Annotated in this window: 90 protein-coding genes, 1 tRNA gene and 2 pseudogenes; 41 read left to right on the forward strand and 52 right to left on the reverse strand. The window is 58.6% G+C overall.

Annotation, left to right across the window (positions count from 1 at the left end):
* The 3 genes and pseudogenes from HMPREF2614_RS00770 to HMPREF2614_RS00780 all read left to right on the forward strand — a co-directional run.
* Positions 1-622 (forward strand): annotated as a pseudogene (locus HMPREF2614_RS00770) (Fe-S oxidoreductase); the annotation flags it as partial.
* 249 nt (positions 623-871) lie between these two features.
* Positions 872-1,978, forward strand: coding sequence for a histidine kinase (locus tag HMPREF2614_RS00775; RefSeq protein ID WP_246815656.1), 1,107 nt, complete (start codon positions 872-874; stop codon positions 1,976-1,978).
* A gap of 133 nt (positions 1,979-2,111) precedes the next feature.
* Positions 2,112-2,765 (forward strand): response regulator transcription factor, encoded by a 654-nt coding sequence (locus HMPREF2614_RS00780; protein ID WP_038626810.1) that lies wholly within the window; start codon positions 2,112-2,114, stop codon positions 2,763-2,765.
* A 123-nt stretch (positions 2,766-2,888) separates the two neighbouring features.
* Here the strand turns inward: HMPREF2614_RS00780 and HMPREF2614_RS00785 are convergent, their stop codons facing one another.
* The 3 genes from HMPREF2614_RS00785 to HMPREF2614_RS00795 are packed head-to-tail and all read right to left on the reverse strand — an operon-like array spanning position 2,889 to position 4,812.
* Entirely contained in the window at positions 2,889-3,488 is a 600-nt protein-coding gene (locus HMPREF2614_RS00785) for a hypothetical protein (RefSeq protein WP_038626812.1), read from the reverse strand.
* An 8-nt stretch (positions 3,489-3,496) separates the two neighbouring features.
* Positions 3,497-4,171 carry a hypothetical protein gene (locus tag HMPREF2614_RS00790; protein WP_016421573.1) on the reverse strand — a complete coding sequence of 225 codons (675 nt, stop codon included), beginning with the start codon at positions 4,169-4,171 and terminating at the stop codon, positions 3,497-3,499.
* Positions 4,172-4,218: 47 nt separating this feature from the next.
* Complete coding sequence (locus tag HMPREF2614_RS00795; protein WP_016421574.1) at positions 4,219-4,812, reverse strand: hypothetical protein; 594 nt, start codon at positions 4,810-4,812, stop codon at positions 4,219-4,221.
* 518 nt (positions 4,813-5,330) lie between these two features.
* On the opposite strand from HMPREF2614_RS00795, the gene HMPREF2614_RS00800 reads away from it, so the two are divergent.
* On the forward strand, positions 5,331-5,522 hold the full coding sequence (locus HMPREF2614_RS00800) for a hypothetical protein (protein ID WP_038626815.1): 192 nt from the start codon (positions 5,331-5,333) through the stop codon (positions 5,520-5,522).
* A gap of 47 nt (positions 5,523-5,569) precedes the next feature.
* Here the strand turns inward: HMPREF2614_RS00800 and HMPREF2614_RS00810 are convergent.
* Positions 5,570-6,324 (reverse strand): annotated as a pseudogene (locus HMPREF2614_RS00810) (CE1759 family FMN reductase).
* Positions 6,321-7,445: a CE1758 family FMN-dependent luciferase-like monooxygenase gene (locus tag HMPREF2614_RS00815; RefSeq protein WP_038626818.1), complete on the reverse strand. Its 1,125-nt coding sequence runs from the start codon at positions 7,443-7,445 to the stop codon at positions 6,321-6,323. The pseudogene HMPREF2614_RS00810 and the gene HMPREF2614_RS00815 overlap by 4 nt, the downstream one beginning before the upstream one ends.
* Before the next feature lie 138 nt (positions 7,446-7,583).
* On the opposite strand from HMPREF2614_RS00815, the gene HMPREF2614_RS00820 reads away from it, so the two are divergent.
* Together HMPREF2614_RS00820 and HMPREF2614_RS00825 are read left to right on the forward strand one after the other, a co-directional pair.
* Complete coding sequence (locus tag HMPREF2614_RS00820) at positions 7,584-8,120, forward strand: YceI family protein (protein WP_038626820.1); 537 nt, start codon at positions 7,584-7,586, stop codon at positions 8,118-8,120.
* A 135-nt stretch (positions 8,121-8,255) separates the two neighbouring features.
* Entirely contained in the window at positions 8,256-9,638 is a 1,383-nt protein-coding gene (locus HMPREF2614_RS00825; RefSeq protein ID WP_371199680.1) for a pyridoxal phosphate-dependent aminotransferase, read from the forward strand.
* Positions 9,639-10,029: 391 nt separating this feature from the next.
* Here HMPREF2614_RS00825 and HMPREF2614_RS11090 read toward each other — a convergent pair whose 3' ends face one another.
* The gene (locus tag HMPREF2614_RS11090) at positions 10,030-10,188 is read right to left on the reverse strand and encodes a hypothetical protein (RefSeq protein ID WP_168162086.1); all 159 of its coding nucleotides are present in this window, start codon (positions 10,186-10,188) and stop codon (positions 10,030-10,032) included.
* A 32-nt stretch (positions 10,189-10,220) separates the two neighbouring features.
* On the opposite strand from HMPREF2614_RS11090, the gene HMPREF2614_RS00835 reads away from it, so the two are divergent.
* Positions 10,221-11,723, forward strand: coding sequence for a YibE/F family protein (locus HMPREF2614_RS00835; protein WP_070559793.1), 1,503 nt, complete (start codon positions 10,221-10,223; stop codon positions 11,721-11,723).
* Here HMPREF2614_RS00835 and HMPREF2614_RS00840 read toward each other — a convergent pair.
* Together HMPREF2614_RS00840 and dcd are read right to left on the reverse strand one after the other, a co-directional pair.
* Entirely contained in the window at positions 11,720-13,102 is a 1,383-nt protein-coding gene (locus HMPREF2614_RS00840; RefSeq protein WP_048760243.1) for a UDP-glucose dehydrogenase family protein, read from the reverse strand. The genes HMPREF2614_RS00835 and HMPREF2614_RS00840 overlap by 4 nt on opposite strands.
* A gap of 188 nt (positions 13,103-13,290) precedes the next feature.
* A complete protein-coding gene (gene dcd / locus HMPREF2614_RS00845; RefSeq protein WP_042388964.1) occupies positions 13,291-13,872 on the reverse strand; it encodes a dCTP deaminase in 582 nt (193 codons plus the stop codon).
* Positions 13,873-14,078: 206 nt separating this feature from the next.
* Here dcd and HMPREF2614_RS00850 point away from each other — a divergent pair.
* Positions 14,079-14,152 (forward strand) — tRNA-Gly (locus HMPREF2614_RS00850).
* Positions 14,153-14,186: 34 nt separating this feature from the next.
* Here the strand turns inward: HMPREF2614_RS00850 and HMPREF2614_RS00855 are convergent.
* The 11 genes from HMPREF2614_RS00855 to HMPREF2614_RS11220 all read right to left on the reverse strand — a co-directional run bounded on the left by HMPREF2614_RS00855 (position 14,187) and on the right by HMPREF2614_RS11220 (position 24,648).
* Positions 14,187-15,578: an ABC transporter ATP-binding protein gene (locus HMPREF2614_RS00855; protein WP_016421583.1), complete on the reverse strand. Its 1,392-nt coding sequence runs from the start codon at positions 15,576-15,578 to the stop codon at positions 14,187-14,189.
* Entirely contained in the window at positions 15,575-16,261 is a 687-nt protein-coding gene (locus HMPREF2614_RS00860) for an energy-coupling factor transporter transmembrane component T family protein (protein WP_070429406.1), read from the reverse strand. Before HMPREF2614_RS00860 ends, HMPREF2614_RS00855 begins: the two co-directional genes overlap by 4 nt.
* Positions 16,254-16,850 (reverse strand): MptD family putative ECF transporter S component, encoded by a 597-nt coding sequence (locus tag HMPREF2614_RS00865; RefSeq protein ID WP_016421585.1) that lies wholly within the window; start codon positions 16,848-16,850, stop codon positions 16,254-16,256. The genes HMPREF2614_RS00860 and HMPREF2614_RS00865 overlap by 8 nt, the downstream gene beginning before the upstream one ends.
* 34 nt (positions 16,851-16,884) lie before the next feature.
* On the reverse strand, positions 16,885-18,633 hold the full coding sequence (locus tag HMPREF2614_RS00870; protein ID WP_070559795.1) for an ABC transporter ATP-binding protein: 1,749 nt from the start codon (positions 18,631-18,633) through the stop codon (positions 16,885-16,887).
* A complete protein-coding gene (locus tag HMPREF2614_RS00875; RefSeq protein WP_070429427.1) occupies positions 18,630-20,417 on the reverse strand; it encodes an ABC transporter ATP-binding protein in 1,788 nt (595 codons plus the stop codon). The genes HMPREF2614_RS00870 and HMPREF2614_RS00875 overlap by 4 nt, the downstream gene beginning before the upstream one ends.
* 84 nt (positions 20,418-20,501) lie before the next feature.
* A complete protein-coding gene (locus tag HMPREF2614_RS11205; RefSeq protein ID WP_224433374.1) occupies positions 20,502-20,969 on the reverse strand; it encodes a recombinase zinc ribbon domain-containing protein in 468 nt (155 codons plus the stop codon).
* Positions 20,970-20,984: 15 nt separating this feature from the next.
* Positions 20,985-21,374, reverse strand: coding sequence for a recombinase family protein (locus tag HMPREF2614_RS11215; protein WP_070559797.1), 390 nt, complete (start codon positions 21,372-21,374; stop codon positions 20,985-20,987).
* 71 nt (positions 21,375-21,445) lie between these two features.
* Positions 21,446-22,093: a response regulator transcription factor gene (locus HMPREF2614_RS00890; protein ID WP_070559799.1), complete on the reverse strand. Its 648-nt coding sequence runs from the start codon at positions 22,091-22,093 to the stop codon at positions 21,446-21,448.
* A complete protein-coding gene (locus HMPREF2614_RS00895) occupies positions 22,090-23,259 on the reverse strand; it encodes a sensor histidine kinase (RefSeq protein ID WP_070559801.1) in 1,170 nt (389 codons plus the stop codon). The genes HMPREF2614_RS00890 and HMPREF2614_RS00895 overlap by 4 nt, the downstream gene beginning before the upstream one ends.
* A gap of 56 nt (positions 23,260-23,315) precedes the next feature.
* On the reverse strand, positions 23,316-24,311 hold the full coding sequence (locus HMPREF2614_RS00900; RefSeq protein ID WP_246815652.1) for an MFS transporter: 996 nt from the start codon (positions 24,309-24,311) through the stop codon (positions 23,316-23,318).
* Entirely contained in the window at positions 24,247-24,648 is a 402-nt protein-coding gene (locus tag HMPREF2614_RS11220) for an MFS transporter (protein WP_246815653.1), read from the reverse strand. Before HMPREF2614_RS11220 ends, HMPREF2614_RS00900 begins: the two co-directional genes overlap by 65 nt.
* Positions 24,649-24,833: 185 nt before the next feature.
* On the opposite strand from HMPREF2614_RS11220, the gene HMPREF2614_RS00905 reads away from it, so the two are divergent.
* The 3 genes from HMPREF2614_RS00905 to HMPREF2614_RS00915 all read left to right on the forward strand — a co-directional run bounded on the left by HMPREF2614_RS00905 (position 24,834) and on the right by HMPREF2614_RS00915 (position 29,345).
* Entirely contained in the window at positions 24,834-25,313 is a 480-nt protein-coding gene (locus HMPREF2614_RS00905) for a universal stress protein (protein WP_005510532.1), read from the forward strand.
* A gap of 196 nt (positions 25,314-25,509) precedes the next feature.
* Positions 25,510-25,704: a DUF2613 domain-containing protein gene (locus HMPREF2614_RS00910; RefSeq protein WP_005510537.1), complete on the forward strand. Its 195-nt coding sequence runs from the start codon at positions 25,510-25,512 to the stop codon at positions 25,702-25,704.
* A 29-nt stretch (positions 25,705-25,733) separates the two neighbouring features.
* Positions 25,734-29,345: an alpha-(1->3)-arabinofuranosyltransferase domain-containing protein gene (locus HMPREF2614_RS00915; RefSeq protein WP_070559803.1), complete on the forward strand. Its 3,612-nt coding sequence runs from the start codon at positions 25,734-25,736 to the stop codon at positions 29,343-29,345.
* A 6-nt stretch (positions 29,346-29,351) separates the two neighbouring features.
* On the opposite strand, the gene HMPREF2614_RS00920 is transcribed toward HMPREF2614_RS00915, so the two are convergent.
* On the reverse strand, positions 29,352-30,548 hold the full coding sequence (locus HMPREF2614_RS00920; RefSeq protein ID WP_224792279.1) for an acyltransferase family protein: 1,197 nt from the start codon (positions 30,546-30,548) through the stop codon (positions 29,352-29,354).
* Between the two features lie 256 nt (positions 30,549-30,804).
* On the opposite strand from HMPREF2614_RS00920, the gene HMPREF2614_RS00925 reads away from it, so the two are divergent.
* Together HMPREF2614_RS00925 and HMPREF2614_RS00930 are read left to right on the forward strand one after the other, a co-directional pair.
* On the forward strand, positions 30,805-31,965 hold the full coding sequence (locus tag HMPREF2614_RS00925; RefSeq protein WP_038626836.1) for a cell envelope lipid trafficking protein PgfA: 1,161 nt from the start codon (positions 30,805-30,807) through the stop codon (positions 31,963-31,965).
* Positions 31,966-32,057: 92 nt separating this feature from the next.
* Positions 32,058-33,890, forward strand: coding sequence for an MmpA family trehalose lipid delivery protein (locus HMPREF2614_RS00930; protein ID WP_049181779.1), 1,833 nt, complete (start codon positions 32,058-32,060; stop codon positions 33,888-33,890).
* Here HMPREF2614_RS00930 and HMPREF2614_RS00935 read toward each other — a convergent pair.
* A complete protein-coding gene (locus tag HMPREF2614_RS00935) occupies positions 33,870-35,048 on the reverse strand; it encodes a glycosyltransferase family 4 protein (RefSeq protein WP_049181780.1) in 1,179 nt (392 codons plus the stop codon). The two genes, HMPREF2614_RS00930 and HMPREF2614_RS00935, sit on opposite strands and share 21 nt — an antisense overlap.
* 93 nt (positions 35,049-35,141) lie before the next feature.
* Between HMPREF2614_RS00935 and HMPREF2614_RS00940 the strand changes: the two genes are divergently transcribed.
* From HMPREF2614_RS00940 to HMPREF2614_RS10790, 5 genes are all read left to right on the forward strand, one after another.
* On the forward strand, positions 35,142-36,032 hold the full coding sequence (locus HMPREF2614_RS00940; protein ID WP_246815654.1) for a class I SAM-dependent methyltransferase: 891 nt from the start codon (positions 35,142-35,144) through the stop codon (positions 36,030-36,032).
* Between the two features lie 99 nt (positions 36,033-36,131).
* Positions 36,132-37,709 (forward strand): type I restriction-modification system subunit M, encoded by a 1,578-nt coding sequence (locus HMPREF2614_RS00945; protein ID WP_049181782.1) that lies wholly within the window; start codon positions 36,132-36,134, stop codon positions 37,707-37,709.
* Entirely contained in the window at positions 37,702-38,751 is a 1,050-nt protein-coding gene (locus HMPREF2614_RS00950; protein WP_070559806.1) for a virulence RhuM family protein, read from the forward strand. The genes HMPREF2614_RS00945 and HMPREF2614_RS00950 overlap by 8 nt, the downstream gene beginning before the upstream one ends.
* A complete protein-coding gene (locus tag HMPREF2614_RS10785) occupies positions 38,748-39,398 on the forward strand; it encodes a restriction endonuclease subunit S (protein WP_083300184.1) in 651 nt (216 codons plus the stop codon). Before HMPREF2614_RS00950 ends, HMPREF2614_RS10785 begins: the two co-directional genes overlap by 4 nt.
* A gap of 14 nt (positions 39,399-39,412) precedes the next feature.
* Complete coding sequence (locus HMPREF2614_RS10790) at positions 39,413-39,922, forward strand: restriction endonuclease subunit S (RefSeq protein ID WP_083300185.1); 510 nt, start codon at positions 39,413-39,415, stop codon at positions 39,920-39,922.
* A 136-nt stretch (positions 39,923-40,058) separates the two neighbouring features.
* On the opposite strand, the gene HMPREF2614_RS00960 is transcribed toward HMPREF2614_RS10790, so the two are convergent.
* The gene (locus HMPREF2614_RS00960) at positions 40,059-41,780 is read right to left on the reverse strand and encodes a DUF5635 domain-containing protein (RefSeq protein WP_049181907.1); all 1,722 of its coding nucleotides are present in this window, start codon (positions 41,778-41,780) and stop codon (positions 40,059-40,061) included.
* Between the two features lie 198 nt (positions 41,781-41,978).
* Here HMPREF2614_RS00960 and HMPREF2614_RS00965 point away from each other — a divergent pair, with 198 nt between their 5' ends.
* From HMPREF2614_RS00965 to HMPREF2614_RS01010, 10 genes are all read left to right on the forward strand, one after another.
* A complete protein-coding gene (locus HMPREF2614_RS00965; RefSeq protein ID WP_070559808.1) occupies positions 41,979-45,188 on the forward strand; it encodes a type I restriction endonuclease subunit R in 3,210 nt (1,069 codons plus the stop codon).
* Between the two features lie 279 nt (positions 45,189-45,467).
* Entirely contained in the window at positions 45,468-46,703 is a 1,236-nt protein-coding gene (locus tag HMPREF2614_RS00970) for an acetyl-CoA C-acetyltransferase (RefSeq protein WP_070559810.1), read from the forward strand.
* 74 nt (positions 46,704-46,777) lie between these two features.
* On the forward strand, positions 46,778-49,009 hold the full coding sequence (locus HMPREF2614_RS00975; RefSeq protein WP_070559812.1) for a 3-hydroxyacyl-CoA dehydrogenase NAD-binding domain-containing protein: 2,232 nt from the start codon (positions 46,778-46,780) through the stop codon (positions 49,007-49,009).
* Between the two features lie 444 nt (positions 49,010-49,453).
* Positions 49,454-50,731, forward strand: coding sequence for a PDDEXK family nuclease (locus tag HMPREF2614_RS00980; RefSeq protein WP_168162087.1), 1,278 nt, complete (start codon positions 49,454-49,456; stop codon positions 50,729-50,731).
* A gap of 31 nt (positions 50,732-50,762) precedes the next feature.
* Positions 50,763-51,521, forward strand: a complete 759-nt coding sequence (locus tag HMPREF2614_RS00985) for an MOSC domain-containing protein (protein ID WP_224786625.1) — start codon at positions 50,763-50,765, stop codon at positions 51,519-51,521.
* A gap of 48 nt (positions 51,522-51,569) precedes the next feature.
* On the forward strand, positions 51,570-53,186 hold the full coding sequence (locus HMPREF2614_RS00990) for a protein adenylyltransferase SelO family protein (RefSeq protein ID WP_070559819.1): 1,617 nt from the start codon (positions 51,570-51,572) through the stop codon (positions 53,184-53,186).
* A gap of 527 nt (positions 53,187-53,713) precedes the next feature.
* Positions 53,714-55,459, forward strand: coding sequence for a peptide ABC transporter substrate-binding protein (locus tag HMPREF2614_RS00995; protein WP_070559821.1), 1,746 nt, complete (start codon positions 53,714-53,716; stop codon positions 55,457-55,459).
* 4 nt (positions 55,460-55,463) lie between these two features.
* Positions 55,464-56,390, forward strand: coding sequence for an ABC transporter permease (locus tag HMPREF2614_RS01000; RefSeq protein ID WP_038626862.1), 927 nt, complete (start codon positions 55,464-55,466; stop codon positions 56,388-56,390).
* Positions 56,383-57,363 (forward strand): ABC transporter permease, encoded by a 981-nt coding sequence (locus HMPREF2614_RS01005; RefSeq protein WP_070559823.1) that lies wholly within the window; start codon positions 56,383-56,385, stop codon positions 57,361-57,363. The genes HMPREF2614_RS01000 and HMPREF2614_RS01005 overlap by 8 nt, the downstream gene beginning before the upstream one ends.
* Positions 57,360-59,042 carry a dipeptide ABC transporter ATP-binding protein gene (locus tag HMPREF2614_RS01010; RefSeq protein ID WP_070559825.1) on the forward strand — a complete coding sequence of 561 codons (1,683 nt, stop codon included), beginning with the start codon at positions 57,360-57,362 and terminating at the stop codon, positions 59,040-59,042. Before HMPREF2614_RS01005 ends, HMPREF2614_RS01010 begins: the two co-directional genes overlap by 4 nt.
* A 211-nt stretch (positions 59,043-59,253) precedes the next feature.
* Here the strand turns inward: HMPREF2614_RS01010 and HMPREF2614_RS01015 are convergent, their stop codons facing one another.
* From HMPREF2614_RS01015 to HMPREF2614_RS01050, 8 genes are all read right to left on the reverse strand, one after another.
* Positions 59,254-59,997: a response regulator transcription factor gene (locus HMPREF2614_RS01015; RefSeq protein WP_049181799.1), complete on the reverse strand. Its 744-nt coding sequence runs from the start codon at positions 59,995-59,997 to the stop codon at positions 59,254-59,256.
* Between the two features lie 6 nt (positions 59,998-60,003).
* Positions 60,004-62,607, reverse strand: a complete 2,604-nt coding sequence (locus HMPREF2614_RS01020; RefSeq protein ID WP_048734314.1) for a sensor histidine kinase — start codon at positions 62,605-62,607, stop codon at positions 60,004-60,006.
* Positions 62,608-62,653: 46 nt separating this feature from the next.
* On the reverse strand, positions 62,654-63,244 hold the full coding sequence (kdpC, locus tag HMPREF2614_RS01025; RefSeq protein ID WP_070559827.1) for a K(+)-transporting ATPase subunit C: 591 nt from the start codon (positions 63,242-63,244) through the stop codon (positions 62,654-62,656).
* 81 nt (positions 63,245-63,325) lie between these two features.
* On the reverse strand, positions 63,326-65,434 hold the full coding sequence (kdpB, locus tag HMPREF2614_RS01030; protein WP_070559830.1) for a potassium-transporting ATPase subunit KdpB: 2,109 nt from the start codon (positions 65,432-65,434) through the stop codon (positions 63,326-63,328).
* Complete coding sequence (gene kdpA, locus HMPREF2614_RS01035) at positions 65,431-67,083, reverse strand: potassium-transporting ATPase subunit KdpA (RefSeq protein WP_070559833.1); 1,653 nt, start codon at positions 67,081-67,083, stop codon at positions 65,431-65,433. The genes kdpB and kdpA overlap by 4 nt, the downstream gene beginning before the upstream one ends.
* Positions 67,080-67,172 carry a potassium-transporting ATPase subunit F gene (locus HMPREF2614_RS01040; protein WP_070559835.1) on the reverse strand — a complete coding sequence of 31 codons (93 nt, stop codon included), beginning with the start codon at positions 67,170-67,172 and terminating at the stop codon, positions 67,080-67,082. The genes kdpA and HMPREF2614_RS01040 overlap by 4 nt, the downstream gene beginning before the upstream one ends.
* 675 nt (positions 67,173-67,847) lie before the next feature.
* Positions 67,848-68,519 (reverse strand): YdhK family protein, encoded by a 672-nt coding sequence (locus tag HMPREF2614_RS01045; RefSeq protein WP_080972903.1) that lies wholly within the window; start codon positions 68,517-68,519, stop codon positions 67,848-67,850.
* 76 nt (positions 68,520-68,595) lie between these two features.
* Positions 68,596-70,080: a YeeE/YedE thiosulfate transporter family protein gene (locus tag HMPREF2614_RS01050; protein ID WP_038626900.1), complete on the reverse strand. Its 1,485-nt coding sequence runs from the start codon at positions 70,078-70,080 to the stop codon at positions 68,596-68,598.
* A gap of 204 nt (positions 70,081-70,284) precedes the next feature.
* Here HMPREF2614_RS01050 and HMPREF2614_RS01055 point away from each other — a divergent pair, with 204 nt between their 5' ends.
* On the forward strand, positions 70,285-71,295 hold the full coding sequence (locus HMPREF2614_RS01055; RefSeq protein WP_070559837.1) for a hypothetical protein: 1,011 nt from the start codon (positions 70,285-70,287) through the stop codon (positions 71,293-71,295).
* On the opposite strand, the gene HMPREF2614_RS01060 is transcribed toward HMPREF2614_RS01055, so the two are convergent.
* The 3 genes from HMPREF2614_RS01060 to betT form a co-directional block, all read right to left on the reverse strand.
* Positions 71,292-72,119, reverse strand: a complete 828-nt coding sequence (locus HMPREF2614_RS01060; protein WP_080972905.1) for a CDP-alcohol phosphatidyltransferase family protein — start codon at positions 72,117-72,119, stop codon at positions 71,292-71,294. The two genes, HMPREF2614_RS01055 and HMPREF2614_RS01060, sit on opposite strands and share 4 nt — an antisense overlap.
* A gap of 143 nt (positions 72,120-72,262) precedes the next feature.
* Positions 72,263-73,831, reverse strand: a complete 1,569-nt coding sequence (locus HMPREF2614_RS01065) for an aldehyde dehydrogenase family protein (RefSeq protein WP_049181809.1) — start codon at positions 73,829-73,831, stop codon at positions 72,263-72,265.
* On the reverse strand, positions 73,832-76,012 hold the full coding sequence (gene betT / locus HMPREF2614_RS01070) for a choline BCCT transporter BetT (protein ID WP_070559839.1): 2,181 nt from the start codon (positions 76,010-76,012) through the stop codon (positions 73,832-73,834). It lies immediately after the preceding gene.
* A gap of 338 nt (positions 76,013-76,350) precedes the next feature.
* Between betT and betA the strand changes: the two genes are divergently transcribed.
* Together betA and HMPREF2614_RS01080 are read left to right on the forward strand one after the other, a co-directional pair.
* Entirely contained in the window at positions 76,351-78,090 is a 1,740-nt protein-coding gene (betA, locus tag HMPREF2614_RS01075) for a choline dehydrogenase (RefSeq protein WP_070559841.1), read from the forward strand.
* Positions 78,091-78,199: 109 nt separating this feature from the next.
* Entirely contained in the window at positions 78,200-79,306 is a 1,107-nt protein-coding gene (locus tag HMPREF2614_RS01080; RefSeq protein WP_070559843.1) for an NAD(P)H-dependent flavin oxidoreductase, read from the forward strand.
* A 115-nt stretch (positions 79,307-79,421) separates the two neighbouring features.
* On the opposite strand, the gene HMPREF2614_RS01085 is transcribed toward HMPREF2614_RS01080, so the two are convergent.
* The 6 genes from HMPREF2614_RS01085 to HMPREF2614_RS01110 form a co-directional block, all read right to left on the reverse strand.
* Entirely contained in the window at positions 79,422-80,618 is a 1,197-nt protein-coding gene (locus tag HMPREF2614_RS01085) for a globin domain-containing protein (protein WP_070559845.1), read from the reverse strand.
* A 191-nt stretch (positions 80,619-80,809) separates the two neighbouring features.
* Complete coding sequence (locus tag HMPREF2614_RS01090; protein WP_038626915.1) at positions 80,810-81,283, reverse strand: RrF2 family transcriptional regulator; 474 nt, start codon at positions 81,281-81,283, stop codon at positions 80,810-80,812.
* A gap of 112 nt (positions 81,284-81,395) precedes the next feature.
* Positions 81,396-83,231 carry a phosphoenolpyruvate carboxykinase (GTP) gene (locus HMPREF2614_RS01095; RefSeq protein WP_070559847.1) on the reverse strand — a complete coding sequence of 612 codons (1,836 nt, stop codon included), beginning with the start codon at positions 83,229-83,231 and terminating at the stop codon, positions 81,396-81,398.
* Positions 83,232-83,529: 298 nt separating this feature from the next.
* Positions 83,530-83,955, reverse strand: coding sequence for a DUF6802 family protein (locus HMPREF2614_RS01100; protein WP_070559850.1), 426 nt, complete (start codon positions 83,953-83,955; stop codon positions 83,530-83,532).
* Between the two features lie 34 nt (positions 83,956-83,989).
* Complete coding sequence (locus HMPREF2614_RS01105) at positions 83,990-85,018, reverse strand: hypothetical protein (protein ID WP_070559852.1); 1,029 nt, start codon at positions 85,016-85,018, stop codon at positions 83,990-83,992.
* Entirely contained in the window at positions 85,000-85,542 is a 543-nt protein-coding gene (locus HMPREF2614_RS01110; protein WP_070559854.1) for a hypothetical protein, read from the reverse strand. Before HMPREF2614_RS01110 ends, HMPREF2614_RS01105 begins: the two co-directional genes overlap by 19 nt.
* Positions 85,543-85,868: 326 nt before the next feature.
* Here HMPREF2614_RS01110 and trmB point away from each other — a divergent pair, with 326 nt between their 5' ends.
* The 7 genes from trmB (at position 85,869) to HMPREF2614_RS01145 (ending at position 92,415) form a co-directional block, all read left to right on the forward strand.
* Positions 85,869-86,717 carry a tRNA (guanosine(46)-N7)-methyltransferase TrmB gene (gene trmB / locus HMPREF2614_RS01115; protein WP_246815655.1) on the forward strand — a complete coding sequence of 283 codons (849 nt, stop codon included), beginning with the start codon at positions 85,869-85,871 and terminating at the stop codon, positions 86,715-86,717.
* Between the two features lie 4 nt (positions 86,718-86,721).
* A complete protein-coding gene (locus HMPREF2614_RS01120; RefSeq protein WP_070432088.1) occupies positions 86,722-87,405 on the forward strand; it encodes an NYN domain-containing protein in 684 nt (227 codons plus the stop codon).
* Between the two features lie 35 nt (positions 87,406-87,440).
* Positions 87,441-88,484, forward strand: a complete 1,044-nt coding sequence (locus tag HMPREF2614_RS01125; protein WP_222867039.1) for a lysylphosphatidylglycerol synthase transmembrane domain-containing protein — start codon at positions 87,441-87,443, stop codon at positions 88,482-88,484.
* Positions 88,485-88,546: 62 nt separating this feature from the next.
* Positions 88,547-88,918: a DUF3054 domain-containing protein gene (locus tag HMPREF2614_RS01130; protein WP_038626933.1), complete on the forward strand. Its 372-nt coding sequence runs from the start codon at positions 88,547-88,549 to the stop codon at positions 88,916-88,918.
* Between the two features lie 87 nt (positions 88,919-89,005).
* Entirely contained in the window at positions 89,006-90,532 is a 1,527-nt protein-coding gene (locus tag HMPREF2614_RS01135) for a peptide MFS transporter (protein ID WP_070559858.1), read from the forward strand.
* A gap of 234 nt (positions 90,533-90,766) precedes the next feature.
* On the forward strand, positions 90,767-91,036 hold the full coding sequence (locus HMPREF2614_RS01140) for an ACT domain-containing protein (RefSeq protein WP_016421638.1): 270 nt from the start codon (positions 90,767-90,769) through the stop codon (positions 91,034-91,036).
* A 14-nt stretch (positions 91,037-91,050) separates the two neighbouring features.
* Positions 91,051-92,415, forward strand: coding sequence for a PFL family protein (locus HMPREF2614_RS01145; protein ID WP_069359737.1), 1,365 nt, complete (start codon positions 91,051-91,053; stop codon positions 92,413-92,415).
* A gap of 18 nt (positions 92,416-92,433) precedes the next feature.
* Here the strand turns inward: HMPREF2614_RS01145 and HMPREF2614_RS01150 are convergent, their stop codons facing one another.
* From HMPREF2614_RS01150 to glf, 11 genes are all read right to left on the reverse strand, one after another.
* Positions 92,434-92,991 carry a TM2 domain-containing protein gene (locus HMPREF2614_RS01150; protein WP_070559861.1) on the reverse strand — a complete coding sequence of 186 codons (558 nt, stop codon included), beginning with the start codon at positions 92,989-92,991 and terminating at the stop codon, positions 92,434-92,436.
* A gap of 219 nt (positions 92,992-93,210) precedes the next feature.
* Positions 93,211-94,137, reverse strand: coding sequence for a cutinase family protein (locus tag HMPREF2614_RS01155; protein ID WP_070559863.1), 927 nt, complete (start codon positions 94,135-94,137; stop codon positions 93,211-93,213).
* Positions 94,138-94,142: 5 nt separating this feature from the next.
* A complete protein-coding gene (locus HMPREF2614_RS01160) occupies positions 94,143-94,631 on the reverse strand; it encodes a DUF732 domain-containing protein (protein ID WP_070559866.1) in 489 nt (162 codons plus the stop codon).
* Positions 94,632-94,668: 37 nt separating this feature from the next.
* On the reverse strand, positions 94,669-96,780 hold the full coding sequence (locus HMPREF2614_RS01165) for an alpha/beta hydrolase-fold protein (protein WP_070559868.1): 2,112 nt from the start codon (positions 96,778-96,780) through the stop codon (positions 94,669-94,671).
* A 555-nt stretch (positions 96,781-97,335) separates the two neighbouring features.
* On the reverse strand, positions 97,336-98,379 hold the full coding sequence (locus HMPREF2614_RS01170; protein ID WP_070559870.1) for an alpha/beta hydrolase: 1,044 nt from the start codon (positions 98,377-98,379) through the stop codon (positions 97,336-97,338).
* Between the two features lie 473 nt (positions 98,380-98,852).
* Positions 98,853-99,872 carry a decaprenyl-phosphate phosphoribosyltransferase gene (locus HMPREF2614_RS01175; protein WP_048734319.1) on the reverse strand — a complete coding sequence of 340 codons (1,020 nt, stop codon included), beginning with the start codon at positions 99,870-99,872 and terminating at the stop codon, positions 98,853-98,855.
* Positions 99,873-99,901: 29 nt separating this feature from the next.
* On the reverse strand, positions 99,902-100,492 hold the full coding sequence (locus HMPREF2614_RS01180) for a phosphatase PAP2 family protein (protein WP_038626952.1): 591 nt from the start codon (positions 100,490-100,492) through the stop codon (positions 99,902-99,904).
* Positions 100,476-102,536, reverse strand: a complete 2,061-nt coding sequence (locus tag HMPREF2614_RS01185; protein WP_070432089.1) for a glycosyltransferase — start codon at positions 102,534-102,536, stop codon at positions 100,476-100,478. Before HMPREF2614_RS01185 ends, HMPREF2614_RS01180 begins: the two co-directional genes overlap by 17 nt.
* A 199-nt stretch (positions 102,537-102,735) precedes the next feature.
* The gene (locus tag HMPREF2614_RS01190) at positions 102,736-103,749 is read right to left on the reverse strand and encodes an alpha/beta hydrolase (RefSeq protein WP_049181841.1); all 1,014 of its coding nucleotides are present in this window, start codon (positions 103,747-103,749) and stop codon (positions 102,736-102,738) included.
* 183 nt (positions 103,750-103,932) lie between these two features.
* On the reverse strand, positions 103,933-104,853 hold the full coding sequence (locus tag HMPREF2614_RS01195; protein ID WP_224792262.1) for an EamA family transporter: 921 nt from the start codon (positions 104,851-104,853) through the stop codon (positions 103,933-103,935).
* 36 nt (positions 104,854-104,889) lie between these two features.
* Positions 104,890-106,086 (reverse strand): UDP-galactopyranose mutase, encoded by a 1,197-nt coding sequence (gene glf / locus HMPREF2614_RS01200; protein WP_049193197.1) that lies wholly within the window; start codon positions 106,084-106,086, stop codon positions 104,890-104,892.
* A gap of 331 nt (positions 106,087-106,417) precedes the next feature.
* Here glf and HMPREF2614_RS01205 point away from each other — a divergent pair, with 331 nt between their 5' ends.
* Positions 106,418-107,923, forward strand: coding sequence for an N-acetylmuramoyl-L-alanine amidase (locus HMPREF2614_RS01205; protein ID WP_049181843.1), 1,506 nt, complete (start codon positions 106,418-106,420; stop codon positions 107,921-107,923).
* Positions 107,924-108,008: 85 nt separating this feature from the next.
* The gene (locus HMPREF2614_RS01210) at positions 108,009-110,444 is read left to right on the forward strand and encodes an N-acetylmuramoyl-L-alanine amidase (RefSeq protein WP_049181844.1); all 2,436 of its coding nucleotides are present in this window, start codon (positions 108,009-108,011) and stop codon (positions 110,442-110,444) included.
* Positions 110,445-110,506: 62 nt separating this feature from the next.
* Here HMPREF2614_RS01210 and HMPREF2614_RS01215 read toward each other — a convergent pair whose 3' ends face one another.
* A complete protein-coding gene (locus tag HMPREF2614_RS01215; protein ID WP_038626965.1) occupies positions 110,507-111,340 on the reverse strand; it encodes a Cof-type HAD-IIB family hydrolase in 834 nt (277 codons plus the stop codon).
* Between the two features lie 6 nt (positions 111,341-111,346).
* Positions 111,347-112,996: a 1-acyl-sn-glycerol-3-phosphate acyltransferase gene (locus tag HMPREF2614_RS01220; protein ID WP_070559873.1), complete on the reverse strand. Its 1,650-nt coding sequence runs from the start codon at positions 112,994-112,996 to the stop codon at positions 111,347-111,349.
* Positions 112,997-113,439: 443 nt separating this feature from the next.
* Between HMPREF2614_RS01220 and HMPREF2614_RS01225 the strand changes: the two genes are divergently transcribed.
* Positions 113,440-115,176, forward strand: a complete 1,737-nt coding sequence (locus HMPREF2614_RS01225) for a glycerol-3-phosphate dehydrogenase/oxidase (RefSeq protein WP_049181848.1) — start codon at positions 113,440-113,442, stop codon at positions 115,174-115,176.
* Positions 115,177-115,343 lie beyond the last annotated feature (167 nt).

Raw genomic sequence — 115,343 nt, forward strand, 5'->3', positions numbered from 1 at the left:
ACCGAAGCCAGGCGGAGCAAAGGCCGGCGCACCGGTTCCAGGTGGTGCCAAGAAGGGCGCTCCAGTTCCGGGTGGCGTCAAGGCTGCTAAGCCGGCCGCGCAGGCAGAGCCAGCAGCTGCGGAAACCGAGGCTCCGGCTGAGGCTCCGAAGGCAACCAAGGGCGCACCGATTCCGGGTGGCGCACGCAAGGGCGCCCCTGTCCCAGGTGGCGCTAAGAAGGCAGCTCCAGCCGCCAAGCCGAAGGCCGAGGAAGCTACTCCTGCCGAGGACACCGCTGCTGAGGTTACGGCCACCGAGTCCGAGCAGCCAGCAGCTGAGCAGCCGAAGACCGCATCCGGTGCTCCGATTCCAGGTGGCGCACGCAAGGCCAAGCCAGTCGCTAGCGCCCCTGCCCCGGCAGTCGAGGAAACCGAAGTTCAGGAGGCTCCGGCGCAGCCAGAGGCAGAGGAGGCTCCTGCTCAGCCAGAGGTTACCGAACAGCAGTCGGCGGAAGGTGCTACTTCCACCGAGCAGGCCGCTGATGCTCCTGCCGAGGAGACGCAGGCACCGTCGGCAAGCGCTAAGAACCTTCCGCGCAACCAGCACGGAGTTCCGCTGCCAGGATCGGCGCGACGTAAGTAACGCTCGCTAAGTAAGCCAGAATCCGCCCGAGAGGTTATTCTTCCCGGGCGGATTTTTTGTGCTTTACGACGACCCCTGCGCCACGGCATTAATCATGCAAATGGCACTCTCAACCGCACTGACAATATATTGATTACTGCATCCCGTTAGAGATGACCGCGTTGTGGTGTGGAAAGAGGTCTTGGCGTAGTGATTAAGAAATCGCTGTCACAGATAAGAGACTTTCTGAGGACTCCGGGGTCAGTGGAGATGGTCATTGCGCTGATCCTCACTGCTCTCGATGCGCTAATTTTCCGCGAGAGCAACTCTGATCTTTTGTTGCCAACCATTATCGGTGGCCTTCAGGTCATTCTTGTTGCAGTGGCGACGTATTTGCCGCTCTTTGCCATGGTGGTTGTCCCAGCGAATTTCTTGGCATTGACTTTCCTTCCTACAGAGCAGGCTCCAATGCAGATTTTCTGCGCGCTTCTCATTGTGGAAGTGATGCGTGCTAACAACAACAAGATGCCGGCGAGAATCACTGCGTTGCTCTTGTTGGTAATTTCAAACTACGACGTAAACACAAATACGTTCGCGCGCGACCACGTCGCGACCTTTGTGACAACGCTGCTTTTTGTAATTGCCTACGCCATCGGCATGATGCGCAGTCGCTACAAAGAGCAACGCCGGCAGGCAACGATTGAATCTAACCGCGCCCTGGAAGAACAACGCCTTGAGTTGGCGACCGTACTGCATGACTCCACCGCCAAGTCCTTTACTCGCGTAACCATGTTGGCGCAGGCGCTCGCCATCGAGCGAGAAGGGACAGATGAAAAGCTTGAAGAGTCCCTGGAGGACATCGCAGAAACCTCCCGAGAAGGTCTGCTACAGCTTCGCCAGTTGCTTTCACTGCTGAAATCCGCTGACGAAGAAAGCTCTTTGACCTCGGCTATTGGCCAAGATGAGCGAGTTCCTAGCATGAACAGGGTGCTCCAACAGGCCAAGGATGAACTGCAGGAAGCTGGGTTTAACGTTTCACTGGCCACGAGGATTGAAACCGAGCCCTCTTTGACGCAGATTTCAGAAGTTATCTCGCCGGCGCTGTCGGAGTTCTGCACGAATATTCAGAAGTACGGCGAGCCGCAAACGAACGTCCACATTCTGGCGCTGGGCAATGAGGAGGATGGCTTCACGCTCGACATCAGCAATCAGATATCGAAGGTGCTACCGCATTTTCTGCCGCGGGCGATGCTCTCGAGCGGTTTGGGGCTTTCCTCACTGCATCGGCGAGTGCGACCGTGGGACGGTTCCATCACATCAGAACGAGAAGGAAATGTGTGGAATACCAAACTCCACATGCCACCTACCAATCAGTAAGTTACGCTAGCGTAAGATTGGTGTAGTAACCGCCTGTGACGAAGATATCTCTCGAAACGTCCTGGTTAGCGTAGTAATATCGCACAATGACAGATATTGTTCGGTTTTTATAAATTCTATGAAAGGTTCGCGGATGTCTGACATCAAGGTTCTCATTGTCGATGACGACCCACTCGTACTCTCGACGCTGCGAACTTACTTCAAGAAGGCACCGCACATTACCGTGGTCGATGAAGCCAGCGATGGCCACGAGGCCCTCAATATCATTGCCCGCGGTGGCATTGACGTAGTTTTGACCGATATTCATATGCCCAACATGGACGGCGTTGAGCTGCTCGAGCGCATTAAGAAGGTGGAGAATCCACCGAAATTCATCGCTATCACCTCATTCGATACCGATGAAACAATGCTGAAAATCTTGAGCCTCGGCGGAAACGGCTACATTCTCAAAACCGCCCGCCCCGAATCCGTCATTGGCACCATTGAAGATGTCTTCCAGGGCGGCACCGTCATCTCCCCGATTTCTGCGACTCGGCTGATTAAAACGCTGCCGTCCCGCAACATTTCCTCGTACAAGATCACTCATGCCGAGCGAGAGGTTCTCGGCCTGATTTGTCGCGGTAAGTCGAACCACGACATCGCCAAGGAACTCGGCAAGTCGCCGGGCACCATCAAGAAGCACCTCTCCAGCATGTTCAATAAGTTCGGGGCTACCTCACGCCTGGACTTGGCTCTGAAAGCAATAGACGCAGGCTTCCAGCCTCCGGCATCCGCTGCCGCGCAATAGCAAAAAGACGGAGTAGCAAAACAGCGGGATAGCAAAACACCGGAGTAGCAAAAAGGGGGCCTATTCACTTTCGTGAATAGGCCCCCTTTTACCCGTGCTGAGTGTGGAGAGAGAACTGTGTAACTACTGAATGGTCACCTCGACATGTCGCTCACGCGGAGCCACGCCAAAGTAGCTGCGCCCAATCGGCTGCCACGTCTTCGAGTTGGCGTTGCAGCGGACTGTCTGTCCAGCGAACTCGTCAACCAGGAATCCCCAGCTCAGACGACCAGTTTCACCCTTGCGTACTTCGTATGGTCCGATCTTCTGCCCGAGGCTCCAAACCATCTCTCGGGAGTACTCCCAGGAGTACTTGCGGTTGAGCTCCTTGCTGACCTTCACGCTGACAGAGATATTGGTCCACCACTTCTTGGTCTTGGACTCCTTAATGGTCTGCGTCAGCGGAATCGGCTCATCACCAATGTCATTCTTCGTAGAAACAACGCCCTCAACGTCGTAGCGAGAACCGGTGATTTCCACGAACTCGGCCACCGAACCCGGAGCTTCACAAGTGGTTCCCGGTGCCGGACCGCGGTCAACTGCCGCTGGCTTGGGCACTGGTACCCACTCCTCCGGCGCGAACGGTTCACCAGCTCCTGGATTCGGGGCGGCCACTGCTGTCGGAGCGCCGAGTCCGAGCGCAAAGACCGTCGTCAAGCACATGGCGACAACACGCTTTTTCATAACTACTCCTAGTCGTTAATCGTGGCGGATGCCGGGCCGCCGTCACCGGAGTTACCGCTGACAGGCGCCCACTGCTGACGGTGCTCGCCCTCCTTGGTGGTCTTGTGCCAGACCACGAAGCGAGTCGACGGCCCCTTGCCGTTGTACTCACCGAAGTAGGGCTCACCGCGCCACAGGCCGGTCTTCTGATCGCAGGTGCGGACACGGCCAATAAAGGACTTCATGTGCACGCCGTAGTCTGCGCGAACGGTCTCACCAGGGTTGACGGTCACCGGGCCCAGCTTGTCGCCAACAGACCACTGACTGACCTCGACGATGCCGTACTTGTTCTTCACCCCGTGGAGGAACACGTCCCACATATTTCCGGAGCTCATGGCCTTCACGGACTCGTTGACCCCCTCTGTCACCTCGAGGGTGTACTGAATCGGGCGGTCAGTGCGGTTGGTGAATGAGTTAGTGCCGTTGTAGCGATCCCATTCGTCGGTAATCCACTGTTCCCAGGGGTGACGCTTGGCATCCTTGACCGGGTCACATTTATCCGTATTGGTGAAACCGGTGTGGTGCTCATCTTGGTCGGGGGTCTGGGTCAGCGGGGTCGCAGCGACCTGTCCGACGATGCCTGGTGCAAGAAGACTTGCACCCATCACCGCGCAGGCCAGGGCCTTCTTTTTCAGGCTCAACATGGAGAAACTTCCTTCTACTTCGAGGTCTTAAAGAGGCTCAGCCCGTCTTAGACGGCGTACTCCTTGACCTGCGGAGCAGCACCGTCCACGGAGCGATCAGCTTCGTTGGCGCGCATGGAAACGCGAATGTGGCGCTCCTTCGGGATGGTGCCCCAGTACGGACGACCTGCGTCAATCCACTTTCCGCCCTTGCAGGTCAGGTGAGTACCTTCGAAGGACTGGTTCAGGAAGCCATACTCCAGAACACCGGTGTAGCCAGGCTTGACCGGGTACGGGCCGAGGGTCTGGCCAACTTCCCAGGTCTGAGTGGACTGGTAGCCGGCGCTGAAGGTGACATGGAAGAGCTTGAGCAGGTCGAAGTCGACCGAACCGCCGACGTTCCAGGACTTGGTCTTGCCCTCCTTGAGGGTCTGGGTCAGCGGCAGGTCGGTATCGCCGTAGTTAGCGACGGTGGCGGTACCTTCGACCTCGAACTTCGAGCCGGTGATCTTCAGGGACTGGCCGGACTGGCCTTCAACGGAGCAGGTGCCACCGACGGTGCCCGGGGTGGGGGCTGGGGCAGCTTCGGCCATCGGGGCGACAGCCAGCGAGGACATGGTAACCAGGGCTGCAATGGAGCCGGAGAGCAGGGTCTTCTTCACGGCGAAATCCTTTCAGGGCGTGACGAACAACTCGTAAGGAAATACTTGAACTAACACCTGCTAAGGTAAGTCGAAATTCAGCCTTTTGTAATGGAAAATTTTCGACTCTCTTTACGACGGCCACAGCGATTATCCACATAGTAAAAATGGAATCTCACAGATTTCTGCCTTGCGAAAATACGGTATATTACAGCGTGTGACCAGCGATTATGAGCGCCACAATAAAATTTCAGCGATTAATTTAATCGCATTAGAACTACGCCTTTTGAACCAATTCAAAAATGCCTTGGTCAGCCACTTGGTATTAGGCAATCAACATTTCGGCCACTAACCTACCTACATAAAGACACCAGAGAGTAGCCGAGTGGCCACCCCCGGCCGCGGGCAGACGAAGGGTCCCTCACGCTTCACACTCTTGATTAAATAGTTATGATTTCTTTATTAATCACTGGCGAAGTCCGGCAGTCCACAAAGCCCTGACACTTTGCCGAGGCAGATATCTTTCGGAGTACTACCTAATGTTTCGACGCACTTCTGTTCTTGCTACCACCATTGCATCCGCAGCACTTTCCCTAGGCGCGCTGACCGGCACCCCGGCCGCTGCCGCAGCACCGACAGCTACAACCGGCAGCGACGACCTACAGGTTAAGGAATACGCTCTTTCCGATACCTTCTCTTGCGACTACTACAACCTTCCGTGGTGCCGCTAATAGAGCGCCGGTCTCTCCCCTGCCCTCCCCTTCACGCGAGAGCGCGGCTACTTCGCGGTGCCGTCGAGCCCCTCTAGCAGTGTGGCAAAATCCGTGACGTTAGCATCCACCTGCGTGTTCGTACTGCGCCGATGGTTCGGCGCACCAACACCTTGATTGCCCTCACTGACCCCGTCTGCTGAATGTGCTGCACCCTTTTCTTCAGCTTCGTTCCCAAAATCTGGACCAAAACCGACTACGGCCGAGCGAACACCGACAAGGTACTCGGCAAGCTCACGAGCTGCACGCACGACGCGATTGCTCATCTCCGCGCCGGATACTCCGCCGGCACCATCGCCAGCGCCAAAGTCCTCAGTGGCTGCAAATACAGCAGTCGGCATAACGGTGCCGCGACGGTAGCTAAACAGCGGACGCATCGCATACTCCAGCACCAATGAATGCCGCGCTGTGCCAGCCGCGCAGCAATAATGACCGGCATGGAGGTCAGCGCATCCTTATCCAGGGCGTCGAAAAACATCTTGAACAGCCCCGAGTAGGACGCTGCGAACACCGGGGTCGCGGCAATCAATCCATCAGCACCGCTGACAGTATCGAGGGCGGCGCGCAATTTTTCGTCGTAAAGCCCTGTGGACATCGCCGTGCCGAGGCTGACAGCGAGTTCGCGCAGCTCGACGTACTCGATCTCGAGGCCTTCGCCGCGCTTGGAGACCTGCACGTCAACAGCTTCCGCGATGCGATTGGCGAGGATGCGCGTGGTCGATGGGTCGGAAACGCCAGCGCTTACGACGACGAGGTTTTTCACTGCTGATTCCTTTCCGCCGGGCGGACCAGCAGGTGCGGGGAATCTGCGCCTTCGGCGACGAGCGAGGCGTGCGTCGGCGGGTCGAAGGGCACGTGTGCCGGACGGCGGCGCTCGAACTCTTCACGCAGGACCGGAACGATTTCGGTTCCCAGGATCTCAACCTGCTCCAACGCGATCTCCAGCGGCAGGCCGGCGTGATCGATGAGGAAAAGCTGGCGCTGGTAGTCACCAACGGCATCTGCATAGCCCAGGTAACGTTCGATGATTTGCTCAGGCGTGCCGACGGTCAGTGGAGTGATGTTCTCGAATTCTTCCAACGATGGCCCATGTCCATAGACCGGGGCATTGTCGAAGTAGGGGCGGAAAATTTCCTTGGCTTTCTTTTCCGTCTCAGCGGCGAAGACCTGCCCACCAAGTCCGACAATTGCCTGATCAGCAGCACCATGACCGTAGTGCTCAAAGCGCTGGCGGTAGAGATTGACCATGGCTGTGGTGTGCTCGATATTCCAGAAAATGTGGTTATGGAAGAAACCGTCCCCATAGAAGGCGGCCTGCTCAGCAATCTCGGTGGACCGGATTGAGCCATGCCACACGAAAGGCGCTACCCCGTCGAGCGGACGCGGAGTGGACGTAAAGGACTGCAGCGGCGTGCGGAATTGACCTTGCCAATCCACATTTTCCTCACGCCAAAGGGTGCGCAATAGGTGGTAATTCTCAATGGCCAGCGGAATCCCCTTGCGGATATCCTTGCCAAACCACGGATAAACCGGCCCGGTGTTGCCGCGGCCCATCATGAGATCCATGCGGCCTTCGGAAAGGTGCTGGAGGTAGGCGTAATCCTCAGCGATGCGCACGGGGTCGGTGGTGGTAATCAGCGTTGTCGAGGTCGACAGAATCAGATTTTCGGTCTGCGCTGCGAGGTTTGCTAGCAGAATCGGCGGGTTCGCCGGGGCCACAAACGGTGGATTGTGGTGCTGGCCGGTAGCAAATACATCGAGGCCAACCTCTTCAGCCTTCTTCGCTAGCGCGACAGTTGCCTTAATTCGCTCATGTTCAGTAGGGATTTGTCCGGTCGTGGGATCTTTTGTGACGTCGCCAATTGTAAAAATTCCGAATTGCATGGCTCCATATTAAGATCTTTTTGTTGACACGTCATCTCTCACTGACCTATAGTTGACACGTCAACACCGGGGGTTGGTTCCGGCGGACAAAAATACTTCGAAACATTCGAGATACTTTTAACTTTTAGGAGATTCACTATGGCTCTTCAGTCTGGTAACTACGTTCTTGATGCACAGCACTCCACCGTTGGATTCACCGTTCGTCACGCTATGATCACTAAGGTCCACGGTCAGTTCACTGAGTTTGAGTCCGTTATTAATTTTGATGTCGACAAGCCGGAGAATTCCACGGCAAAGGCGACCATTCAGGCGAACTCCATCAACACCAACAATGAAGAGCGCGACAACCACCTGCGCTCGAAGGACTTCTTCGGCACCGACGAAAACCCGACCTTCGAGTTCGTTTCCACCGCTATCGAGCTCCAGAGCGAAGAAAAGGCCACCGTTACCGGCGACCTGACCATCAACGGCATTACCAAGCCGGTCACCCTGGATGTCGACATTTTCGGCTCCGCTGAAGACCCATGGGGGCAGACTCGCGTTGGTTTCGAGGCAGCCACCAAGATTGACCGCACCGATTTCGGCATCGATTACAACGCTCCTATTAAGACTGGCGGCCTGCTCCTTGGCAATGAGATTTCCCTGCAGATCGACGGCTCCGCAGTCAAGCAGTAACTAGCAGCCGGAACCCAGCAGCCAGAACCCCAGAAAAGCGTCCTGCATCCTCATGCAGGACGCTTTTGCGCAATCAATGTGCAATTAATCTGCCCCCACTATGAGAAAAGCATGGTGCGGGAGCAAAAAAGTGGCATGCTTAGACAGGTGAGTTCCAGCAAAGACACTTCCCAGGGCACCGAAACCACCAACGAGACAACGCAGGACGCTCAGACTGCACAGGCCACTCAGGCCGAGCAGTCCCGTGCCGCCCGCGTTGCCGCCCGTCGTGGAAACATCAGGGCACCTCGCCGCACTCCGCTGAAGACACTGGATCAATCCTCCAAGCTGCAGAACGTCCTCTATGACATTCGCGGTCCGGTGACTACTCTCGCCGAGCAGATGGAAGCCGACGGCCACCGCATCATGATGCTCAACACCGGCAATCCGGCAAAGTTCGGCTTTGATGCACCTGACACCATCGTGCAGGACATGGTCCGGGCCCTCCCCCACGCACAGGGCTACTCCGAGTCCAAGGGTATTTACTCCGCACGCCGTGCCGTCGTCACGCGCTATGAGATGGACCCGGATTTCCCCCGTTTCGACGTCAACGACGTCTGGCTGGGCAACGGCGTCTCCGAGCTGATTTCCATCACCACACAGGCGCTGCTCAACGAGGGCGATGAGGTCCTCATTCCAGCTCCGGATTACCCGCTCTGGACGGCAGCAACCACCCTCGCCGGCGGTAAGGCCGTCCACTACACATGTGATGAGGAGAATAACTGGGCTCCGGATGTCGAAGACATTCGCTCGAAGGTGACGGATCGCACGAAGGCGATTGTCATCATCAACCCGAACAATCCGACCGGCGCGGTCTACACACGCCAGACACTCGAAGCCATCGTCGATATCGCTCGTGAGCACTCACTCCTGCTGCTTTCCGACGAAATCTACGACCGCATCCTCTACGACGATGCAGAGCACATTTCCACTGCCTCCTTGGCCCCGGATTTGCTCTGTATCACCTTCAACGGCCTGTCCAAGACCTACCGCGTGGCCGGCTACCGCGCGGGCTGGATGGTGCTGACTGGCCCGAAGCGCCACGCAGAGGGCTTTATCGAGGGTATCAACCTGCTGGCCAGCACCCGTCTGTGCCCGAATGTCCCTGCTCAACACGGCATTCAGGTGGCACTTGGCGGTTACCAGTCCATCGAGGACCTAATCTTGCCAGGCGGTCGCCTCCTGGAGCAGCGCAATGTCGCCTACGAGGGACTAACCTCAATTCCGGGCGTGAGCTGTGTGAAGCCGATGGGCGCCATGTACGCATTCCCGAAGCTGGATCCGAACGTCTACGAAATTCACGATGACGAAAAGCTGATGCTCGACATCTTGCGTGAAGAGAAGATCCTGATGGTCGGCGGCTCTGGCTTCAACTACCCGACGCCGGATCACTTCCGAATTGTCACCCTGCCGTGGGCGCGCGACCTGAAGGAAGCCATCGAGCGCCTGGGCAACTTCCTGGTCAGCTACAAGCAGTAGCAGGGATTAGGCTGTTAACGGTGGGCAGGCACTCAAAAGGTTCAGTGGATTCCGGGAATCAGCAGGCTTTTCGCGTTGCTGCGAGTTCTACCCCTCTCACATATCGATGCGCTATTCACTTATAGACACGCTAGAGCGCATCGATAAGTGAGTATTGCTTCGAAAAGTGGGCACAGTGTTGATGACCACGGCTCGGCGCGCCGGAATGGCGGTACGCCTTCCGGAGCTGGTGCAGCGATTAGGTTATTAAGGGTGGGCAGGCATTCAAAAGATTCAATGAACTCTAGTAGCCAGCAACCTTTTCGCGTTGCTCCGGGTTCCGACATAGGTGCGCATCTCGACGCACTGAAGAACTCGAACAGCGGCTCCCCTACCGGCCGGTTCCGGGCTGTCAACGCCGCGAATCAACCCAACTCTGAAACCTCGGCTGCCGCAGCACGACATGCAGAACCAGCGCAGCCAGCAGAACCAGCGCAGCCGACAGCAACTGCGCAGCCGACAGCACCGGCGCGGCAAACCGAACCTGCACAAGCCAAACCAAAACCGACAAAACCGCGGCACAACCCCACAAGAGCACGTCGCTTGCTGGCCACAGTTCTTACAGTTGCTGGCATTGCGACTTTCCTCGCAGTGATTGGGCTCTGGCCATCGGGTGAAGCTCCGAGTCCGGGGCCGGGATTCCTGCAGTCACAGACGTCAGCTGCAGAGACGGTCAAGGGATCCGTCGTAAAGCACAGCGTCGGTGCGTGCAATTCGCCTGACAACGGTCGTGTCTTCGACGACCAGCCGCGACCAGGGCTGACGGCTTCCCTCAACGACTCAGCTGCGCCGAAGTGCCAGCTCTCGGTCATTGAACTGACCTCGGGCCCGGACGAGGGCAAGAAGACGCTGCTGGAGGCATCCGGCTTGCCCGGCGAGATTGAGCTGAAGGAGGGCGACAAGGTCGTCCTGGCAATTCACCGTCCGAACGCGGCTGGTACCGGAGCTTTTGACAATGGTGTTGTGCCGGATCCTGGGTTGATGGCGCCACCTCCCGGCATTGTTCCCGCGCCTGCCCCTGAGGGCGCAGAGGATGCGCCTGCACCAGCCCCAGAGACTCCCGCACCGGCTCCGGAACATGCTCCCGAAGCACCACCGGCTCCAGCACCCGAGCAGGAACCAGCGCCTGAGCCCGGTGCAGACACCCCCGCTGCCCCTGCTGCTCCCGTTGCCGACACCAACATCGTCGACCTCGCACCTCATCAGGTTGCCGACACCGCTGACATCGGCAACACTTACACTTTCCTAGACATGGACCGCACCACGACGATCTGGTTGTGGCTCGGCGCGGCGGTGCTGCTCATCGTCCTAGTCGGCATGACCCGCGGTGTCTTGAGCCTCCTCGGTCTCGGCATCACACTGGCCGCAGTGATGGGATTCCTCGTTCCGGCATTGCTACGCGGCGGCGACCCGGTGGCCGTGGCTATCACGACGGGCGCGGCGATTCTCTTCCCGGTGCTCTTCCTCGTGCATGGCATCAATTGGAAGTCAGCTTCCGCGCTGGCGGGGACGCTCACCACGATGGTGCTGGCGGCGGGCTTGGCCAACCTCGCGATCTCGACGTCGCAGCTGCGTGGTCTCGGCAATGAGGACAACCTGCTCATTCAGCTCTACCTGCCTGACGTCTCCGTCACGGGCTTGCTTCTGGCGGGCTTCATCATTGGCGCGTTGGGTGTGCTTAACGACGTCACCATCGCCCAGGCCTCGACCGTCCAGGAGCTCTACGAAGCAGCTCCGCGGTCGCGGCCTATGGAGGTCTTCCGCTCGGCAATGCGCGTCGGCCGCGACCACATCGCGTCGATGGTCTACACGCTGGTACTGGCGTACCTCGGCACCGCACTGCCGCTGTCGATTTTGTTAAGCGTCTCCGACCGGCCGCTAATGCAGTCGTTGACCTCCGACGTGGTGGCCACTGAGCTGCTGCGTTCCATCATCGGTGCGGTGGCCTTGGTACTCGCGGTGCCGATTACCACCCTCATCGCCGCCTATACCGTGGCGCCGGAGGGCATGAAGTTCCCGAAGCGCTCAAGAGAGGCAAGCATTTAGCCGCGACCGAGGCAGGTGACATCCCAGCCTGCGGCACGCCACTTGTCGGCTGGCAGGCAGTTGCGGCCATCGAGAACCGCTGCGCGCTTGACCAGCTTCTTCGCAGCTACCGGGTCGATCTCGCGGAACTGCTGCCACTCGGTGGCGACGACGACCATCTCCGAGCCTTCCAGGGCCGCTTCGATGCTCGGCGCGTACTCCAAGGTTGGGAAATTCTTCTTGGCATTCTCCATGGCCTGCGGGTCATAAACACTCACCGAAGCGCCCGCCAGAGACAGCGAACCGGCAATCGACAGCGCCGGAGAGTCACGCACATCGTCGGAGTTTGGCTTAAAGGCCGCACCCAACACAGTCACAGTGTGACCGAGCAGCGAGCCGCCGAAGCTGCCACGCACCAGGTCAACGGTCTTTTCACGGCGACGCATGTTAATTGCATCGACCTCGCGCAGGAAGGTCAACGCCTGGTCAACGCCCAGCTCACCGGCGCGGGCCATGAATGCGCGGATATCCTTCGGCAGGCAACCACCACCGAAGCCCAGTCCCGCATTGAGGAAGCGCCGGCCAATTCGGGCGTCCATACCGATGGCGTCGGCAAGCGTAGTGATATCCGCACCTGTGACCTCACAGATTTCGGAGACCGCGTTGATGAAGGAAATCTTGGTGGCGAGGAATGCGTTCGCCGACACCTTCACCAGCTCTGCGGTGGCCGTGTCCGCGACGATGAACGGTGTCTCGCGCTCGATGATGGGGCCGAAGCACTCGCGCAGGCCGTCCTCTCCGATGGATTCAACTTCCTGACCTGCACCATTGAGGATCATGCCCGGCTTCTGCACACCCAGTACCACACGGTCCGGCTCCAGGGTGTCCTTTACCGCGAAGCCCTCACGCAGGAACTCCGGGTTCCAGGCGATCTCGAGGCTGGTGTTCTTCAACTGCTCATCACCAGATGCGGCGCGCTCGCTGATTATCTCCGCAGCCAGTTCCTGCAGGCGCGGCGCGGTACCGACGGGCACGGTGGACTTACCAAACACCAAGTGCTTGCCGACGACGCGCTTAGCCAATTCGGTTACAGCGGCGTCCACATAGCGAACGTCAGCAGCGTAAGAGCCCTTAATCTGCGGAGTTCCCACGCCTACAAAGTGGACGTTCGCGAATTCAACGGCCTCGTCGTAGTCAGTGGTGAAACGTAGACGCCCCGACTCAACGTGCTTCTTCAGCAGTTCGGGCAAACCAGGCTCGAAGAAAGGAACTTGACCTGCGGACAATGCCTCAATCTTGGCGGGATCAACATCTACGCCGAGAACCTCGTGCCCCAACTCCGCCATTGCTGCGGCGTGAGTGGCACCAAGGTAACCCGTACCAATAACCGTAATACGCATGAGGGCTATTATTTATCGAAAGATAAAAGGCCTTCAAGCCGATTTAACCCTTAAATGGTGTGAACTAAAGGCTCATCTTTAGGCTTTCCACCTGCGAAAACTCTTTATCGAACAATTGTTTCCGTTTCTTCACCGAGAATTCACTCGGGGCTATTCGCAATTCATTTATGTCCCGAGGTCCCGAAGTCTTATTCCTCATCACGGAAGTTGAGGTACGCACGCGACGGCGTCGGACCGCGCTGCCCCTGGTACTTCGAACCGAGCTTGCCGGAACCGTAAGGCACCTCCGCCGGCGAGGACATCTTGAACAACGCCAGCTGGCCGACCTTCATGTTCGGCCACAGTGCAATGGGCAAGTTTGCGACGTTGGACAGCTCCAGCGTGATGTGGCCAGAAAATCCTGGGTCAATAAAGCCGGCTGTCGAGTGCGTTGCCAAGCCCAGACGCCCCAGCGAGGACTTACCCTCCAGACGGCCTGCCAAATTCGGCGGAATGGTGAAGTACTCCAAGGTCGATGCCAGGACGAACTCGCCCGGGTGAAGAATGAAGGGCTGCCCTTCTGGAACCTCGTGTGGGGATGTCAGCTCTTCCTGTGGCAGCTTCGGATCGATGTGCGTGTATTGGGAGTTGTTGAAGACTCGGAAGAACTTATCCAGGCGCACGTCGATAGACGAAGGCTGAATCATCTTCGGGTCGAAAGGATCAATGCCGAGATGGTCGGAGCCTTCGGCATCGATAGCGGCACGAATATCACGATCTGAGAGCAACACATAGACCAGCTTAACCGCTCTGTAATGCACAGCGTGTGTCGGTTGCAGGATAAACCCCACTAAATTCAGTGGAACGGCTGCCAACCAATTTTTTCGACGCGAATCGAGAGTGCTACATTGAAGTTACAGAGGGCGACTGATTGCCTGCATGTCACATCTACTGTGCCAATCTCGTGGCGTGCTTTTAATCATTCCGCCTACTGTGTGCCGATGTAGTTCAATGGTAGAACTCCTGCTTCCCAAGCAGGCGGCGCGGGTTCGATTCCCGTCATCGGCTCCACTATGACGTCGAAAATGATAAGTAGGCGTTTGCGTTAGCAGGCGTTGATTTGGTCGAGGCGGACGCTATGGTCGGCGACCTCGGTAACGAGTTCAGCGTCGTGGGTGATGACAATGACGACGGCACCAGTGTCAGCGAGTTTACGCATTACCCGGGAAATCGCGACAAGGTGCTTGTAGCCAACACCGGACGTGGGCTCGTCGAAGATGTAAACTTTCTTGTTCGCAGCAAGCGCTGTAGCAATAACCAGGCGTTGGCGTTGCCCGCCAGAGAGTGCTTGGGGATGATCAGCCTCGTGGTCGGCAAGGTCGAGTTCTTCAAGGATCGCGTGGGCATCGATGCGTTGCTTTTCGGCTTTGGTCGTGCCGAGCGTGACTTCGTCAATGACTGTGTCCGAGAACAACTGTCGGGTAGGGTCTTGCATCACAAGGTAGGAGTCACGGCTGGTGAATTTCTGTCCATTGAGTGTGATGGATGTATGCTTGGCCTTTTCAAGTCCGCAGACGATCCGTGCCAGTGTTGATTTGCCCGACCCGCACGGGCCCAACAGTGCAGTGATTTTCCCTTCCGGGAAGAGCACATGGTCGATGTTGAGGACTGTGTTTCCGTGGCGGTAGGCGAAGGTGAGGTTGTCGATCGTGAGCCCATCTCCTGCCGGTTGCGGTAGCTGCGGCATGGGCACGGGCACAAGGGATCGCAGTCCAAGCTGTTTGCGCTCCTCATCCGAGGTAGCGTAGAACTCTTCGCCGGTTGCGGTGAGGGCGATATTGCCTTTGTCGAAGCAGTAGACGCGGTCGACAATCCCGGCGAGGAAACTCAGCCGGTGTTCAGCGATGATGATGGTGTGCCCGTCTTTTTTGAGCCGGGCGATGAGCGTGGCGAGTTGGTCGATAACGTCAGCGGACAAGTTCGCGGTCGGCTCGTCAAAGACGATCAGCGACGTGTTGTTGCACATGGCGACGGCGCAGGCCACGCGTTGCATCTGCCCACCCGACAGTTGTGTGACGCGGGATTCCAACTGGTCGGCGATACCTAACTCGGCGGCAACCTCGTCAATGCGGGCACTAATCTCCTGCGGGTCGCGGCCGAGATTTTCTGGGCCGAAGGCGAGTTCTTGGCGCACGTGAGTGGTGTAGAACTGGGTGCGCGGGTTTTGAAACACTGTCGAACAGTGGTGGGCAAGCTCTGATAGATCTACTCGTGCCACGTCAATGTCGTCGACTGTGACGCTTCCGGTAAGGTCGCCGTCGTGGAAGTGCGGGATCAGCCCGTTAAACAGCCGTAGCGCGGTAGTTTTCCCTGACCCAGACGCGCCGCACAGCAAGGTGACGGTTCCAGGTGTGATGGTGATGGTTGCGTCTGTGATTGAGGGGTGGTCTGCTCCCCGATAGGTGAAGGTGACGCCGGTGGCTTGGGCTGTTGTCATAGGGTGATTCTCCATATCGCGAAGCCGATAACGATGAGCAGAATGACCGCGTCGACCACCCGGAATTTCACGACCGTGACTGAGGTAGGCTTTGCGGTTCCGCCCAGTCCGCGTACAAGGGCAGCAGATGCCAGTTCGTCCCCGCTTCGCACCACGGTCGATAGCAGCGGGATCGTGAAGTACTGGGCCGCGCGCAGGGAAAGCGCGGACATCCCGCGAAGCTTCATCGCATCTGAGATCGCTTTAACCTCGTGGCCGATCACGGGCAGCACCCGTAACGCGACTGAGATAGGGATCGTCAAACAAGTCGGGATTCGTGAGCTGGCTAGTGCTTTTTGCAAGGTGGCAGGTCGGATTACACCGATCGCGTATGCGCCCATGCCTGCGCTGACGCTGAATCGCCACATCCACTGCAGAAACAGCACGAGGAATGCGCTGGCTGTTGATTTCCAGACCAGGGGTATCACATAAACGAGCCCACCGAGGACCGCAAACGTGGCCAGGTAGACGGCCACCCAGCTCGGGCGCACGAGCGTGTTGGGGTTGATCGAGGCGCTCGCCAGCATCACGGCAGCGAATCCGCCCAGAGCACACACGAACCACGGCGAGTAGGAACTGTAGATCGTGGTGGAGACGATGACGAGCGCTACGATAATCGTGCGCGGGTCGGGAAGTTTAGACAAGACCGGCCCGTTCAAAGTGTTTGCGCGCGACCCTGGTTCCCAACAGACCAGCAAGCCAGCCAACGATGAGCATCACGACGAAGAAGCCCAACAGAATCGGGATAGTGACAACCTGGGCCATCTTCGCGGCATACTCGGCGCCCATTTGTTCGGCGATCTGCGACATATATGCCTCTTGGTTCATAAATAGCGGCATCCACGGTGACACGTAGATCGGCAGAATAAACAGTGCGTATGCCAGCGGAACGCGAACCTTCACGCTCTTCGGCCCCTTGGTGATGACTAGGTCGGCGAGCAGGCCGAATACAGCGGCGATCGCGATGCCGCCCACCCAGTGGCCGGTCACGAAGAAGAGGATTTCGATGAGGATCAGCATGATGGTCAATGCCCCCATCTTCGGAGTGCGTGCTGTGAACAGCGCAAAGACGATGCCGTTAACGAGGATAGAAAGCAAGAAGCCGGCATACATGGCGACGGGGATGAACCCGAGCATTCCGAATGCAAACACGATGACGAACATCAAGGCAGTGAAGACGCCGATGTTGATGAAGTCGCGCGTGTTGAGGCGCGAGGATGTGCGTGTGGACATAGTTTTTCCTTTTATGTGCTGATATGCGCTGTGTTTAGACGAGTTGCCATCCGCCTGCGTTGATGCGCTCTTGCCAGAAATCGCGGTATTGACCCGGCTGGTTGACCAGCTCGTCGTGAGGCCCGCGCTGGGCGATACGCCCACCGTGGGAGAGCACAATAATTTGGTCAGCTTGGCGAATGGTTTCCAGTTTGTGGGCGATCACGATCAGCGTGGAGTGCTTGCGTAGCTCGTTCATCGCCGCAACAATGTTGGCTTCATTTTCCGCGTCCAATGCGCTGGTGGCCTCATCGAACAGCACGATCGGGGCCTTCTTCACCAAGGCGCGAGCGATGGACACTCGTTGGCGTTCCCCACCTGACAGTGCACGCCCGCCAGCGCCCGCCAATGAATTCCAGCCATCTGGGAGGCGGTTGACGATTTCCGTCACGCCCGACAGGTCAGCGGCCCACCTGATTTCTTCATCGGTAGCTTCTGGGTTGCCAAGGCGAATGTTGGCCTCAAGCGTGTCATTGAATAAGTAGACGTCTTGGAAGACCAGGGATATCTGGCGCATCAAATCTTCGGTGGTCTGCTCACGCACATCAACCCCGCCAACGCGCACGCTGCCGGACTGCACATCCCAGAAACGTGCAACCAACCGGGCGATCGTCGTCTTCCCGCACCCAGATGGACCAACCAGGGCACACATGCCGCCTTGCGGGACATGGAAGGAAAAATCACGGAGAACCGGGGTGTCCGGATCGTAGCCGAAGGTCACATCATCGAAGCGAACATCACCAGGAGCGCTCACCGGTGTGGAGGTGACAGGTTCGGACAGTTCGGGAGCGTCCATGACCTTGTCGACGTGGTTCATCTGCTGGCGGCGTTCTTCCAGCCCAGATATATTTCCGCCAATGTCTTGGAGCATGGTGGTGAACCGCAGGCACATGCCGATCGTCACCAAGGCGTTCAGCGCATTCATCTGCTCGCCGAGGGTGAGTTGGGCGGTGAGCCAGATCATCACCACAATGAGCGCTTGGACGAACATCCCATTAATCAGGTTCGCTAGTGTTTCGAACCACAATGCTTTGCGGCCCTTGCGGTCAGCCTGGTCGAAAGCCTGATCAAGGGCCGGGTAGTCGTCGGCGACGTGACAGGAACGCAATGCACCTTGGCAGGTGGCGAATTCGACCATGCGAGCCGCCAACTCTGACTCGGCTGGTTCGGAAACCTTCTTGCCCTTATCGAGAAGCACACGGGAGATATGGAGGAAGGCAAGCATGATCGGGAACGCGATCGTCAAGGTCAGTCCCAGCCGCCAATCCCAGAACCAGGTTCCCACAGTGACTACGAGCACGGCTGAGAGTTTTTGGACGAGGGAGAAAATGAAATGTGCCGCCGACTCGCCCAAGTCCATCATTTCCTTGGTGACCATGCGCGACAGTCGGCCAGAGCTACCCGAATCGAACACTCCCAGTGGTAGGCGGGCTACTTTGTTACCTACTGCCTGGTGGACGTCGTGAATGAATCCAAGCGCGCCGATATAGCCGGTGCGCATGCCATAAAACTCCGTGCCCACGCCCAGCACCGCGAACACCGCCAAGGCGATGAGCCAGCCCCAAAACGACAGCCCCCACACCGGCATTCCGGTCGCCAAGGCGCTTGCTGCAGGGAGTAGCGCGAGCAGGGCAAAGCCGTGACACAGTCCTGAGACCGCACCCCACGCTTGACCGACCGAGAGGTCTCGCCACGAGGTGGGTTCCATCAAACGCTTAAAGCGTGGCAGCAATAGTTGATTCATCGTTTCATCTCCTCGCATGCACCTTGGGCAAGAAGTGCCTGATAGTGCGCATTACCCAACAGCTCGTCGTGTTTACCGACCACAGCAATGCCCCCGCGTTCCATGACGACAATTTGGTCTGCCCCTCTGATCGAGGCCAGTCGGTGGGCGATCACAATCACGGTTCTGCCTTTGGCAAGAGTCGAGAGAGCTTGTTGGATTTTCGATTCCGATTCCGGGTCCGCCATCGCCGTCGCCTCGTCCAGCACCAACACTGGGGCATCAACCATGAGCGCCCGGGCGATCGCGATACGGGCTGCCTGCCCGCCCGAAACGTGGGTGTCCTCCCCCAACACAGTGTCGTAACCATCGGGCAGGCTCATGATGAACTCGTCGATCTGCGCTGCTCTCGCTGCCTGCCGCACCTGCTCCAAGGTTGCGTCTCGCGCGCCCAGGGCAATGTTGTTGTGGATGGTGTCGCGAATAAGCTGTGCATCTTGCAGGACGAATGCGACCGTCGAATACAACACATCCTGGGAAATGCTCTTTAGATCAACCCCGCCGATGGTGATCGTGCCAGCGTCCGGGTCATCGAAGCGGGCAATTAAACTCGCCAACGTCGACTTCCCCGCACCCGACGGGCCAACCAGCGCGGTCACCGTGCCTGCCGGAATGCTCAGGCTCACCTCGTCTAATGCCTGGGTGTCGTCATAGGCATACGACACACCCCGAATCTCGATATCATGACCGTGTGGTGTCTGTGGCGCATCGGGCTGACTCAACGCCGGTAGCTCCATGACATTCACCAGCCGTACTGCCGCTGAACCTGCGAGCTGATAAGACCAGGCGATGGTTGCGACTGCCATCAACGCTCCCGGCAGCACCAAGGCGATCAACGTCGTCGTTATCACCTCGTAGATGCTCACCCAACCGGCGTTCATCATCAACGCGCCACCGCCAAGGTTCACGATCAACAGCACCGGGATCGACACCCACGAAAATGAGGCGACCGACATCGACACCAGCGGCATACACCACGCCCGGTAGAACTTAGAAAACTCGTTAGCTGCATCTAAATAGGCTTTATGTGCTTGGCCGACCTTGCCGAACGCTTTCACCACTGAGATACCGGCAACGAACTCGGCCATCGTTGCCGAAACCTGAGCGAGCTTGGTGTCCATTTCCGCGGTCTTCTCATTCATCCCTCGCATCGACATGCCATACATGCCCACATAAACCGGAATCGTTGCAATCGACAGCAGAGCGAGCCGCCAATCCACCACGAACGCATAGGCCAACAAGGCGAGCGGGGAGACGATTGCGTTCAGTTTCTCGATCGGCCCGTGTGCGATCACTGTGTGCACCGTGGCCGTATCATCCTGAATGGTCTTGCGGATCTTCCCTTCGCCCTCGCGGGTAAACCACGACAGCGGAGCAGTCGACATTCGGGCGGCAATTTGCCGACGCATCTGATTACGCAACGACAGGTCAATAAAATGCGTCACGCCCAACGCAACAAAATACAAAGTCAACCGCGCCATGTAAGCAGAAACAAGGAGCATCACGATCCAGTTCACCCGCGCCGGGTCCACCCGGTCTTGCATCAGCGCAGCTCCCAGCTCCACCAAAGCCACATAGGGTGCGATAGCCAACACCCCAGAGGCGAACGTTAAGGCCTGCGCGATAAACAGTTTGCCTTTCACCGGCTGCGATAGCTGACGGATCGCGTTCTGGCCAGCGACTGATTTTTCCTTCGCCGACCCATACTCGCCTTCAACAACCTGATCCGTTGCACTTTCGTTCACGTAAGCACCATCCTTCTTAGGCATGCCTAACCTTACTATATTTCTGGGAGGTGTGTCTACTGTGCACGTCAACTGATACGAACATCACCCTTTCAGGGCAATCCTCACCTGTTCACCGGTGCGGAACACGAACCGGATCGCGTCCTCGGTGACAATGGCGTGGTCGATAAGTGCGCTCCATTGTGCGGGGTGAAACTCGCTCACAGGTTCCCCTGTCAGATCATTCAGGGTTGTGGTGATGGCGGCGTGCTTGGCGGTGTTCGCTGCGATATCTTTTTCCAGGCTTGTTCTACGTGCGAGCGTCTTACGGTAGGTAGTATCGAGTTCGGCGTACGCGGATTGGCAGGCGTCCTGGTCGAGCGCACACCGCTGGTTTTCCGCAATCAGCGCTTCGATCTGCTCGTCTTTCACCGTCGCGCTGCTGCAGGGATGTTCGTCTGTGTATTTATGGTTGCATTGCCAAACTGCGTCTTTGCATTTCGTGTTCGACGCCCACGTTTTACGCCCATACCACGCCCCACACCGAGCACATTCCAGCCGGGTGGAGAACAACCCGACTTTCGCTGACTATATGTTGCCATGCCTGGTGGCGAGTTCGTATTGCATCTGATCCCAGATACGCGGTTCGGTAATCGGCTCATGATTACCTGATACATAGTATTGGGGTACTTCGCCTTCGTTGACCTTCATCTTCTTAGTAAGGAAATCGGTGGTGAACGTCTTTTGCAGCAGGGCGTCGTCCTTGTATTTTTCGTTGGACAGGATGGAGTACACTGTCGAGGTTGACCACACTTCTTTCCCGCGCGGGGTGAGAATCTTGCGGGCAGCGAGCTCGGTTTTAATCTCACTGATCGCTATCCCATCAAGGAACAGCTGGTAGATCAACCGCACGGTCGGAGCCTGCGTCTCGTCGATGACGAGGCTTCCACCCTCGCCTTTCTTATGTCCGAGTAGCACCAATTACCCATAATCCCCACGCCGACTCCCGTTTCGGAGGAGTTGGCGTGGGGCTTTTACGTGGTCGCGGTTTACGAGGATGGCGACGGCGCGGTATATCTCAGCCACCGCAGCACTGCTTTGACACGACGGTTGTTATCTTCCGGCTGAAAGCCGAGCTTCAAGAACACATTCGCCACATGCTTACTCACAGCGCCTGCGGTTAGTACCAGGCGTTTTTCTATTTCCTTATTACTGAGCCCCTGCGCCATTAGGTCGAGCACTTCGCGCTCACGTGGAGTCAGCGCGGCGATGCCGTCCTGCTTTGCGGCCAGTAGCGTCGCAACCACTTCAGGGTCGACCACGGTACCGCCACCGCGTACCTCTTCCAGCGCCGCAACGAAGTGCTCGACATCAGAGACGCGTTCTTTCAACAAGTACCCAAAGCCACCATGCTGCAGCAGGCGATCTAAGTAACTGGCCGCCACGTATTGGCTGAGCACGACAACCGGCTGGTCAGGGTTGCTCTGGCGAAGTTTGGTGACAGCGAGCAATCCGTCGTCACGCATGTTCGGTGGCATCCGGACATCGCTGACGATGACATCGAACGTCTGCCCTTCGGCAGTGTCGAGCAGCTGATCCGCATCACCGACGGCGACAACCTCGTATCCCAGCGCCCGCAGCAGGCCGGTCAGCCCCTCGCGCAGGAGTACGGAGTCCTCGGCCAGCAGTACTTTCATCGCGTCCTTCCTTGGCGAACAGGCAGTTCCAGCCGCAATTCAGCACCACCGTCGGCGTTGGTGAGCGTCACGGTTCCGCCGAGCGCTGCCGCCCGTTCGCGCAGGCCCGCAATGCCGGTTCCCGTGCCATGCTTTACGACGTCTACAGCGTCCGCCCCCGATGGTTCCATCAGACCTTCACCGTTGTCGCGCACAGTGACCGTAAGCGTACCCGGATGAGACACGAGCGCCCTCTTCGGAGTCTGAACCGCGAGAGTGATATCAGCTCGATTGGCATGGCCATGCTTGGTGGCGTTGGTCAGCCCCTCCGCTGCGCTGTGGTAAGCGAGTAACGCTGTGGTTTCGTCAATCGGGCCGAAGTCGGAAACACCATTTTCACCAACGGATACCTGCATTCCGGAGTGCGCTGCCAGCTCCCTCACGGCAGCGACCAGTCCGTTTTCAAACAGTACCGGCGGGGCAATGCCAAGCACCACGGAGCGCAGCTGTGCAAGAGCCTGCGTTGCATTACGGTCGGCGGCGGAGAGCGCCTCGGCTACATCTTCTTCAGTCTTACCCATGCGAGCAGCGGCAATGTTGAGTTTCAAGGCGGTCAGGTGTTGCTGCGGACCGTCGTGAAGCTCGCGCTCAATGCGATGGCGCTCGCCTGAGAAGGAGTCAATGAGCACGTCGCGGGATTGGGTAACTTCTTCGCTGGATGGTGCGAGGATGACGCGGGAGAGCCAAATGGACAGCAGGCCGGCACCGAGGTTGATGGCGATGGTCAGCACCAAAAAGAGGATTGCGAAAACCCAGGCAACAGAGATTTTCTGTGTTGGGTCCGTCAGAATCCAGCTGAAAAACTGCACTTCATCAACCAGGAAAGGTGCAGCGAAGAGCACTCCGACAGTAAAACCACCGCCGACCCACGCTGTAAAGGTGACGAACCCAATGACCAGTTGGACGAGCAGGTTGACGAAGTTGCGGATGTCGAACCAACGATTGGTCACGCGGTTGGCAATCGGGGTGCCGGACCACGATGCCACCCAGCGAGAGAGCCAGTCGGCACCTCGGCCGATGAGCGGAATCCACGGCAGAAGCACAACAGAGGCAATCAAACCCGGAATGAACAGCAGGCCGAGAATAAAACTCCAGGCCAGCGCGATTAAATTCTTTTTCTTTGTCATAGGTTCAAAGCTAAGTTGGCCCGGGTTCAAATACAGTGGAGCTAACTCCCCTAAATTCAGTCGAGCTGAATACGTCCCGGCTTCTTTTCACCGATACCTCGGTCGGCTAGTTCGTCATCAATGTACGTTGGCCGACCGACAGCCAGCCCAAGCACTGCAAGCACGACCGTAGTACCAAGCAGCACGACCAGAATAGGTGTCCACGTTTCCGTCGTTCCAGCGGCCACACCCACCAGGAATGGCCCGACTGCGGAGAAAATGTAGCCGATTGGCTGCACGAAGCCGGACAGCCGCGCGGTCAGCTCATGGCTGCGCGTGCGGCCCGGAATCAGCGCGATAGCCATGGGGAAACAAAAACCACCCACGCCCAGCAGGAACGCAACCCCAATCGCGTATCCAACACCAGTTTCCGCCGCTCCCCACTGGTCGATCAGAATCATCAACGCATACCCGAGGAAGAAAAGGCAGCCGAGACCAAAGGCTACGTAGGACATGGTGCGGAGCCGTGCAATCAGCGGTGGCATCAGCAGCCCGCCGATGATGCCCAGCCCTTGAACAATCATGGATGCCGCGGTAGCTACGCTGACGCTGATGCCTGCGTCGATAAGCATTTTCGGCATCCAGCCCATGAGCACGTAGGCGTTCATCGACTGCACGCCGAAGAAAACTGCCAGCGCAATGGCTGTCGGCGACTTCCAGATTGGCGTGTTTACCGAGGAGCTGACCGAGGCCTTCGGATAGTCGAATCCGATGCGCGCACGCAGCGGCAACCACACAACGAGCTGAACAAAGGCGGTTATCGCCCATACGGCAATCGCCCAGCGCCACATATCGACGCCGCCTGTGGACGCTTCGGGTGAATCGCTAATCAAAAACGCCGTCGCCGGCCCCAGTCCGCCCCCGAGGGCGAGCATGCTGGAGTACAACATCATCAGCACGACGGCATGACGGCCGCCATGCACCTTGATCCACGCAGGTAGCAGTACATTACCCAGCGCAATACCCGCAACCGACAACGCCGTAAACAGAAGGAATAGCCAGATGCTGCTCACCCACGGGGCGCACCGCAAGGCCGACGAATAGCAACGTCGCAGACAGTGTGAGTGCACCGCTTAAGCCCATTCGCTTGCCGACGGAAACCGCGGACAACCCAATCGCGAAAAATGCGAGCCCCGGAATCGCTGTAATCAAACCACCAAAGGCGGAGGAAGCGCCAAGGTCGGATAGGAGCTGATCAATCACCGGACCGATTGACGCAATACTCGGGCGCAAATTCAGCGCCGCGACGATTACGGCGATAACGAGAACGGGAACGCTGAGCGCGATGGCATTCTTCGAGGACCCAGCGGCCTTTGGTTGTGGTTGCCCTGGTTTTTCTTCTATCGCCATAACAATGGACGTTACCGCTTCCTGCTAATGACTCTCTAGCCGACCCAAGCCGGCTGGTTCGAGGAAGCTTAAAAACTAGCGTGCTGAATGTCGCTGTTGTCCTATCCTGGACTACAACGACATCTCTTTTTCTTTATCTATTGACAGTCTTTCGGCTATCTCTGACGTAAGGATTGAACTCAAAAATGGTTGAACCGATTTCTGATTCCATGCTCATTGCCTACGACGGCTCCGACGAAGCCAAGCGGGCGCTGGCCTATGCCGGAAAACTGCTGCGCGTTAAGAAGGCCTACATTCTGACTGCCTGGGAACCCCTGCAGCGCGCTGCAGCTCGCACTGCTGGCGCCTCTGGCATGATGCAGCCCGACTGGGATGCCACGACTGAAGACGGCGATCCGGCTCACGACGAGGCCGTCCGTATTTGTCGTGAGGGTGTACAGATTGCCGCTGAGGCTGGCTTCGTCGCGGAGCCCTACTTGGTAGAGACTGAAACTACTATCTGGTCGGCCATCGTCGATGCAGCTCACGACCTCGATGCGGGCGTGATTATCTCCGGCACTCGCGGTGTTACTGGTTTGCGTGGTCTGTTCACCGCCTCGACCTCTGACGCGTTGCTGAAGAATGCTGGCCGCCCGGTCCTCGTCGTTCCGGGGGAAAAGGAATAATTTCCAGAAAATTTTTAAAAACTTACTTAGCTGATAGAAAATGGGTTAATCTCTCAACTAAGAAAACTCAATGACCGCTGAAACCGCTCAAAATTCAAGGCGGGGAGAGAATCCCAGCTGTTCCACTGGTTTACAGAAGTCACAGAGTGTAGTTTTATAAACAGTATTGACTTAATGCACACGAGGAGTCCTCAACATGGCATACGAAACTGATTCCGAGCAGCGTCGTAGCGTTGGCCCTGCCCTGGCCTCGGCGCTCATTGGCGCCCTTCTCGGTGGTGCCGCTATCTTCGGCATCGGCCAGGCTCTGACCGAAGACCGAATTCCGGAAGCACAGGCTGTTTCCACCGATGACGCTCTGCTTGGCGGTGTCGAGTACGGTCAGCGTTAAGTTTTTAACGCTAACCCTCCTTTAAAGCTATGCCCACCTTTGTTCGAGCGCGTAAGCGCGTGCTTGTACCTTGGTGGGCTTTGCTGTGCCTGCTGGCATTCATCCAGTCCCCCGGCAAGACTGTCGCTGACACAAAGCACGACCTGACAGAAGACCCCATCGGGTTTTTGTCCGCCTCGCTCAACATGTGGTCAGACACCATGCCGCTGGGACAGCTCCAAAACCAGGCATATGGCTATCTCTTTCCACAGGGCGCATTCTTCGCGCTGTTTAGTTTGCTGCCCGATGTCCTAGCGCCCGGCTGGCTGATTCAGGCGCTGTGGTGGAGCCTTACTCTCTGCGTGGCTTTTACCGGCGCATATCGCGTGGCCGAAGCTATAAACGTCGGCACGCATACCTCTCGCGTATTGGCGGCATTGTTGTACGCGTTGTCGCCGCGTGTGATTACGACGTTGGGCGCGATTTCGTCCGAGACCTGGCCGGTCGCACTGGCACCGTGGATTCTGCTTCCGCTCCTGCGGGTCGCAGCCCGGCGCGAGGAACTGCCCTGGCGTGCGACTGCCCGTGCCGTATTGCTGTCCGGCCTAGCGGTACTGTGCACTGGCGCGGTCAATGCGGTCAGTACAGCGGCGGCTTGCATCCCCGCAGGTCTGATGCTGCTCTTCTTCGCTTTTACGGGGCCTCGTCGCGGGCGTGCGTGGGCGATGCTCGGCGGTTGGCTGGCTGCGTGTGCAGCGGTCAGCATGTGGTGGATTGTGCCGCTGCTCCTGCTGGGCAAGTACTCACCACCGTTTACGGACTACATTGAGTCCTCCGGTGTGACCACTCGTTGGTTGAGTCTCGGCGAGACGCTCCGCGGTTCCACTTCGTGGACTCCGTTTGTCTCTTTCGAGCGAGTCGGCGGAAATGCGCTGGTCGCGGAGCCCATTCTCATTTACGCCACCCTGGCTGTAGCGGCGATTGGCCTACTTGGCTTGGTCATGCGCTCACTTCCGCTGCGTCGAATGTGGCTGATGATGCTGCTCATCGGGCTTGTTATCATGGCGGCCTGGACGGAGCCGTTCGGGCTGGCGTGGGAATCGGCTCGAGAGGTGCTCGATTCCACGCTCGCAGCAGTGCGCAACCTGCACAAATTCGACACTATTGTGCGTCTGCCACTTGTTATCGGCTTCGCTCATGCGACAGCCCAGCTGCCATGGCCGTGGCGAGAGCCGGCGAACGAGCACACGAACGAGACGGCGAGCGATTCAGCGACCACTGGCTGGCAGCAGTGGCTACACCCGGAGAAGCACCCGCGCGCTATCGCATCGATGCTGGTTCTGGTGGTTATCGCCAGTGCCACCGCCCCTGCGTGGAGCGCACGCCTCGCTCCGACAGGTGGTTTTTCCGAGGTTCCGGGCTACTGGCACGAAGCGGCCGACTGGCTGAATGAGCAGGGCAAGGACACCCGCACGCTGGTGGTGCCGTCATCGCCGTTTGCTGATCAGACATGGGGCAATACTCGCGACGAACCGCTCCAGCCGCTCGCCGACGTGCCCTGGGCCGTCCGCGATACCGTGCCACTAGTGCCTCCAGAGGCGATTCGCGGCCTCGATGGTCTGCGCAATTCACTGACTCGGGGCCGTGAGGTACCGGCACTGGATGCCACCCTGCGCAACAACGGTATCGGCTACGTGCTGGTCCGCCACGACTTGAGAGTTACCTCGAGGGGCGATTCACTGCGCGCCATCACTTCCACGCTGCAGGACTCCCCGACCATGGAAAAGGTGGCGGAGTTCGCGGACGAGGACGGCCATACCGCTATCCAGATTTGGGGTGCGGGCCCGAAGGAGCTGCGCAATCACGCACTTTCACCGCGGTTGGTAGACACTACCCAGATACCGCTGGTCGCCGGCGGCCCCGAAGTGCTCCCGCGGCTTGACGAAGTCGATTCCGATGCTCCGGTGCGCATCCTGTCTGGCAAGGATGCCGGCACTGTCACCGACACGCCCGCCCGCCGCGGCCGCAACTATGGTGAAGTCGTCGGTGCGGAGTCAGCAATCCTGGCCGAAGACGAGGACTCATATGTTCGCAACCTCGTTCCGGACTACCCCGTCGTGGGACTGCCACTGACGCAGACAGCAACGGGTCGCGCCACAATTGAGGTTTCGTCGTCGGCCTCTGAGCCATACAACGTCGGTGGTGCATCGGCTGACCACTCGGTCAACGCAATGCTCGACGGCGACACCTCCACCTGGTGGGAACCCTTGGCGGGCAAGAGCCAGGCTGAGTGGGTCAAACTGTCGTGGAAGGAACCGACCGATAACGCAGTGCTCAGCCTGACCGGTGCTCGCGTTCCGGTGCAACTGCGCATCCAGACCGACACGGCTTCCAGCTCCGTACAGTTGGTCCCGGGTGAGACGACTCGTATTCCGCTGCCCGGCGGCAAGACCACATCTGTGCTCATCACAGCAAAGATTGCTCCTGTAGGCTTCGCTATCTCCGAGCTAGGCCTGGTGATTCCACAGCGAGACACTGGCTTCGACGCATTCGAATCCAGCAGTCCCGATTCCGATGAAGAGGCGGAACTTTCCACCGAGGATATAGCGGAGGACCTCACGCCGGTTCGTGTCCCGGTGGTGCCGAATTCCTCTTCGCTGGCTCAGCGTTGGGTCTTCGGCCAGGAGATTCATGAGGGCACGCTGGTGCGCCTGTTCACCGTTCCGAAGCCGGTAAAGGTAAAGATCGATGCTGATACCTGCCGCAGCAGCATCGGAGCCCCGTGGGCCAGCCTCCAGCGCGGTGACGGCTCTGATCACCGCGAGCTGACCTGTGGTGAAGAGATTGAGCTCTCACCGGGGCCATGGCGCATCGATGCCAAGTCCGATTGGGTGTCGCTCACCTCGACTGACTACTTCGCGCCGTCAGCTGAGCAGCAGAAAGTGACGCCAATCGATCTGAACAATCCCATTGACGCTGCCGACCACGATCGCATCGTGTGGTTGCCAATCTCTGTCAATGCTGGCCATGAGCTCCGTGTCGGAGGCGCCGCCATGAAGCCGGTAACGGTCTCTGGTTGGCAGCAGGGTTGGACGATTCCGGCCGGTATTGGTGGTGCGGTCGAGCTGACCTACCCACCGCAGCAGACCTGGCGTACTGGCATCCTGGCAGGCGGCGCACTCGCAACCGTGTACGCACTGGTCACTGTGGGGCTGGCTTTCGCTTGGCGACGCTTCGCTCTCACCACCCCGATTCCCGCGTCTTCGCTGAGCAATGACCTGCCGCGGGCGGCTATTGGCATTGCGGCTGCCGCGACAGTGACACTGGTATCCAGCTGGCCTGGCGTGGTCGTTGCCCTCGTGGTGGTTGCCGCTACCCTTGGTGCGGTTTTCTGGGCACGGAAGCGTGGGGACGTCGTCAAGCCATGGCTGAACGTGCGAAACGCCCTTATTGTGACACTTGCTGCGACGATGTCGATTGCGGGCTTGGTGCTGGCGGCGAACCCGTGGCCGAAGGATGACTACGCCGGTGCCGACTGGCCGCTTCAGTTACTGGTGACGGCGGCGCTGACGATCGTGGCGTGCTGCTCGATGCTTTCCGATGGCGGTGCTGATGACGACACCGACAGCGACGTCGACAACACCGACAACGCCGCTGATTAAGAGCCGTTAGCGGTTGACCCAGACGCGTGCGAAGAAGCGGCGGGCAGGTTCCTCGACGAGCGCGTAGGAGGCGGCGGCCACGGGAATCGACAGTGCGACCGTAACAATGGTGACACTGAGCAGATGGCCGGTAAATAGCTTCACACCAAGCAGCGGGAATGCGATGGAGAGCATCGCCACGTGCCAGAGGAAGATGCCGTAAGACCAGCGCCCCAGCGCCTGCATAATGGGGTGTTCGAGGAAGCGCGATTCCGGCGCCATCGTCCAGGGGCCGATGATGGCGGCACCGAAGACCAGCCCACACAGCAGGCGGCGAGTGAATTCCCAGTTGGTTAGCTCGACTAGTCCTTCGGGCCCCAGGTAGGAAGCCAGCACCAGCGCGCCCACGGCGATAGCCAGCCACAGCGAACGGCGGCGCGCCCAGCGCTGCATGGTTCCCACCCTCGCGCGGGCAGCATCGGTATCGACACCCTGGAGCGATTCCAGCTCGGCGAGAATCATGCCAGCTGCGAACCAGGAAAAGTATGCGATCGGCTGAATATGCGGGTTAACGCCTTCCGGGTACGGCAGCGGTAGGTAGGGCCAACCGAAGCTCAAGATTGCGAGCAGGGAAATTGCCACTATGCGGCGCCCCTGCTGGCGATGTGGGTCCAACCGGCTAAGCCCGATGGCAAACAGCGGCAGCGCGATGTAGAACGCGACCTCCACCGACAATGACCACAGGTGCGTCAACCCACCGTGCAGAGAGCCGGAGAAATACACCTGTGTCAGCGTCAGGTTTGTCAGCCAAATCTTGAGATCCGCGCCACGCCCCACCGGCAGTGCAATGAGCACAATAAGCACCAGCACCCAGTACGCAGGCATAATGCGCGCGACGCGCTTCTTGTAATACTTCGCCCAGCTCTTCTTCCGTCCGCCGTCGGCATCGGCCAATGCTTTACGACGGGGGATTCCGCCATAACCCGAGCGGTGAGAACGCCACAACAGGAATCCGGACAGCACGAAGAAAACAGCCACGAAGAAGTCGAAGCGGCCGAGGACGCGTTCCCACAGGGCTCCCACATCATGCCCGGTCTGGAATGCGACGTGCGTACCGATGATGCCCATCGAAGCCACAGCGCGCAGCCCCTCCAGCGAGGGCAGGAAGCCTGGGCGGAATGTGGTGGCAGAGTTCGGCATAGCGCTCGGCGTAGGGTTCGGCATAGCGCTCGACGCTGTGTCTTGCCTAGCGCTTGGAGCTGCCGCAAATGCCTTGGACGTCATAGTACTTTCTTACACGGATACTGGAATGAGTAAAATCACTTGTATTCTATTATGAAATAAATCCTGTTCAGACCTGTTTTTCCAAAACTCTTTTGTTTTCCCGACAAGTTATTTTTTAAAAACACACCACATAACTCCTAACTTCCTGCTAGGTTTTGCAGCAGAAAGTTACGTACAGTTAAAGGACTATCCGCTGATGAAGAGAACTCTCGGACATGCACTGATTATCATCGGTGCTGCATTGATTGTCATTGCCGTCCTTCTGCCAACCTTCCTGGTGCCTCGCCTCCGGGTCATCCCACTTGACACTGTGAGCGACACCATCACGGAGGTGCGCGACGGCACCCTGTTGGACTCCAGCCAGCTGGGCAAGAATGAGCCAACGCCAAACCGCAAGAATGACCCGCGTTGCAAGGCAGAGACGGACGAAGAGAAGCGCGACCTCCCGGTCCACTGCTTCATCAACGACAAGACTCCGATGCAGTCGAAGCGCCACGTTGAGATCGAGGAGCCGGCCGACGAGAAGATCGCAACTCTCCAGGTCGGTACCACCCTGCTGCGCGATGACCGCAAAGAGCCGAAGAACCTCATCAATGCGACCCTCGACCGCATCACTGTTGATCGCAGTACTGCGTACCCGGTAGATGACCCGATCTCCAGCGTTGCTATTAACGCACCCCAGGGTGGTTCGGACACCAAGCCGCCGACGTTCACCCGCCCGGGCATCCAGTACCAGTTCCCGTTTGGTGCTCAGAAGAAGTCCTACCCGTACTATGACGTCCAGGCGATGCGTAACTTCGAGATCGACTTCGTCGGTGAGGAAACTCAGGATGGCGTCAAGGTCTACAAGTACTCCATGACCATTCCGCCGCAGAACCTCTACGAGTCCCTGACCGAGCACTTCACTCGCGACGGCCGCAAGCTCACCGAGGCTGACAAGTCCTCGCTGGCTTCCATGCGCCTGAGCTTCCCGGCTCACAAGTGGGGCCTGGAGGGTGACGACGATGTCGAGTTGGATCGTTACTACACCAACGTCCGTACTGTTCGCGTCGAGCCAACCTCTGGCGTGATCGTCAACGGTACTGAAGAGATGTTCATGTTCTACGCCAAGGACGACAAGGAAGCGGAAGAAATTGCTTCCAAGGCTGGCCGTGAGAAGGAAGCCAAGGAGCAGAACCGTACCGCGATGAAGTACACCGCTCAGTGGGACGAAGGCTCCAAGGGCCGTCAGATGGACCGCGCTAAGGAAGCACGTAAGTCGCTGACTATCGGTGGCACTGTCGCACCGTGGATCCTCGGTATCCTCGGCCTGGTTCTCATCGTGATTGGCTTCCGCATTCGCAGCAAGTCTGCCTAAGAGACCAAGCCACGAGGCCCTTAAGATGCCTCAGGCTCTCGCTTACCCTAAGTTTCACTGAGGAAAGCGAAAAATAATTTAATATAGGGCACGTGACACAACGTTTCCGCACTACTCTGACCCAGTCGGCTCGCTCTCATTCGGAGCGAGTCGCCTGGGTTTTTGTGTCGTCGTGGATTCTCTTACTGACCGCTGCCGTGTGCTGGCCTCTCTTTGCGCCCCTCAAGGCCCCGGCTGATGGTCGCTTTGGGGCGCCGATATTCCTGCTGCGCGACATGGTCATCCCCAATCACCCACCGCTTACCGACGCGGCCCTGGGACTCGGCCCCGCTGCGGCACGAGCTGTCCCTCAGGACACCGCACTGTGGGCACTGGGATACTTTGTGGATGCCAGCCATTGGGTGCGCTTCGCCATGGTGGGCGCCTGTTTGATTGGTGGTCTTGCAGCTGCTGAGCTCGCCCGCAGGTTCACTCGCCACGGCTCTGGTGCCAGTAGCGCATCCAGTGCCGGCCTTATCCCCATGACTCCGAGCTTGGCCAGTCAGCTGATCGCACCGACGATGCTGCTCTGGAACCCGTTCGTGGTCGAGCGTTTACTCCAGGGACAGTGGTCACTGGTCATCGCCGTATTGTTACTTCCGGCAGTAGTTCTGGCAACACAGATGGGTAGTGCTTTGTGGCGCACCAGCGCCATTGCCGCTGCGGGCCTCACACCGACCGGTGCCCTTTTAGCTGGTATCACCGGCATTGTTGCCGCCCGCAATAACCGCGACCGCGCTTGGGTTGCGGCCACAACAGTGGCGGTCAGTTCACCGTGGCTGGTGGCATCTTTGCTGAACCCGAGTGCAGCTAGGTCCTCCGATGTTGCTGGCGCTGCCGCATTTGCGGCCAGAGCAGAGGCACACGTCGGCACGCTCGGCAGCCTGTTGGGGCTGGGCGGTATCTGGAATAAGCAGGCTGTGCCGCTAACTCGCGAGGCTGGTTTTTCGGCGATCATGGTGCTGGTGCTCTTGGTACTCATGGGCCTGGGATTCCGTCGTGTCTGGCATTCGCAAGAGCGCTGGCGGGGGCTGATTATCACCGGCGCCGTGAGCATTGTGCTCGTCGCTCTCGCCGCAACAACGCCGGGCATTTTGATGATGGGTTGGGCGCTCGAGCACATCCCGGGGGCGGGTCTGCTTCGCGATGCACAGAAGTGGATCGCGCTCGCTGTCCCTGCCTATGTCATCCTCGCCGCCAGCGGTGCGGAGTACCTGGCACGCCGCGCTCGCAGCGCCACCGTCAATATCGGCCAGTGGTTGGCTACTGGCGTCAGCGCGCTCATCATCATTGCCGCTGTCCCCACGCTGCCCGCCGATGTCGCTCCACTCCGCCCCATTCCGTCATGGGAGGGCTGGTCGGCGGTTTCCGGTGTCGTCGCGCTTGACGACGATCGCGTTGCGGTTCTACCTGCCGGTTCTTACCGCATCATTAATGGGCGCCCTGTCCTCGACCCGGCTACGAAGATTTTGCCCGCTCCGGTGGTGAGCTCCGGCGAATTGATCGTGTCTGGGCAGTCGGTGTCTGGCGAGGGAGCCACAACCGTTGAGCGTACGCTGCTCGGCGGTGCAAAGAGGAAGGAGGAGCTTGCGTCTGCGCTCCAGAGCCTTCGGGACCAGGGCGTTGGCTGGATCCTAGTGGAGAATTCGCCCGGCAACTTCGGCGATTCAGCTGACATTGTGGCAGCGCTAGATCCCGTCTATGAAACACCTGACCTGCAGCTATACCATGTTCCCGGCGTTATCGATCCGACCACGCGACCGAGCCAAGGTGCCTATACAGCTGCGTGGATAGCCTTTGCAATCTGGACTCTTTGCCTACTCGCTGGGCTACTGGCGGGACTACTGGCTGGAGTAAAGGAAGCGCTACTGCCCCGCCGCAGGTAGCAGATTGTCCAGAGTTGGGTTTTCCAAGACATTCAGAACTGCCTCGCCGGTTTTGTCCCAGCCAAATTCCGCAGCACGGGCGACGCAGGCCTTGGACATGGCGCGATGCAGTTCGCCGTTATCGAGAATCTGTCGTGTCTTGGTAATTAGGTCAGCTTCATCGCTGGCCAGCAGGCCAGTTTCACCGTCGTTGACCGAGTCGCGCAATCCCGCCGAGGAACGGTAACCGACCGTTGGCACGCCGTGCTGCGCCGATTCGATGACGGCGAGCCCCCAGCCCTCCTTGCGGGAAGGCATCAGATGCAGACACGCCTTGGAGAGGATGCGGTGTTTATCCGCCTCTGTGACCTGCCCGTGGAAGACCACGTGATCCGAAACACCCTTGTCACGGGCATATTCCACGAGGTTGTCGTGCCACCACCCCGAGCCAATAACATCGAGAATCGCACCTGGACAATCCTGCACAAGATCTGCGAGCACATCGATGGCGTGCTCAATCTGCTTATGCGGGACCAATCGCGACAGCGTCACCAGATGCGGTGCCGGACCGTCGCACTCGGATAGGTCTGCCATGATTTCGGTCGACTGCAACTCCTCCGGAATCGGGTCCACACCATTGCGAATCACCGCGATGCGCCCCGGCGACACTCCGAGTTCTACCAGTTCAGCGGCACTTGGTTCGGAAACGGTGATGTAGCGGCTGCGGCGGTGAATCATCGGCGACAGACGCGACTCGATGAACCACCCAAGCTTGCTAATAATCGGCCCCGCCACTGGCCACTGCTCGCGGTGGCAGTGATGTGTCAGGAGCACCGTCGGTGCGCCGGAGAAAATCCGCGCGAAAAAGGGGACACCGTTTTGGGTATCGACCACGACATCCGGCTTGCCGCCGAGCGCCTTGGCAATTGGCCCCACGCCAAATCTAGCCCCCAGCATCGCGGTCCAGGAGCGCACGTAGACGGAGAAGTTTCCACCAGCGCGGGAGAAAGTCACGCCGTCACGACGTGAAAGGGCCGGTGCGCCTGGGTAGCTGGCCGTGCGGAACACCACAGTGTGGCCTTGGTCGGCAAGGTAACCTGCGACGCGCTCCAAATAGCGCTCACTACCTCCACCTTCGGGATGACCAGTGTCGCGCCAACACAACAATAAGATTTTCATAACAATATGAGCCTAACGCTCGGCACGGCTTTCGTTGCCGCTTTAGCTCAAATCCATACTCCCAGACCCAACCAGTCCATTAGATTGTTTGACGTGACCAGCTTTCGCTTTCCCGCTTTTATCGTCCCGCCCGCTCTGAAAGAGCTGCGCAGCTTTGCTACACTGTCGCGCTCATTTGGGCTGCTCAACGACTTCAAATACGAGCAAACCGATCCCGATATCTTCTACGGGCACCTTGCCGAGGACACCATCGGCCTCCTAGAAGGCATCGCGGCTGGCGCGGATGGTTCAGTGGGCGCGGTGGATGCGAGGGGCACCGCTGGTACGGCGGAGTCGCCGGGCGCAGGGGGCACGTCGTCAAGCGTTACGACGAATACCGCACTGCGTGGCAAGCGCATCCTTGATGTCGGCGGCGGCCCTGGGTACTTTGGCCGAGCGTTTGCCCAGCGTGGCGTGGAATATTACACCTGTGAGCCCGATGTGGGCGAGATGGCGGCGGCGGGGATCAAGCTGGAGTCGTCGGTACGCGGATCGGGACTGGAGCTGCCATTTCGCGATGACGCGTTTGACCTGACCTACTCGTCGAACGTCGCCGAGCATGTGCCCGAGCCGTGGACGATGGGCGAGGAAATGCTGCGTGTAACTAAGCCGGGTGGGTTGGTCGTGTACTCGTACACCATTTGGTACGGCCCGTTCGGCGGCCACGAGATGGGGATGACGCATTACCTGGGCGGCGACCGCGCGCGGCGCATGTATGAGAGGAAGCACGGCAAGCGGCCGAAGAACTACTTTGGCGAGTCCCTGTTCAAGGTCGGTTGCGGTGAAGGGTTGAAGTGGGCGCGCGCTGCAGCGGAGGCTGGTGACTGCGAACTGCTGGCCGCGTTCCCGCGCTACCACCCGTGGTGGGCCTGGTGGATGGTGCACGTACCGGGGCTGCGCGAGTTCGCGGTGTCGAACCTGGTGTTGGTGCTGCGGAAGCGGTAGGGGGCCAGTTTCTCTCGGAGCGTGCTCCCCTGACTTCGTATCGTCTGCCACTAGACTGGGAGCTCAAGCATTTTTACTGATTGAGCGGGGATTTTCACTATGAGCGACGCGGACCGGGCACAGCTGCACAGGACTATTTGGAACATCGCCAACGACTTGCGTGGCAGCGTGGACGGTTGGGATTTTAAGTCTTATGTGCTCGGCATGATGTTCTACCGCTTCATCTCAGAGAAGCTCTCCGAGTACATCGATGACGGCGAACGTGACGCCGGAAATGAGGACGCGGATTACGCTTCCCTTTCTGACAAGGATGCTGAGTGGGGACGCACCAGTATCGTCGAGGAAAAGGGCTACTTCATTTTGCCCTCTGAGTTGTTTACGAATGTCTGCAAGCAGGCGGCTGACGAACATTACCGCGAGAACCTCAATGAGCGACTGCAGCAGGTATTCAAAAATATCGAAGCATCTGCAAAAGGCACCGCTAGCGAAAGCGATCTTCAAGGGCTTTTCGACGACATCAACCTGGACAGCAACAAGCTCGGCAACTCAGTCATCGAACGCAATAACAAGATCTACGATCTGATGCGACATATCGGCAATATGCCTCTCACGGTTAAAGCCGATGACAACTCCATCGACCTATTCGGTGATGCCTACGAATACTTGATGGGCATGTACGCCTCTCAGGCAGGCAAGTCCGGTGGCGAGTACTACACGCCGCAGGAAGTCTCTGAGCTGCTGACTCGAATCACTGTGGTGGGCAAGAAGAGTGTGAACAGGGTGTATGACCCGGCTGTTGGCTCCGGTTCACTGCTGTTGAAGTTCAAGAAGGTGCTGGGCGTGGGCGGTGTCCGCGAGGGCTACTACGGCCAGGAAATCAACCTGACCACGTATAACCTTGCGCGCATCAACATGTTTTTGCACGATGTGAACTTCGACAATTTCGACATTGCGCTGGGCAATACACTCACTGAACCTGCGCACTGGGATAACCAGCCGTTTGAGGCAATCGTGTCCAACCCGCCCTACTCCATCAAGTGGGAGGGCGATAACAATCCTCTGCTGATTAACGATCCGCGCTACGCACCGGCAGGCGTCCTTGCGCCGAAGTCAAAGGCTGACTTGGCTTTCACGATGCATATTCTCTCGTGGCTTGCGACGAATGGCACAGCCGCAATTGTTGAGTTCCCCGGTGTGCTTTACCGCGGCGGCGCGGAGAAGAAGATTCGCAAGTACCTGGTGGATAACAACTATGTCGATACGGTTATTCAGTTGCCGCCGGATCTTTTCTTCGGCACCACCATCGCAACCTGCATAATCGTGTTGAAGAAGTCGAAGAAGGACAATTCGGTCCTCTTCATTGACGCCTCCGCAGAGTTCGAGCGCAGTGGCAACAAGAACCGACTGAATGACAAGAACCAGAAGAAGATTCTGGATGCCTTCACTGCCCGAGAGGATGTGGAGTATTTCACCAAGCTGGTGCCCGCTGAGGAGATTGCGGATAACGACTACAACATCGCAGTTTCCTCCTACGTCGAACCCGAAGACACCCGCGAGGTCATAGACATCGTAGAGCTGAATAAGCAGATCGTTGGCATTGTGGAGCGCCAGCGCCAGCTACGCGAGGCGATCGATGAGATCGTGGCAGACCTTGAGGGAACCCGCACCGATGCCTGACACGAACGGCGACATGAACATGGCGTCTGCAGGCGAGCTGGTGATGTTCCGCACAGACGACGGCGCTACTCGCATTGAGGTACGGCTTGTCGACGAAACCGTCTGGCTCACCCAGGCCCAAATGGTGGAGCTGTTTCAGTCGTCGAAGGCGAATGTCTCCGAACATATTAGGAATGTGTTTGCGGAAGGCGAGCTGCCCAGGTCAGAGGCAACTGTTCGGAAATTCCGAACAGTTCGACTCGAAGGCTCAAGGGAAGTTTCGCGCGAGCGGGAGCACTACAACCTCGACGTGATTATCTCCGTGGGCTACCGAGTGAGGTCCCTGCGCGGTACTCAGTTCCGACAGTGGGCGCTAGGTGTCTTGCGCGAATACCTGATCAAGGGCTTCGCCATGGATGATGAGCGGCTGAAAGAAGGCGGCGGCGGAACGTATTGGCGTGAATTGCTGGAGCGTATCCGCGATATTCGCTCTAGTGAGAAGGTCATTCATCGCCAGGTTCTAGATTTGTACGCCACCAGCGTGGATTACGATCCACGGGCCGCTGTGAGTAAGCAGTTCTTTGCCACGGTCCAAAATAAGCTTCATTTTGGTGCTCACGGCCACACGGCAGCCGAGGTGGTTTTCGAGCGTTCGGATGCCACAAAGCCAAACATGGGGTTGACCAATTGGAAGGGCGAACGCATCACCAAGGCCGAGATGGAGATTGCCAAGAATTTCCTTGCCGAGGACGAGCTAAAACGCCTAAATACCTTGGTTTCTGCCTACTTCGATGCGGCAGAATTCCGTGCGCAGATGCACCAGCCGACGTACATGGCGGACTGGATGGATCATCTCACCACAATGATTGCGGCCATGGGTGGCAAGTCTTTGGAGGGAGCAGGAACGGTTTCCCACCGCCAAGCGGTACAGAAGGCCCATGAGGAATACGAGAAGTACAAAACTGTGATGGATGCCCAACCGAGTGGTGTGGAACGGGACTATCTCAAGGAAATCACTGCAGTTCAGAAGCAGATCCAGCAACCACCGAAGGAGCAGAAGTGAACCAGATCGAAAAACTCATCGAGGAACTCTGCCCGGATGGTGTGGAGTACAAGCCTTTGGGCGAGCTAGGAAAATTCAGTCGTGGTGGCGGACTCCAGAAGAAAGACTTCACCGAAAGCGGTGTCGGCTGTATTCACTACGGCCAGATTTATACCCACTACGGAATCTGGGCTACGGAAACTAAGTCATTTGTTTCCTCGTTAACATTCTCTAAAGCAAAGAAAGCTCAACCAGGCGACATTATCATCGCAGATACCAGTGAAAATGATGAAGATTTATGCAAAGCAGTTGCTTGGCTAGGTGAAAATTCAGTCGCAGTTAGTAACCACACATTGATCTTTACAACTGAATTAAATCCTAAGTTTGTTTCATACTTTCTACGCTCACTGCCTTTCCAGAAACAAAAACGAAAGTTTGTTTTCGGCACAAAGGTCCGCTCCATCTCGGGCACGAATATGGGGAGAATCCTCTTGCCATGCCCTCCTTTGGAAATCCAACAAGAAATTGTAAAAATCCTCGACACCTTCCAATCGCTGGAAGCGGAGCTGGAAGCGGAGCTGGAAGCTAGGAAAAAGCAGTATGAATTTTATCGTGATCAACTGCTGACGTTCACCGAGAGAGAGAGAGAGTCCAGCGGACAACGCTAGGAGACGTATTCGAAATGAAAGCCGGCAAAGCGATACGACGAGACGAAATCAGTCCGGTACGTACGGCTTCTCACCCATTTCCCGCCTTTGGTGGAAATGGAGTTCGCGGCTATGTTCGGGAGGCATCCAATCCAGAAAGGGCTGTGCTGATAGGCAGACAAGGGGCTCTTTGCGGAAATGTAAATTGGGCTCCTGAAGATTTCTACGCAACAGAACACGCGATTGTCATGAACGCCCATGATTCGGTCAACACACGCTGGGCCTACCACATGCTCAAATTTCTTGATTTAAACCAATACGCAACAAAATCCGCCCAGCCAGGTTTATCTGTGCAGCGGCTGAAATCTGTTCCAATCCCCATCCCTCCCCTCGAAGAGCAGCAGCGCATCGTGAATATTCTCGACAAGTTCGATGCACTCGTGAACGACCTCACCTCCGGCCTGCCTGCCGAGATTGAAGCTCGCCGGAAGCAGTACGAGTTCTACCGGGATCAACTACTCACGTTTAAGGAGCTTTCGGCATAAACCAGGGAGGCGTCGGCGAGTCCCAGCGGGACGCCGGACTTCCCTCGCTCCATCAGGTCAGCGATACTTCCGCATTCATCACCCACCTCCGGATTGTCAGATTAGGCAGTGTCTAATCTGACAATGATTTCGGTTTCTACAGGGACCTTGACGGATTAGTGAGCCGATACCTGCGCGATCGGCCGTTGCCAATGGCAGTGACAATGCCGGTTTCTACCATGACGTCGATACAGGCCTTCACTGTGCCGCGGGAGCTTCCAGACAGAACCATGAGGTCACTTGTAGCGATATCCCCAACCTCACACAGCCACAACATCGCTGCTTTCTGGAGTTCATCCTGATCGGTGGTGAGGTACCGCGCAGGCAAGAATGGCGTCGGTTCAGCTTTGCGCAAGATTGCTCGGCATGTTTCGCCAAGCACCCACACTCCAGCATGGGGGACAATCAGCGGTTCACCCAGTACCGTCGTTTGTCGGGCTGCATCCAGGGCATTGTGAGCCGATTCAGGCCCGGCTTGCAGCCCACGCGCTACTTCCGCAACCGTGACAAATGGGCGCTGAAAAAGTAGATACAACACGATTGCAATGCGGTAATCTTCCTGCCGTGCTTGCGGGATTATCCTTGACATCAGCTCAAGAACGGGCAGCACGGGACTGCCACCCACCAAAGTCGTTTCCACAAACGGGCCCGCTACTTCTTCAATGGTGGGCGGCCGATGCCCCAGGGCAATCATCGATTGGTACATGCGATCCACCCCAACACCCTGCTTGTCTACGAGCCCAATTGCGCGATACACATCAGCCAGAGCGGGGTAACGAGCAGAACGGTTACTTAACACATTGTTTTCGGTGATTGCTCCTGGAAAACCACCGGGGCTTCGCACAATCAAGGTGCTGTCGAGCTCAATCCATCGCACATCAATGGCTTCGCTTCGATTCCAATCGCGGTGAATCATGGCATTTAGCATCGCCTCACGCACTGCACCGCGTGGAATCTCTGGCACTGGCTTATGTACGAACCCCTCCACCACAGTGTTGTTTTTATTCACCACATTCAGAGCCTGCTCTATGTACGCAAGCTGCTCAAGACACGACTTCTCAGGTTCCGGCACCACTCTGTTAAGCACCTGACCACCGTGAACATCAAAAATGCTGAGCTCAATAACCGTACGCCCTGCCGAAGTAAATAGCTGCTTTCCTGCCATTGATAGGAATCCATTGGCATCAAGAGCACCAATGCCGTGCAGCACTTCTTGGTCGGTAAGCTCGGCAAACACTGGGTCCCATTTCCTGGCCAACGCCAGGGCACCGGGACGGACATCGGAAAGTGTTGCGGCACTAACCTGCGCCATTGAATCAAAGCCGTCCTGCGCACGCCGATACTCCCACCATTCCGACCGGTCCACCGGCTTGCACGAATCACCAACACGCCAACGCAGCCTGTTCCCAGTATCTTCAACGGGTTCAGAGGCTGCCGCAACATAAATGACAAGCACTCGCTGGCCCTGCACACGCTTTTCGACAACATCGGGCGCAATATCAATCCGGCTATAGATAGCCTGCCGCAACCAATCTATGTCCAGTTCGGTACCGATAATCCGCCCTGTTTTATCCTCGATTCCAACAATCAAGGCACCGCCACCAGGAGTATTGGCCATGCAGGCCACTTCGTCGGCAAGTTTGTCGGCAGCTGTCGGATTCTCCAACTTACCAGGTTCAATCTGGGAACCTCTACGTCGGCCAGCTTCCTCTTTGAAATCAATCGACTGGGTCTCTTTGGTTTTACGCACACAATCGTCGATTGCCGACTCCAAAATAGCGTCAACTTGAGCTATCAGCTGCTCCCGGCGAACTTCCATTCCCGGCAAAGTCGGAGCCACAGCGAACCACCACCTGGGGATTGTTAGATTAGAGCCCCCTTATTCTAACAGTGGTTGTGGTTTTTGTGGGAACCTTGGTGGATTAGCTGCACCACCCCGTGCTACCCCGGACTCTCTAAGATAGAGACTCATAAAAGTAACGCTTCAAATTAACACTATGGAAAAGGTGCTGGCAGCATGAACCAGGACGGCGTCGGCAAGCGACGAGTAACCAAGTACGACCCGATCGCTGTCGGTGAGCAGAGCACCGTCGTCGCGGAGTACCAGGCCGAGGAGCGCACCTCGGAGGACTACCAAACCGAGGCGCAACTGGAGCAGGAGCTCATCGACATCCTCCAGTCGCAGGCCTACGACTACCTGCCCATCCACAGCGAAGCAGACCTCGTTGCCAACCTTCGCCGCCAACTAGAAACCCTCAACCACGTCACCTTCAGCGACGCGGAATGGGAACGGTTCTATCGCACCTGCATCACCAGCGCCAACGACGGAATCAAGGAAAAGACCCGTCGCATCCACGAAGACCACATTCAGGTTCTTACGCGTGACGACGGCACAAGCAAAAACATCCGACTGCTGGATAAAGCAAATGTCCATAACAACCGGCTGCAGGTCATTAACCAGTACGAGGTGGAAAAGGGCGAAAGCGGTGCGAAACACTCCAATCGTTACGACGTCACCATCCTGGTCAATGGCCTTCCCATGGTGCATATCGAACTCAAGCGTCGTGGCGTAGAGCTGCGTGAAGCCTTTAACCAGATCAGGCGCTACCAGCGTGACTCTTTCTGGTCTGGCGACGGTTTGTTCGATTATGTGCAGCTGTTTGTCATCAGTAACGGCACGCTGACCAAGTACTACTCCAACACCACCCGTGAACTGCACATCAAGGAAACGGGAGGAAAAGGCCGCCCAGCACGCGGTGCTAAGAGCTTTGAATTCACATCGTGGTGGGCTGACGCAAACAACCAACCCATCCGGGATCTTGTTGGCTTCACTAAGACATTCCTGTCCAAGCACTCGCTTCTCAATATTCTGACTAAGTTCTGCGTCTTCACCGCCGCGGAAGAACTACTGGTGATGCGCCCGTACCAGATTGTCGCTGCTGAGAAGATTCTGCAACGAATTGAGATTTCCAATAACTATCGTGAACGCCTTGGCACCACGGAGGCCGGCGGCTACATCTGGCACACGACCGGTTCGGGGAAAACCCTCACCTCATTCAAGGCAGCACAGCTGGCTAGTAAACTCTCGCATGTCGATAAGGTCCTTTTTGTCGTCGACCGCAAGGACCTCGACTACCAAACCATGCGTGAGTATGACCGCTTCCAAAAGGGTGCTGCCAACTCCAACACCTCGACCGCCGTGCTGAAGAAGCAGTTGGAAGACGACGATGCGGCCATCATCATCACCACAATTCAGAAGCTGTCGAACTTCATCGCAGGCAACAAGCACCACGATGTCTACAGCAAGCACGTAGTCATCATCTTCGACGAATGCCACCGCTCCCAATTTGGCGACATGCACACTGCCATTACTAAGGCATTCAAGAAGTACAACCTCTTCGGATTCACCGGGACACCCATCTTCGCTGACAACTCCACCAGCGGCACCAAGGCCAACCTCAAAACCACCGAGCAGGCTTTCGGCAAACGACTCCACGCCTACACCATCGTTGACGCCATCACCGATAAAAATGTCCTGCCCTTCCGGATCGACTACGTCAACACCATCTCGGTTGGAAACGTTAAGGACAAGGAAGTCACAGGCATCGATACTGAAGGCGCACTCCTGGCCGAGCCACGCCTAAAAAACGTCGTCGACTACACGCTCGAACACTTCGCGCAGAAAACGAAGCGGGAAACCTTCTACGAACACCGCGTTGTCGAGAACGTATCCGCCTCAGCAAAGGCCCGGCACCGCGGTCGAATTAAGGAAATAAAGAAAAATCAACGAGTTCGTGGCTTCAATGCTATCTTCGCCACCGCTTCTGTTGAGGCTGCCTACACCTACTACAGCCTCTTCAAAGAAGCGCAAGCGTCACTGCCGGAAGCAGAGCGGCTGAAAATTGCCATGATTTACTCATTCGCGCCAAATGAGGCCGAAAAGGATGAGTCACCGACGATTCCGTCGTCAAGCGAAAAGAAAAGCGCTGCGGCAGCTACTGCCGTGGCCGACGAGACAGGCTTGCTCCTTGAAGAAGGCATGGAGCCCGAGCAGCTACCCAAGGTTGCGCGCGATTACCTGGAAGCGGCGATTGCCGACTACAACGGATATTTCAAGACCAACTACGACACCTCAGCCGAGAAATTCCAGAACTACTACAAAGACCTCTCCCTGCGAATGAAGAACAGGGAAGTCGATATGACCATCGTGGTCAACATGTTCCTCACCGGGTTCGATGCCACCACCTTGAACACCCTGTTCGTCGACAAGAACCTGAAATACCACGGGTTGATTCAGGCGTTCTCGCGTACCAACCGAATCCTCAACTCAGTCAAGACGTACGGCAACATTGTCTGCTTCCGAGACCTCGAAGATGCCACAAATGAGGCGCTGCGGCTCTTCGGCGACACCGATGCGCAAAGCGTAGTGCTGCTCAAGCCCTACGCTGAGTACTTTGCGGAATACGCCGAGCTAGTGAATCAGCTGCTCCAGGAATACCCGCTGGATAAGGTCATTGTTGGCGAGAAGGCGAAAAAAGAGTTCATCAAGCTTTTCGGCGCGATTCTGCGTGTCCAAAACATCCTGACCTCCTTCGACCAATTCGCCGATGACGCGCTGCTGACGCCTCGCCAGGAGCAGGACTACCGCAGTATCTACCTCGACCTGTTCGCGGAATTCCGTACTGAAAGCGACGGGGAACGGGAGTCCATCAACGAAGATGTGGTCTTCGAGATGGAGCTGATTAAGCAGGTAGAGATCAATGTCGACTACATTCTCATGCTCGTCGAGCAATACCGCGAAACCCACGGCAGTGACGAGAGAGAAGAAATTCGTGCCCAGATTTCTCGTGCTGCAAACTCCAGCCCATCGCTACGGAACAAGCGCGACCTGATTGAAGAGTTCGTCAGCACCGTGAGCCTGACACAGCCCGTTGACGAGCAGTGGGAGGAATTCATCAGGACCAAACGCACGGAAGAACTCAATGCGATCATCACTGAAGAGAAGCTGCGGATGCCCACTGCGCAATCTTTCATTGAAGAGGCGCTAACCACTGGCATTGTCAGCACGCTTGGCACCGGAATTGTTCGAGTTCTTCCGCCAATGTCGCGGTTTACTCCAGGTAATGAGCGTGAAAAGGTCAAGACGCGGGTGCTTCAGCGCATCCAGGCCTTTGTCGAGCGCTATCGGAACTTGGGGTTCGCGGAGGATGATGGAGAGGCAGTTTGATGGTTGCGGGCGGGCTTTTGCGGGGCCTGGAGGGGCGGGCGTGGCAGCTGGACAGGCGTAACGATTGGACCTTCACATGACAGACCGTTACCGCCCCACTCTCGCGCCACATCACCAAAACTACTTATGTAATTACCCCCGGTTTCTCCCATAACCCCAGGTGAGAGACTACGGCAAGTTAACTTTCTCCCCAGTACCCCTCAAATCACCCCCGGCAATCCGGCATTCGTTATAGAGTGACGCACGACACTTTACGACGAATCTGTGAGGTAAAAACACATGACTTCCGCCACCACTCAGCCGGGCGGCGAAGCCTTCATCTACGAGGCAATTCGCACCCCGCGCGGCAAGGGCAAGAAGGACGGCTCCCTCCACGAGGTACGCCCGGTATCACTTCTCGTCGGCCTCATCGACGAAATCCGCAATCGTTTCCCTGACCTGGACGAAGAGCGCATCAGCGACCTCATCGTTGGCTGCGTCAGCCCGGTCGGCGACCAGGGTGCGGACATTGCCCGCACCGCAGCACTCACCGCAGGCCTGCCGTACCGCACCGGCGGTGTCCAGATCAACCGCTTCTGCGCTTCCGGCCTCTCCGCCATCAACTTGGCTGCTCAGAAGGTCCGCTCCGGCATGGACGAGCTCGTCCTCGCCGGTGGCGTCGAGTCCATGTCCCGCGTGCCAATGATGTCCGACGGCGGCGCAATGGCAATGGATGCACAGGTCTCGTTCGCAACTGACTTCGTCCCGCAGGGTATCTCCGCTGACCTGATTGCATCACTTGACGGCTTTGACCGCGAGTCCCTCGACGAAATGGCAGCACTCTCCCACGCCCGTGCCGCAAAGGCTTGGTCTGAGGGCCGCTTCGACCGCTCCGTCGTCCCAGTCAAGGACGCTAACGGCCTGACCATCCTCGACCGCGATGAGACCATCCGCGAGGGCGTCTCCGCAGAGTCCCTGGCCGGCCTCCGCGCAGCCTTCACCATGATGGGTGAGCAGGGTGGCTTCGACGCAGTTGCACTGAAGAAGTACCCGCAGCTCGAGCGCATCAACCACGTCCACCACGCAGGTAACTCCTCCGGCATCGTCGATGGCGCTGCACTGACCCTGGTTGGTTCTGAGAAGGCTGGCGCAGACATGGGGCTGACCCCGCGCGCACGCGTTGTCGCCACCGCCGTCAATGGTGTCGAACCGACCATCATGCTCACCGGTATCGAGCCAGCCGTCCGCGAGGCTCTGGCCAAGGCCAACCTGACGGTCGACGATATCGACGTGTGGGAAATCAACGAGGCGTTTGCCGCCGTCGTCAAGCATGCTCAGCAGAACCTGGGCATCGACTACGAGAAGCTCAACATCAACGGCGGCGCGATGGCCATGGGTCACCCGCTGGGGGCAACCGGTGCCATGATCACCGGCGCCGCAATCGATGAGCTGCACCGCACCGGTGGCCGCTACGCCCTCATTTCGCTCTGCGTGGCTGGCGGCATGGGTGTTGCAACCATCATCGAGCGCGTCTAAAGCAAACCGGAACGAAACTCACAGCGACAATTACCGCGGCCACACCGCGATAACCACAAAGGACTGACTGATTTATGAGCACAGATAACATGTTCCGGTGGGATCAGGACGACGCCGGAATCGTCACCCTCACCATGGATGACCCGAATGCGCCGGTCAACACCATGAACAAGACTTTCCAGGACGACATCCGCGCCACCGTGGAGCGCCTGGAAAACGAAATTGGCGACGGCTCTGAGACCTCCATCAAGGGCATCGTCATCACCTCTGCGAAGAAGACCTTCTTCGCAGGTGGCGACATCAAGCAGATGTCCAAGGCCACTGAGGACGATGCAGCTGACATGTTCAACATGGTCGAGGACATGAAGGCCTCCCTGCGTCGCCTGGAGAAGCTCCCGGTGCCGATTGTTGCCGCCATCAACGGCGCAGCACTGGGCGGCGGCCTCGAGGTCGCGCTGGCTGCTAACCACCGCGTTGCGGCTGATGCCCGCGGTTCCAAGATTGGCCTGCCAGAGGTCACCCTCGGTCTCCTGCCGGGTGGCGGCGGTGTCTCCCGCGTCGTTCGCATGCTGGGTATTCAGGACGCGCTGATGAAGGTCATTCTGACCGGCGCGCAGATGAACCCAGGCAAGGCTCTCGCAGCTGGCCTCGTTGACGAGGTTGTTGCTCCGGAGCAGCTCATTGACACTGCCCGAGCATGGCTGACCAGCGAAGATGCAAAGGCCGCACAGCCGTGGGACGAGAAGGGCTTCAAGATCCCGGGCGGCGACCCGAAGACTCCTAAGTTCGCAATGAACCTGCCGTCCTTCCCGGCAAACCTGACCAAGCAGCTCAAGGGCTCCCCGATGAAGGCTCCGCGCCTTGCGATGCAGGCTGCCATCGAGGGCTCTCAGGTCGACATCGACACCGCACTGCGTGTCGAGTCCCGCTACTTCACCGAGCTGGTCACCGGCACTCAGTCGAAGAACATGATGCAGGCGTTCTTCTTCGACCTCAATCACGCTCAGGGCGGCGGCTCCCGTCCGCTGCAGGCTGACGGCACCCCGTACCCGAAGCGCGAGTTCAAGAAGGTTGCCGTCGTTGGTGCCGGCATGATGGGCGCAGGTATTGCATACGTGTGTGCAAAGGCTGGCATGGAAGTTGTCCTGAAGGACATTTCCCTGGAGAACGCCGAGCGCGGCAAGGCCTACTCCGAGGGGCTGGAGGCGAAGGCTCTCAAGCGCGGTCGCACCACTGAGGAGAAGTCCGCAGCACTGCTGAACCGCATCAAGCCGACCGAGTCCTACGACGACCTGTCCGACGTCGATCTGGTCATCGAGGCCGTCTTCGAGAACACCGACCTCAAGCACAAGGTTCACGCCGAAATCGAGGCCGCGGTTCCGGAGACCTGCATCCTGGGTTCCAACACCTCCACCCTGCCAATCACCGAGCTGGCTTCCCACGTCAAGCGTGAGAAGGACTTCATCGGTCTGCACTTCTTCTCCCCGGTGGACAAGATGCAGCTGATTGAGATCATCTCCGGCGACAACACCGACCCGGCAATCCTCGCCGCTTCGCTGGACTTCGCTGTTGCAATTCGCAAGATTCCGATTGTCGTTACCGACTCCCGCGGTTTCTACACCTCCCGCGTCATCGGCACCGTCATCAACGAGGCTCTGCGCATGGTTGCCGAGGGCTATGACCCGGCCATCATCGAGGCCGCTGGCCGCCAGGCTGGTTACCCGGCACCGCAGCTCCAGCTTGCCGACGAGCTGAATCTCAAGCTCATGGAGAAGATCGCTGGCGAGACCCGCGCTGCCGCCGAGGCCGCAGGTCAGACCTTGGACGAGGGCGGCGTGCCGGCTCTGGTCGAGGCCATGCTGCACAAGTTCGAACGCCCGGGCAAGCTCGAGGGCAAGGGCTTCTACGAGTACGTCGACGGCAAGCGCTCCGGTCTCTGGCCGGGCCTGTTCAACGAGCTGCGCGAGGAGCTGAACATCACCCCAATCGCTCCGGAAGACACCGACCTGCAGGAGCTGGTCGACCGCATGCTCTTCATCGAGGCCATCGAGACTCAGAAGTGCGTCGACGAGGGCGTTCTGCTTCACGACGCCGACGGCAACATCGGCTCCATCTTCGGTATCGGCTACCCGGCCTGGACCGGTGGTACTCGCCAGTTCATCAAGAACTACGACGGCGCCACTGTCGTCGACCCGGCTGCAGCTCACCCAGAGCGCCGCGGTGTCGCAGGCTTCGTCGAGCGCGCCGAAGAGCTGGCCGCTAAGCACGGCGAGCGCTTCAACGCTCCGGAATCCCTGAAGAAGTAGGGCTCTTTTCACCCCGGCTAGCTAGTTCACTAGTTCATACGGCTTAGGCCATACAGCACACCAACCAGCCCCGACCGGCAGTTTTTAACTAACTGCGGGTCGGGGTTTCGGCTTTTCGAGGGAAGGTTGGTGGACTTGGATCCGTCGTAAAGCGAAAACAACGGTTATCGCCATTTAACAGGGGTGTTTTGACGCAGACTCGCATGTTTGGTGGGCTTCAAATTAGAAACTCCCAGTTCAGCTCCCTGGATTTGGGCAAAAAAAGGCACCAAACATGCGAGTCTAGGTAATTTTGACCCTTGTAAACGCCTTTAACAGTTACTTTTGGATCTGCAGTCTGGCTCAATTGATGTGTTATCCACAGTCCGAAAACTATCCACAGAAAGTTGATTTACAACGGTCTTTGGCCAGCGGGCTTCCGCACCATCGATGAGAATGTCCGCCATGCGGAAAACGAGCGAGCTCATTTTCAATTCCTCCGGAATTGTGCACCTGCGAGAACAGACTCATATCAGCCGAAATACAGCACGAGGGATTCTCAGCCGGGCGGTCGAGCGCGGTGAACTTGTTCAGTTGTTTCGGGGCACTTACGCGGATGCACGAATATGGCCATCTAACAGCGATTTTCCACGAGGAATTCTTGCCATTAAGGCGGAACTCATCCGGGCACGGATTCAATGCATTGCCATTTCACAGGCACACCCAGATCGCGTATTAACCGGAATCGCAGCAGCGCTGATACATAGCCTGCCACTGCTCGATATTCCGCAAACGCTGACGCTCAGTTCCAGTGTAAAAAGTGGGTCGTCGACACTTAAAACACACCATGGCCTGCAATTTCACCAGAATTACTTAGCATTGCCCCCAAGTGCCACGACCACCATCGATGGCGTGCGGGTCACTACTCTGGCGCGAACCGTGGTTGATATCGCTGCTGCTCAGCCGCGCGTCGACGATGCCACGCGCCGCAAACCCGAGGTCTTTCGACGCTTTGCCGAAGCTATCGCGCTTGCCGACGGCGCCCTGCGTGGCTCGGTCGGAACACTTGGCTCGACGGGAATGCAGCCTCAGCAAGCTCTGCCGTGGCCGGAGGCGCCGCCGCGCTTTAAGCCATCAAATTGGGACATTGAACAGGAGTTTCCGCAGCTCGCAGCGCCGCGGCACGTGGCCATTTCCAGTACTGATTTCTTACCCCACGTGCACGACCAACGGGGTCGAGTGCGTGGGCCCCGCATGCTGGAGGTGCTGATGGTGGCATCGCCGTGGTCGGAAAGTGCATTTGAGTCGGTGACAAAGGCGTTGCTCGTGGAGCTAAAGCTGTCATTTGTGCAGCAACCACGAATAGTAGATGAGGCCGGGGTGTTCGTTGCGCGTGTGGATTTCCTGCTTCCGGCTCACGGAATCATCATCGAGTGCGACGGGCGAATGAAGTACGAGCCCGCGCAATCGAGAATGCAATCAACAGTGCAATCAGAAACGCGCGCTGGCGCCGGCCAACACCACGCGGGCACCGCCAACATCTGGCATGACCGGCGTCGCGACTACCAACTCACCAACCTCGGCTACGCCATCATCCACCTGACGTGGGATGCGATCTTTGACGGCTCGGCGGCGGGCATGATTCGTAAGGCATTGGCAGCCTCAACGACACCGCGCGGACGCTGGTTTGATGCCATTACCGCACTTCCAAGAGGCGCATATAAATTCTCCTTTTCTGGCTAAAACGCTTCCAGTCACATGGCAGACTCAAGACATGAGCCCGCAGACCCAGCCAGGCCACCAACGACCAAGCCAGGAACAACCAAGCCGCCCACAGCCGAGCCACCAACTCCCAGAACTCATCGGCCGAGTGCGCCGTGTCCGCACCGGGCCGGTAGTGACGCAAAAGTGGAGCGGCCGTGAAATCAGCACCGGCGCCGCCAAATCACCACGCACGGGCCGCGTAATAGTCGCAGAAAACGGCCTTGACGGCGACGCCCAGGGCAACTTGAGGGTCCATGGCGGACCAAACAAAGCGATGTGCTGCTACCCATTCGAGTTCATGGCTCAGTGGGCGGCTGATGGATTCGATTTGCCGGAGGGCGCTTTCTTCGAAAATCTCACGCTAGAAGGCCTTCCTGACCAGGTGGTTTGTCTGGGTGACATCTTCGAACTGAACGATCTGACAGTCCAGGTCACGCAACCGCGTCGTCCGTGTGCCACGGTCTCGGCACGTTGGAGTGATCGCCGACTGCCCAGGCTCATGCAGTCGAAGTCCCGTTCCGGCTACTACCTGCGGGTCCTTCATCCCGGTACCATCGCTGAAGGTGACACCATGCGGCTGGCCAAACGTCTTCCAAGCGCTGTCTCTGTTGCAGAGACCAATCGCGTCATGAACATCGACCGCCAGGACATCGAGGGCATCCACCGTCTCCTCGCCGCCCCTGAGCTTCCGGAGCGGTGGCGAGCAACGCTCTATCGCCGCTTGAACGGCGAGTTTGAAGACGACACCGCTCGCCTCAGCAAGCCCTGAACATAAAAGCGCATATTCTCAATCCGGCCTACCCGTTAAACTGCGCACATGGCTAGAAACGTCGTTGATCTGCCCTCCGCACTGCCTGAACTCGCTATCGACCAGCAGGGGTTTGACGCCCCATCGCCGCAGCTCGTCATGCTTAACGAGGAACTCGCGACCCAGCTCGGTCTCTCCCCACAGTGGCTCCGGTCAGACGCTGGCCTGAAGTTCCTCACTGGCCGCGGAGTCGGCAAGGAAACCGATACCCCACCCGGCGCATACACAACCCCGGTGTCCACGGCCTACGCCGGCCACCAGTTCGGTAACTTCGCAGGCCTACTCGGTGATGGTCGCGCGCTCTTGCTTGCCACAGTTGAGGCTGAACCGGGGCTGACTGGACTGCCGGATTACCCCAAAGAGACAACCCGCAGCGACAACACCCAGGCCTACGAGATTCAGGCGAAAGGCACCGGCCCCACGCCCTTCTCCCGTGGCGGTGACGGCAAAGTCACGCTGACCTCCGCCCTGCGGGAGTACCTCATCAGCGAAGCCATGTATGCGCTCGGCATCCCCACCACCCGCGCGCTGGCGGTCGTCAAAACTGGCGAAGAGATTTACCGCGGCTCGCAAACCCCATTCGACAACACCGATCCCACCACCGAACTTCAACCGGGCGGCATTGTCGTGCGCGTAGCATCCGGCCACCTGCGAGTTGGCACGTTCGAGCTGGTCGCACGCTCCGGAGCGGACACCGGAATCATGGACCGGCTCATCGACTTCGCCGCGCAGCGGCATGGCTACGAGGGTTCGGCGGAGTCGGTTCTCCGAAACGTCGTCAAGCGGCAAGCCAATCTCGTTGCGGCGTGGCTGGCCTGCGGTTTTGTCCACGGCGTGATGAACACCGACAATGCCAGCATCGCGGGCGAGACCATCGACTTTGGGCCGTGTGCGTTTCTGGATGCGCACGATCCGCGGGCGGTGTTTAGCAGTATTGATCGCGGCGGTCGATACGCGTACGGCGCGCAGCCAACAATCGCGGGGTGGAACATGTCGAAACTCGCGGAGACTTTGCTACCGCATTTCGCAGGCACCCCGGAGGATGCCCTCGCACGCGCCCGCGACATCCTGGGAGAATTCGCCGACGAGTTCACCGATGCGCTCAGCCGCAGGTGGCTGCCCAAGTTGGGGATTCTCCCCTCGCTTTACGACGACCCGCTGGCCATCCCCTTGGTACAGCAGTGGCAGGCGTTGCTGGCGAAGTTTGGGCTCGACCACACGAATGCTCATCGGGCGCTGATTGAGGCTCTGGCCGATGGTGATGGGCAGGATTTCACTGCGCTGACCGCGCTGACCAGGCTGTCTGATGATTCTGCGCTCCCCGCTGCCGCGACTGAGTGGGGGCAGTTGTGGCAGCGGACGCGGGAGGAGCTGGGAATCGACCAGACGACGGCCCTGGCACTTATGGAGGAAACAAACCCACTGTATATTCCGCGAAACTACCTGGTCACGGAAGCGTTAGCGAAGGCAGGGGCGACGGGAGAAGCAGGGGCGGGAGATTTGGCCGCCTACCGGCACCTGCTGGAGGCGGTAACCAACCCCTTTGAGTTGCAAGACGTCCCAGCGGGGTTCACTGAGCCGGCACCGCGGGAGTTGGGGGCTTTCCACTCGTACTGCGGGACTTAATGCGCTGGCTTGGCGGCGCTCCGGCGCCCCTCTACCAAGCCCCAAAGCCCACTTCACGACACGGGTGTCACCTCGTGTCAGCTGTGGAGGTGGCATGAGGTGACATAGCTGTCGTGAAGTCGCGGATGGGGCCCGCGGACGGGGCCCGAGGATGGGACCAACGCGAATAAGCCCAACGCGGACGGAGCCTGGCTGAGCGCCAACGTCGCGGAGCACCAGAGGACAACCCCTGCGGGGGTGCCAGGGTGTCACAGACTTTCACCGCTGCACAGAATTAACTCCCCAATCGAGGGTAAAAGACACCGTCAAATAAGGGATGGTTCGCCTGATCAATACTCATATGTTTTTTGGACTTGTAAGGTTAGAGACTGTATTGAACGGTCGTATCCAAACCTTAGAATCCGTCACAACCAAAGGTTTCACCACCACCATTGCTAAGCAGCTGGGAGGTGGGTAGCTGAGTCGTTTGGAGTGAGCCGATCACCAAATTCATATCGCCTAGCTGGCAGAATCTAGAAAGGCTCGCGATGCATAGACCCGTTGCCTCCGGCCCCTTCCACACCCGGCAGGAACTCCGGCGGACGCTCCGACAGCGAGAGAAGTTCCGTGCCACAAAACTGCACGCAACAGCGCTCAGCGAAAAAGGAAAGTTCACGCTGCATGTCCGCCAAATCCTGGCGGCTTTGCTGGCAATTGTCCTACCGGGCGCTGCACTTGCTGCCTGCAGCACTGACCAGCAACAGGTCGGCGCCGGGTTCATTGTGGTTCAGAACTCCGAACCGCAGTCGCTGCTGTACACCACTGACACCAATGAAACCGGTGGTGGCGATATCCTCCGCGTGCTCTACTCAGGTCTGGTGCGCTACGACACCGACGGCTCGATGATCCTGGACCATGCGGCAGAAATTAAGCCCAACGAGGACTCGACTCATTTCGACATCACGCTGAAACCGGGCTGGACCTTCCACAACGGCGAACCCGTCACCGCGCAGAGCTACATCGATGCCTGGAATTACGCTGCCTACGGCCCGAACCTGCAGAAGCAGCAGTCCTTCTTCGCCAACGTGCAGGGCTTTGATGCTGTCTCGGGAGAAAAGGCCACGGAGAAAACACTCTCCGGTCTGAAAAAGGTCGACGATCTGAAGTTCACCGTAGATCTGACCACCCCAGATTCCTCCTTCCCGCTCAGCCTCGGCTATGTCGCGTTTATGCCACTGCCGAAGGCAGCGTTCGAAGACAAGAAGGCTTTCGGTGAACACCCCATCGGCAATGGTCCCTACAAGATGGCCGAAGGTCGTGCGTGGCTGCATAATAACCAGCTGACCTTGGTCAAAAATGATAACTTCGCCGGTGAGCACAAGGCTCGCAACAACGGTCTGGTCTACCGCTTCTACTCGGACATGGACACCGCGTACGCGGATCTCCAGGCAGGCCGCCTGGACACGCTGCCGCGCACCATTCCACCGACGGCGATGGCCAGCTTTGAAACCGACTTCCCTGACTCCAGCGCAAACGTCCCAACTTCCTCAGCGCAATACTTCGCAATTCCGCGAAATCTGCCAGGCTTTTCGGGTGAAGAGGGCAAGCTCCGTCGTCAAGCAATTTCCATGGCGTTTGACCGCCAGCTCATCACTGACAAGATTTTCTTCGGCACGCGCACCCCGGCGCGCGAATTCAGCTCACTGACGCTCGGTGACTTGGATCCGAATGTGCCTGGGCAGGATGTGTTGAAGTACAACCCGGACAAGGCTCGCAAACTGTGGGCCGAGGCCAACAAAATTGCGCCGTTTACGGGCTCGTTCGATATTGCCTACAACGCCGACGGCGGGCACCAGCAGTGGGTTGAAGCGGTGACCAACATGATTGGTGAAACCCTCGGAATTGAATCTCACGGCAAGGCCTACCCGACCTTCAAGCAGCTGCGCGATGAGATCACTAATGAGACCCTGACCAGCGGCTACCGTACCGGCTGGTCAGCGGACTACCCATCGGTTGCCAACTACATGATTCCGCAATTCGCCACCGGTGGTTCCGCGAATGACAACCACTACTCGAATCCGAAGTTCGACAAGCTCATTCAGGAAGCGTCCTCGGCAAAGAGCGCAGAGGAGGCCAAGCCGATTTACGTCAAGGCTCAGTCTGTGCTGATGGAAGACCTGCCTGCAATCCCTCTGTGGTACCCGAATGCTTCGGTGGCGTGGAACCCGAAGCTGCGTAATGCCGTGGTGATGTGGGATGGCATTTTGGACTACCCAATGATTGAAAAGGACTAGCGCCATGGGTTGGTATATCGGAAAGAGACTCCTGCAGATGGTGCCGGTCTTCTTCGGTGCCACGCTGCTGATTTATGCGATGGTCTTCGCCATGCCCGGTGACCCCATCGCCGCATTGGCCGGCGACAAGCAGTTGCCGCCGGAGCAGGTCGCTGCGCTGCGCGCGCACTACCACCTGGATGAACCCTTCTTCGTCCAGTACTGGGAATACTTAAAGGGCCTGTTCACACTGGATATGGGCGAGACTTTCTCCGGCCGCTCAGTCGGCGAGGAAATTGCTCTGGCCTTCCCCATTACTATTCGCCTGGCACTGATGGCCGTTGCCATTGAGGCAATCTTCGGCATCGGCCTTGGCGTCATCGCAGGCATGCGCAAGGGCGGCTTCTTCGACTCCACCGTCCTGGTTCTGTCCCTGCTAGTCATTGCAACTCCGACCTTCGTGCTCGGCTTCGTTGCCCGCTACCTCTTCGGTGTGCGCTGGCACATTGTCTCCCCCACTGTCGGTAGCGATGCGTCCTTTACTTCCCTGCTACTTCCGGCATTCGTGCTGGGTCTCGTCTCGGTTGCTTATGTTCTGCGACTGACGCGCTCGGAGGTTTCGTCGGCACGCCATGCTGACTTCGTGCGCACCGCCCGCGCCAAGGGCTTGCCAACCTCTGAAGTCACCCGCCGCCACATCTTGCGTAACTCGCTGATTCCCGTTGTGACCTTCATCGGCGCTGATCTCGCCGCTCTGATGGGTGGCGCAATCGTCACCGAGGGCATCTTCAACGTGCCCGGTATCGGTGGCCTGATCTTCCACGCCGTCCAGATTGGTGAAGCTCCCACCGTGGTCAGCATCGTGACCATCCTGGTGGTTATTTACATGTTCGCCAACTTGCTCATCGACTTGCTCTACGCAGTCCTGGATCCGAGGATTCGTTATGCCTAAGCCAGATTCGACGCAGTTAGATTCGACTCAGCCAGAAAAGCAGGCCAACACCGCACAGGCCAACACCGCGCAGGCACCAAATCCGGCGACGAACCCCGACCACAAGCAGTTGCCGGATACTCCGCCACTGGGGCTCTGGGGTTCGGCCTGGCAAAACCTGCGTTACCGCCCACTGTTCTGGATTTCCGCATTCATCATTTTGCTCTCCATCGCAGTGGCCGCGTTCCCGTCGCTGTTCACCTCGGTGGATCCGTCGGCAGCTAACCTGCGCGACTCCCTGGCACCGGCCCGCGAAGGCCACCCCATGGGCTTCACGCAGCAGGGCTATGACGTCTACGCCCGTGTCATCTACGGTGCCCGCGCCTCGGTCATCGTCGGTATCGGCGTCACCCTGGCCGTGACCATCGTCGGCATCATCCTCGGCGCAATCGCCGGCTACCTGGGAGGATGGGTCGATGCGGTGCTCTCTCGCATCACGGACATGTTCTTTGCCATTCCACTGATTCTGGCCGGCATCGTGCTGATGCAGCTGTTTACCGAACGCACCATCTGGTCCGTGGTCTTCGTGCTCGCTGCTTTCGGCTGGCCGCAGATGGCGCGCGTAGTGCGCTCCTCGGTGATTTCGGTGAAGAACGAGGAATACGTCACCGCTTCCAAGGCGCTCGGTCTGTCCAACACTGGCATTCTCTTCCGCCATGTGCTGCCGAACTGCCTCGCCCCTGTCATCGTTATGGCCACGACCTCACTGGGTATTTACATCGTCGCCGAAGCCACGCTGTCCTACTTGGGCATTGGCTTGCCAACGACCACCGTTTCCTGGGGCAACGACATCTCTGTCGCACAGCAGGTGCTCCGCCAGGCCCCGTCCAACCTGTTCTGGCCAGCACTCGCCCTGGCGATTACCGTTCTCGGCTTCATCCTCATGGGTGACGCTTTGAAGGATTCTCTCGACCCGAAGGAGCGTCGTCGATGAGCACCGACACCAATACTTCCTCAGCGCCCATTCTCACCTTGAAGAATGTCTGCATTGGCTTTCCGACGACCACAGCGTCCGGCCGCCGCAGTAAATCGTTGACCGATGTGGTGCACAACGTCGACCTGGAGGTTTTCCCCGGTGAGACAGTCGCCATCGTCGGCGAGTCCGGCTCGGGTAAGTCCACCACTGTCCACGCCGCACTGGGGCTGTTGCCCGGTGATGGTGAAGTCACCGGTGGCACCATCACCTTCGATGGCCGTGACATCACACACTTGACGGACCGCGAGTTTGTTAGCATCCGCGGCAACGGTATTGGCCTGGTCCCCCAGGATCCGATGACCAACCTCAATCCGGTGTGGACTATCGGTTCCCAGATTAAGGAGGCGCTGCGCGCCAATAACATCGCCACTGGCTCTGAAGCCCACAAAAAGGCGATTGAGCTGCTGGAACAGGCCGGCCTGCCGAATGCTAAAAAGCGCATCGACCAATACCCGCACGAGTTCTCCGGTGGTATGCGCCAGCGCGCACTTATCGCGATGGGCTTGGCCGCGCACCCAAAGCTACTGATTGCCGATGAGCCCACTTCCGCGCTCGACGTGACCGTGGCGAAGAAGATCCTTGACCACCTCGACAAGCTCACTAGCGAACTCGGCACGTCCGTGGTGCTTATTACTCATGACCTCGGTTTGGCTGCCGAGCGCGCTGACCGACTCGTCGTTATGCAAGCAGGACGTGTCGTGGAGACCGGCCCTGCCCTGGAAGTCCTCACTCGCCCGCAGCATCCATACACCAAGCAGCTGATCGCGGCGGCTCCGTCGCTGGCTGCCCGCCGCGGTGATCGCGTGGTGGCGGCGCCGACGACATCGGATGCGGATCAGAAGGAGATTCTGGTCGCGAAGAACTTGGTGCGCGACTTTGCCATCCCCGGCGACCGTCCGTGGCGCAAGGATTCCTTTCGCGCCGTCGATGACATCAGCTTTACGCTGCGCCGCGGTCGCACCATCGGAATCGTGGGCGAGTCCGGTTCGGGTAAGTCCACTGTCGCAAATATGGCGCTGGGGCTGCTCGATCCGACAGAGGGCGAAGTGCTTTTCGACGGTAACCGCGTCCAGGGCCGGAATCGTAAAGAGGAGCTCGAGCTGCGGCGTCGCATTCAGCCGATTTTCCAGAACCCGTATGCGACGCTGGACCCGATGCGCACGGTGCATTCCTCCATCGAGGAGCCGCTGCAAATTCACAAGATTGGCACCAAGCAGGAGCGTGAGCAGCGCGTATTCGAGCTTCTCGACCGCGTCGCGCTGCCCGCGGAGATGGGTCGCCGCTTCCCCGGTGAGCTGTCGGGTGGCCAGCGTCAACGTGTTGCGATTGCGCGTGCACTGGCCCTGAACCCTGAGGTTGTGGTCTGTGACGAGGCGGTGTCAGCCCTCGACGTGGTGGTTCAGGCTCAGGTGCTCGAACTGCTTGCTGAGCTGCAGGAAGAGATGGATTTGGCCTACCTCTTTATTACGCATGACCTCGCTGTGGTGCGGCAGGTGGCTGATGAGGTCATCGTGATGGAGCACGGCAAGATGGTTGAACACCGTCCTACCGACGATCTCTTCGACCACCCGGAGAAGGAATACACCCAGCGGCTGCTGGACGCTATTCCGGGCGCTTCGCTGGATTTGGATCTGTAGCTGGGCGGTGCCGCCCCCCCACACACAGCACTTCACTCCACCCTCTGGGCTGGGGCAGATCGCACTTCACGACACCTATGTCACCTCGTGCCAGCTGTGGAGGTGGCATGAGGTGACATAGGTGTCGTGAAGTCGCGAGGAGAGGCAGGCAGGCGAGCGGGAAGGCGGGAACGTGCAGGCGGGCAAGCAAGAACGGGCAAGCAGCCGGCTGCTACTCCTCGTCCAGCACCATGCGATAACCGACCCCCACCTCAGTGCGCAAGTACTTGTTGTGAGCCTGCTGAGGCTCAATCTTGTGGCGCAGCTGGGAGATGTAAACGCGCAGGTAGTTGGTCTCTTTTTCGTACTGGTCACCCCAGACGGCCTTGAGAAGCTCCAGTTTGGTCACCAGTTCGCCACGATGCTGCACCAGGTAGACCAGGATGTCCCACTCGCGCGGGGTCAGATGCACGAGCTCGTCCGCCACGAGAACTTGCCGTTTGGCCAGGTCAACCATTAGATGACCATCTGCGGAGGTCACCTTCGGCACCTCTTCGACCACTACTTTGCTAGCACGCCGCATGGTTGAACGCAGCCGAGCCAACAACTCCCCCATCGAGAAAGGCTTGGTGACGTAGTCATCGGCCCCTTCATTGAGGGCGTTGATTTTCCCCGCCTCGTCGTGACGTGCGGAGACAATCAGCACTGGAATATCGCTCCACCTGCGCAAAGAACGCAGAACTTCCAGGCCACTGACATCGGGCAAGCCCAGATCCAGGAGAACGGCGTCGGGCTTCCACTCGCTGACCGCGGCTAACGCCCGCGTGGCCGTTTGCGCGACACGTGGCTCGTAACCGCGGGCTTTTAAACTGACAAGCACAGTGCGGGCCATGGCGACATCATCCTCGACGATGAGTATCTTTCGCCCGGGTTTGTTGCCAGCCTGACCAGCGGGTTGTCCTGAACTGAGATTCATGGAATCCTACTTTCTCTCGCCCATTGCACGCGGCAACGTCAGCACGAAGGTAGCACCGCCGCCGGGTGTCTGTTCGGCGCGGATGGCGCCTCCCATGGCGTCGGCAAAACGCGAGGCGGCGGCAAGTCCCAGACCAAGGCCCTGAGATTGTGCCGAGTAGTCGCCAAGGCGTTGGAACGGTTGAAAAATCTCCTCCAACTTATCCTCCGGGATGCCCTTACCGTGGTCAATGATCAAAATGTCTATGCATGCGCTCGCAGCGATAGCACCCAGCGAGCCCATAACCGGCATGTCGGCGGGACCGCGCACACCGCGCTCGCTGGGCCGCGTACGAATGGTCAGGCTCGACTCCGGTGCGTACTGACGGCCGTTGATGACGATGTTGGAAACAATGCGCTGGATCAGCCCAGGATCGCCTTCCACCATGCAGGCGTCATGGTCAATATCGCGGTCAATGTGACCTGCGGCTTCCGGCAGCTCCGCACATACCGCGTCCACAACATCGGAGACGCTAACCGGCACACTTTCCACCCGCTTGGTGCTGGAGTCGATGCGGCTGGCATCGAGTAGGTTGCCAATGACCACCTCTAGGCGGTCAGCGGAACTCTCGATTGTCTCCATGAGGATGAGACGCGTTTCGTCGTCAAGCTCAACGTCCTCCATGTTCATGCTGGAGATCGCAGCCTTGATGCTGGCCAGCGGTGTGCGCAGGTCATGTGAAACGGCGGTCAGCACCGCGCTGCCCACGCGGTTGCCCGCCTCGAGGGCAGCGGTGGCGCGGCGCATCGCGGCGATTTCCTCCATGTCCATGAGCGCCCGGATGCGGGAACCGTGAGCCGCAATCATGGCAGTCTCAGCGGCGGTGAGTTCACGGCCACTGAGCACAAAGCGCAGGTCATCGCCGGAGCTGACCTTAGTCATCGGCAGCTCTGTCGGCCACGGTTCGGACAAGCCGTGTTCGGCGGTGGTGACAATGGTCAACCACTTCTTGCGCTCTGAGGAGTAACGCTGCACGTCCACGCGCTCCATCGAGAACGTATCCGCCAAGCTGTGGACCAGGTTGGACATGTTGTCGCCATCGTGGACGACACCGTGTGCCAACTCGGACATTACGACTGCCTGATGCAAACTCCTGTCCGCCATCTCGCGGCGGCGCTCGGAACGCTCCACCACCGTCGCCACAGCTGCCGCAATCACACCGAAGAGCAGGATTTGAGCCAAGCTGGCCGGCTCGGTGATGGTCAGTGTTCTCACCGGGGCGGTGAAGTACCAGTTTGCCAGAATTGAGGAGACCACCACTGCCGCCAGCGCTGGCACCAACCCTGCCGCCATAGCGGCGAAGACTATCGGCATCAGATAGGTCAGCAGCAGTACGCCCAGGAACTCCGGGCCGGTGTCCAGCTGGTAGAGCAGCAACGTCAGTAGCACTGGCCCCACCAGTGCCAGCAGCCAACCGGTGATACGTCGCTCCTTGGAAAAGCGAGAGCGCAGTTTCTTGCGCCGCTTGGCTTTCTTCTCTGAGCTTGAGGAGATGATGTGCACATCGATGGGCCCAGCCTGGTCGATGATGCGCTGCGAGGTACTTAAGCCCACGTAGCGCCGCAGTCCTCGCTCCGAGCCAATGACCAGCTGCGATGCATTGACCGTGCGGGAGAACTCCAGCAGAATTCCCGGCACATCATCGCCCACGATGGTGCGCCACTGCCCACCCAGCGACTCGGTGAGATCCTGCAGCTTGCGCAGCCGACGCAGATACCCGCGGTCAAGGCCGTCGTCCTCGCCGGTAATGTGCACGACAATCATCTCGCGGCCGGCCACGCGACCGGTCATACGAGCACCGCGGCGAATCATGGACTCCGCGTTCTCATCATCGCGCACGGCCACCACGACGCGCTCACGCGTGGTCCAGTGGTCGTCGATCTCCTCGTCTTCGCGGTAGGCATCGAGCACCTCCTCGACCTTGTCAGCCAGCCACAAAAGTGCCAGCTCACGCAGGGCGCTGAGGTTGCCCGGGCGGAAGTACTTGCGCAGCGCTAGTTCCGCTTGCTCCTTGCGGTAGATTTCGCCGCGAGACAGGCGGATGCGCAGGGCGTCCGGGCTCAAGTCGATGAGCTCAATCTCGTCCGCATCGCGGAGGACACGGTCGGGTACCGTCTCCATCTGGCGCACGCCGGTGACGGCCGCAACGACGTCGTTAAGCGATTCCAAGTGCTGGATGTTCATCGTCGAGATGACGTCGATGCCTGCGTCGAGAAGCTGGTAGACATCGTGCCAGCGCTTGCGTTGCTGAACGAACTCGTTGTCCGGCTCATCGGTAACGACGGTGTGCGCGAGCTCATCGACGAGGGCGACCTCGGGACGCATCTCGATAATCGCATCAACATCCAGCTCACGATAGGTGTTGCCGCGGTAGGACACCTTTCGACAATCCAACACTGGCAGGCCTTCGATGAGCTTCTTCGTCCGCTCGCGACCGTGGTGTTCCACCAGACCAATGACTACCTCGTGCCCACGGGAGTACAGATCGTGCCCCTCGCTCAACATGGCGCACGTCTTACCCACGCCCGGGGCGAACCCCAGGTAGACCTTCAGTTTTCCTCGCTTGGCCATTTCTTACAGACCTTTACTTGCCATACCTTGCCCAATCGCAGGATGCTTACTGTCCGTCTGTCAGAGCGGCGTTCAGCTTTACGACGTTGACCAGTCGCCCACCATCCTGCGAGCCCTGTTCCGTAATTGCGTTTTCACTATTTTCCGAGATCAACCGCTCAACCTCTGCCTGTGGCAGGTTGCGCTCCTTGGGCACGCGCGGTGCTTGCAGCTGTGCGTACTTCTCGGAGATATGCGGATCCAGACCGGAACCGGAGGCGGTGACTGCCTCCACCGGTACCTGGGCCGGGTCGATGCCCTCGCGGGCAGCGACATCGGTGCGGCGCTGTTCGATTTCAGCCTGGAACTCCTTGCTATACGGCGACACGTTCGATGCCGAAGACGACATCGCGTCGTAGCCATTATCCCCCGCAGCAGACGGGCGCGGGTAGAAAAATCCCGGCTTTGTCACTTCTTGGGCAATGAGCTCCGAGCCCTGGGCCTTGCCTGCGGAGTCATACATCATCGAGCCATCAGCGTTATCGGACCAGATTCGCCCCACTACCCAGATTGCGGCTGGGTACAGCAGGCCGATAACCACGGTGAGCAGCAAATATGCCTTGATTGTGGTGGATACCAACCGAAAGTTCTTGTTCATGTCCTTCTCGATTCTTTTCACATGTTGCGAGATGCCAAGTGCTGTGCGCTGGCTGCGCCGTTTGGCGCGAGGCCAAGGCACTTACATCCCGAACACTCCGGAGAGCAGGAGGTCAATAATTTTGATGCCGACAAACGGTGCGATGATGCCACCGACACCGAAGATGAGCAGGTTGCGGCTCAGCAGTGAGGCAGCCGACCCGGCGCGGTACTTCACGCCCTTGAGAGCCAGCGGAATCAAGGCGACAATCACCAGCGCGTTGAAGATCACTGCAGACAGGATGGCGCTTTCCGGCGAATGCAGGTTCATGATGTTGAGCTTGTCCAGGCCAGGCAGCGCCGTGACGAACATGGCTGGAATGATGGCGAAGTACTTCGCCACGTCATTGGCAATGGAGAAGGTGGTCAGCGCACCGCGGGTAATCAGCAACTGCTTGCCGATTCCCACCACGTCAATGAGCTTGGTCGGATCCGAATCCAGGTCCACCATGTTGGCCGCTTCCTTCGCCGCCGACGTACCAGTGTTCATTGCCACGCCCACATCTGCCTGCGCCAATGCCGGTGCATCGTTGGTGCCGTCACCGGTCATGGCGACCAGGCGTCCCTTCGACTGCTCCTTGCGGATCAACTCTAGCTTCTGCTCCGGGGTGGCCTCAGCGAGCACATCGTCGACGCCGGCCTCCTTCGCAATCGCATGCGCCGTCACCGCAATGTCGCCCGTGATCATGACGGTACGAATGCCCATTTCACGCAGCTGATCGAAACGCTCACGCATGCCAGGCTTAACGACGTCCTTGAGATAAATAACACCCAGCACTCGTCCGGACTCACCGCTGGTTACTTCGTCGCCGCCAAATACCTCGGCGACCACCAGCGCGGTACCGCCCGCTTCCGAAATGCGCTGGACAATGCCATCGACCTCGGGCGGCACGGTGGCACCGATGCACTTCATCAGCTTCACAATCTCCATTGCGGCACCCTTGACTACCTTGCGTTTCTTCTCGCCGCCGGTAGCGGGGAACTCGATACCACTCATACGAGTCTGAGCGGTAAAGGGAATGAAGGTCGCATTGGCATAGACGGATTCGTCGATGCGTTCATTCGATTCGGTTTCCGCGAGCTCGACAATGGAGCGGCCCTCGGGGGTTTCGTCGGCAAGCGAAGAAAGCTGGCAGGCGTGTACCAATTCAGCGTGCGTGGTGTCGCCGACCTCGGAGAACTCCGCAGCCTGACGGTTACCGAAGGTGATGGTGCCGGTCTTGTCTAGCAGCAGCGTGGCGACGTCACCAGCGGCCTCAACCGCACGGCCCGACATGGCCAACACGTTGTGCTGAACCAGGCGGTCCATACCGGCGATACCAATAGCGGACAGCAGCGCGCCGATAGTGGTCGGGATCAGGCAGATCAGCAGTGCGACCAGTACCAATGGGTCCTGCTCAGCGCCGTTGAAGACAGCCATTGGTGCCAAGGCGATGACGACCATGAGGAAGATCAGGGTCAACACGTGCAGCAGGGAACCAAGTGCCAGCTCGTTCGGAGTCTTCTTGCGCTGTGCGCCTTCGACCAGACCAATCATGCGATCCATGAAGCTCTCACCGGGCATGGTGGTGACCTCGATGGCGATGGCGTCGGAAAGCACGCGTGTACCACCGGTGACCGCGCACCGATCACCGCCGGCCTCGCGGATGACCGGCGCGGACTCACCGGTAATGGCGGACTCATCGACACTGGCAGCGCCGACGATCACGTCGCCATCGGCGGGAATCGGCTCGCCGGCGGAGACGATGACGATGTCACCCGGAACCAGGTCCGTGGCCGCGACCTTGGTGGTCTGCGCGGCTGGGTTCTCCAGTGCTGCAGCGGCGTTGGCGCCGTTGTTGAGCTTGAAGGCATCAGAGGTGGTGCGCGAAGCGCGCAGCGATTCCGCCTGTGCTTTGCCGCGGCCCTCAGCGACGGCTTCCGCCAGCGTTGCAAAAAGTACCGTCAACCACAGCCACACCGTGATGGAAATACTGAACAGCGACGGGTGCGCAATGGCCAGGACCAGCGTAAATGCGGCACCGACTTCGACCAGGAACATCACCGGGGTGGCGATGAGCTGGCGCGGGTTCATCTTGCTCAGCGCCAGCGGCAGAGCCGCTTTCAGTGCGCTGGGAGAAAATGCGGAAGATGCGTTGGAATTCTTGCTCATGACAGGGCCTCCGTCAGCGGACCTAGGACGAGGGTTGGTAGGAAGGTCAGGGCGCTGACGATGATTGCGATGGCAACGGTCAGGCCGACAAACTGCGGTCGGTGAGTTGGCAGGGTGCCAGCGGTCTCGGCGGCTGGTCGCTGCTTGGCGAAGTCACCAGCCAGACCCAGCACCATGACAATTGGAAGAAAGCGACCAAACAGCATGGCGAAACCGAGGCTCATGTTGAACCACGGGGTATCGGCACCGAAGCCCGCGAATGCCGAACCATTGTTGTTGGACGCACTGGTGAAGGCGTAGATCAGGTCGGAGAAACCGTGCGGTCCGTCAGCGGACACGGAGTCCAGCGTCGACGGCAGCATGGTGGAGATACCGACACCTGCCAGCACCAGCACTGGCATGACCAGGACGTAAAGGCAAACCTTGGTGATTTCCGAAACACCAATGCGCTTGCCCAGGTATTCCGGGGTACGGCCGACCATCAGGCCGGCGATGAATACGGTCAGGATGGCGATGATGAGCATGCCGTAGAGACCGGAGCCCACACCACCAGGGCTGATCTCGCTCAGCAGCATGTTCAGCATGAGCATGCCGCCTGCCAGTGGTGAGTAGCTGGAGTGGAAGCTGTCCACCGCGCCTGTCGACGTCATGGTGGTGGTCACCGCAAAGAAGGAACTCGGCAGCACGCCAAAGCGCATTTCCTTGCCCTCCATGCCGCCACCTTGGAAGGTCTGCAGCGCAGTCTCGCTGGACATAACGACAGCCAGAGAGATGAAGTAGAGCACCGCCATGGTGGACAGAATTGCCCAGCCCTGGCGCTTGTCACCGATGATGACACCGAATGCCCTGGTCAACGAGACCGGAATCAACAGGATAAGGAAGATTTCCAGCATGTTGGTCCACGCATTCGGGTTTTCAAATGGATGCGCGGAGTTGGCGTTGAAGTAGCCACCGCCGTTGGTGCCCAATTCCTTGATGACCTCCTGCGATGCCACGGCACCGCCCGGGATAGTCTGGCTGCCGCCGGTGACAGTCTGGATAGTCTGTGGGGCCGAGAAATTCTGGATGGCACCCTGCGAAATCAGCAGAATTGCACCAATAGCGGCGATGGGCAGCAGCACTCGCAGGACGGTACGAGTCAGATCTACCCAGAAGTTGCCGATGTTGCCGTCACCGTGACGGTTGGCCAGGCCTCGGACCAGCGCCACCGCCACTGCAATACCGACTGCGGCGGAGACGAAGTTCTGAACTGCCAGGCCAGCCATCTGGGTTAGCACTGTCATGGCTTCTTCACCGGAGTAGGACTGCCAGTTGGTGTTGGTGGTAAACGACACCGCGGTGTTCCACGCCTGGTCCGGAGAAACTGGGCCCTTGCCGTGGTTGAGCGGTAGCCACTGCTGCACTCGCTGCAGCAGGTAGACGAAGATGACGCTGACAGCGGAGAAGCTCAACACACTGGCGGTGTACTTTGTCCAGTGCTGGTTGGCCTCTGGGCGCACACCGATGGCGCGGTAGAAACCGCGCTCAACACCCAAGTGTTTATCAGTGGTGAATACCCGCCCCATGTAATTGCCGAGCGGGATGTAAAGGATGGCCAGTGCGGCCATCACGATGATTACCGGGACAAATCCCATAATGACGTTGCTCACGAGAATCGCTCCGGATCAATCAGGGCGACCAGGGCATAGCCCAATGCCGCCAAACCTAAAATGGCGCCGACGATCAATTCCCACGTCATAGTTTCTTCACCGCCTTTGCGCAGCCCTGCAGTAGCAGGAAGGCCGCAATGGTGAGTAGAAGAAGCAAAATGTCTACGAACATGACAGTTATAAAACACCCATACCTACTGCGGCGGGCACCTATTAACGCTTTTTTAACACCCGACTGAACTGGGGTTATGCGCTTAGAGATGCGCGAATGCACTTCTGATTAAGCAAGTGCCAATGCAGGTACGCGGCGAATTAATACCAGCTTCGGGGCTGAGTGGGCTGAGCAGGCGCACTGGTGTTGCCGACTTATCGATGGTTTTCCGTGACCTGTCGATGACTTCCCTTGTCTTATCGATGGTTTTCCGCCACTTATGCGCACGTTGTGGGGTCTACCTGAGCACTTGTCGATGCGTTATTCACTGATGGCCACGCTATAGCGCATCGACAGGTGAATAGCTCATCGACAAGTGGCCGACCGCCCCTGCCCCTCGCCGCCCCTGCCCTCGCCGGCCCCGTCCCCGCCGTCTCCGCCCCAGCCGGACCACGCGCTACCCGAAGGTTTTTGGACACGGAGCATAGGCGCGAAGCATAAAAAAACCGGGCACCACACTTCCTGCGTGATACCCGGTTTTAATGGATTGAGTTAGGCCGAAGCAACCGGCCCGAAGCAACCAACCTAGAAGTGGCTGACTAAGCCTGACTAGTTAGTCCTCCGGTGCGAGCTCGCTTTCGGTAACCCACTTGTGGTTCTTCATGGTCATGCCGTCTTCGTCGATATCAACCATATAGACCGGCTCCTGGGTGGAGTAATCAACAGTGCCCTTGGCGCCCTTCATGCCCGCCATGTGCTCGGCATTGATGGTGATCTCGGAGCCGTCGGCAAGCGGAGCCTCACCTGGGTTCTCCAGCTCCTCATGAACAACCCAACGGTGATCCTTCACCGGTTCACTGCCATCGGTCGGAGTGTAGGACACGGAGTACGTGGTGGTGTTGAAAACACCAACAACCTTGCCTTCTGCACCCTTCATGCCCGGCATGTGATCAGCTAGAACCTTCACTTCACTGCCGACCGGAAACTTCGCGTTGTCAGCCGGAGCCATTCCCTCGGGAGCCGGACCGCCATCGGCCGGGTGATCATGGCCAGCCATTGCATCGTCATCATGGTCGCCGTGCTCACCGTGGCCATCGGCATCGTCCATGTCATCCATGTCGCCCGTGTCCTCAGAGCTGGTTGCCGTTGCCGACGAGCTGGTCTCGCTAACAGTGCTGCTTGCTTCGGTATTAGTCGAATCATCGGAGGAGCAACCGGCCAGCGCAAGCACGCTGGCGGCACCTGCGGCTACAAGCGCATTAAGTGGTCGGATATTCTTTGCCATGGTCAAGCTCCTTTGTTGTTGATGTCAATCAATCTATGCCCTCACCCTACCGACGCTCCTCTAACGCCACCAGGACTTATCGCCCTCGGCGGACGGAAATCGTCCAGCCGGCCTCGCCGGTCTGCTCGAAGTTGGTGACCTCGTGGCCATCCTTCGCAGCCCAGCGCGGAATCGCATCCGTGGCCTGGGTGCAGTCGAATGGAATCACCAGCTCCTCGCCGACCTCAATCTTGTTGATTGCATCCTTGGCCTCGATCAACGGGAATGGGCACACCGCGCCGACGGTGTCGAGCTCGTATCGCCCATCGCCCAGCGGCTTTAGCTTGCCGTCTTCCTGCTTGACGACGCTCCGGTCGAGCAACGCCACCGGAGCGACAGCAAAGGCACCCGCCAGCGGGGAGGCCTCAGCGCCAGCGGCACCGACACCGTCGCTGCTCGGCAGGGACACAGGAGAAGTAGCAGCCGAAGCGACCGGAGCCGCTGCCGATACCGCCGTGTCGTTGGTGGTGGAAGAGGTGCTCGGGACGTCGTTAAGCGAAGGTGCGGACGGCTTCAGCCAAAGCTTGGCGGCGATAGCGACACCTGCGGCGATGGACGCCAGCGCAAGCCAACCCTGGTAGCTGAACAGCGAGGTCTGGACCATGCCGTTGCCGACGGTGCAGCCGCCGGCCCACGCAGCGCCAACACCCATGAAGATGCCGCCGACGACGGAGCGAGCGCCCTGCGTAGCGTCCGGGACGCGGAGACGGAATTCGCCGGATGCCTTGGCGGCGATGAAGGAACCGACGAGGATGCCGAGGACGAGGAGGACGCCCCAGTCGAAACGCTCGGTGTCACCAGTGACAACGTAGTTAGCGAGGTTGGAGGACGGAGTGGTGATGCCGAGGCCATCGTTGCGGCCGGTGGCGGCGGACAGCGGCCATGCAATCACGCCCAGTACACCGACGATGGCGGCGGTGGCGTACACGTGCCAGGGCTTCTCAGCCAGGATGTGCGCGAGACCGGACTTACGCGGTGCCAGAGTTACCGGGCGCGGGCCGGAGAATTCTTCGCGCAGGAAGCGGACGGCGAAGTATGCCGTGACGGCGCTCAGCGCGATGACCAGTGGCCAAATGCTAATGCCGAGAGAGGCATGAATGCTGGTCAGGCCGACGGTGCGGTCCTTCAGGGAATTCTGCAGGCCATTGAGGAAGCCAGTCTTCATAGCAGCAGCGGATAGGGCGTAAAAGACCAGTGCGATCCAAGAGCCGATCAGGCCCTCACCCGAGCGGTACCAGGTACCCGAGGCACAGCCACCGGCCAGGACGATACCCAGCCCGAAGATAACACCACCGACGATAACGGCCACCGGTGCCAGTTCGTTGTATTCGGGAGTAATCACGCCGGCGCTGGTCAGTGCGGCCAGGCCGATGGCGTGGAAGGAAATAACAATCAGTAGCGCGACGAAGCCGCGCCAGCTGCGCTGAGTAAAGATATCGCGCAGGAAGCCGGTGACGCAGAAGCGTCCTCGCTGCATAACAAAGCCGAGCACGGCGCCCAGCGCTAGTCCTGAGATGAGCATGAAAGTAGTTCTCCTAAGTTTTGTGGACAAGCCCGCCATTTAAACCCTTATGAACAGACCTGTCTATTCGTGGGTTAGAAACTACTTCAATCACCGAAGAAAGTCCAACTTAACGGCGTTTTCGCAGAGCAGAGCACTTATCAATAGACAGACCGAACCGTATAGTTGCTGGTGATAAACGCAAGTTGTGGCAAGCTAAACACTATGAGCGCACAGAATTCAGCCCTGGCTGGGCACCAGCGGCTCCTTGCGATGCGCTCGATACTCGACCTGCCCTTTGCGCACGCTTTCACCCTTGACCCACAACTGGTCATTGACATCTCCGGCGTCGCCCGTCTCAGCGAGCTCAACGCCAAAAATGTCGCAATAGTCGACAGCTTGCGTTCACTCGCCCACACCAACGTGCAGGACTTTTATGCCATCGATGACGCGGCAGAAGCTCTAGGTACCGCCTTGCGAATGGCGATTTCCTCCCGACAGCTACTCTGGTTAAGCTCACTGCCCCACAGCGACGTGGAGAGGGTACGAAACATCCTCGGCGGCGACATCGTTCATGTGGTGGGCGAGGCACTGGCCGTCGATAAGCTCGATGACGATGTCCTGGAGCTTCCCGATGCCATGAAGCAACGCGGAGAACCACTGGTGCCCATCGCCATTTCGCCGACCGAGCTGGTGCAGACCTGGGCCCACGGTACGCGCGAGCAGCAAAAACTGCTGACGTACCTGATGGAGGGTACGAATACGCTGGTCATGCAGCACAAGAACCTGCATGCACTACGCAAAGTCGGAACCAAACTCATAGAGCGCAACCCCGTGTGGCGCCTGCTCTATAACCCGAAAGTGCTCGCGTATCTGGTGGTGATGGTTTACTCTTCGCTCCGCGCGCTACCTGTGGTTTTTGTCCCCGGATTCCACGGCAATGTCTGGGTGCTGTGGAGCATCGACATCATTACCGCTATCACCTACACCTGGGGAATTGTCGAGATGATCACCGGCCGCTCATTCGGCCGAAGAATGCTGGGGCTCCTGATCACTCTAGTGACTTTCGTCTCGCCCTACGTCTACTTCTGGGCCAACGGGCGCGATTATCCGGTGTGGGTCACCATCTTTGTCATCGCGCTGATTGTCGCGGCGTGCGCCGTTGAATACGTTCGCTGGCTGCGCGACCGAGTCATCTATGAAATCCTGCGAAAACCACCCACCAGCGGCGGCTAGCGACCGCTGAGCGAGCGCCGCACTCCCCCAATAATCAGCCAGGCACCGGCGGCAACGTTCACAGCCACAAGCCCGTGAACTGCTGTACTGCTTAACGACGCTGCCGTCGTCTCACCTGCGATGAGAGTACCGGTCGAAATAATCCAGATGAACGTTGCGGCAATGTTGGCAATCCTGCCGCGTTCCACGCGGAATGGATGCGTGTAGTGCAGCGGCACCAGCGTCATTGCGCTGAAGATAAAGATTGCAGCGATGCACACCGCCATGGGCGCGTTCCATACCCACAGCAAAACCGCCACGATGTTCCACGCGGCGGGGAAACCAACGAAGTAGTAGTCGCCGGACTTGGCGGCTTCGTTGGCATAGCAGAACATCGATGACACCAGCACCAGGATTATCAGGGAAATTGCCAATGGACGTGGCCCCAGCGGCAGGTACATGACCATGAAAGCTGCGGGAATGGCGGTCCAGGTGAGATAGTCGACGATGTTGTCCACCACTGCGCCGTTAAACCACGGGACGACTTCCTTGATGTGATGTTTACGCGCCATATTGCCGTCGACACCATCGACGACAAGGGCAATGCCCAACCAGAGCCACATCCAATGTGGGCGACTCTCCAGCAGTGCGACCACAGCCAGCGTCGCCCACACCAAACCTGTCAGTGTGAAGGCATGCACCGCCCAAGCGATGACATGCTGACGCCGGGTGAAGCGGGTGAAAGTCGCAGCGGTGCTGGCAGCATCGGTGTTGGCAGTCGAGACAGCAGCGGAATTATCGGCAACAGCGGAACTGGCATTGTCGGAGCGGATAGTAGCGTTCACGGCAGATGTCCTTTAGAGAACAAAATGCGCACAACTGCAAACCTTTATCGCAGTTGTGCGCAGAGTCGATTTTTTTCAATCGGTGAGTATAACGGCCGATGGGTCGTTTTCCCGTATTTTTGCTCGGGCTTGTGCCGAGTTATTTAACGACGATCCTCGAACCAACCGGTAACAGCCGGCGCTGTGTTCTCGTAGACCAGCTTGGCTTCGGTGTACTCTTCCAGGCCGGTCGGGCCCAGCTCGCGGCCAATACCGGACTGGCCGAAGCCACCCCATTCGGCCTGTGGCAGGTAGGGACCAAAGTCGTTAATCCAGACGGTGCCGTGGCGCAGCCCGCGGGAGACGCGCTCAGACACCTCACGGTTGGATGTCCACACCGCACCGGCCAGGCCGTATTCGGTGTCGTTGCCAATCTCGATGGCCTCATCAACCGTGGTGAAGGTCTCCACCGTCACCACCGGGCCAAAGGCTTCGTCGTGAACGCAGTCCATCTCGCGAGTGACCTGGTCAATCACGGTTGGGAGGTAGAAGTAGCCGTCGGCAAGCGAGGCGGAACCGTCAGCGGTGGCGCCGGTGGCAATCTCGCCGCCCACGCGCACGCGAGCGCCCTGCTCACGCGCCCGATCAACGTATGCCGCGACCTTATCCAGATGCTGCTTCGAAATCAGCGCACCGGTCTCGGCCTTCTCGTCGAGCGGACCACCGAGCTGGATGTGTCCGGCGCGCTCGACCAAATCGTCGACAAACTTCTCGGCGATGGACTCCTCCACAATCAAGCGAGCGCCCGCCGAGCAGACCTGACCGGAGTGCAGGAACGCAGCATTGAGGGCATTGTCCAAAGCAGCTTCGTAGTCAGCGTCGGCGAAGATGATGTTCGGGTTCTTGCCGCCGAGCTCAAGTGCGACCTTCTTCACGGACTTGGCTGCTTCACCAGCAATAATCTTGCCAGTGACAAGACCGCCAGTGAAGGAGACCATGTCCACCTTCGGATGCGAGGACAACGGTGCGCCCGCTTCGGCGCCAGCGCCGGTAATGAGGTTGGCAACACCTGCCGGAACACCCAGATCATCGATGACGTGCATGAGCAGAATTGCTGTGTGCGGAGTCAGCTCCGCCGGCTTGAGCACAAAGGTATTGCCCGTGGCCAGGCACGGTGCGACCTTCCATGCGGTCTGCAGCAGTGGGTAGTTCCACGGCGTGATCAGGCCACAGACACCGACAGGTTCACGCACAATACGCGCGACGACGGACGGGTCATCCGCATCCACGAGACGACCGGCATCATTGCCCGCGAGCTTACCGAAGTACTCGAAGCAGGCGATGATGTCATCCATATCGGCTGCCGCCTCAGGCAGGCGCTTGCCGGTATCCATAGCCTCTGCCCAGGCAAATTCATCCTTACGCTGCCTGATGGCAGCACCGATGTCGAGTACCAACCTGCTGCGCTCAGCTGTGCTCCAGGATGCCCAGGAACCTTCTCCGGTACGTCGGAAAGCAGCGTCGGCGGCGGCGATGGCGCGCTCGGTGTCGGTCGCGTCTGCTTCCGCAACTTCGGCGATGAAAGAGCCATCGGCCGGGCACTCAATAGTGCGAGTGTTGCCAGCGGCTGCAGCGGACCAGGCACCGTTGATGAACAGCGTGGCCGCGCCTTCGTGGGCTTTGGCGGTCTCGGGTGCGAGGGCCTTATCAGTAGTGGAAGGCTCAAAGGTCATTTAGGAATCCTCCTTGGCGTAGTCATCAGACCATTCGCGGACAGGTTCGGCATTATCGGACAGATCTGAGGTGCCCGGGAGATCAGCCTGCATATGCAGGAACTCCAGGTGCCGTTCGTAGAGATCGAGGACATCGGAAATCAGCTGCTCTTGGGTGTAGCCGTAAACGTCGTAGCCAAGAGAGCCGGTCAGTGTGAATACCTCGAGGCGGTAGTAGTAAATGTCGGCGTCACTGTCCAGGTGTACCAGGCCGGCAAAGGACGGCGTCAAGTGTTCAACCGGATAGACCTGGTATCGGAAGCTCATCTCCTCGCCGAATCCGACCTGCAGGTCAATCTGGTCGATGCCGACTTCTTCTGCTGGTTCACGGTGCAGCGTCACTTCACCGCCACGTTCCCTGATAGCATCTGCCACCTGTTCAAGTGCGGGCTGCACCACTCGGTCGAGGTAGCGCATGACTGGCTTCTTGCCCGGGAAGGACATGGAGCGGGCAAGTCGATTGCGCCAGTCGCCCTGTCGGCCATCTACGGCGCGGCCCGACATCGCCCCGTGGAGGGCTCGACGTGTCGAATCCTGTTGCAACAGCTCCAGTCGCAGCGACTTAAACAGGCCATACATCACCAGATAGATGACAAAGGCAAACGGCAGACCCATCACAATCGTTGCCGACTGCAGCGTCGGAATACCACCGACATAGAGCATGGAGATGGTCAGCACACCGACCACGACAGCCCAGAAAATACGGGTCCACTTCTTACCGTCCTGCTGTGTGTCGGTGATCTTCGAAGTGAAGTTACTCATCACCAGTGCCGCCGAGTCCGCCGAGGTGATGTAGAGCAACAGGCCAATCAGAGATGCGACTGCAGCCACCATCATCGGCGCCGGGTACTGCTCCAGCAGCAGGTAGAAGGCACGCTCCGGGTAATCCAGTGCAGTCTGGCCAAACTCCGAATCGCCATTGATGACCAGGTCCAGCGCCGAGTTACCGAATACCGACACCCACATCAGGACGAAGAGGAATGGAATGGTCAGCGTGCCGACGACAAACTGGCGCAGGCTACGGCCACGGGAAATACGGGCCAGGAACAAACCGACGAACGGTGCCCAGGCCACCCACCAAGCCCAGAAGAACAGGGTCCAGGAGTTCAACCATTCCTGTGCACCGGAGAACGCGTAAGTATCCATAGTCATGGACGGGAACTTCGAGACGTACTCACCGACGTTCATCACCAGTGCGTCAAACAGGAACGCAGTGCGGCCGGTAATCAGGATGTAGAGCATCAAGCAGATGGCCAGGCCAACGTTGAGCTCCGAGAGACGACGAATTCCCTTATCAACACCGGAAACTGCGGAGGCGATAGCCACCGATACAGCCACGACGATCAGAGCGATCTGCCAGGACGTACTCTCATCCACCCCGAACAGCACGCGCAGGCCGTAATTCAGCTGGACGACGCCGATACCGAGCGAGGTTGCGACACCGAAAACGGTACCCAGCATCGCCGCGATTTCGACTGCTTCACCAGCGGGGCCATGGATGCGCTTGCCGATAATCGGATAGAGCGCCGAACGAATGGTCAGCGGCATATTGAGGCGATAGGCGAAGTAGCCGAATGCCATACCCATCAGGGCGTAGAGTGCCCAACCGGTCACGCCATAGTGGAAAAGCGTGAACACCACTGCCTGACGTGCAGCTTCGATGGTCTCCGCGTCTCCAGTCGGCGGGCCATAGTACTGTGCCACCGGCTCTGCTACCGAGAAGAAGAGCAGGTCAATGCCGATACCCGCGGCAAAGAGCATGGAAGCCCAGGAAAACAGACCAAACTGAGGCTTGGCGTGATCGGGGCCGAGCTTAATCTGCCCTGTTCGCGAGATAGCGACGTAGAGCATGAAGAGCACTGCCACCGTCGCGGTCACAATATAGAACCAGCCGAAGTTCTTCGATACCCAGGAGACGATGCCAGCGAGGGTGTCCGCTGCATTGTCCGGGGCAAAAATAGCCCACAGGGCAATGGCGAGAATGCCGACGCCTGAAATAATAAATACAGGCCAGTTGACCTCAGGCTCGGAGGTTACACTCGCTTGCGCTTGTTGTGGAGGGGCCGACTGCGATCGCCGCATTTCTTGCGACGATTCAGATTTTTCCTCCGTTACCTTCTCAGTTGGCGGAGTATCAGACATAGGAAAATCCTTCAGATTCGGGAACTAACCCAGCATACCTAGTTTGAATAATCCCTCAAGCCTGAGAATCGATTCAGAAGAATTCTCCAATTCCAACATCAACACCTTCACCTGCATATTTACCCAGTTTTCAAGGCGTCTAAAATCATCCGAACTGGAATTGAATACCAATTGTGTGCCATTCTATATAGGTGAAGGGGATTTGAGATACGTCTCCGGCCACTTATTCCAATATCAATATATAGGACCCGCCTTTAAATATTACTTGAGGCTTATCGCACTCCTTGAAACCCATTCCGATATACATCGGCAAACAACCTACGGAGGTACACCAGAACATGGGAGCTTTCCCGGCTGTCTTCAACTTCGGTAAAAAGAATGGCAACACCACAGTCGAACACCGCGACGTCGTCATCGTTGGCGCGGGCTCTGCCGGCTCTGTGCTGGCCAACCGGCTGTCCGCAGACCACACTCAGCACGTGCTCGTACTCGAGGCCGGCCGTATGGACTCCCTCTGGGACCTCTACATTCACATGCCTTCGGCATTCTCCTTCCCAATCGGCAACAAGTACTACGACTGGAAGTACGAATCCGAGCCGGAACCGGAGATGAACGGTCGCCGCATCTACCATGCCCGCGGCAAGGTCGTCGGCGGCTCCTCCTCCATCAACGGCCAGATCTACCAGCGCGGTAACCCGATGGACTACGACAAGTGGGGCGACACCAAGGGGCTGGAGAACTGGGGTTGGAACCATGTTCTGCCGTACTTCAAGCGCATGGAAAATGCGCTGGGCTCTGACAAGGACGACCCACGCCGCGGCCACGACGGCCCGCTGCGTATGAAGCGCGGTCCGGCCGATTCTCCGCTGTTCAAGGCCTTCTTTAAGTCGGTCCAGCAGGCTGGTTACAACTACACTCCGGACGTCAACGGCTACCGCCAGGAGGGCTTCGGTCCCTTCGACGCGAACATCGACAAGGGCCGCCGTCTCTCCGCAGCTCGTGCATACCTGCACCCGGCCCTGCAGCGTCCGAATCTGGAACTCCGCACCCGCGCAGAAGCCACCCGCGTCCTCTTCGAGGGCACCAAGGCCGTCGGCATTGAGTACACCTGGAAGGGTCGCACTCACCAGGTGCGAGCAGACAAGGTCATCCTCTGTGGTGGCGCTTTCAACTCTCCGCAGCTGCTCGAGGTCTCCGGCGTTGGCGATGAGAAGATTCTGAATGCCGCCGGAGTGAACGTCGTCAAGCACCTGCCTGGTGTCGGCGAGAACCTGCAGGACCACCTGGAGGTCTACATTCAGTACAACGCCACCCAGCCTGTGTCTTCACAGCCGTACCTGGAGAAGTGGCGTTGGCCGTTCATTGGCCTGTGGTGGATGCTCACCCACAAGGGCCCGGTGGCGACGTCGCACTTTGAGGGTGGTGGCTTCGCACGCTCCAACGACAACGAGCCCTACCCGAACCTGATGTTCCACTTCCTGCCGCTGGCCATGCGTTACGACGGCACGAAGATCGATAGCCCACACGGTTTCCAGTTCCACGTTGGCCCGATGTACTCGGACGCCCGTGGCCATGTCCACATCACCTCCTCGGACATCAAGGTCAAGCCGTCGATTCTGTTCAACTACCTGTCCACTGATCAGGACCGCCGTGAATGGGTCGAGGCTGTCAAGGTCTCCCGTAAGCTGCTGGACACCCCGGCAATGAAGGAGTACACCGACGGCGAGATTTCCCCGGGTGCAGATGTGCAGACCGACGAGGAAATTCTCGAGTGGGTCCGCAAGGATGCCGAGACCGCACTGCACCCATCCTGCACCTGCAAGATGGGTCCGGCCTCCGACGAGATGGCCGTGGTCGATCCGGAAACCATGCAGGTTCACGGCACCGAGGGCCTCTACGTGGTTGACGCTTCGGTCATGCCGGGCATCACCAACGGCAATATCTACGCACCGACCATGATGATTGCCGAAAAGGCCGCTGACCTCATCGCCGGCAAGACTCCGCTGGCACCGCAGGACATTCCGTTCTACCGCGCCGGCCAGGGTATGCCGCTGGATCCGCCGGAGAACAATAAGTAGTTCTTGAGGCGGTAGCGGGTAGCGCGGAGTCTATTGCGCAACGCCGTTCGTCGGCATTGGTCGGGTTCTCCCACATGGGGGAATCCGGCCTTAGTGTTACTCTCGTTCTATGAGCAGTACAACCTCGCAGTCAACCGAAGACCTTCGACGCTCATCAATCATCTTGGCACCGATGGCCGGTGGTCCATCCACGCCCGAACTCGTCGCGGCAGTTTCCAATGCTGGTGGGGTCGGCACGCTTGCCGCTGGATATCTCACTGTTGAAAAGCTCACTGAACAGGCACGGCAGACGTGCGCGCTGCTTGACGAGGGCAAAGGTTTCGGCATCAACCTCTTCTGCCTCAACACGGCTGACGCCGGTGGCGGAACCTCCGAGGAGGAGCTTGCGCAGTGGACCACGTTTCGCGACCGCTTAGTGTCGGCGGCAGACCACTTCGACATCGACTTGCCTGACACTCCGACCTGGTCAGATGACTACTTCTCGGCGAAAATCGAGGCAATTCTCGCTGATGATTTTCTGCCCAACCCCGATGCGCTGGAGTTCGTCTCCTTCACCTTTGGCTATCCAGATAAAGAAGTCGTTGCTCGGGTAAAGGAATCTGGCCGCAAAGTGGTGCTGAATGCGACCTCGATCGAGGGGGTGCGGGCGGCGGCTGTAGCTGGCGCTGATCGCATTGTCCTGCAGGGACTAGCTGCGGGTGGGCACCGCGCATTTGTGAAAGGGAAGGATTCGTCCGACAGCATTGGGGTCTCAGTAGAAGAGCTTGCTCAGGCAATCACCGAAGCATGTGCAGTTACCGATGTACCTATCATCGCCGCTGGTGGGGTGGGTAACCGAGAGGACGTCGTCAAGCTTGTGGAAGCCGGGGCGGTGGCTGTGCAAGTTGGCACACGGTTCCTCACCAGCGCGGAAGCGGGTACGAAGGAGACACACCGACGGGCACTGTGTGATTTGATGGAACGTAACACCGTTTTGACTCACGCGTTTTCCGGAAAGCCCGCGCGTGCCATCGAGAACACGTTTACCCGGGAGTTTTCTAGGGTCGCACCGGAGCTTTACCCGCAACTGCACTACTTGACCACGCCGATTCGCGGCGCGGCGAATAAGTCCGGCGATCCTGAATATCTCAGTTTATGGGCGGGTATCGCGTTTGCACAGTGCGAGGATCAAACTGCGGGCGATGTCGTTGCGGAGCTTTCCGGCTCCGCCGAGTAATACGAAACCACCGAAGCTATAAACAGCACAATGACCAGCCACGGGCATACATCGCGGCTGGTCATTGTGCTTTATTTGTGACGATGGCTTTTATGCCGACGGCGCAGTTGTGGCGTTAGGCGTCGAGCAGCCAATCGTTCGGGCTGAACAGCTCGAAGTGAACGTTATTGCGGTCAATACCGCGATCGGCGAGCTGCTGGCGAATGGCCTGCAGGAAACCATTGCCACCACAGAGGTAGAACTGAGCGCCCTCCGGCAGCTCCGTATCAGCCAGATTCATCAAATCCGGCTCGTACCACACCTGCTGGTGGGCATTGGCCAGTGCAGAGACTGCGTTATTGCGTTCTGCGCGCAGGGCATCTGCGGCTTCTGCGCGGTCCGCGTGGAGGACGACGACATCACGCTTGGAGTCGGCTGCCACCAGGGCATCCAGCATGCCAATCATGGGGGTGGCGCCAATACCTGCGGAAATGAGCACTACCGGGTCATCGGACTTTGTATCCAACACCAGGTCACCTGCAGGCAGAGAAATTTCGATCGCATCGCCCGGCTGCACCTTTTCCCACAGCTGTGTGGAAACTTCGCCAGCCGGTAGGTCCTCGGAGGCATCGACACGACGAACCGCGAAGGTCAGAACACCTTCCTCGCCGCCGACCAGAGAGTATTGCCGTAGCTGGCCGGCGCCGTCCGGCATGGTCTGACGTACGGAGATGTACTGTCCCGGGAGGTAGGAAACGGGGGTTTCGTCGTCAAGCTTGACGGAGAACACTGCGACGTCATCACCGCGCTCTTCACGAGAGACGACATGAGCGGCGCGGAAGACATCGCCTGCTTCGACACCGAGGTCGTCATAGAGCCCCTTCTCGAAGTTGATGAGAACACGCTCCATCTCCAGGTAGACGGCATCCCACGCGTCGCGGACAGCTCCCTGAAAGACCTCTGGGGTGAGGATTTCCTCGATGGCATCGAAGAGGTGCTTGTGTACGATTGGGTACTGCTCCGGCTTGATGCCAACGGAGATGTGCTTGTGGCCGATGCGGGAAAGCAGTTCTTCCGGGGCGGGAGCATCTGGGTCGACCAGGGTAGCTGCGAAGGTAGCGACGGATGCCGCCAGCGCCTTCTGCTGAGCACCCTGCTTCTGGTTGCCGCGGTTGAAGGTATCGGCAATGAGCTCCGGGTGAGCAGCGAACATCCGGTTATAGAAGTTCGGCGTGATTTTCTCGATGTTGGCACCGACAACGGGCAGGGTTTGAGTGACGATTTCAGCCTGCTCTGGAGTCAGGCCGTTCTTGTTGACATTCAGGTTTGGCATGACTTCACAATAACACTATATTGCGTATTCCGTTTGCGTATTATTGCCCAATGATGTCCCTAACTCCTCTTTGCGGTTGAGTTTTACCCGCCTTGAACTGCACAAATGGCAATGCCGAAAATTTCACCAGAAAACTTCGACAGCACCGTTTTTAGCTTTTTCAACCCGCGGTTAGACCTTCAGCTCTGCACCTAAACCGGACGAATATTGAGCTGGGTACTCCCCTGCGAACCGCCTCCCTCGGGGCGATTGGCATCCACACCATTAGCCGATTTGTGCGGAATGAGATCAGCAATCAACACTGGATCCAGTGCGGCGAAGAACGCCTCCTGCGCAGCCGCTAACTTGCCACGCAACAGGCACGTCGGCAGTAATGGGCAGTCAGTGCCGACACAATCGACGACCTCATTGTTTTCCAGAGTGCGCAGCAGCTTGCCGACGGATTTTTCCGTAGCCGACTCGCGCAGATAGATGCCACCATTGCGCCCCTTGACCGCCTCCAAGAAGCCGAGCTCCACAAGTCGCGAGACAACCTTGGAAACATGCGCGCGAGACGCATTGAGAGACTCCGCCACCTCGGCAGCGGTGTATTTGCGCCCCGGCTCCCCCATCGCCATCAAAGTGATGACACGCAGGCTCAAATCAGAGAAAAGCGTTAATTGCATTGCGTGTCACCCTTCATCGTTGTACTGCACAAACCACCCCCTTGCCAGCCGCTTCGGGCAACAAGGGGGTGGTTCTATGTTCTAGCTTTTCGCAAGGCTAGCTAGCAAGATCTTAGTCCTGCAGGCTCTTCTCGATACGAGCCTTCAGAGCCTCGAACTCGTCCCAGACTTCCTGCGGAACGCGGTCGCCGAGGAACTTCAGCCACTCCTCGTTGTCCGGCAGGTCACCCTGCCACTTAGCAGCCGGTGCCTTCAGGGCTTCCTTGACATCGGCGAAGTCGATGTCAAGGCCAGTCAGGTCCAGGTCCTCTGCCTTAGCGGTGTGACCAACAACGGTCTCCTTGGCGCCAACACGGCCCTCAATGCGGTCGATGATCCACTTGAGAACGCGAGAGTTGTCACCGAAGCCCGGCCACAGGAAGCGGCCGTCTTCGCCACGGCGGAACCAGTTAACCAGGAAGACCTCTGGCATCTTGTCGCCGCCCTTGGCGCCCATGTCGATCCAGTGCTGCAGGTAGTCACCGACGTTGTAGCCAATGAACGGCAGCATTGCCATCGGGTCGTGGCGCAGGGAGCCGACCTTGGCCTCAGCGGAAGCAGCGGTCTGGCCGGAAGCCAGGGTTGCACCGATGAAGGTTGCGTGGTTCCAGGACAGTGCCTGGGTCACCAGCGGCACAGTGTCCGGGCGGCGGCCACCGAACAGGATGGCGTCGATCGGGACACCCTGCGGGTCGTCGTACTCCGGTGCGGCGACCGGGCACTGCGAAATCGGGGTGCAGTAACGGGAGTTCGGGTGCGAGGACAGCTCGTCGGAATCCGGAGTCCAGTCATTGCCCTTCCAGTCAATGAGGTGATCCGGCTTGCCTTCCATGCCTTCCCACCAGACGTCACCATCGTCGGTCAGTGCGACGTTGGTGAACAGGGTGTTACCGGCCTCCATGGTCTTCATGGCGTTCGGGTTGGAGGAGTAGTTGGTGCCCGGCGCAACACCGAAGAAGCCATTCTCCGGGTTAACAGCGTACAGGCGACCGTCCTCACCAAACTTCAGCCATGCAATGTCGTCGCCGACGACCTCGGCCTTCCAGCCCTCGATGGTCGGAGTCAGCATAGCCAGGTTGGTCTTACCACATGCAGACGGGAATGCAGCGGCGATGTGGTAGGCCTTGCCCTCCGGATTGGTGAGCTTCAGGATGAGCATGTGCTCAGCCATCCAGCCCTCTTCCTTGGCCATGACCGAAGCGATACGCAGTGCGTAGCACTTCTTGGCCAGGATGGCGTTTCCGCCGTAGCCGGAACCGTAGGACCAAATCTCCTTGGTCTCCGGGAACTGGGTGATGTACTTCTCATCGTTGCACGGCCATGCAACGTCCTCCTGGCCCTCCTCCAGCGGAGCGCCAACGGAGTGCAGAGCGTGGACGAAGTCTCCGTCCGGGCCAATCTTGTCCAGGGCATCCTGACCCATGCGGGTCATGATTCGCATAGAGAGAACCACGTACTCCGAGTCGGTCAGCTGAACACCCAGCTTCGGCTCCGGGTCGGTGATCGGACCCATGCAGAACGGAACGACGAACATGGTGCGGCCCTTCATGGAACCGCGGTAGTGCTCGGTCATTTCCTTCTTCAGCTCGACCGGATCCGCCCAGTTGTTGGTCGGGCCAGCGTCCTCTTCCTTTTCAGAAGCGATGAACGTGCGGGACTCCACACGAGCAACGTCCTTCGGGTTAGAGCGGGCAAGGAAAGAGTTCGGGCGCTTTTCCTCATTCAGCTTGATAAGAGTTCCCTTATCAACCAGGTCCTGGGTAAGGCGGTTCCACTCTTCTTCCGAGCCATCAGCAAAGACAACCTTGTCTGGCTGGGTCAGTTCTACGACCTCAGCAATCCAGCGCAGCAGTTCGGAGTTCTCGGTCGGGGCCTGGCCCTCGAGACCAGGAATAGAAGGTGCGGACATCAGTTCTCCTGACTCATTGATTCGCGTCTTAATTTAAGGCTACCGGGGGATACCGAAAGTTGCCGGGCCCCACATCGACAATCTGCTCGTTCCCGCATTTACAAGCCGTTACATGACAGCTTTACAACAAATAATTTTCCTCGCCCCATTCTTGCGACCTGTTCATTTACGGCCATAACCAGTGAATAAGGCCAGCCTCACCACATAAATTGACAACCATTAACCCTTTGGGTGCAGTTACCCCCATTTGTAAGCAACCGAGACACGGGTACCCCCGCGCACCGTGGTTCCAAAGTCGTTAGTCCCAGCTGCCCCGAGCGGATTGCTCCCATGAGTACGCATCCCACTTCCCCGCGGCTGATGCCGGTTCCACTGCTGCTTCGCCCATCGCGTCAGCAGCCCTCACATCATCACTGCTCCAAGACTCCCAAGTGCCGTCAAAACGGACCGTCGTAACGTGATCCACCGTGCCGTCACCGTCCAGATCTGAATAGATTGACAACCCGGAATCGTCGGCAAGCGTAATTGACCCCTCGTCGTCGCCGAGGTCGTACAGCTGCCCATCGACCTCCACAACCAGCCCGGCGCCACCAACGTCCGCCGACTGCCCATCAATCGGTGTCGCCGCCTCCAAACCACACGGAGTAGCGAGCGAACGCGCCTCCACCCCGCCATCGGACGCGGGTTGATCGGAAAAGTACTGCAGTAAAGAAAACTCATCCATCGTGATATCCCCCTATTTCTCTTCGCTGTCACAGCTATCGTGCAGGCGTTCCGGTGTACTCCGCCAGCTGTTCTATTCGCCATCCCGGACCCCGCGCACCAAGGGCCTCACGCACCGTCATCTCCACGGACTGTGTCCATCTTCGTCGCAGATGGGCAAGGTAATTTGCCCGCCACTGCGCGGTGCGTTGGCGTGCGTTACGACGAATCGTTGCGCCCACCGCCACCACCGCAACACCGAGGCCTATTGCAAGTGCGACCAGCTGCGCCGCAAGCGTCGGCACCCCAATCCACATCAGCAATCCGTGGACGATCCGCACTGCACCGACCGCCACGCCAAGCGATGCCACCGCCACCAGAGCGTCCATGGCATAACTGGGGCGAGCCGGGCTTGCTGGAGCGGGCACTGAGACTTCCACACGAAAGCCCAATTCGTCGCCACACCGCTGTTGCAGCCGCGTCGCTGCGACCTCGGCACGACCCTGAAGTTCCGCCTGATCACCTGCGGGGCCGTCAGCCACCTCCTGGAGTGCATCCCGCACTGCACTCTCAGCTGCCAACTGCATCTTCCGCTGCAATCGCGCCGCCGCCCCGGCTCCGCGCGATCGCTCCTGTGCCAGCTGAGCTCGCACATTTCGAGCCCGGCGCGCACTCAGTGTTTCCCCCGGGTTTCTGGGCGGGCCTTCTGCCAGCAGAACCAGGGTTCTGGCCATCCTCTCGTCCAGCGCTCCCATCGGGATTGTGCTGTCGATTTCCTGACGCCAGGCCTCGGCATACTCACCATTGCCAATCAGGCCAACTGCAACACGGCCGGTGGCTTGGCTAATGGCTGCAACCGTGCTGACGCACTCCCGCGTGGGCTGCACCTCGCTGTCTGCAACATAGAGCACCACGGCGCTGCGTTTATCCACAACCTCCAGGCGACGTGGCGGAGTCGCAGTATCAACAATCTGCGAGAAGTCCGCGCGGTCCGCTGCGTCCCCGGCTTTGGTGACAAGTAGCGGTGGCTGCTCCGGCCCCTCGGCCGAGACCGGGCGTGGCTCAACTACGTCCGGTGCTGCCATAACAGCTCCTCCAGGCTGTCTCTAGCAGCGGGAAAGGCCGCCGCAATCTCAGTCAACTGCACTGCGAGTAGCCCGTCATCATTGCGTGATCCGCCTTTCACACCGCGGCGTTCAGCAATCTTCCGTAACGCGGAGCTGAACAAAAAGGTGTGTTCAGCTGTCTCGTTTGTGGCGATGTCGCAATACTCGTCGGCAAGCGAATGGCGAATCGGTTGTTGCTCGATGACCAGCGCGACAGAGACGGACAGCTTGTCGGCCAGCTCCTCGTGACATTGCGAAAACGCCTCGCGCACAGCGGTTTCGCGCACGCCCCTGCGCAATCGCGCGCAGATTATCGATGGCCGTTTCTCGCGCTCAAGCGCCTTGGCGACGCACACCTCCGCACCGCTCGTGTGTGTGGTGTCCGAGTGCGCGACCTGCCGTGCTGACAGCCAGTCCACCACAGCGGCGCGCAACGACGACGATGTAGATCCTGTTGACGGCTGTGTTGTTTCCGTGACGTCACTTGCGGAAATAAGGTCCATTCGGCCTAGTCCCCTCCCATAAATCCCCTGCGTGGTTTAGTTAAAAAACCTGCGTAACCCCCATACGGCCTGTGGGCCAGAATCCGCGCCCTGAAACACTGCGTTAGGCAGACCCCAAGCACCGCTTCAACCAACGAATAAGCGCGGCTTCGCGTTCAGCCTACAGCGGACCGCGGATTCGGCAAGTCGACAAAACAACTTGCCTCGCCGTGCCGCCAGTTCGGGACGACGCGGCATCGTCAACCGAAGTGAAACCGCCAGGACAACAACAAAAATCCTAGGGGCAATGATTGGATAGTTGGCCGATGTCGTGGACAATAGGGAACGTGACTACTTCTGATTTTTCTGAAAATATCGAACAGCCTGCGGTTTCGCAGGAATCTGAACCATTGCCAACTCACGGAGACGAGCAGGCGGAACAGCCGCATGAGCGCCAGCCGAAGAAGGGCGAATTGCCTGCAGGTCGTCCGGAAAAGACCCAATTCGACGACGGTCTTGACTACCCGCGCATCGGCAATCTGTCCTTCCGCCGCGGCACTTTGACCCCCAACCAGGAAAGAATCTGGGAAGACAACTGGGACACTTACGGCAAGGTCCTCTCCGACGAAGTCATTGACGTGGAGGAATGGTTTGGCCGCAAGGGCCCGACCATCGTCGAGATTGGCTGCGGCACCGGCACGTCCACCGTGGCTATGGCTCCGCAAGAACCGGACCACAACATCATCGCAGTTGAGCTTTACCGCCCTGGCCTGGCGAAACTGCTCTCTGCCACCGTGCGCAATGAGGTGCCGAACATCCGCATGGTCCGCGGCGACGGCGTCGAGGTTTTGCAGCGCATGATCGAGCCGGAGTCGCTGGCCGGCGTGCGCCTGTTCTTCCCGGACCCGTGGCCGAAGGCACGCCATCACAAGCGCCGCATTGTGCAGTCCGGCACGTTGCGCCTGATCTCTTCGCGTCTGAAGCCCGGCGGCATTTTCCACGCCGCCACCGACCACGCGGACTACGTCGAGTGGATCGAAGAACTTCGCGATGTCGAGCCGACGCTCGAGCCCATCGCCTGGCCGTGGCCGGAATCCCCCATGCTTCTCGACCGACCGACGACCAAGTTCGAAGCCCGCGGCCTGGACCTCGACCACGACATCCACGAGTTCATCTGGCGCAAGAAAGAGGCATAGGAACATGAGCACTACCCAGAACACCTCTGCCAGCTACAACACCACCGAAACGCACCCCACCGCACTGCTCGTATGGGACGCCCCGAACTTGGACATGGGGCTCGGCGCTATCCTTGGATCCCGCCCGACCGCCGCACACCGCCCGCGCTTCGACGCCGTGGGCAAATGGCTTATCGACGAAGCCGAGCGCGTATCCAACAAAATCGGTTCCGATGTCCTCCCCGAGGCCACGGTATTCACCAACGTTAACCCGGGCTCTGCGGAGATTGTCCGCCCCTGGGTCGAGGCGCTGCGCAATGTCGGTTTCGCGGTCTTCGCAAAGCCGAAGATTGAAGAGGACACCGACGTTGACCCGGACATGATTGCGCACATCCAACGGCGTTACGACGAAGGTGTGTTGCGCAGTGTCGTCGTTGCGTCCGCCGATGGCCAGAACTTCCAAGAGCTGCTGGAAAAGCTCGCCTCCGAGGGGATTCCGGTAACCGTCATCGGTTTTCACGAGCATGCTTCCTGGGCGCTGGCCTCCGATGCGATTCGCTTCGTTGACCTGGAGGAAATCAAGGGCGTCTTCCGTGAGCCGCTACCCCGTATCGACCTCGACCGCCTACCGGATGGCGGTGCGTGGCTGCAGCCGTTCCGTCCGCTCACGTCGTTGCTCAAAGAGCGCGACGGTAAGAACGACGACTAGGGAGACCACCGCCGCGACGAACAGGCTTCTTTTTTATGTCACGACTTAAAAATGTCCTCAAAACCGGCAATTCGAGCTGGCTACGATCGATAATCCTCGTACCCCTCGTGATTGCCGGTATCGTCCTGACGGTAAGAAACTGGGACAGTGTCGTCCAAGGGCTGCACATTCTTGCAGATGTTGACGCTAAGTGGCTGTTCATCTCCATTTTTTCCGTGGCTTTTTCGCTCTACGCGATGGCGGAAGTGATGCGTCTGCTGTTGCGAGCTGGAGGCGTAAAAGCAGCCACTCGCCGCAGCACCAATGCGTTAACCCTCGCATCCAACGCGTGGGCGGTCACCGTTCCCGGTGGTGCTGCATTTTCCACGGCGCTGCAGATTAAGCGCATGATGCAGTGGGGCGCATCCGCGGTCCTTGTCAGCTGGTTCGTGCTTTTTTCGGGTGCGTTGTCGTTTTTAGGTCTGGCATTTCTGGGGCTTGGCAGCCTCTTCTTCGTAGGGCAGGGCGGCACGACCGCAGTGCTCATCGCTATGGCAATTGTGGTGTTACTAGCCACCATTTTGCTGTGGCGGATTTCGCAGAACCCAGCTTTCCTCAACAAGGCGGGTGCATGGTGTCTACGTGTCTTTAACAAGATTCGAAAGAAGCCCGCAGACACCGATGTCGACCGACTTGAAGAGTCCATCAAACAGCTGACCAGCGTGAAGTTGCCCGTGCAAACTTTAGCTCTTTCCTTCACCTGGTCCTTTATCAACTGGGTCGCGGAAATTGTCTGTCTCTACGCCGCCATCCGGGCCGTTGGTGTCGATGACATCTCCGCTACGAAGGTGCTGCTGGCCTTCGTAACCGGCAAGCTCGCGGGTTTCATCCAGGCCACACCGGGCGGCATCGGCACTGTCGAGGCCGCTTTGACTGCGGCTCTCATCGCAGGCGGCACCACCGGCGCCGAGGCTTTTGCAGCGGTGCTGGTCTACCGCATCGTTTCCTTCGTCCTGGTGGCAATTGTGGGCTGGATTATCTACGCCCTCGGCTTCGACCACAAGGATCAGTCCGAGCATCAGCCTGTCGCTGACCGCTGATGGCTTCCTCGCCGCTGGTCGCTGGTCACCCACCGATCTGCGGGGTCGCTAGACTAAGAAGCATGAACACACGCGTATCGACGTTCTTGATTGACATCCTCGCCATCTTTATTTTCGCCGTGTTAGCGCGCCTGGCTCACAACACTCCCGAGGATCCTTTTACCTTCATCAATATCCTCGATACCTGGTGGCCGTTCGCAATCGGTGTCCTCCTGGGAACCGCGCTGATTAAGAATGAGCCGAACCCGCGTGCAGTGAGTTCAGGCGCAATTGTGTGGCTCGGTACTGTCGTCGTCGGCCTCGCTGTGTGGGCCACCCGCAATTCGGCAGTCCCGCACTGGTCCTTCATTCTGGTCGCCTCAGTCATGAGCGCCTTGCTGCTGCTGGGTTGGCGAGCAGCGTCGAATGCGGTTGCTCGTAAGTCTCTGGACTAAGCCTTCGGACCCGTTCCTAACCCTTCGGTTTAGTTCACTGACTAAATCTGGTTTTTAATTTTTGCGCTGCGCCTCGATAATTGAAGAATGGACAAATCTTCTGACGAGGCTCTCGGCAATCAACCAACTGCTGAGACCCAACGAAATCATAAGCCCGCAGGGTCCAGCGAAGAACGCACGTTCATGGGCCAACCGTGGGGTCTCGCCAACCTCTTCGGCATCGAAATGTGGGAGCGCTTCAGCTTCTACGGCATGCAGGCCATCCTGGCTTTCTACATGTACCACGAGACCACTCAGGGCGGTCTCGGCCTGGACAAGGGTGCTGCTACCTCCATCGTCGGTGCTTACGGCGGTCTTGTCTACATGGCCGCACTCGTTGCCTCTCTGGTTGCCGACCGTATCCTTGGCTCGGAGCGGACACTGTTCTACTCCGCCATCCTGGTCATGATTGGCCACATCTCCTTGGCATTCATCCCCGGCGTGATTGGCCTGGCTATTGGCCTTGTCTCCATCGCAATCGGCTCTGGCGGCGTGAAGACCAACGCACAGGTCGTGCTGGGTCAGCTCTACGCCAAGGACGACCCGCGTCGTGATGCCGGCTTCTCCATCTTTTACATGGGCGTCAATATCGGCGCCCTGTTCGGCCCACTGCTCACCGGCTGGATTTGGGGCATGAAAGGCTTCCACTGGGGCTTCGGCCTTGCCGCTATCGGTATGGCTGCCGGCCTGGTTCAGTACATCCTGATGCGCAAGTCCACCATCGCCGAGGCTGGCCATGAGATTCCGAACCCGCTGCCGAAGAAGCAGTACCCGGTATGGATTGGCATTGCAGTAATCATCACTGTTGTCTCGGTTACGCTGGTTTCCACCGGAATTGTTCCGGTCACTTCTCTTTCCACTGTGGTCACAGTGATTGCACTGATCGCCGCTGTGGTGCTGTGGTGGCAGATGTACTCCTCGCCACTTACGACGAAATCGGAGAAGACTCGTCTGGTCGGCTTCATCCCGATGTTCGTCTCAGGCGTGCTGTTCTTCGGTATCTTCCAGCAGCAGTTCACGGTGCTGGCCATCTACTCAGATATCCGCCTCGACCGGGAGATCTTCGGTTGGGAAATGTCTCCAGCCTGGGTTAACTCGATCAACCCAATCTTCATCATCGCCTTCTCGATGGTCTTTGCAGCCGCCTGGTCCAAGCTTGGTGACCGTCAGTGGTCCACCCCAGTCAAGTTCGGCGTCGCCAACATCATCATCGGTATCTCGCTGTTCTTCTTCATTCCATTCTCCGGTGGCGGTGAGAACTCCACTCCGCTGTATGCGATTATCTGGATTCTCTTCCTGTTCACCATGGGTGAGCTCATGCTGAGCCCGGTCGGCAACGCCCTTGCTACCAAGGTCGCTCCGGCAGCATTCCCGTCGCGCATGATGGCCGTCTGGCTGATGGCAGTCGCTATGGGTACTTCGCTGGCAGGCACCCTGGCTGGCTTCTACAACTACGAAGATGCCGCTGCTGAGAACACCTTCTTCATCACCCTGGGCATCGCCTCTGTTGTCCTGGGCCTGATTCTGCTCGCACTGCGCAAGTGGATTGTCAAGGAGTTCGTCGACGTCCGATAAGGCCGTAAGGCTGGCCCTCGCTCTGGCACAGCCCACGCCCACGCTCTCCCCTCCCCTCCCCCCCACTTCACGACACCTATGCCACCTCATGCCACCTCCACAGCTGGCACAAGGTGCCACGGGTGTCGTGAAGTGTCTTAAGCGGTCCCTGAACATGCTTCGCCACAAACTCGCCACCAGCACAACCGCCATCCACAGATTTTCCCCACCTCCCCACCGGCTAAAATTGAGGCCATGTTTGCCATCATTACCGTCACCGGCGAGGATCACACCGGCATCATCGCCGCCGTCACCACTGCTCTGGCGGAGCAGGACGTCAACATCGTCGATGTTTCCCAGACCCTCATGGATAAATGGTTCACCATGATCCTGCGGGTGGAGTTCAACGAGAAGGCCACCCCCATCAGCACGCTGCAGGGTTACATGGATTCCGTCGGCAAGCGGGAGGGGCTTGTCATTCGAATCCAGTCTGAGGCGCTGTTCAACGCCGTCAACGAGATTTAAAGGGCGCGACCAGGATGGATTTCAACTTCGCGCAATCTAAGTTCCTCGACACCATTGACATGATCGAGAAGTACCGTCTGGATATCCGGACGGTCACCATGGGGATTTCCCTGCTCGAGTGCTCTCGCTCTGAAATGGAAGCCACCGCACAGGCGGTGTATGACCGCGTGACCAGGCAGGCCGCTCGCCTCGTGGAGGTCTGTGAGGGTATCGAGGCGGAGCTGGGCATTCCGATTGTCAATAAGCGCATCTCCGTCACACCAGTTTCCCTCATCACGGCCGGTTGCGAAGGCGATCCCACGGTGGTTGCCAAGGCGCTCGACCGCGCCGCCCGCGATTCTGGCGTGAACTTCCTCGGCGGCTACTCGGCGCTCGTCGAAAAGGGTGCGACGACCAGCGAGAAGCGGCTCATCGACTCCATTCCCCACGCTCTGAGCGAGACCGAATTGGTGTGCAGCTCGGTCAACGTTGCGTCGTCACGCGCGGGCATCAACATGGATGCAGTGCGTCGCATGGGCGAGGTAGTAAAGGAAGCCGCGGCGCAAACCGCTGACCGCAGCTCGATTGCCTGCGCAAAGCTGGTGGTTTTCGCCAATGCGGTGGGCGACAATCCGTTCATGGCCGGCGCGTTCCACGGCGTCGGGGAGCCCGATTGTGTCGTGTCCGTCGGCGTTTCGGGTCCGGGGGTGGTCGATCGCGCGCTCGGCGATCTGCAGGGCGCCAGCTTCAACGAAGTCGCCGAGGAGATCAAGAAGGCGGCGTTCAAGATCACACGTACGGGTCAGCTGGTCGGCACGATGGCGTCGGAGCGCCTGGGCGTGCCTTTTGGCATCGTGGATCTCTCGCTCGCGCCGACCGCTGAGATGGGTGACTCCGTCGCTCACATCCTCGAGCACATGGGGTTGGAGCAGGTCGGTACGCACGGCACCACTGCCGCGCTCGCGCTGCTTAACGACGCCGTCAAGAAAGGCGGCCTGATGGCTTGTTCACGCGTCGGTGGACTGTCCGGGTCGTTCATCCCGGTCTCTGAGGACAAGGGCATGATTGATGCTGTCCGTGCGGGGTCGATCAGCATGGACAAGCTGGAGGCGATGACCTCTATTTGTTCGGTGGGCTTCGACATGATTGCAATTCCTGGTGACACGCCTGCGACCACGATTTCCGGCATGATTGCCGACGAAGCCGCCATCGGTGTGATGAACCACAAAACCACCGCCGCCCGCCTCATTCCGGTGCCGGGTACCAAGCCGGGCGATGAGGTGAACTTCGGTGGTCTGCTCGGATATGCGCCGGTCATTGATGTCAATGCCAAGGGCAATGCCGAGTTCATTGCCCGTGGCGGCTACATCCCCGCCCCGGTGCACGGGTTCAGGAACTAGCGGCTTCGGACGAGGCTCCTACGATTGCAGGCGGCGCCCATTAGCGTCATAGGCGTAGGAGCCACTACCGACGAGAATCAAAATGAACTCGATAAATGCCCAAATGCTGACGCCGATGATTAGGAAGAATCCGACCAGAAGGATAGCCGTAATCCAGCCGAATACCGTCAGTGCTAGTTGAATAGCACCACGCGAGTTGTGCCCCAGGTAGAAGTTGTGAACACCGAGGGTACCCAGGAAGAAGGCAAGCAGAGCCGCTGCAATCTTGGACTTATCCGAGACAGGAGCACCTGCGCCTCCGTAGCCCTGGTGCGGGTTTGGGCCACCGAAGCCAGCGGAATACGCCGGCGCCTGCTGGTTTGGGTAACCACTCTGATACGGGTTCGAGTACCCGTTGTGGAAATTGTGCTGGCTCGGGTCCTCATAGCCCTGCCCCATGTTCGGCTGCTGCGGTGGGTACGGATCCGAGTACGGCATACCGGAGCTGTAAGCACCCGAGCTGTCAGCGAACTTTCCCCGGGATCTCGGCATACCGTCTTCGTCGAAATCTCCATATGGGTTTGTCGGATTCGTCATTGCACCCTACCTTTTCGACTAGATTATCCGGTCATGAACAGCAGTTCCTTGGGCGATAATAACCGGTTCTGTCAGACTGCTTCCTGCAATTTTTGTCAATTTCTTTCGAAACTTTAGCGAACCTGTTGTTTTGAAACATTAAACACCAGTTCTTGAGCAAGATTCTAACAGCAAGTACCCGTCGAGGTCGGGCTCGTCTCGCACATTTTTGAGCTGCCTCTACCGTCGCGCCAGCGATTGTTCAATCAGTTCGCGAGTCCAGCCCTCAGTCCAGGCCAGCGGAGTCGTACCCGGGATTGCTACGTCATTCGTGGCGTAGGTCGCATGCGCTCCTGCGCCGGCAATCATCTCCTGCGCTCGCGCAATCGCATCAGCCACTGCCGGAGGAACATCACAGAAGGAATCCGATGGCACGCAGACATTCTGGACCTTGTCATTAAGAGGCCCAAAGCCGTCTCGTGGACCGCGCATCGTTGCGCCCGGAACCACAGCCTGCACAATGCCGCCGAGGGGCTGCAATGACAGCTCGACACCCACACCAGCCAGCGGAACACCCTGGTTCACGCCCTGATTAGGGTCACGCCGCGGGTCGCCCAACAGAGCCACGCCCGCGATGCGCTCGGCCGGAACGACACCGCGGCCATTGCCGATGTCAGAGGCCAAATCACCTGCAATAGCCGCGCCCTGGGAGAAGCCCATCAGGACGAAGTCCGTCAGCGGGCACTGCCCGTGTAAGTCAGCCATTTCCTTAGCGGTGACATCGCGCCCGACTGCCTGCGAATCATCGTAGGTGAGTTGGTCGGGCAGCTGATGCGTCTTAATCTGTGCCGGGTACGGCGTAGTCCAGACCTTGACATCACCCTCCGAGTAGGACTGCGAAATCGAGTTCGTCAGGCCAAGCAGCAGCGAATGTGGGTTCGCGGTCGGGGCCATTGGGTCATCGTCAGCACGCGATTCCGCAGTTCCGGGCACCGCGATAACTTCTACCGCCGGGCACCACTCGGGTTGTTCGGCCAGAACCCCACCATCGTCACCGGGGGTCGGTGGGGTTTGACCGCCTTGGTCGTCGTTAAGCCATTGCACTACGCCGAAGCCAATAGCGGCCACCAGCACAATGACCGCCAGAATTGTCAGCACTTTACGCATGAGTGCTAGCAATACGCCTTTTTAGCGGAGCTTGCAATAGTCTTCGCCACTTCTTCGGCACTTTCCTGTGAGCGCCCCTGTGCGACCAGCTGTCCGGCAATCGCCAGCGCGATGGCCTGACGCTCCTCCTCCGGTGCGTCTGCGCATGCCGCGCGACCTGTGCCGATGAGCTGATCCTCCACCCCAGCAACATCAATTCCCGCTTTTTCCAGCGCTTCGAGGTATGAATCGTCCGCCTCACTGAGCTTCATCTGTCCATCGGGCGCTTCGTCCACGCGCTTAGCTTGGGGATCTGTGATCTCCGGCGCAGACTTTTCGCTCGACTTCGGCGCAGAAGTCTTCGTGCTTGATGACGTCGTGGAGGTCTTCGTAGTCGTCGACGAGGTGACCTCCGAAGACTCCACTGTGGAACTGCCACAGGCGGCCACTCCGAAGGTCAGCAGCGCAACAGCTGTGGTTGTAGCCAGTGTCCGGAAGGACTTGTTCATGGACATTTGTCTATCCCTTATTCAGTGCCCTGCTTTGGTTGGCTTACTTGTCATCACCGTTGTCGGTGGCTGGGGCTGGTGCTTCTGGCTTATTGCGCTCTTCAACAATCTTGCCGTTGAGCTGGCGAATCCAGCCACCCTCGAACTGCTGTTCAAGACCGCCGGCCTTGACTGGCTGCAGTGGGCCGACCGGGTAACCGAACGGGCCATTTTCGTAGCCAGTGCTGCCCCAGTGGTCAGTGATGTCGTTGGAGCGCACCGGTTGTGCGCCAGTTTCCGGAGTCCAGTAAATGGCACCGTGCTCAAAGCGCTGGAAAGCGCCGCGGGCGAGCTTGACCTCGTCGCCGTCGACAGGCAGACCCAAATCGGACTCGGCGCCACCGAGCTCCTTGTAGACACGGCCGATTTCACCACGCACGATGCGAGGTTCTTCGCCGCCAATCTTGACGATGGTGCCACCCTGGAAGTCTTGGGCGACACCGCCCGGAATATCGCGGTGGTTGGCGACTGGGTAGCCCAGCGGACCAGTCTCGAAGCCGGCCTTGCCCCAGACGTTCATAATGTCACCGGTGACTTCGTGGGCTCCGCCTTCCGGAGTCCAGTAAATCGAGCCCTTTTCAAAGTGGACGAATCGTCCCGAGCCATCCGGCGTAGCCAATTCGTTGGTCACTGGGTAGCCGAGCGGCGAGGACGGACCGCCGAGCTCGTTGTAACGCGAACCGATGCGCCCCCAGACCACATGTGCCCCGGAATCCGGGTGCCAGTAGGCGGTACCGCCGGTGAAGTCCTGAGCCACGCCATTCTTGGCGACACCATACTCATCCGACAGGCAGGTGCCGATTCCCGGCAGCGATGCGACGGCCTTTTCAATCTCGCCGCCTACACGGCAGACCGCGCCACGATCGGACTCCGGCAACTGGAGTGCATCGGCCAGCGTTGGCCAGGCCTGACTGACCTCGAATTGCCAGTACGGCCAGGTGTGAGTACCCGAGCTCCGGAAGTTTACAACCGGCTCGACGCCCTTTTCGCGAGCATTTCGGATGAAGGTCTCACTGGTCATGCGGGAAAGAACTTCCAATGCGTAACCGGTCGGATTGTCCGGCTTCGTCGGATCGATCTGCGACGGCACGTCCCACTCACCGGTGTTGCCGTTACCCGCCGAGATGTACAGCGACATGCCCTTGAGCTTGTCGATGTTCAGCTTCGGATCATTGTCCTTCCAACGCTGCGAACCGAGCGGTCCCCACATCTTCGTCGCGTCATAGCCACCGGTGTTCTTCATCGCCAGAGCGATTGCCTGCGGCATGCCGGGCGAAGTCATGTCTAGGTAACCTGAGAGGCTACCGGCAAACTTCCACAGCTCCGGCGAGTGTGCTGCGACGTTGTAAGCACCGGTAGCGCCCATGGAGATACCGATGATGCCGCGTTCATCGTTGCCGCGGAAGCCGTTGGTGATAACCGGCACGAGCTCCTTAGTAATGAAGCTCTCCCACTTGTAGTTCTGACCGTTATCCGGCTGATCCCAGTCAGAGTAGAAGGACGATGTACCGCCGGCGGGCATAACCACCAGGACATTCTTGTCCTCGTAGAAGCGTTCGATATTGGTAGCGCGAATCCAACCGGAGTAGTCATCAAACGATGCCATACCGTCAAGGTGGTAGACGCTCGGGAATGTGCGCTCCTTGTCGCGGTACCAATCGCGCGGCAGCAAAATCTCAACCTGAATTGGCTTCTCCGGCATGGCAGCCGAGCGAATGTGCGCAATGACGTGGTGATCTGTGTACCACTCGACTTTGTCTACGCTGACTCCGCTGGGCAGGTTCGCCACTGCGGGAGTATCGACTTTAAATGGCGTACGCTCCGGCCCCGGCATCGGCTTCGGCATGCCCAGGCCAGGTAGCTGCGCACCAGCAGCTTGCGCTGCTTCAGCGGCCTTAGCAAGGTCTCCCAGGTCTCCAGATTGAGCTAACTGCCCCTGAACGGCCTGAAGTTCCTCGTAGCTGGGCAGACCTGGCTGAGCTGGCTCGGGAGCCGCCACTGCAGCAGGGGCACCGAGAGCGAGAGTCAACGGTAGTGCCAAAAGTGCGGTCAACGCCCGCGATGACTTCCGGCTGTTGCCGAGGCCACCACGGAGGAATCTAGCGGTTACGCGCATAAGAGGGCTTCCCTTTACAAAGTCGCTGGTTGAAATTATTTGAGACATTGAGTGTTGCACCGGCGCCGATTAGGCACCTGCAGATAGCATCACGCGGCGCTAGAGCTATGCGTTTACCGTTCCGCTTCTCAGAATTACGTGGTGACCAGCAACGTATCCGAAGGTTCCCCTCCTCCGGCGTGCCGCTGCAAGAAGAATCTCACACACGTTCTGCGAAACAAACGGTATAGCTACCTGAATAGCTTCACCCTTTACTTTAAGGTTCGACTCTCATGTTTACCCTCTTACGGGTAAAAACCGTGGAGACACACGCAAAAGGAACTGAATTCAAGCGTTGACAGCGCAACTCTTTGCGCCCCTCTAAGCCGTTACCCACACCTTCCGCTCAGCATCCAAACCCGGACTCGACACAGAAAAAAGACCAATCCCAACAAAAGGATTGGTCTTTTTTCAAAATTGAGACTTCTTAAGAAGCTAGCCCCTTTAAGCAGTTATCCAGCACCAGAGCTAGGTCAGCACACCAGGGCACCAGAGCGCTCTGAAACAAATACCGACTTAAAGCCCCAGCGCCCCAAGAATGTACGGGCGAGCAAGCGCGGCATCACGGCCCCACAGCTCCCACGAGTGGATACCGTTCGGGCTGTAGACAAACTGCGCATTGAGGCCGGCAGCGCGAGCGTCCTGCTCAAAGCGCTGCGTCGAAGCGCGGGAGACGGACTCCATTACGGCACGCCAGACAGTGTCAGGGAGCTGCGGCACCGGACGGTTCAAAACCTCCGGGTCACTCCACAGGCTCTGAACACCCTGGGCGGAGGAAACATACATCGGCAGCCCCTGGAGCTGATCGAGCAGCATCGAAGGGTCATGGGCCTGGCGTTCCGCCGAAGCCGGAACCGGAAGACCCCACATACTAGTGGGATTCACAACACCAGTGCCGGCCACCATTGCAGTGGTACCCGTAGCAACTACCGGGTTGGACATCTGGTAGTAACCGGACAGCGAAGTGACCTGCTTGAACTGATCACGGTGACGGGCCGCCAGTGCCACTGCCGCGGCTGCACCCATGGACAAACCAGCAATCGCGTTGCGGTTTGGATTAACACCAAACTCACGCTGCAAATAGACCGGGAGCTCCTGGGTCAGGAAGGTTTCCCACTTCTGGGTCTTGACCCCTTCAGCGGTCACTGCCGGAGCGTTCCAGTCGGCATAGAAGGAGCCGTCGCCAGCAGCCGGCGCAACCAGAGTGATGTTGTCATTGGCAAAAGTCTGAGCAATGTGGCCCGACCAAATCCAACCGGACGCACCCTTATTAAATCCCCACAGACCGTCGAGCATGTACAGGGAGGCATCGCCGCCACCAGTAGCCGCCTTAATCTGAACCGGAATATTGCGGTTCATAGCTGGCGAGAAAACCTGGCAGTACTGAACCCACCAGTTGTATGGATCCCACTCACAGCCTGGGCGCAGTCGATCACGGTTTGGATCAGCACTCGCGTCCTTCGCGGATGCGAGCATGATGCCGCCAAAGACCATCGCAACCGCTACGAGGGCAGCTACGACCTTCACCGTGAAGTTACGACTCACTGCAGTAAAGCTCATCGTTCTCCTCTTTACTTTCGGACTTACCTCCGCGCCAGACTTCTCGGAGGCAGTCGCTTGCGCGAGCTTTCGCTTTTCTGCTTCCAGTTGTGACGCGACAACTGGAGACTCCACAAAAGAATCTCGAGTATGTAACGATACTCAATCGTTTCCCTACAACCAAGTTAAAATCGTAACCATTCCGTAATATTTCTCACATTTCCCGACAAAACTATCTACCACAAGGAGAAACACTGTTTACCAGCGAGGAATTACAGAATTGTAATTCTGCCCCCCGACTGACCTGTAGGACTGACTGAGACATCTAAAACACGCCTACAAGAACCCCAAACACAACCTAAGTACTAACGAGGTACAGAAAAAGCCCATGCACCCCTCGATGCATGGGCTTTCAGCTACCAACTGAACCCGACGAGAACCCGACGAGAACCCGACGGAAACCGCAGTTCGCTTAATGGGAAAAGAGCAAGGAACTACCCCAGAGCCGGAACAGCGTAGACAGCGATGGCAATGGACAGCAGCCACAGGACGGCCAGTGCCTGCAGCGGACGGTCCTTGAGCGCAATCTCATCCGGGCTTCCCGCATCACCACGGTCGACGTCGGCTGCGAAGCGCAGGATGGCCACAGTGAATGGAACCATCGAAATCTCGTACCAAATAGCCGAAGTGGACGAAGTGCCCGGTGCGCGCCCCATCTCGAAGCCCCACAGCGCGTAGCTCAGTACCACGGCGGTCGCAGCGAGGGTCCACACAAAGCGCAGGTAAGTCGCGGTGTAACCCTGCAACGACTTACGAATCTTCTTACCTGTACGCTCCGCCAACAGCAGCTCAGCGTAACGCTTACCGGCTGCCATGAACAGCGAACCGAAGGCGGCAACCAGCAAGAACCACTGGGACAGGTTGATGTTGGCAGCAACACCGCCGGCCATTGCACGCAGCATGAAACCCGAGGACACCAGCGCAATATCAATCACCGGCTGATGCTTCAGGCCAAAGCAGTAACCGAGCTGCAGCGCAATGTATACAGCCACAACAATTGCTAGCCCCGGCCCCTCAGAGGCAAACCAGGACACCGCAATCGAACCAATAATCAGTGCGACCGCCATAATGTACGCCATGCTCACCGGCAGTACGCCAGCGGCAATTGGGCGGAAGCGCTTGGTTGGGTGCGCACGGTCAGCCTCGACATCGCGGGCATCATTAATCAGGTAAATCGACGATGCTGCCAAACAGAAGGCCACAAACGCCACCAGGATGTCGACGGTCAGCGTGCCGATCGAACGTCCCGAGTCCATGATTTCGTTGCCGGCTGCCAGTGGAGCCGCAATGACCAGGACATTCTTCACCCACTGCTTCGGGCGAAGCGCCTTGATCATGCCGTCCAGCAGATTCTTCGGCGGATGCCCCTGCGGATGCGCAGGCTCATCGATACCGGAAGTGTGCGGCTCGGACCCAATCCTTGATTGAGAAGCTTGCCGCTGGTTGGCCGACACATTGGCCAAGTTGTCGTTCTCCGCCTGTGTCACTGTGCATTCCTTTCCGCAATGGAGGGCTGTCCACCCTGGTTATGCTGCGCGTTTTTCGGCTCGATGACCTTATCACCTATCTTGTCCACCGCAAGAGCAGTGGCTGTACCCAGCGCCGCTCCGAGAGCAACATCCGTCGGGTAATGCACTCCCAACACCAGGCGAGAGAGCATAATCGCCGGCACCCCCACGGCCGGTGCTGCCGGGTAACCCAACTTGGCAATTCCCACCAGCGCCGCCGTCGTCGACGTCGCGTGCGAGGACGGGAAACTCAGCTTGCTCGGTGTACCAACGCCGATTGCTATACGACGGTCATGGGGACGCGGGCGACGGACAATGCGCTTAAGCACCACCGATGCCGCATGCGAGGTAAAGGCGGCCACACCGACCTTTGCCCAGCCAATGCGTCGCTCCTTATCCACCGCCGCCCCGAGAGCAGCGAGCCCCATCCATCCAAGGGCGTGCTCACCGAAATAGCTCATGGCACGTGCGGTGGGCAGCACCCCCGGGACGTCGTTAAGCGTGTGCTGAATATTAACGAGAACGTCGGACTCGCCGAACGGATCGCCTTTAATTTTCGAAGACATTCGCCCAGGCCTTCCTACTGGTCAGATGGTCATAGGCTGCGCGGTAGCGTGCCTTCATTTGCTCAAAACGCTCCTCAACCTGCTTTTGCAGCTCCCAGGATTCTTCCAGCAGAGCCTTGGCCTTGTCGCGGTCACGCTGGCGATACACCACGCCACGGCCGTCAGCGGTAGTAACGGTGGCACCGTCCAAGCGAGACAGGGAGAACCAACGAGCCTCCAGCGGCGCCAGGTTCGCCTGCGGCACATCGTGGTGCTCGGAGTTTTCCGGGCGCACGCTGTGCAGCAGCCCCTTGGCCAGCCAACCGACCTTCTTCAGCTTGCCCAGACGACCACCGACATCCTTTGTCGGAACCCCCGGAATACCGGAGGGCTTTGGCAGATCACCTGCACTCGGCAGCACAACCGCGTCGCGGAAGCTCTTGCGCAGGGCATTGATGCGCGGCAGCGAAGATTCGAGAATGTCGAACAGATGCTCCGGGCCTGCCAGGAAGTCCTTCATGGCTTCGTTTTGGATGGCAACAGTGGAGTACTCCAGGCACAGGAGGTGCTTGAACGTGGCCTTGCGCATGGAACGCACGATGCCGGCAGCATCGCCCTCGTGCTGAAGAGCCGCGACAATCAAGCGGTTGCGCAGGTGGAAGTACGCCTGCCAATCAATCGCATCGTCCTTGTCCGACCAGGCCATATGCCAAATTGCAACGCCCGGCCACGTGGCCGTCGGAAAGCCTGCCTTGCCTGCGCGCAAACCGTATTCGGCATCGTCCCACTTAATAAACAGTGGCAGCGGCTGACCAATCGTCTCAGCAGCGACGCGCGGAATCAGGCACATCCACCAGCCGTTGAACTCAACATCGATGCGGCGGTGAAGATCCTTCGAATCGACGACTTCACCGGTGGCGTTAGTGCCGTGCTCCCCGCGATCACGCAGTGGGTGAGCATAAAAGTCGTGGTCATAGTGGACGTGCGGAGCCGAGGTCCACATGAAGTCATGCCGACCGATGACTTCACCCATCGAGTGCAAGTGGCTGCGCTCCTGCAGATTCAGCATCTGACCACCAACGAGCATTGGGGATTTCGCGAACCGGCCGACAGCGACCGCGCGCAGGATGGAATCCGGCTCGATGGCGATGTCGTCATCCATGTACAGAATGAACGGGCTGTCGGTAGCACGCTCAGGATCGGACTCCGGACCCCCCAGGGCCTCATACATAATGCGGGAGTACCCGCCAGAACCACCGAGATTTCCCTGCGGGAAGATACGCAGGCGGTCACCGAAGTGCTCGGCTACAGTATCGAAGCCCGGCTCGTCCGCCGGGTGCTTAGTGCCCTGGTCAGGCATCAAAACAGCATCGATGATGGCATCGACTTCCGGATCCGAGGACAGCGCCTCGAGAGCAGCAACTGCATCGGTCGGACGATTGAACGTCGGGATACCGATAGTGACGCGTCCCTCCGGCGCCGGGTGCTCCGTGCCGTCCGGGTACGTCTGGCTCGGCGCCTCGATATCGGAGTACCAACCTGCGGAGTGGATTACCACGTCCGTCTCACAGGTGAGGTCGAACCAAATCCAGCCGCCGTCTTCAAATTGCGTCAGCGGTACTGGGATTTCGCAAACATGCACATCCTTGCCGTCCACCTTGGCTTCTGCGCCTTCAGCAGCAGCGCCCAGGTCACCGACAACCTCGCCGGTCACGGCGATACGAGCACCGTCAATCTTCGAACGGTAGATGTCCACGCGCGCGGTACCGGACAGCTCCAGGCGCAGGACAACATTGTCCAGATTCGTCCACCGGCGCCAGTAGCTGGCCGGAAATGCATTGAAATAGGTTTCAAAACTAACTTCATCACCCGCCGGAATGGTGGCTGACGTGCGCGAATGCGCTTGCACACGACCGGCATTAGTCTCCGGCTCAACCAAGTAGAGCGAGCGGACATCACGTGGCTCACCCAACTTTGGCAGCAGAATCCGCTGCAGGCGTTCAACGGCAAGGCTTGACGACGTTGTCGGGGTATGTGTCCGCTTTTGTTCAGGCTGTGATGCCATGAGACGTATCAACCACTTTCCGAAAGGTCTACCGGGGGTGTAGCCGCCGATAAGTTACCGACGTTTCTATCTCATAGCATCCTAGTGCCCGTGGCGGATTGCCTCTTGTTGCCACGCTAGCGACAGGCCAGAATGTGAAAGCCCCTACGCGCTGCGGACTATCTGCTGCGCATAGGGACTTTTCGTTCAGGTTCTAGTTTTAAGCTCCGAGGAAACCTTCGATGCGGGCCTTGGAGTTCTGGAGGTTGCGATCCCAGGTCGGCCAATCGTGGATACCGGTCGGCTCGTATTCAAAGGTGGCATCCAAACCGGAGGTACGAGCACGCAACTCAAACTCGCGGGTTGACAAGCGGGACAGCGACTCCAGCGCAACGCCACCGGCCTTCGGAACAACACGGTAGAGGTTCTTCGGGTCACGAACCTCATCCGGAACACCATTTGCCGAGGTAATAACCAGATCCAGCCCCTTCATCTTCTCGACGTTCAGGTACGGATCGTTGCGGACACGCTCCGCTGACATAGGCGCACCCCACATGTCGAAGGAGCTGTAGCCAGCCGACAACTGAGCAGCCTCAATTGCAGTGGTCATACCCGGCGCAGTGGTGTGCAGGTAACCGGAGAAGGCAAGAGCCTGACCGAACTGGTCTCGGTGGTTGTATGCCAGCGACAGCGCCGCAGATGCGCCCATGGAGAGACCTGCAATGGAGTTACCAGTGCGAGAAATGCCGAACTCACGCTCAAGGTAAACCGGCAGTTCCTGAGTCAGGAAAGTCTCCCACATGTTTACGAACGGACCGTGCAGGCTAACTGACGGACGCTTCCAGTCAGTGTAGAAGCTACCGCCACCGCCACCGGGGATAACAAGGTTGACGTTGGATCCCTCAAAAGTACGTGGAGCGTTACCGTGCTCCACCCAGTCTGAGGCATCAGCCGGGCTACGCAGGCCATCTAGCAGGTAGAGAGCCTTGTTACCGCCATTGGCAGAGGCCACAATCTGGACCGGAATATCACGATCCATGGCCGGCGAATAAACCTGGCACTTCTGGGTGAAGTACTGGTACGAATCCCATTCACAACCCGGGCGCAGCGAACCTCGGTCGCCCGCCGCGCTCGCGGCCGGCGCCATGGTCAATGCAGACGCAGCCACAGCTACTGCGGACGCAACTGCTGCAACCTTTCGGCGCCAACCACGGAAAGTAGAGGTGATTTTCACGTGTGCATTCTCCTCACAATGTGCGACTCCCCACGACCAGTGGGAGCTATCAGGCGTGTTTCCTCTTCAGGGAATTACCTTAAAAAACAATAAATCTTCGACAAACCTACCCGCATTCACTGTTGTTTTCCAGCAGAACACGTCGAAACTACTCCTTTTGGGCGGGTTCCGGTACTCGCGTTTCTACTGCGCAAGCTCACGCGACTCCCGCGCCCCGCGCCAGGTAATAATCGCGCCAGCCGCCGCAATCAGCACGATGCCCAGCGCCATAGACCAGGTCACTCGGTCACCGGAAAACGCCCAACCCAGGATTGCACCGATAACCGGATCCAGTGCAAAGAGCGTGCCGACGACCGCCGCTGAGACAATCCCCGCAGCGATGGTGTCCATCACGTAGGGAATAACAGCGCCAATGAACCCAGAAATAACGATGGTGGCCCACATCGAACCGTCGACAAGCGGTGCGGCGGATACGGAAAACGGCGCGAGCACGATTGCTGCGACGACCACTGACAGCGCCAGGTCAGGCATGCCGCCGCCCTCGGCGCTGCCCATTCGGGCGGAGAAGAGCGTGTATGCGCCGAAGAAGATCGCGCCGATTGCGGCGTAACCAATGCCGATAAGGTCCAGGTCATTGGAGGGCTGGGCGATTAGGGCGACGCCGATGAAAGCGACGATGGCCCACAGGCGGGATCGCCACATTTTCAGTCCCAGGAAAGACACGACGCAGGGACCGAGGAAGTCGATGGTGACGGCAACGCCCTGCGGGAGGCGGGCGATAGCGGCGTAAATCATCATGCTCATCATGCCCATAGCGATGCCGTAGACCACGATGTTGATGGCGCGAGCGCGGGTCATCCCGGATAACTTTGGCCGGAACAGAACCACCATGATGATGGCGGCGGCAGTCATGCGCAAGCCCGATATGCCCGGCGCGCCGACCGTGGAAAGCATACCAGTGACCAGCACGGCTGCGGCCTGGGTGCCAAGAGAGCCGATGAGAACCAGAATTACGGGAGCCACTGGCAGGGTGAGAAACTTGTTCACACGCTGCAGCAATGGCCCCTGCTGGGGAACTTCGGTTTGGCTTTTCTCACGCGACACTCGCGCAATACTAGCGCAGGAGCCGCAAGCGGCAAACTAGTGCCCGCGCTCCTGCTCGATTGCTTCGCCGTCGTTGAAGAACGGTGCAATCTTGTTGTCGAACATCGACAGTGCAGAGCCGATGGCCATGTGCATGTCCAGGTACTGGTAGGTGCCCAGGCGGCCGCCGAAGAGGACCTTGTTCTCCTGCGCTTCTGCTGCAGCGAGCTTGCGGTAGGCCTCGAGCATCTCGCGGTCTTCCGGAGTGTTGATTGGGTAGTACACCTCGTCGCCATCGTCGGCGAAGCGGGAGTATTCCTTAACAATTACCGTCTTGTCCTTGACGTAATCGCGCTCCGGGTGGAAGTGGCGGAACTCGTGGATACGGGTATACGGCACGTCCGCGTCGTTGTAGTTCATCACTGGGGTGCCCTGGAAGTCGCCGGTGTTGACAACCTCCATCTCGAAGTCCAGCGTGCGCCAACCCAGCTTGCCTTCTGCGTAATCGAAGTAGCGGTCCAGCGGGCCGGTGTAGACGACGGGAGCATCCGGGGAGACAGCGCGCAGCTCGTCGCGCGCCTCGAACCAGTCGGCGTCGACAACGACGTCAATCTTGTCGGAGGTCACCATGTTTTCCAGCCAGGCGGTGTAGCCGTCGACAGGCAGGCCTTCGTAGGTGTCGTTGAAGTAGCGGTTATTAAAGGTGTAGCGAACAGGCAGGCGGGTGATGTTTCCGGCCGGCAGGTTCTTCGGATCCGTCTGCCACTGCTTGGCGGTGTAGTGCTTGACAAAGGCTTCGTAGAGCGGGCGGCCGATGAGGGAGATGGCCTTTTCCTCAAGGTTCTTCGCGTCGCGCGGATCCAGGCCATCGGTCTGGTCCTTAATCAGCTGGCGAGCCTCGTCCGGGCTGTAGTACTTGCCGAAGAACTGGTTGATCAGCCCCAGCCCCATCGGGAACTGGTACGCGGTGCCCTTGTACATAGCGAACACGCGGTGCTGGTAGTCGGTGAAGTCAGTGAACTGGTTGACGTAGTCCCACACCCTCTTATTAGAGGTATGGAACAGGTGCGCACCGTACTTGTGCACCTCGATGCCAGTCTCCGGCTCTGCCTCCGAGTAGGCGTTGCCGCCGATGTGGTTGCGGCGTTCGACAACGAGCACGCGCTTACCCAGCTCATTGGCGGTCCGCTCAGCAACGGTCAAACCGAAGAAACCCGAGCCGACCACGATGAGGTCGTAGGTGTTGTCCTTGATGTCCTGTAGGGACTTCGGAGCAAATTCATTGGCAGTGGTGTTCTTTTCGCTACTCACGCCTTAAAACCTATTGCATTTCCGCCCGATTTGCGGGTGTACACGCGGGCTTTACGACGTCCACGTGAGCCCAACCCAACGTTCGTTTGGTCACATTATTTGATAATTTTCCCAAAATTAACGGGGAAACACAGATGCCTCACTAGATTTTTTTAGTCACACTGGTAACATCCTCCTCGGAATTTTCTGTTGCTTTGCAACTTTCCTTCCCTTCGACCCCGGGGTAGGCCTCGGGGTCGACAACCCTGTACCCCATTTTTTTGGAGCTTTTACCGTGCCAACTCGCCGTCGCATCAATGCCCCGTCGATGGGCCGTCGCACCTTCCTCTATGGACTGGCAGCTACTACTGCCGCAGCTCCACTAGCAACATGGGGCATTCGCCAGGCCCCTACCCTGGTTGAAAGCCCAGGCGCCGGCCCTATCGCAGCCAAGATCTCGACATCGCCGCTGGTTGATGCTGTCACGATGATGATTGACGACGCAGCCGTCGGCACGCATGCCATTACCGATGCCCTGCACCCGCTTCGCGGATTCGTGAAGGACATCACCCGCGACGAACCGTTCTCCCAGTTCGCCCTGACCTGGCCGGGCGATGACAACCTGCAGCTCTACGTTCGCGCCGAACGCGAAGATGGCAGCTTTGGCCCGTGGTTCCACGCTGATTCTCACGGCCCGATGAATAACTCCGGACAGTCCGGCACCGAGCTGCTGTTCGTTGAGCCCACCAGGCGCGTGCAGGTGTCGACCGTCGGACTGAACCTCCTCGAGGGCCTAGATCCACGCAACATCATTGGTATCGACAACCTTGACCCAGCCACTATCGGCGGTGGCCTGCAGGAACTCGTCAGTGCTACGGCCGCGCTGTCCCTCAACGCTGTCCAGGCAGTTTTCATCGACGGCGTAGAGCAGGTCGGCGAGGTTATTCAGCCAGTTGCGTACGAGTCGTCGATTGCTGGCGCGCCAAATGTAATCAGCCGTGCAGCGTGGGGTGCAGATGAGTCCATCCGCAGCGGTTCGAGCTCCTACAGCACCTTCAAGGGCACGTGCATCCACCACACCGCGGGTTCCAATAACTACTCAGAGTCGCAGGGACCAGCCATTGTCCGCGGCATTTACGCCTACCACGCAAAGACGCTGGGCTGGGGCGATGTTGGCTACAACGCGTTGGTCGATAAGTACGGCAACATCTACGAGGGCCGCTACGGTGGCCTGGACAAGAACATCGAGGGCGCGCACGCAGGTGGCTTCAACAACGGCACCTTCGGTATTTCGGTGATGGGCAATCACGACCAGCTGGAGATTCCGGATGCGGCCGTCACTGCACTCGGCGAGATGGTCGGCTGGCGCATGAAGGTCGGTGGCGTCGATCCGATGTCCACCGCCGCACTGACCAGCGCCGGCTACTCGAAGGCACGCTACAGCTCCGGCCAGACCGTGAACCTCCCAGCCATCTTCGGCCACCGCGACACCGGCTACACCTCATGCCCGGGCACCTTCGGCTATCAGCAGATGGATGCCATCCGCGCTGCAGCCAAAGCCAAGTTTGATGGTGCCGGTGGAGCGGGTATCGCCGGCCGCTCGACGGGTCCGAACAACCAGGACGGAGAGGCCGCCAGCATTCCGCCGATTCCGGGCGCCGGCGAGTCGGGCGACAACGGCGGTTCCCTCGGAAACGTGGAAACGCCCACGCCAGGCGAGGTTGTTGGTGAGTTTCTAACTGAATCCCTGCCAACCAACCCTGCCGAAGCTACGCAGGCCTGGTTCGCACCTCAGAACTAAGTCCCCCGCTTATCCAATCCAGGCATAACCACATCACATTTGTGGTGTAGCACCAGATCTTCGTAATCACCCAGGAGTTATTACCGTGTTTAGTCGCCGCCGCATCAATCGCCGCGCAGGTGCCAAGCAATCCTTGGTACTCGCTGCCGTGGCGACCCTTGCCCTGACACCCGTTGCCGTTGTCGGCGCAGGTGCCGCTTATGACCTCATCGAGGAAAACGGTGCCAGCCCCATCGACCCGATTGTCCAGAGCAAGTCGCTTGCAGACAGCGTCTCCGTTCTCGTCGAAGACGCAGCAATCGCAACGCAGTCGCTTGCCGACGAGGCTCATCCCAACCGTGGTGTCGTCAAGGAAATTACCTCCGATACTGAGTTTTCCCAGTTTGCGCTGACGTGGGCCGGTGACCCTGATATCGCCAGCTTCGTCCGCGCCGAGCGCGCCGACGGCTCCTGGTCCGACTGGTACAGCGTTGACCCGGACTACCCCGCTGAAGGCAATGGCAACGGCCTGAACGGAACGGAGCTCATCTACATCGAGCCAACCAAGCGTGTTCAGGTTTCCACCCACGGACTTAACATCTTCGGTCCGGGGTCCGGCGTGGACCTGAAGGACATCAAGGGCGCTGAGAAGTTGGATTTGTCCAAGCTCAACCTCGACGAGATTAATGCTGAGGGCGCCAAGAAGGCCGTGGAGGATGCAAAGGAATCCGCTACGGATGCAGCCAAGGATGTCGCCAAGGCCGTTGACGATGCCGCTTCCGACTACCAGCAGACTCCGGATGCAGCTCCTGGGGACGCACTCGATGACCCGACTGCTCCGAGCGCTAACGACGCTGCAAATCTGGACTCGCCGAATCTCCCAGTGAAGTGGACGGACATCGAGCCGGTCGCCGATGAACTGCCAATCGACCAGGTCGACGCAGTGCTTATCGACGGCCAGGCTGCTGCATCCGGTATCGACCCAATTGTGGATGCCAAGAATGTCACGGGCATGCCGAAGGTCATTACCCGTGCCGGCTGGGGCGCCAACGAAAATAACCGCTGTAAGGGCGCGGACTACGACAACAAGCTGGTCGGTGCCACCGTGCACCACACCGCTGGTTCAAACAACTACACCGAGAGCCAGTCCGCTGGTATCGTCCGCGGCATTTACCAGTACCACGCACAGACTCTGGGCTGGTGCGACATCGGATACAACGCCCTGGTCGACAAGTACGGCAACATCTTCGAGGGCCGCTACGGTGGCCTGGATAAGAATGTCCAGGGCGCTCACGCAGGTGGCTTCAACACCGGTACTTTCGGCATCTCCATGATGGGTAACTACACTTCGGTTGCTCCCAGTGAGGCTGCACTGAACTCGGTGGGCAACATGATTGGTTGGCGTCTGAAGGTCGCCGGCGTCAAGCCGACCGGCCAGATCCAGATGACTTCGGGTGGCACCAGCTACTCCAAGTATGGATACGGCAAGCAGGTCACTCTGCCGACCATCTTCGCGCACCGCGATGTTGGTAACACCACCTGCCCAGGTGATGCTGGCTACGCCCAGATGGGCAAGATCCGCTCGATTGCCGAGAAGAAGTACAACACCCTCACCAGCGGAAAGATTGACAATGAGGGCCCAGATGGCTTGATTGACCTCCTCGTTCCGCAGGATGAAAAGGGCGATAAGACCGCCGAAGACGCAGATTCGCAGTCGACCGAATCGACCGAGTCAACCGAGTCGAGCTCGACCACTTCGACCACCTCGGCATCCACGGGCACGTCCACGACCTCGTCCTCCGAGAAGTCCTCGAGCGCATCGAGCACCACTTCGTCGACAACGTCGAGCTCCGACTCGACCACCTCGGGCACTTCGAATACCTCGGAGCCAACCGACGCCACGAACACCAGTGACACTGCTACGGCTGACTCCTCCGCACCGTCGGCAAGCGAGCAGAGCAACTCCTCCTCGCCGAGCGCATCCGACGAGCAGCAGAAGGCACAGGCTCTGGAGACAGTCTCGGGTGCACGTTCGATGCTGGCCTCGGCGCTGGGCATGCTCGGCGCACCGGGTCTGGGGCAGACCGCCGATGCCATTCTGGGTGCGGTTGGACGCTCGATTGAAAACGGACCGTCGATTGCTGACCTGCCGGTTCTGATTGACCAGATCATCACTATCAATGAGCAGAACGACCTGGCTGCCGAATGGCGCCAAGTTTCCGAGGAAATGGGCTCGGTTCTCGGCTACGCGATGTCCGGTATCCAGAGCGGTTCTACCGTGGCGAACAATGCTGGCCAGGCCGATGCCCTGCGCTACGTGAAGTTTTCCAACGGCGTAATCACCGACTCCGACACCACCGGCGCTCACGCTATCTGGGGCAAGATTGCTGATGAGTGGGCCCGCCAGGGCTTCGAAGTCGGCAAGCTGGGTGCCCCGACGAAGACCCAGGTGGTCGATGGAAACACCGAGCGCGCTGAGTTCCAGAACGGTTCAATCACCTTCGACCGCGCCACCGGCGAAGTCAAGACCGAGCTGAAGTAAACCCGAAGCAGCCGCTGTCGAGCGCTGGTGGGCTACCTGGCGCGGGAAAACCGCGAGGTTAGCTAGAACCAGCGCTCCAGCACACGAGCAACACCGTCATCATCATTGGTGGCGGTGATTTCGTCTGCAATCTCCTTGACAGTGTCAGCCGCATTGCCCATGGCCACACCCGTGCCCGCCCACGACAGCATCTCGATATCGTTCGGCATGTCACCGAAGCAGACCACATCTTTCGCGGTCGCTCCAACCAGTTCAGACACGTATTCCAGCCCGGCGCGCTTAGTCACGCCCGGCGCGGACACCTCCAATAGCCCGTCTGGCATGGAGTAGGTCACGTGCGCCAAGCTCGCGTCAATTGCAGGGGCTACCAGCTCATATAGCTGGGCACTGTTCACATCTGAGTTTCGCAGCAAGAGTTTCGTCGCGGGTTCTGACAACACGGCCTCTTCAGCAAGCTCACCATGCTCATCCGATTCCCACGCATGGTCATAGGACGGCGCCACCACAAAAAGCTCATCGATGGCGTCATTCGCCGATGTCCCAGCGCGCTCTGCCGCAATGCCGATTCCACCGATGGATCGCGTCGCTTCGCGCGCATGCTTAACGACGTATCGCAGCGTCTCCGGCTTCAGTGTGTTGGCGGCAACTACTTCATCACGGCCGGAGTCGTAAATCACCGCGCCGTTGGCACACACGCACAACGGCTGAACCGGCAGCTGCTCGAGCACTGGTTGCAACCACCGAGCCGGCCTTCCCGTGGCCAGCACCAACGGTGTTCCGCGGCGTAGCATTCGCGTGACGGCCTGCCGCAGGCGGGGAGTTACCCGCTCCCGCGAGTCAATGAACGTCCCGTCAATATCCGAAGCTACGAGTAGTGGATGTAGTCTCTCGGTCACTTCGAACTACTTGCCGTCCTCACTGCTGTCATCTTCACCGTCATCGCAGAACCGGTCGTGCAACAACTGCAACGTTGCGGCTACTCCCCCATGCTCGACAGTGTCGACTACCCAGTCCGCGTTCTTCAGTAAGGGCCAGTCCGCATCGGCCATAACTACCGGCATGCCGACACGCTGTGTGGCTTCCTCAAAGTTCGAGCGACCGGCAAAAAGAATCGCGGTTTCTTCCTTGCGAGCCTGCTTGCGCAGCGTGCTTACCACCGCATTTGTGACTTCCAGCTTGCTCGCGCCCTCCGGAAGCTCCACAACCTGCAGGTCAACCGACTCCAAAGCCGATAGATTCGGCTTTTCTCCCGATTCGTGCAGGACAACGATTGTGGCTCCGTCATTACCGAGCTGCTGCAAGGCCTTGATAGTTTCTTCGCTGATGTTGCCCGCATCGTCGGCAAGCGATGCGGGGTAATCGAAGATAAACGTTTCCGGCTGAGCGGTGATGAGCCTGTTCAAGCGCTGTGGAAGCTTGTCGCGGATCATCATCGACTGGCCGATAAGACGGTAAACGGTCTGCTGCGTCTGCTCGACACCGGAGGCGGAGGCCTTCTCTAGCTGCACGTACGCTTCGCGGAACGTCACGCGCATCGAATCCGTGGCAGTACGCACGGACTCCTTGCTCTCCTTGGCACCGGCGACGACATCATCAGCCATCTGTTCCACAGACTGACGGAACTGCGCCAACAAGGCGGTCGTCTGTTCCCTTCGGCGAGCAGACTCCGCGCTCATCGTTTGCGACGCATCGAGGAACTGTTGCCTGGTCTGATCGCCGAACTCACGAGCGCTATCGCCGAACTCACGTGCCGACTCGGCTAGCTTTTCCTTGAATGTGGCCAGGTCACCGCGCAAATGACGGATACGCTGACGCTCTTCTTCGACTTTCAGATCCTCTGCCTGGGCCTCTTCGAAAGTCGGTGCACCACCGCCAAGGCGAGCCGGTACCCAGTAGGCGCCCTTCGGCAGGGGCCCCTCTTCAGCGGCGTACTCGTCCCAGAGCTGACGGACGCCCTGATCCATGATTTCGTGTAGCTTTTCAGTGGCTTCCGCCGGATCGCCCTCTGGGGTCCACGGTGGCAAAACCGTAATATGAATCGGAGTATTGCTGCGACCGAGATGCTTAGGGTGCCCCTTCGTCCACACGCGCTGGGATCCCACAATCAGCACTGGGATGATGGGCTTGCCGGTGCGCTGCGCCATACGCACCGCACCGGACTTCAGATTCTTGACTTCAAAACTGCGCGAGATAGTCGACTCCGGAAAGATGCCTACCAACTCGTCGTTTTCCAGCTTCTGGCAGGCCTCTTCGAAGGACTTGGAGCCGTCAGTGCGGTCGACCGGAATGTGCCTACAAGCACGCATGATTGGTCCTGCGACCGAGTGGTCGAAAACTTCTTTCTTCGCCATAAAACGGACAAAACGGCGGTGCTTGCGGAATGGAATACCGACATAGGTGAAGTCCATGTATCCGGTGTGGTTAGTAACGAGAACGGCGCCAGAGTCTTTTGGCACGTTTTCCCAGCCCTTAACGGTGAACTTCAAACCTTGGGCAAAGAAGACGGTGCGCGCCAATCCGATAATCGTTAAGTACACAGGATCCTTGAACATGGCTTTTACTCTACAATCTTTCGCACCCCTTAGCGGGGCAATATGCACTGGTATCTGAGACTCGCGGATAAATGTCGTTACAGGCTCATATTCATGTGTAAATCCGAGCGCAGCTCCAGTCATCGCCCCTCAAATACGCCACACGCCCGCCGTGCACCCATTGCCCACCCATCAGCCCTCTTTGGCACCCCCATTATGGGGGATTCTATTGCCAACTGACTTTCAGTCTAAAAGTAGTAAATCTCTATTAACATAGCCATCTACCTGCGGAAAATCGAACAACATTACTGGCGCGATTTTCGTGACTTTTTGCCCCATTATTTATATCTACGTAACCGTAGGTTGGCGCTTACAAGTAAGCCGAGTTTTGGTAACCTGAGCCGTGAGCCGAGAAATTCTCTTCGACGAAAAAATCAACGCCCCCCACCGGGAAGGATTGGAAAATGTCGTCCTCTTCATCTCTCGCCCCATCTGCAGTTCTGAACAAGGAACAGCATGAAAAGACTTGGGAGAAATTCGGTACCGAGCAATACGACGTCGTCATTATCGGCGGCGGTTCTGTAGGCGCTGGCGCTGCGCTCGATGCCGCAACCCGTGGTTTGAAGACTGCGGTCATTGAAACTCGTGACTTCGCAGGCGGTACCTCTAGCCGCTCCTCAAAGATGTTCCACGGCGGTCTGCGCTACCTGCAGATGTTGGACTTCCGCCTGGTAGCTGAATCCCTGCGCGAGCGCGAACTGTCCATGTCGCATCTGGCACCGCACCTGGTTAAGCCACTGCGCTTCGTCTTCCCTCTGACTCACCGCGTATGGGAGCGTCCGTTCATGGCATCGGGCTTCTTCCTTTACGACGTCATGGGTGGTGCCAAGCAGGTTCCGATGCAGAAGCACTACTCCCGCAAGGGAACCTTGAAGCAGGCTCCGGGTCTGAAGGAAGATGCCGTGGTCGGCGGCGTTCGCTACTACGACACTCTGGTTGACGATGCCCGTCACACCATGACTGTCCTGCGCACCGCTGCTCACTTCGGCGCTGACGTCCGCACCTCCACCCAGGTTGTCGACTTCGTGAAGGAAGGCGAGCGCATCGTCGGCGCGAAGCTCCTTGACACCGACACTGGCGCGACCACCACTATCCGCGGCAGCGTTTTCGTCAACGCCACCGGCATTTGGTCCGATGAGATTGAGAAGCTGGCTGGCGTCACCGGCAAGTTCCGCGTCCACACCTCCAAGGGTGTCCACATTGTTATTCCGAAGTCCGCTCTTGAGGGCTCGGTGGCAATGACCTTCGTGACTGAGAAGTCCGTCCTGTTCGTGATTCCGTGGGGTGAGTACTGGATTATCGGTACCACCGACACCGACTGGACCATGAACCTGGCAAACCCGGCAGCTACCCGCGCTGACATCGACTACATCCTCGATCACGTCAACGCCAAGGTTCGCCGCCCGATTACTTACGACGACATCGTCGGTGTCTACTCGGGTCTGCGCCCACTGGTGGAAGGCGACTCTGACTCCACCACCAACCTCTCCCGCAACCACGCTGTTGCCCACGTTGCTCCGGGCATGGTCTCCGTCGCAGGCGGTAAGTACACCACCTACCGCGTCATCGGTGCCGATACCATTGACGCTGCAGTCCAGGATGTCCCACGTAAGGTACCGGAGTCCGTCACCGCTGATGTCCCGCTACTCGGTGCTGATGGTTACCACGCACTGAACAACCAGAAGGCAGAGCTGGCCAAGCAGTTCGGTATCACCGAAAAGCAGGTCGAGCACCTGCTCAACCGCTACGGCTCCCTCATCTACGAGGTTCTGGCTCCGGCAGCCGAGGACAAGTCCCTGCTCGAGCCGCTGGAGGCCGCTGAGCAGTACATGCGCGCTGAGGTTCTCTATGCAGTGACCCACGAAGGCGCAAAGCACCTCGACGACATCCTGGAGCGCCGCCTGCGCGTCTCCATGGAGTACGCACACCGCGGTGTCGACAGCGCTCGGGCCACCGCTGAACTGGTTGCCCCAGCTCTGGGTTGGGACAAGGATACGATGGAGAAGGAGATCAAGGTCTTCATCGAGCGTGTCGAAGCAACCCTGGCAGCTGAACGTGAGCTGACTGACAAGGCCGCTAACGAGATTGCTGCTCATGCAGTGGAAACTCGCGCGGACGTCGACGTCAGCCTCGACCGCTAGTTCATTTCCCACCCTCCCCTAGGTAGCCATACGAGTTAGCTCTTGAATGGCCACCAGCGCTGTAGCCACAACGAAATAGCTTCCTTCTCGGGAAAACGGCTTCGCACTTCAAAGGGCTGATGGGGTCGAAATAAAAGTGCCGGCGAAAAATAGTTTCTCGCCGGCAT

The sequence above is a fragment of the Corynebacterium sp. HMSC074C11 genome, from assembly GCF_001809455.1.
Classification (GTDB): Bacteria; Actinomycetota; Actinomycetes; order Mycobacteriales; family Mycobacteriaceae; genus Corynebacterium; species Corynebacterium amycolatum.

What these genes read in the sequence shown, in the direction of transcription:
- HMPREF2614_RS00890 (WP_070559799.1), bottom strand. Translation starts at nt 22,093, where the DNA reads ATGAAAGTACTGCTGGCCGAGGACTCCGTACTCCTGCGCGAGGGGCTG.
- HMPREF2614_RS11220 (WP_246815653.1), bottom strand. Translation starts at nt 24,648, where the DNA reads ATGGCGATAGAAGAAAAACCAGGGCAACCACAACCAAAGGCCGCTGGG.
- HMPREF2614_RS01010 (WP_070559825.1), top strand. Translation starts at nt 57,360, where the DNA reads ATGAGCACCGACACCAATACTTCCTCAGCGCCCATTCTCACCTTGAAG.
- HMPREF2614_RS01160 (WP_070559866.1), bottom strand. Translation starts at nt 94,631, where the DNA reads ATGTCCATGAACAAGTCCTTCCGGACACTGGCTACAACCACAGCTGTT.
- HMPREF2614_RS01110 (WP_070559854.1), bottom strand. Translation starts at nt 85,542, where the DNA reads ATGGACCTTATTTCCGCAAGTGACGTCACGGAAACAACACAGCCGTCA.
- HMPREF2614_RS01185 (WP_070432089.1), bottom strand. Translation starts at nt 102,536, where the DNA reads ATGGCATCACAGCCTGAACAAAAGCGGACACATACCCCGACAACGTCG.
- HMPREF2614_RS00800 (WP_038626815.1), top strand. Translation starts at nt 5,331, where the DNA reads ATGTTTCGACGCACTTCTGTTCTTGCTACCACCATTGCATCCGCAGCA.
- HMPREF2614_RS01080 (WP_070559843.1), top strand. Translation starts at nt 78,200, where the DNA reads ATGAGCAGTACAACCTCGCAGTCAACCGAAGACCTTCGACGCTCATCA.
- HMPREF2614_RS00905 (WP_005510532.1), top strand. Translation starts at nt 24,834, where the DNA reads ATGGTTGAACCGATTTCTGATTCCATGCTCATTGCCTACGACGGCTCC.
- HMPREF2614_RS01020 (WP_048734314.1), bottom strand. Translation starts at nt 62,607, where the DNA reads ATGGCCAAGCGAGGAAAACTGAAGGTCTACCTGGGGTTCGCCCCGGGC.
- HMPREF2614_RS01145 (WP_069359737.1), top strand. Translation starts at nt 91,051, where the DNA reads ATGGATTTCAACTTCGCGCAATCTAAGTTCCTCGACACCATTGACATG.
- HMPREF2614_RS01090 (WP_038626915.1), bottom strand. Translation starts at nt 81,283, where the DNA reads ATGCAATTAACGCTTTTCTCTGATTTGAGCCTGCGTGTCATCACTTTG.
- HMPREF2614_RS01130 (WP_038626933.1), top strand. Translation starts at nt 88,547, where the DNA reads ATGAACACACGCGTATCGACGTTCTTGATTGACATCCTCGCCATCTTT.
- HMPREF2614_RS00950 (WP_070559806.1), top strand. Translation starts at nt 37,702, where the DNA reads ATGCCTGACACGAACGGCGACATGAACATGGCGTCTGCAGGCGAGCTG.
- HMPREF2614_RS00895 (WP_070559801.1), bottom strand. Translation starts at nt 23,259, where the DNA reads ATGACAAAGAAAAAGAATTTAATCGCGCTGGCCTGGAGTTTTATTCTC.
- HMPREF2614_RS01125 (WP_222867039.1), top strand. Translation starts at nt 87,441, where the DNA reads ATGTCACGACTTAAAAATGTCCTCAAAACCGGCAATTCGAGCTGGCTA.
- HMPREF2614_RS01045 (WP_080972903.1), bottom strand. Translation starts at nt 68,519, where the DNA reads ATGGCAAAGAATATCCGACCACTTAATGCGCTTGTAGCCGCAGGTGCC.
- HMPREF2614_RS01225 (WP_049181848.1), top strand. Translation starts at nt 113,440, where the DNA reads ATGTCGTCCTCTTCATCTCTCGCCCCATCTGCAGTTCTGAACAAGGAA.
- HMPREF2614_RS00915 (WP_070559803.1), top strand. Translation starts at nt 25,734, where the DNA reads ATGCCCACCTTTGTTCGAGCGCGTAAGCGCGTGCTTGTACCTTGGTGG.
- HMPREF2614_RS01055 (WP_070559837.1), top strand. Translation starts at nt 70,285, where the DNA reads ATGAGCGCACAGAATTCAGCCCTGGCTGGGCACCAGCGGCTCCTTGCG.
- kdpC (WP_070559827.1), bottom strand. Translation starts at nt 63,244, where the DNA reads ATGAACAAGAACTTTCGGTTGGTATCCACCACAATCAAGGCATATTTG.
- HMPREF2614_RS00980 (WP_168162087.1), top strand. Translation starts at nt 49,454, where the DNA reads ATGCGGAAAACGAGCGAGCTCATTTTCAATTCCTCCGGAATTGTGCAC.
- HMPREF2614_RS00790 (WP_016421573.1), bottom strand. Translation starts at nt 4,171, where the DNA reads ATGTTGAGCCTGAAAAAGAAGGCCCTGGCCTGCGCGGTGATGGGTGCA.
- HMPREF2614_RS01085 (WP_070559845.1), bottom strand. Translation starts at nt 80,618, where the DNA reads ATGCCAAACCTGAATGTCAACAAGAACGGCCTGACTCCAGAGCAGGCT.
- HMPREF2614_RS00910 (WP_005510537.1), top strand. Translation starts at nt 25,510, where the DNA reads ATGGCATACGAAACTGATTCCGAGCAGCGTCGTAGCGTTGGCCCTGCC.
- HMPREF2614_RS00920 (WP_224792279.1), bottom strand. Translation starts at nt 30,548, where the DNA reads ATGCCGAACCCTACGCCGAGCGCTATGCCGAACTCTGCCACCACATTC.
- HMPREF2614_RS00970 (WP_070559810.1), top strand. Translation starts at nt 45,468, where the DNA reads ATGACTTCCGCCACCACTCAGCCGGGCGGCGAAGCCTTCATCTACGAG.
- HMPREF2614_RS00825 (WP_371199680.1), top strand. Translation starts at nt 8,256, where the DNA reads ATGCTTAGACAGGTGAGTTCCAGCAAAGACACTTCCCAGGGCACCGAA.
- HMPREF2614_RS01220 (WP_070559873.1), bottom strand. Translation starts at nt 112,996, where the DNA reads ATGTTCAAGGATCCTGTGTACTTAACGATTATCGGATTGGCGCGCACC.
- HMPREF2614_RS00820 (WP_038626820.1), top strand. Translation starts at nt 7,584, where the DNA reads ATGGCTCTTCAGTCTGGTAACTACGTTCTTGATGCACAGCACTCCACC.
- HMPREF2614_RS01165 (WP_070559868.1), bottom strand. Translation starts at nt 96,780, where the DNA reads ATGCGCGTAACCGCTAGATTCCTCCGTGGTGGCCTCGGCAACAGCCGG.
- HMPREF2614_RS00870 (WP_070559795.1), bottom strand. Translation starts at nt 18,633, where the DNA reads ATGAATCAACTATTGCTGCCACGCTTTAAGCGTTTGATGGAACCCACC.
- HMPREF2614_RS01150 (WP_070559861.1), bottom strand. Translation starts at nt 92,991, where the DNA reads ATGACGAATCCGACAAACCCATATGGAGATTTCGACGAAGACGGTATG.
- HMPREF2614_RS01040 (WP_070559835.1), bottom strand. Translation starts at nt 67,172, where the DNA reads ATGACGTGGGAATTGATCGTCGGCGCCATTTTAGGTTTGGCGGCATTG.
- HMPREF2614_RS00990 (WP_070559819.1), top strand. Translation starts at nt 51,570, where the DNA reads ATGGCTAGAAACGTCGTTGATCTGCCCTCCGCACTGCCTGAACTCGCT.
- HMPREF2614_RS00775 (WP_246815656.1), top strand. Translation starts at nt 872, where the DNA reads ATGGTCATTGCGCTGATCCTCACTGCTCTCGATGCGCTAATTTTCCGC.
- HMPREF2614_RS01015 (WP_049181799.1), bottom strand. Translation starts at nt 59,997, where the DNA reads ATGAATCTCAGTTCAGGACAACCCGCTGGTCAGGCTGGCAACAAACCC.
- HMPREF2614_RS01140 (WP_016421638.1), top strand. Translation starts at nt 90,767, where the DNA reads ATGTTTGCCATCATTACCGTCACCGGCGAGGATCACACCGGCATCATC.
- HMPREF2614_RS00780 (WP_038626810.1), top strand. Translation starts at nt 2,112, where the DNA reads ATGTCTGACATCAAGGTTCTCATTGTCGATGACGACCCACTCGTACTC.
- HMPREF2614_RS01000 (WP_038626862.1), top strand. Translation starts at nt 55,464, where the DNA reads ATGGGTTGGTATATCGGAAAGAGACTCCTGCAGATGGTGCCGGTCTTC.
- HMPREF2614_RS01105 (WP_070559852.1), bottom strand. Translation starts at nt 85,018, where the DNA reads ATGGCAGCACCGGACGTAGTTGAGCCACGCCCGGTCTCGGCCGAGGGG.
- HMPREF2614_RS00965 (WP_070559808.1), top strand. Translation starts at nt 41,979, where the DNA reads ATGAACCAGGACGGCGTCGGCAAGCGACGAGTAACCAAGTACGACCCG.
- betT (WP_070559839.1), bottom strand. Translation starts at nt 76,012, where the DNA reads ATGTCTGATACTCCGCCAACTGAGAAGGTAACGGAGGAAAAATCTGAA.
- HMPREF2614_RS01135 (WP_070559858.1), top strand. Translation starts at nt 89,006, where the DNA reads ATGGACAAATCTTCTGACGAGGCTCTCGGCAATCAACCAACTGCTGAG.
- HMPREF2614_RS00960 (WP_049181907.1), bottom strand. Translation starts at nt 41,780, where the DNA reads ATGGAAGTTCGCCGGGAGCAGCTGATAGCTCAAGTTGACGCTATTTTG.
- HMPREF2614_RS01155 (WP_070559863.1), bottom strand. Translation starts at nt 94,137, where the DNA reads ATGCGTAAAGTGCTGACAATTCTGGCGGTCATTGTGCTGGTGGCCGCT.
- HMPREF2614_RS00995 (WP_070559821.1), top strand. Translation starts at nt 53,714, where the DNA reads ATGCATAGACCCGTTGCCTCCGGCCCCTTCCACACCCGGCAGGAACTC.
- kdpB (WP_070559830.1), bottom strand. Translation starts at nt 65,434, where the DNA reads ATGAGCAAGAATTCCAACGCATCTTCCGCATTTTCTCCCAGCGCACTG.
- HMPREF2614_RS00785 (WP_038626812.1), bottom strand. Translation starts at nt 3,488, where the DNA reads ATGAAAAAGCGTGTTGTCGCCATGTGCTTGACGACGGTCTTTGCGCTC.
- HMPREF2614_RS00840 (WP_048760243.1), bottom strand. Translation starts at nt 13,102, where the DNA reads ATGCGTATTACGGTTATTGGTACGGGTTACCTTGGTGCCACTCACGCC.
- HMPREF2614_RS01170 (WP_070559870.1), bottom strand. Translation starts at nt 98,379, where the DNA reads ATGAGCTTTACTGCAGTGAGTCGTAACTTCACGGTGAAGGTCGTAGCT.
- HMPREF2614_RS01100 (WP_070559850.1), bottom strand. Translation starts at nt 83,955, where the DNA reads ATGGATGAGTTTTCTTTACTGCAGTACTTTTCCGATCAACCCGCGTCC.
- HMPREF2614_RS01095 (WP_070559847.1), bottom strand. Translation starts at nt 83,231, where the DNA reads ATGTCCGCACCTTCTATTCCTGGTCTCGAGGGCCAGGCCCCGACCGAG.
- HMPREF2614_RS01065 (WP_049181809.1), bottom strand. Translation starts at nt 73,831, where the DNA reads ATGACCTTTGAGCCTTCCACTACTGATAAGGCCCTCGCACCCGAGACC.
- HMPREF2614_RS00815 (WP_038626818.1), bottom strand. Translation starts at nt 7,445, where the DNA reads ATGCAATTCGGAATTTTTACAATTGGCGACGTCACAAAAGATCCCACG.
- HMPREF2614_RS00945 (WP_049181782.1), top strand. Translation starts at nt 36,132, where the DNA reads ATGAGCGACGCGGACCGGGCACAGCTGCACAGGACTATTTGGAACATC.
- HMPREF2614_RS00855 (WP_016421583.1), bottom strand. Translation starts at nt 15,578, where the DNA reads ATGACAACAGCCCAAGCCACCGGCGTCACCTTCACCTATCGGGGAGCA.
- HMPREF2614_RS00935 (WP_049181780.1), bottom strand. Translation starts at nt 35,048, where the DNA reads ATGAAAATCTTATTGTTGTGTTGGCGCGACACTGGTCATCCCGAAGGT.
- betA (WP_070559841.1), top strand. Translation starts at nt 76,351, where the DNA reads ATGGGAGCTTTCCCGGCTGTCTTCAACTTCGGTAAAAAGAATGGCAAC.
- HMPREF2614_RS01005 (WP_070559823.1), top strand. Translation starts at nt 56,383, where the DNA reads ATGCCTAAGCCAGATTCGACGCAGTTAGATTCGACTCAGCCAGAAAAG.
- HMPREF2614_RS00925 (WP_038626836.1), top strand. Translation starts at nt 30,805, where the DNA reads ATGAAGAGAACTCTCGGACATGCACTGATTATCATCGGTGCTGCATTG.
- HMPREF2614_RS01050 (WP_038626900.1), bottom strand. Translation starts at nt 70,080, where the DNA reads ATGCTCATCTCAGGACTAGCGCTGGGCGCCGTGCTCGGCTTTGTTATG.
- HMPREF2614_RS00865 (WP_016421585.1), bottom strand. Translation starts at nt 16,850, where the DNA reads ATGTCCACACGCACATCCTCGCGCCTCAACACGCGCGACTTCATCAAC.
- HMPREF2614_RS01180 (WP_038626952.1), bottom strand. Translation starts at nt 100,492, where the DNA reads ATGTCTTCGAAAATTAAAGGCGATCCGTTCGGCGAGTCCGACGTTCTC.
- HMPREF2614_RS00975 (WP_070559812.1), top strand. Translation starts at nt 46,778, where the DNA reads ATGAGCACAGATAACATGTTCCGGTGGGATCAGGACGACGCCGGAATC.
- HMPREF2614_RS00985 (WP_224786625.1), top strand. Translation starts at nt 50,763, where the DNA reads ATGAGCCCGCAGACCCAGCCAGGCCACCAACGACCAAGCCAGGAACAA.
- HMPREF2614_RS10790 (WP_083300185.1), top strand. Translation starts at nt 39,413, where the DNA reads ATGAAAGCCGGCAAAGCGATACGACGAGACGAAATCAGTCCGGTACGT.
- HMPREF2614_RS01120 (WP_070432088.1), top strand. Translation starts at nt 86,722, where the DNA reads ATGAGCACTACCCAGAACACCTCTGCCAGCTACAACACCACCGAAACG.